We start from the raw sequence: 111,499 nt of genomic DNA, 5'->3' as shown, positions 1-111,499 counted from the left end.
CGATGGTTGTCGACCGATCGGGATATTCCTGGGTGCCGATGCCGAACTGGCTGAAAGAGGAAAGCGCCATGCCGGCTTCGATGAAGGCGAACTGCGCTTCCAGCCGTTCCGAAATGACGGGCGCTCCGGTGTGGAAGGCCAGCCATTCCGCCAGGCTTGATCTTGCTAGGCTGTTGGAGAGCCAGACAGGCGTGTCGTGATCGCAAAGGGTGAGGCCGATGGCGCCTGCGGCAACACCGAGCGGAGCGGGCGGCGCGACGTCAGCCTCAACGGTCTGCAGGGTGCCTGGACGTGCCATGGCATCCATCGTCATCTTGAAGACGCTTTGCGCGTCGAAGACCGGATCGGTGAAACCGCCGGTCAGGGCCTCGTTGCCGAAGGTCGGAGTGCTGGAAAGGCTCATCAATCTTCTCCGCGAACCATGGTGAAGAAATCGACGCGGGTTGCCGCCGTCTCTTCGGCGCGCTTGCGGTCATATTCGGCGATACGCTCGGTAACCGGCTGCAGAAGAGCCTTTTCGACGAAATCCTTCGTAGCCGACTGTTGCCAGAGTGCATCGAAGATGGCCGAAAGCCGGGCCTTTTCCCGATCCGTGCCGAGCGCGTGAGCGTGCCCGATTGTGTTGGATGCCAGCCGGACGGTAGCGCGCGTCACCGTGACTTCACCGAGGTTGAAGGGGGAGCCGCCGCCGCCGATGCGGCCGCGCACCATGACGAGCCCTGTCTCGGGGCCGCGTACCGCCTGCACCGTCGGCTTGCTCGGCAATGCCTCCCAGGCAGCCTCTAGCTCGTCGCGTTCTGCCTGCGCCAAGAGATCGGCGACGCGCTTGCGTTCCCGACGCTCTTGTGCCGCAGCTTCCTGCCTCTGTGCTGAATTCATCGTGCCTTCCTCTAAATGTCTATTGATATAGACAACTATACAAGATAGTTTTATATTTATTAGTGAGTCGTGACAAGCGTGTGACAGGGCGAGTGGGCGAGATGGCAGGGCAGAAGATACAGAGGCAGACGGGCGTGGCGCTCTGGCGGCAGATTGCCGATCGCATTCGCACGTCAATCAATCACGGCGATTTCGACGAGACGGGCATGGTGCCGCCGGAAACGGTGCTGGCGCTGCAGTTCGGCGTCAACAGGCACACGATCAGAAGTGCGCTCGCAGCACTGGCGCAGGAGGGGATCGTCCGCGCCGTGCAGGGGCGCGGCACGCTGATCGAGCGCAAGGAGCGACTGAGCTTCCCGATTTCAAGGCGCACGCGATTTTCGCAAGGGATCGGCGACCAGGTACGTGAGACCCGCAGCGTGCTGCTTGCATCGGGCGAAGAAGCTGCCAGCGCCGAATTGGCCAAACAGCTCAAGCTCAAGGCAGGTACGCCGTTGATCCGGCTGGAAACGCTGGGCCAGGCGGATCATCGTCCGGTATCGCGCGCAACAAGCTGGTTCCCGGCGGATCGTTTCGGCGATATCGCCGAGATCTATCGGACGACCGGATCGATCACCAAGGCATTCAAGGAGCTTGGTGTGCCGGATTACGTCCGTGTCGTCACCGAGATCACCGCGACACATGCCGACGAGGGCGACCTCACCGATCTGCAATTATCCCCGGGCGCCATCGTTCTCGTCGCCCAGGCGCTCAATGCGGATCTCGATAATGTCCCGGTGCAATATTCGATTTCCCGCTTCGCCGCCGATAGAGTGCGCTTCACCGTTGAGAATTGATGCCGCACTAGGGAATCGGCTGAAAATCGTTTGGCGGCCATTGCTGTGCGGCACGCAGGATGCGGATTATGCGCACCGTTTCATCAGCAAGATCATAAACCAGCAGATAGTTTCTGTGCACGACGAGCTCGCGTGTCCCGGACACGCGGCCGGGTCGGCCCGTCATTGGATGAGTAATGAGCTGTTTCGACCGTTTGGCGAAGAGTTCGTCCAGCGCGAGTGCGGCGGTGGCATTCTCGGCTTCGATGTAGGTATAGATTGCGCGTCGGTCAGCCCTTGCTTCGGGAGTCCAAGCAAGTTTCACGAAGAACGCCCGCTGAGTTTGCGGCGTGTTTCTTCTCGCAAGGCGGCAAATTCAGCGTCCACGTCGTCGTCGGGAATGAGGTTGCCGGCATTGGCGGAAGCAAGACCGGCCTGAACCTGCTGGCGAAACCAAATGTCATATTCGGCGGCATCTTGCTGGCGCCGCACATAATCGCGCATGAAAGCCCGGAGCAACTGCGCACCGGTTTGATCATGCGCTTTCGCAGCCTCGCTGAAAGCCGCCTTCAACTCTTCTTCAACTCGGAAGGTAAATGTCGCGTCGGTCATGTCGGCCCATGTGTTACGTACGTACTGCAATGTAACACATCTCGTTAAGGCTGCCACCCCTCATGTGGCCTGCTGAGGGAAGACGCACTCTCGATCCCATCAGGATCGCGGGTTTCAGAAGGGGTCGTCCCCTCTCCCCGCAGGCGGGGAGAGGACTAGGGTGGGGGCTCTCTAGCCCAAATAGATTGCGCTCAATGCGCGCCGGACATGTCGCCGAGGACTTCCTTCGAGGCGACGGTGGAATCGGCCTTGAGCTTGTAGACCATGGGTACACCGGTCGCGAGGTTCAGCTCCAGGATCTGTGCCTTGCTCAGGCGGTCGAGAACCATAACGAGCGAGCGCAGCGAGTTGCCGTGGGCGGCCACCAGCACGTTCTGGCCGGCAAGTACGCGCGGCAGGATTTCCGTGAGATAATAGGGCCAGACGCGGGCGCCGGTGTCGCGCAGGCTTTCTCCGCCGGGCGGCGGAACGTCGTAGGAGCGGCGCCAGATGTGAACCTGCTCTTCGCCCCACTTGGCGCGGGCGTCATCCTTGTTGAGGCCGGAGAGATCGCCGTAGTCGCGCTCGTTCAGCGCCTGATCCTTGATCGTTTCAAGGCCGGGCTGGCCGATTTCATCGAGGATGATCTTCAGCGTATGCTGCGCGCGCGTCAGCGCCGAGGTGAAGGCGATGTCGTACTTGATACCGTAATCGGCCAGAGCTTTGCCGCCGGTCTTGGCCTCTTCGATGCCGAGCGCCGTCAGATCGGGATCCTTCCAGCCGGTAAAGAGATTCTTCAAATTCCAGTCGCTCTGCCCGTGGCGAACGAGAACGAGAGTGCCGCTCATAATTTTCTCCCTAATAGGATCGGATCAACGTGTAGAAAGCCCGAGAACATCGAGCATGGAATAGAAGCCGGGTTTCTTGTCGCGCGCCCAGAGTGCTGCCTGCAGCGCGCCGCGGGCAAACAACGACCGGTCGCCGGCATTGTGCGACAGCGTCAGCCGTTCGCTTTCGCTGGCGAAGATCACCGAATGATCGCCGACCACGCCGCCGCCGCGCAGGGTCGCAAAGCCGATCGTGCCCGCCAAGCGCGGACCGGTATGGCCGTCGCGCACGCGCACGGAATTGTCATTAAGATCGATGCCGCGGCCCTTCGCCGCCGCCTGGCCAAGCAGGAGTGCCGTGCCTGAGGGCGCATCGACCTTGTGCCGATGATGCATCTCCAGCACCTCGATGTCCCAGTCGTTCGAAGGCAGTGCCCGCGCGGCCTGTTCGACGAGCACGCTCAAAAGATTGATGCCGAGGCCCATATTGCCCGATTTGACGACACGGGCATGGCGCGCGGCGGCCTTGAACTTGGTCTCATCCTCATCCGAGCAGCCGGTCGTGCCGATGACGTGGACGATGCGCGCCTGCGCGGCAAGCCCTGCAAAGGTGACGCTGGTGGCCGGCGTCGTAAAATCGATGACGCCTTCGGCATGCAGGAAAGCGGCAAGCGGATCGTCGGTGACGGGAACGCCGATCGGCCCCAGTCCGGCGATCTCGCCGGCATCCTTGCCGATGAAGGCGGAGCCGGGGCGGGCGACGGCTGCATGCAGGGTTACGCCGTCGGTGGCGTGAATGATGCGGATGAGAGCCTGTCCCATGCGGCCCGCCGCGCCCACCACCACCAGCTTCATCGCATCGTCGCTCATGTCGTCTCTATCGTCTATTTGCGGGAATTGCTTGAAATCGCCGGTAGCTGCAGGTTGTTGAGCCGAGCGTAGAGGCCATTGTCAGATGTCGCAAGCGTCTCGTGGTTGCCTTCTTCGACAACGCGGCCGTTCTGCATGACGACGATCTTTTCGGCGCGGACAACCGTCGACAGGCGGTGCGCGATGACGACGACCGTGCGGCCGCTCATCGCTTCTTCCAGCGCCTTCTGCACGGCCGCTTCGGATTCCGTGTCGAGCGCCGAGGTCGCTTCGTCCAGAAGCAGGATCGGCGCATTGCGCACCAGCGCGCGGGCGATCGACAGGCGCTGGCGCTGGCCGCCGGACAGCGTTACGCCGTTTTCGCCGACGGGCGTCTCGTAGCCCATCGGCTGCGCTTCGATGAAATCATGGGCATAGGCGAGGCGCGCCGCTTCCTCGATCTCGGCATCCGTCGCATTCGGGCGGCCATAGCGGATATTGTCGCGGATCGTGCCTTCGAAGAGATAGGGCTGCTGCGAAACATAGGCGAGCTGTTCCCGCAGCGACTGTTTCGTCACATGCGCGATGTCCTGCCCATCGATGAAGATGCTGCCGGCCTTCGGATCATAGAAGCGCGGGATGAGATTGATGACGGTGGATTTGCCGGCACCGGAAGGGCCGACGAGCGCGGTCGTCTGCCCGCCTTCTGCGGTGAAATTGACGCCTGAGAGGACGGATTCATCACCATAGGCGAAATGCACGTCGCGGAACTCGATCCTGGCCTCGGTCACGTTAAGCGGCTTGGCATCTGGCAGGTCGCGCTGGCGCGGCTCCATGTCCAGCAGCTCGTAGATCATCCGCGCATTGACGACCGCGCGCTCCAGCTGCACCTGCAGCTTGGCGAGGCGGCGCGCCGGGTCATAAGCGAGCAGCAGCGAAGTGGCGAAGGAGAAGAACACACCCGGCGAGACATTATCGTAGATCGACCGGTAGGCGGCATAGGCAAAGAGGCTGGCGATCGCGAAACCGGCGACGGTCTCGATCAGCGGTCCGTTGCGCTCTGAAAGGCGGGCGATGCGGTTCTGCCGGTGCTCTGCAGCGGTGATCAGCTTGTTGATCTTGCGTTCGAGCTCCTCTTCCATCGTAAAGGCCTTGACGATGGAAACGCCTTGAATGGTCTCCTGCATCGCGCCGAGCACATGGCTGTTCAGGACCACCGCATCGCGTGTGGCTGCGCGCAGGCGCTTGGAAATATAGCGCAGCGCGAAGAAGAGCGGCGGCGCGATGACGACGAATGCAATGCTGAGCACCGGATCCTGAAAGACCATGACGCAGAGCAGGGCGACGAAGGTCAGAAGGTCGCGCGCCGTCGACGTGATCGTCAGGTTCATGACATCGCGGATGCCCGAGACGTTCTGGCTGATGCGGGCAGCGAGCTGCGCGGAGCGCGCTTCGTTGAAAAAGCCGACCGACAGCGTCATCAGATGCGAATAGAGGCGACGCTGATAGCGGGCGATGATGTTGTTGCCGATCTTCGACAGGATGACTGACTGGAAATATCCCGCAAAACCGCGCACCACGAAAACGAGGAAGATGCTGAAGCAGATTTTCCAGGCATCGACGATATCGCGGGCGATGAAGGCGCTGTCGATGACAGATTTGACGATATAGCCGATGTAAGCAGTCGAAAGCGCAACGAGGATCAGGCAGGTAATCGCGATGGCATAGCCGCGAATATGATCGCGGCCGTTCTCGGCGATAATGCGCTTCAGCATGCCGGTGATGGCTTCGCTGTCGACGTTTTTGCTTTTCGGGTCAGGCAATTTCAATAATCGGCTTCCTGTCTTGAACCAAGCGAGCCGCATCTGGCACGTGCTTTCGCGGCTCTATTAAAGAGTTAGCACGGCTTTGGCTAGACATGCCTTGCCGCGCTGGTTAAGGCCGATCACGGAGCCACGCCCATTATAGAGGAAGGCGACCCCTTCAAAAAGGCATGGCGCATCGGATGTTTCGGCGCACCATGAGCTGTTTGGCAAGCAATCAACGCCGCCAGCGACGGCCGTCCGTGGCAAGGCCAAAGTTTGTCGGTTTGCGGGCATAGATCGCAAGGCCGGAAAGCGCTGCCAGCGGATTGACGACCACATGGGTCGGAATCGTCTTCATCAGTTCCGTGTGCGGTGCCTTGTCCTCGAAAGCGGCGCGAAATTCCGGCTTCTGCAGCGCCGGCAGGATCTTCTGCGGAATGCCACCCGAGAGATAGACGCCGCCGCGCGCCATGAAGATCATGGCGATATCGCCGGCGACGCGGCCAAGATAGGTGACGAACAGCGTCAGCGTCTCCTCGGCCTGCCTGTTGGTGCCGGCAAGCGCATGGTTAGTGATGTCAGCCGGCTCCTTCAGGCTCGGTTCGATGCCGTCAGCCGCGCAGATCGCATGATAAAGGTTCTGCAGGCCGCGGCCACAGATCACCTGCTCGGCCGAGATGCGGCCTTCGATCGGCTCCAGATGCGGCCAGATCTGCAGGTCACGTTCCGTGCGCGGCCCGAGATCGATATGCCCGCCTTCGCCCGGTACCGGCACCCATTGATGCTGGGTATGGACCAGAGCGCCGACGCCAAGCCCGGTGCCTGGCCCGAGCACGGCGCGTGATGCAACCATGTTACCGGATGCTTTGCCGATAGTCTGGCGATGCTCGTCAGAAATCTCGGCGATCGCGAGCGCCTGCGCCTCGAAGTCGTTGATGACGAGCACGTCCTCGATGCCGAGATTGGCGATCATCGTCTTCGGACGGATCACCCAGTCGCAATTGGTCAGCGGAATCTCGTCCCCCTGCACGGGGCCTGCCATGGCGAGAATTGCCGAGCGGGGCCGGACCTTGCTGTTTTCAAGGGCGAGTTTGATCGCATCGTCGATCGTGGCGAAATTCGCCGTCTGCACGACCGGGAAGTGCTCCTGTTCGGAGTCCGCATCGACGAGGATGGAGAAACGCGCATTGGTGCCGCCGATATCGCCGATCAGGATTGGGAAAGGCAGGGGGGCATCGCTGTGATTGAGCTCGGGCATGGCCAGGTCCGTGGTCTGCCGCCGGCAAGGCGGATTAATGGTTCAGGGTTTTGATCAGCCGCTCGGCAGTGGATTCGTTGAGCGCCATCGGAATGTCGTAGAGAACGGCAAGCCGCGTCAATGCCTTCACGTCGACGTCGTGCGGCATGGGGGTGAGGGGATCGATGAAGAAGACGAGCATATCGATCTCGCCGGTGGCGATGAGCGCGCCGATCTGCTGGTCGCCACCGAGCGGGCCGCTTTTCAGCCGGGTGACCTTGAGGTCCGGGCAGGCATCCAGCACGCGGCCGCCTGTCGTGCCCGTGGCGACGATGTTCCAATCGGCAAGGGCGGCTTCGTTACGCCGCGCAAATTCTGCCATCGCATCTTTTTTCTGATCATGCGCGATCAATGCGATGCATTTGCTGCCGGCCATGAAATCCTTGCTCCGCTCGATGTTTTCAATCGATTTACCCGCCTTCTATACCAAGGGGGCGCGTTTTGAAAGACGCCTCCGGCAAGGACGGTGCAGGACTTACTGCTGCGGAATCTGACCGGGCGGCGTATCGCCCGAAACCGGCATTGCGTCCGTCTCCGCTGAAACGTCGGCAGCTTTGGCGCCGGAGGCGGCGGGGCGTGCGGAAGCAATCGAAGGTGCCGCCAATACGGCCTGGCAGGCCTTGGGCAGATCGGCAACCATGACTTCGCGCGGCTTTTGGGGCGGCTTGTCGCTGGGCTTCGGCTTGGCCCAAGGCTCAGGCCCGAACCACCAGGCGAGCGACTTGTCGCAGCCATCGCCGGAGGCGACCGGCGCCTGTCCTGTGCAGCCGACGGAGCCTGCGGGGCAGCGGAGACGGATATGGAAATGCGAGTCGTGCCCGTATTCCGGCCGCAGCTTGCCGAGGTTGGTGCGGTCGCCCGTCCATGTCTCGCACATCTTCTTCTTGATCGCCGGGTTGACGAAGATGCGCTCGACCTCCGGATAGCTCGCCGCGCGCATCAAGAGGCGGGCATGTGCCGGTGTCCAGACCTTGTCGTTGATCGTCAGGAACTTGTCCTTGGCGAGCATCGTGGTGAAAGGCAGGGCTTCACGCTCTTCCACCGTCATCTTGCGCCGCGGCATCGGCGTCAGCCAGACGTCGGCGTCGAGACCGATCTGATGCGAGGCATGGCCGTTGATCATCGGGCCGCCGCGCGGCTGCGAGATATCGCCGACAAGCAAACCCGGCCAGCCGTCATTCTTCGCAGCATCGCGCGATAGGCGCTCGAGCAGGCCGATCATCTCCGGTCGTCCCCAGCGACGATTGCGCGATAGGCGCATCGCCTGCCATGTCGGGCCGTCCGCGGGCAGCGCGACCGCGCCGGCAAGGCAGCCCTTGGCATAGAAGCCGATCGATTGCGGCGGTCCCTGCGTCGGCAGCGTGACCGCGCCGAAAACAGCCTTGGCGCTGCCGGGGGAAGGGGTGGCCTGCTGTGCCAGCGCATCGCCGGCGACAAGGCCCATCCCGATCGAGGTGGCGAGAGAGAATTTGCCGATCGTTCGAAAGGCGCGAGCCAGAAGTGAAGCCATGCATATCCTTGAAAGGCGGTCGGCATTAGCCGAAGTGATTTGCCGTGAGACTATCCTGAAACAGGATGGAAGTGAATCCGCGCCAATCACGGATGGGCACCGGTCGGCCGCCTTTGCTTGCATAGACCTTTGCTTCGGATGGATCAGTTCGCCAGGATTTCCGCCGTCTTGCGGATACGCGACAGCCGCGGCAAGACCTTCGTGCAGGCGAAATCCTGCATGTCCTGCGAGAAGGTCGTCACCGCATCTTCGGCAACAATGACGGCGTAGTTTGCCGCGAAGGCATCGCGCACGGTTGCTTCGACACCGAAATTGGTGGCGACTCCGGTCAGGATCAGCGTCCTGACGCCGCGACGGCGAAGCTGCAGGTCCAGTTCCGTGCCGTAAAAGGCGCTCCACTGGCGCTTGACGATGGCGACATCAGGCGTCAGCGCTGCCATCTCGGCCGGAGCCTCGAGCGCGGCCGGCGGCAAACCTCCTGGGGGAAGCGCAAAGCTTTCGTCTGTCGGCTGATTGACAGCATCGGCATAGTCTGCGGAAAATCCAACCGTCACGAAAACGGTCGTTCCGCCATCGGCCTTCAGTTTGTTTGCGATGGCGACCGTATTGGTGACGATCTGCTGGGCGGAGTAGGGCGCGAGCGGCCGGCTCAGGACGAGGCCTTGCAGGTCGATAGAAATGAGAGCGGTAGTTTTGGGGTCGTAAAGTGACATCGGGCGGTAGCTCCATAAAATATGAGGATATCCTCACAATGGAAATATGAGGATGGCCTCACAAAAATCAAGTGAAGAATTGAAGACGCGCACGCCGAAGCGGCAGCGCGGCCATGATCGGGTCGTCATACTGCTGGCGGCGGCCGCAAAGGTTTTCGCGCGCAAGGGCTATGAGGCGGCAACGATGACGGAGATTGCGGCCGAGGCAAATTCCTCTATCGGCTCGCTCTATCAGTTCTTCCCGACCAAGCCCCTGCTTGCCGAAGCACTGCATATCGAACGCCTGGAGCGATTGAAGGCCGGGCTTCGAGGGATGGCAGAGCGGAGCATCGGCCTTTCCGCAGCCGATAGCGGCGAGGCGATCTTCGATGCGCTCGGTGCTTTCATGGAGGAATATCCGGAGTTTTCGGTACTGGCCAGTCGCCGTGATATTCCCAAGGAGCGCAAGGCGCGCTCACGGGCAGAGCTGAAGGAGCTGATCGCCGGCATCCTGCAGCAGGCGCAGCCGCCGATATCGGACGATATCGCGCTGATGTCGGGTATCGTGCTCGAACTGCTTCGCATCGTCGTCGCCGTCGCCGCCGAGCCCGATGCTGCCGAGGATCGCCGCGTCGCCGGCGAATTGCGGCTGATGTTGCGCAAACGTCTTGAGGATGCCACGGTAAAAGACTGAGCCCGAGACATGTCTTCAGCCTTTACAACGAGATGAATTGTTGCGTCCTGTTTTTTGCCCTCATTTGCCGTATGCTGATTCCTCAGACATCATCAGGAGATCATGAATGGCATTGTCGCGGTTGAAAGCAGGCTTGGTCGTTTCTCTTTTTTGCCTGCTGGCAATGCCTCTATCCTCGAAAGCTCAAGAGCCGCAATTTCGTATCGGCACGGCCATTCTCGGCGACTTGAAATATCAGCCCGGCTTCAAGCATTTTGATTATGTCAATCCGGATGCGCCGAAAGGCGGTGAGGTGAAGCTGTCTAGCAATGGCACCTTCGACACCCTCAATCCGGTACTTTATAAGGGCAATACGGTTGCGGGGATAAGTTCTCTGGGTGCGGGCCTTGTCTTTGACAGCCTTCTGAAGTCGGCGGATGACGAGGTTTCCTCCTCCTATGGATTGCTCGCCGAGGGCGTTTCCTATCCGGAGGATATTTCCCGTGCTACTTTCCGCCTGCGGCCCGAAGCCAAATGGGCAGACGGACAGCCGGTGACGCCAGAGGATGTCGTCTTCAGTTTCGACAAGGCGAAGGAACTCAATCCACTCTTTACCAGCTATTATAGCCATGTGGCGCGCGCCGAGAAGACCGGCGATCGCGACGTAACCTTCTACTTCGACGAGAAGAACAATCGTGAACTGCCGTCGATTCTTGGCCAGTTCCCAATCGTGCCAAAGCATTGGTGGGAAGGTACGGGGCCGGACGGTAAACCACGCGACATTTCCCGCACCACGCTCGAGCCCGTTATGGGATCCGGACCCTACAAGATCGTTTCGGTCTCGCCCGGTTCCACCATCCGTTACGAATTGCGCGACGATTATTGGGGCAAGGACCTGCCCGTCAATGTTGGCCTGAACAATTTAAAGTCGATCTCCTACACCTACTTCACTGATAATGATGTGGAATTCGAGGCCTTCCGCGGCGGTACTATAGACTATTGGCAGGATAACGTCGCAAGCCGCTGGGTCACCGGCTACGATTTTCCTGCGGCGAAGGACGGCCGCATCAAGCGCGAGGAAGTGCCCAATCCGCTTCGCGCCACCGGCGTTATGCAGGCGCTCGTGCCGAACATGCGCCGCGATCAGTTCAAGGACGAGCGTGTTCGTGAGGCGCTGAACTATGCTTTCGATTTCGAAGAGCTGAACCGTACTATCGCTTTTAATCAGTACAGCCGCATCAATAGCTTCTTTTTCGGCACGAAGCTCGCTTCGTCGGGCCTGCCAGAAGGTAAAGAGCTCAGCGTTCTCAATGAAGTGAAGGACAAGGTCCCGGCTGAAGTTTTCACGACGCCTTATGCCAACCCGGTCGGCGGCGATCAGCAGAAGGCCCGCGATAATCTGCGTAAAGCGCTCGATCTGTTCAAACAGGCAGGATATGTTCTGAAGAGCAACCAGATGGTGAATGCCCAGACGGGCAAACCTTTATCGATCGAGATTCTGCTCGGCAGTCCCTTCGTGGAGAAGTGGGTTCTGCCCTATGCCCAGAATTTGAAGAGAATCGGCATCAACGCTAGCGTCCGTACGGTCGATTCGTCGCAATACATCAATCGTGTGCAGAACTTCGACTATGACATGATCTGGACAGTTTGGGCGCAAACATTGAATCCGGGCAACGAGCAGATTGATTTCTGGGGATCTGCCTCCGCCAATCGTAAAGGTTCGCGCAATTTTGCCGGCATTTCTGATCCAGGCATCGATGCCCTCGTCAACAAGGTCATTTTCGCCAAAGACGTCGAGGAGAAGGATGCCGTCGCCAAGGCGCTCGACCGTGTGTTGCTCGCTCATCACTACGTGGTTCCACTCTTTTACACGACCAGCTTCCATATCGCTTATTGGGATAAGTTCGCGCATCCGGCCCAACTGCCCGAATACTCCATCGGCTTCCCCGATGTCTGGTGGTCGAAAAGCGCCGGAAAGTGAGCCTCTCTTGCAATGAGGGGCCTGCTGGCTCCAAATGATCCAGGCTGATTCGGATAGTTTCACGCTGATATGACGGCGCCGGCTTGCATCCGGCGGAAGGGAATGTGATTTGATCGACGGACGGATTGAGGCGAGGCGGAACCTACCCCTGCTTGCGGGAGCGGCGGACTGATGGGCGCCTATATTCTGCGACGCCTCCTGTTGATGATCCCGACCATCGTCGGCATCATGGCGATTTCCTTCACCATCGTGCAGTTTGCGCCGGGCGGTCCCGTCGAGCAGGTCATCGCGCAGCTGACCGGCCAGGGCGACAATGCCAATGGCCGCCTGTCGGGTGGCGGTACCGACCTGGCTGCACAGCAATCCTTCGATGACAGCAGCTCGAAATATCGGGGCGCGCAGGGGCTCGATCCCGAGCTGATCGCCAAGCTCGACAAGCAGTTCGGCTTCGACAAGCCGCCGCTCGAGCGCTTCGGTCAGATGATGTGGAATTATATCCGCTTCGATTTCGGCGAGAGCTTTTTCCGCAATACCACCGTCATCGATCTCATCGGCCAGAAGCTGCCGGTGTCGATCTCGCTCGGCATCTGGATCCTGATCTTCTCCTATGCCATTTCCATTCCGCTCGGCATCCGCAAGGCGGTGCAGGACGGATCGACTTTCGATGTCTGGACGTCGGGCATTATCATCGTCGGCTATGCCGTCCCGAGCTTCCTGTTCGGCATCATGCTGATCGTGCTGTTTGCCGGCGGCTCCTTCTTCGACTGGTTTCCGCTGCGCGGTCTCGTTTCGGATAATTTCGCCGATCTCAGCTGGTGGCAGAAGATCCTCGATTATCTCTGGCATCTGGTGCTGCCGCTGATTTCGCTGTCGCTCGCCGCTTTCGCCACCACGACGCTGCTGACCAAGAACTCCTTCATCGAGGAAATCAAGAAGCAATATGTCATCACCGCCCGCGCCAAGGGCCTTTCCGAACGGCGCGTGCTCTATGGCCATGTCTTCCGCAACGCCATGCTCATCGTCATTGCCGGCTTTCCCGGCGCCTTTATCTCCGCCTTCTTCACCGGCTCGCTGCTGATCGAAAATATCTTCTCGCTCGATGGCTTGGGGCGCCTCAGCTATCTCTCTGTCGTCCAGCGCGACTATCCGGTGGTCTTTGCCACTCTCTTCATCTTCTCGCTGCTCGGCCTCGTCGTCAGCCTCGTCTCAGATCTAATCTACACCTGGATTGATCCGCGCATCGATTTCGAGCGGAGGGACGTGTGATGGACGCAGCCAATCAGCAGATGCTTCCGACGACGGTGAAGCCGCCCCGCAAAGGCCTTTTCTCGCCCACCAACATTCGCCGCTGGGAGAATTTCAAGGCAAACCGCCGTGGCTACTGGTCGCTCTGGATTTTCCTGGTCCTGTTCGTCCTCAGCCTCGGGGCCGAATTCATCGTCAACGACCGGCCGATCCTCGTCTCTTACAAGGGAGAGATCCTAGCGCCGGTCTTCGTGGATTACCCCGAGGAGAAGTTCGGCGGTTTCCTGGCGCAGACGGATTATCGCGCCCCGGATATTCAGGATGAGATCAATGCCCATGGCTGGATGATCTGGCCGCCGATCCATTATTCCTATCAGACCGCCAATTCCAACCTTCCCACAGGAATGTCGGCGCCGACGCCGCCTTTCTGGGCAATGAGCAAGGAGACGCGCTGCTCGGGCTATCCCGGCGGCGTTGCCGATCCGAACTGCAACTGGAGCAATTTCAATTGGCTCGGCACCGACGATCAGGCCCGCGATGTACTCGCCCGCCTGATCTACGGTTTCCGCATCTCGGTGCTATTCGGCCTGGCGCTCACCATCTGTTCGGCAGTCGTCGGCGTCTGCGCCGGTGCGATACAGGGCTATTTCGGTGGCTGGACCGATCTCCTGATGCAGCGTTTCATCGAAATCTGGTCGTCCATGCCGGTGCTCTATATCCTGCTGATCATCGCCTCGGTGCTGCCGCCGGGCTTCTTCATCCTGCTCGGCATATTGCTGCTGTTTTCCTGGGTAGGGCTCGTCGGCGTCGTGCGCGCCGAATTCCTGCGGGCGCGTAATTTCGAATATGTGCGCGCCGCCCGCGCGCTCGGCGTCAACAATCGCACTATCATGTATCGACACCTGCTGCCGAACGCGATGGTCGCGACGCTGACCTTCGTTCCCTTCATCCTCTCGGGCTCGATCACCACCCTGACCTCGCTGGATTTCCTGGGCTTCGGCATGCCGCCCGGCTCGCCGTCGCTGGGTGAAATGATCGCCCAGGGCAAATCCAATCTGCAGGCTCCCTGGCTGGGGCTCTCGGCCTTCTTCACCATGTCAATCATGCTGTCGCTGCTGATTTTCATCGGCGAGGCCGTGCGCGACGCCTTCGATCCGAGGAAGACGTTCCGATGAGGAATGCTCGCAATTGGTCAGCGCACAAGATAAACTGCAGTCGGCGACGACAGGCAATGGATGGATGTGATGAATAAGGTGGTACTGGAACATTATCCGGCATCTAGGTTGCCGGACGATATTCGCGGCGATCTGCCCAAGGAAGCATTGGTGCGCGTTGTGGTAGAGGCGGAAGAGAAGTCTTCCACCGACAGCCGTTCGCCATTTGCTTCGCTCTCTCCGAAAAGTGCACAGTCCGCGAATCTCAAGGCTCTCTTACGGGATCGCAGGGCGCACCCCGATAGATACGCCGGAACTGCCACGACTGAAGAGATCGTTGCCCGTATTCGTGAACTGCGCGATGAGTGGGATGATAGATGACCGCACCACGGGGCATCTATTGGGACACGAATGTCGTTGTCGCGTTGATGGAGCAAAGCGGCATCGTTCACGATCTTCTCTGGGCCATCTTAGAGATGATCGAGAAGAAACCCGTCTACGTCTCCACCAGCGCGCTGACCTTTGCCGAATTGAAGGTCAAACCGTTACAGCAGCAGAATTTCGAGCTTTTGAGAACCTATGAAGAATGGTCGTCGTCGCGTTCCTGGCTGGACATCTGGTCCATCACGCCGCCGATCCTTGATGGTGCGGCCTTGCTGCGGGCAACGCGTGGCGGTTTGAAATTGCCGGATGCGATCCACCTCGCTACCGCGCTTCATAGCCGTTGCACTCACTTCCTGACTGCGGACAAGGGGATCGGCGATATCACGGACCTTGTTCATCCCGTCTCGGGGCCGTTGGATATCACCCCTTTGACGATCCTTCGCCCCGATGAGCCCACTCTGACATCCCTCCTAAAAAGCATGGCCGAATGACCGAATCGCTGCTGTCAGTCCGCAATCTCTCCGTCGCCTTTCATCAGGGCGGGCAGACCTCGATCGCCGTCGATGGCGTCTCCTTCGATATCCGCAAGGGCGAGGTCGTCGCGCTGGTCGGCGAATCCGGCTCCGGCAAATCGGTTTCGGCTAATTCGATCCTGAAGCTCTTGCCATATCCGGCCGCAAGCCACCCTTCCGGGGAGATCCTATTCAAGGGCAAGGACCTCTTGAAGGCATCGGACAACGAGCTGCGCGCCGTGCGCGGCAACGACATCACGATGATCTTTCAGGAGCCGATGACCTCGCTCAATCCGCTCCACACCATCGAGCGGCAGATCAGCGAGATCCTGGCGCTGCATCAGGGCATGGTGGGTGAGGCCGCGCGCAACCGCACGCTGGAACTCTTGAACCAGGTCGGCATCCGCGAACCGGAGAAGCGGCTCAAGGCCTATCCGCATGAGCTGTCGGGTGGCCAGCGCCAGCGCGTGATGATCGCCATGGCGCTTGCCAATCGTCCCGAACTCCTGATCGCCGACGAGCCGACGACGGCGCTCGACGTCACCGTGCAGGCACAGATCCTCGAACTCCTGCGCGAGCTCAAGGGTCAGCATGGCATGTCGATGTTGTTCATCACCCACGATCTCGGCATCGTCCGCAAGTTCGCCGACCGGGTCTGCGTGATGACCAAGGGCAAGATCGTCGAGACCGGCACGGTGGAGGATGTCTTCACGCGGCCGCAGCATGATTATACTCGCCATCTCCTCGCCGCTGAACCACGCGGTGAACCACCCGCAAGCAATACGAACAAGCCCGTGGTCATGGAAGGCAACGATATTCGCGTCTGGTTCCCGATCAAGGCGGGCTTCATGCGCAAGGTTGTCGATCATGTGAAGGCGGTCGATGGCATCGATCTGAAGCTCCGCGCCGGCCAGACGCTCGGCGTAGTCGGCGAATCCGGCTCAGGCAAGACCACGCTCGGCCTCGCGCTCGCCCGGCTTATTTCCTCCAAGGGCCGTATCGCCTTCATCGGCAAGGATATAGCCGGCTATTCGTTCCGCGAAATGCGGCCCCTCCGCAATCAGCTGCAGGTGGTCTTTCAGGATCCTTATGGATCGCTCAGCCCGCGCATGTCGGTCGGCGAGATCATTGCCGAGGGGCTCAAGGTGCATGAGCGGTCGCTTTCGGCCGATGAGCGCGACAAGCGCGTCTGCTGGGCGCTGGAGGAGGTCGGCCTCGATCCGTCCACCCGCTGGCGTTTTCCGCACGAGTTCTCCGGCGGCCAGCGTCAGCGCATCGCCATCGCCCGTGCCATGGTGTTGAAACCGCGCTTCGTCATGCTCGACGAGCCCACTTCGGCGCTCGATATGAGCGTGCAGGCGCAGGTGGTCGATTTGCTGCGCGACCTGCAGCAGAAGCACGATCTCGCCTATCTCTTCATCAGCCACGACCTGAAAGTGGTGAAGGCGCTTGCCAACGAGCTGATCGTCATGCGCTTCGGCAAGGTCATCGAGCAAGGCGCATCCGCCGATATTTTCCGAGCGCCGAAAGAGGATTACACCAGGGCGCTTCTCGCTGCCGCCTTTAACATCGAGGCGGTGCCGACCGCCGCCATCCAGCAATAGAGACCATCATCATGCCGGCCAAAAGCCCCGTTCTCGTCGACCTCAAATTCAACCCCGAGACCGTCGCCAGGGCACTCGAAACCGCTTTTGCCGATCGCGGCAGCATCAATCTCGCTGACCCCGCCAGCAAGGGGCTGGATCTGAGGCATGTCGACTATGCGCTGCTGTGGAAGCCGGATGCAGATCTTTTCGAGCGCGCGCCCAATCTCAAGGTCATCTTCTCGGGCGGCGCCGGTGTCGATTCCATGATGTCGATTGCTGGTCTGCCTGACATCCCGATGGTCCGTTTCGTGGATCGCACTCTCACCACGCGGATGAGCGAATGGGTGGTCATGCAATGCCTGATGCATCTGCGCGATGTGCAGGGGCATTTCAGGAATCAGCGACAGCATGTCTGGGCGCCGCAGCATGGTCCGGAAGCCGCTGACGTTACTGTCGGCGTCATGGGCCTCGGTGTTCTCGGCTGCGATGCAGCCGCGAAATTGAAAGTTATGGGCTTCAACGTCATCGGCTGGTCCCGCAGCAAGAAAGAGATCGACGGTATGGAAACCTTCGATGCCGCCGGGCTGGATGCGTTTCTGGCACGTACCGACATTCTCGTCGGCCTGCTGCCGCTGACGGCAGAGACGACGGGAATTTACAACGCTTCGCTCTTTTCAAAGCTGCATCGCAACGGCCCGCTCGGCAAGGCGGTCTTCATCAATGCCGGCCGCGGCAAGAGCCAGGTTGCGGCCGATATCGCTTCGGCTGTTCGCACCGGCATCCTCGGCGGCGCCTCCCTCGATGTCTTCGCCGTCGAGCCTCTGGCTGCGGACGATCCGCTTTGGGACCTGGAAAATGTCATCATTACGCCGCATGATTCCGCTGTGTCTGACGAAAAGGCACTGATGCGCTACGTCGAGGAGCAGATCGCCCGCTTCGAACGCGGCGAACCGCTGCAGCATCTGGTAGATCGGGGTCGGGGTTACTAAGTCTATGGCGGTGGTCGGGGCCTTATGTCTCGGCTGGCGCCGGCAAAATGCGACGCATTTGCCCTGGTATCAATTTTCTTTCAGCGACTGGACTTTCGCTCAACATTTTTTGATAACAGGGCGCTACAACCGCATGCCGGCACGCCGCTGGCGAAAAGCATGACGTCCGCAGGGCAGGAGACGGGGCAGGAACGACATGACCAAGACGGATATCGCCACCCGCGTCTATAACCATACCTGGAAGCTTGATCCGATCATCCGCAGCCTGATCGACACGGATTTCTACAAGCTCCTCATGCTGCAAATGATCTGGAAGCTCTATCCAGATGTCGATGCCACCTTCTCGCTTATCAATCGCACCAAGAGCGTTCGCCTCGCAGAAGTGATCGACGAAAAGGAATTGCGTGAGCAGCTCGACCATGCCCGCACGCTCCGCCTCTCCAAGAAGGAGATGATCTGGCTGGCGGGTAACAGTTTCTACGGCCGCGCCCAGATCTTCGAACCGGAATTCCTCGCCTGGCTGTCGAATTTCCAGCTGCCGGAATACGAGCTATCGAAGCGCGACGGTCAATATATTCTCGACTTCCACGGCTCGTGGAAGGAAACGACGATGTGGGAAATCCCCGCGCTCGCCATCATCAACGAGCTTCGTTCGCGCTCGGCTCTAAAGGCGCTCGGCCCCTTCACGCTCGATGTGCTCTATGCCCGCGCCAAGGCCAAGATGTGGGAGAAGGTGGAGCGGCTGCGGGAGCTGCCCGGTTTGCGCATCTCCGATTTCGGGACGCGCCGCCGTCACAGCTTCCTCTGGCAGCGCTGGTGCGTCGAGGCATTGAAGGAAGGCGTACCGCACGCATTCACCGGCACGAGCAACGTGCTATTGGCCATGGATTCCGATCTCGAAGCCGTCGGCACCAATGCCCATGAGCTGCCGATGGTCGCCGCAGCACTTGCGAAAAACGATGAAGAGCTCGGAAAGGCACCCTACAAGGTGCTGCGTGACTGGAACCGCCTCTATGGCGGCAATCTGCTCGTCGTACTGCCCGATGCTTTCGGCACGGCTTCCTTCCTGCGCAACGCGCCGGAATGGGTGGCCGACTGGACCGGCTTCCGCCCCGACAGCGCCCCGCCCATCGAAGGCGGCGAGAAGATCATCGAATGGTGGAAGAAGATGGGCCGCGATCCCCGCCAGAAGCTGCTGATCTTCTCCGACGGCCTCGATGTCGATGCCATCATCGACACCTACAAGCATTTCGACGGCCGCGTCCGCATGAGTTTTGGTTGGGGCACCAACCTTACCAACGATTTCGCCGGCTGCGCGCCCACCGAACTCAAGGGCCTCAATCCTATTTCGATCGTCTGCAAGGTCATCGAGGCAAATGGCCGACCGGCCGTTAAGCTCTCGGACAATCCCCAGAAGGCGACGGGCGAGCCTGCGGAAGTCGAGCGTTATCTGAAGTTCTTCGGTGCAGAGGATCGCGTCGATCAGGAAGTGCTGGTTTAAGGCGTTTTCCGTCCGCAATGCGTAAAAGGTCTAGTGGCGGATCGCCGCTTCCATCCGGACGACGCGGCGAAATAGCGTCCAGCGGCCATTTTCCCAGCGATATTGATCCGGCGAAATAACGTAGGGCACGTCGCTGAGATCGGCGCTGATCAGCTCCAGAAGCTGCAGGCCCTCGATATCGTTCTCATGTGTGAAGAACACCTTGTCGCGCGACAGGAAGGCGGCGATCGGCGCGGCGCCACCGGATTGCTCCTGCACCTGCGCCCAGAAATTCGGCAGAAACGCAATGCTGGACTCGAACTGGCCGTCCACCTCGACATATTGGAACCGGCTGCGTTTGGCGATTTGAACGCCGGTCTTGGCAAGGAATTTCTGCAGGTTGGCTTGTGCTGTTTCGGCGAGTTCTCGGACATCGATGCCCCAGTCGTCGAGTGCTTCGGCCATCACGTAGTTGACCGTCGTTTCGCCGTTGACGACGAAGAGCTTGATCAGGTTTTCGGCCTCGTCGAGGTAGACGAACTGCGGCGGATTGGGCTCGTCCTTGGCGGCCTGCATCATCTGCTGCCGCGCAACCTCGACGAAATCGCGCGCTTTCAGGACCGGCAGGACCTTGGCGAGCTCACCGCTGTCGACCATGGCTTCCGTCATGTTGAGATAGTTGAGGAGCGCCTGCGCGCGTGCCGGCCCGCGCTTTTCGCGCAGCGCTAGCAGCGCATTGCTCAGGAATTTCGTCATCGTATCGCCGTTGCGGCTGTGCAGCGTCAGACTGCCGGCGGCAGCATCGTAATCGACGCGGATCAGATCTCCGAAGAACGGCAGGCGTTCCTGCAGATAGGCGGCAAAGGCTGCTTCATCCTGCAAAGCTTCGTCGGGAATGTTGAGATCGAGGGTTTTGGCAACGGCCGCGCTCTCGGGCTCCTGCATCGGATAGGGATGGCCGGGGCGCATTTCCGCGCGCTTGCCTCTGCCGAAGAGCCTTTTCAGGAAATTGAACACGCGCATCCCCGAGTACCGAACGGTATTGCTGTAGAACCTAGCGCGGCAGCCGCTGCGGGGCAATGGCGGCATGATGGGGGTGGGGGCCGTAAGTGCCTGCTTGCCCGTACAAAAAACGCGTATAGTCTGCAGGAGCGGGCCGAATGGTCAGATTGCGGGAAGGGCAGCGCAGATGAGAAATGTCGGGGGCGGCAGGTGGACGATCGGAGGCCTGTTTTTTTGTCTTTTTGCATTGGCTGCACCTGTGACTGCGTTCGCGCAGAATGCCGCTGCCCCACAGCCGGCCGCCCCGCCGCCCGACAAGGTTCGCGAGCTGATCCAGCTGATGAACGAGCCGGATGTCAGGCAATGGCTTACTGCGCAGCTCAATAGTCAACCGACACCCGCCAGCGATAAACCCGCAACCATCAGCGATCCGACGCCGACCGACGGCAATCAGATGTCGGTTCTATCAGGCATGCTCGGCCATACGCGGCATCACCTTGAGCTGGTCTCCGGCGCTGCGATGACGTTGCCCTATGAGGTCATGACCGCATCGGAAAAGCTGGAAGGCGAAGGCAAGTCGGTCGGCCTCGTGCGCATCATCATTCAGATTGTCCTGCTCTTCTTCCTGGGGTTGGCGGCCGAACTCGCCGTTGCACGCTTCATCAACACCAGGCATATGCAGCGCACCGAGAGGGCTGCCGGTACCGAGACGGAACTGCAGGCAGCGCGCTTCCAGTTTCTGGGCGGCGTCGTGCCCGCCATCATCCATGGCCTGGTGACGCTCGTTCCGCTTCTTGCCTTCGATTGGCCGCCAGCCATTGAAAATTTTGCCATCGCTTGCGTCATTGCGATGGTGTCGATCAGGCTGGCGATCTCCATCGGCAAGCTTGTCATGGAATTGATAGCGATGCGTCGCGCCAACGACGTTCTGGATGAGGACGGCGGTGCCGCCCGCATCGCCGAACGGCGGCGCGTCGCATCCTATTGGTATCGACGCTGCACGCTGTTTGCCATCTATTTTGCCTGCGGCTGGGCGATCATACAGGCCGTCACGTCGCTGGACTTTTCTGTCGGGGCGCGCGACCTCATCGGCTACGCCCTCGGCATCGGTCTGTTTCTGATCGCCACGGCTGCCGTGTGGTCCAGGCCTCTTCCGCCGGAAAAGCGGGGGGCGAAGACGATTTCCTGGCTGCTGACGATTTTCTTCGCGGCGCTATGGTGTCTCTGGGTGGCCGGTTTCGATGGCCTTTTGTGGCTCGGCATCTATGCGATATTGCTGCCGCGCATCCTCTCGGTATCGACGAAGGCAATCGAAGCCCTGCATGATGCAGCCGACGGCATCTTCGGCACCGGCAAGATCGCGGCCGTGTTGCTCGACCGCGGCTTGCGGGCGTTGATCATTACCTTTGCGGCTTTATGGCTCGGCCACATGCTGGGGGTCGAGGCGCATGCGATGATGAGCGGCAGCGAATCGAATGTCGGCCGCATCGCTCGCGGCATTCTCGGCGGCATCATCATTCTCCTGGTTGCCGATCTCGTCTGGCAGCTGGCAAAAACCTATATCGACGGCAAAGTCATGCAATCCCTCCCGGCCGCCGGCGAATCGGATGAGATGAGGGCGAGCCGCGCCCGGCTGCAGACGCTGCTTCCGATCTTCCGCAACATTCTTGCCGTCGTCATCGGCATCATTGCGGTCATGATGGTGCTGTCGGGCCTTGGCGTTCAGATCGGGCCGCTGATCGCCGGCGCCGGTGTTGTCGGCGTTGCGGTCGGCTTCGGCGCACAGACCATAGTCAAGGATGTCATCAGCGGTATCTTCTACCTCTGGGACGATGCTTTCCGCATCGGCGAATATATCGAAAGCGGCCATTACAAGGGCGTGGTGGAATCCTTCAGCCTGCGTTCGGTCAAGCTGCGTCACCAGCGCGGCCCGCTGGCGACGATACCCTTCGGCTCGCTCGGTGCGGTTAACAACATGAACCGCGACTGGGCAATCGATAAGATCATCGTCAAGGTGACCTACGATACGGATCTCGTGAAACTGAAGCGTATCATCAAGGACATCGGCCAGCGCCTGCTCGACGACGAGGAGCTGAAACCGAGCATCATCCAGACGCTGAAGATGAAGGGTGTCGAGCAGTTCGGCGATTTCGCGATCGAGATCAGGTTGGCCATCACCGCCAAGCCCGACGAGCTCTCCGTCATCCGCCGCAGCGCGCTGGCTTTGATCAAGCAGTCCTTCGACGAAAACGGCATCCAGTTCGCCTTCCCCACCGTGCAGGTGGCAAGCGACAAGGACGCCGCTGCCGCCGCTGCCCGGCAGCTTATCGAGATGCGGGCTGCAAACGTGGATGGCGCACAGCAGGCGAGCTAGAGCAATTCCAGCAAAAGTGCGAAGCGGTTTTGCGTCCGGAATTGCGTTAAACCAAAGAGATCGAGCGGTTCGGAGATTCCGTGAAAAGCTGAACCGCTCTAGATTCGGTCGGGTCTCGGCGCTGCCGTGCTGCCGCGTACGATCAGCGTGACGCCGATCATCTCGCGCTCAGCCGATACGGCATCGTGAAGAACGGCCTGCACCGCGCGTTCCGCGATCTCGGCAAAGGGCTGGGCCATCGTCGTCAAGCCCGGCTCCACCATGCCGCCCTCGGGCACGCCATCGAAGCCGATGACGGAGACGTCCTGCGGCACTGAAAGGCCCCGTGCCCGCAGCCAGTTGATCGCCAGAAGCGCGATGTTATCGGACATGGCGAGGATCGCCGTCGGCGGTTCCGGCGCGGAAAACAGGTAGTCAAGCCCGGCTTCGACGCTTGGCTTGTCGTTGAGCGTCTCAAAGATCGGCACGTTTTCGCGCCCAATTCCGAAGGCTTCGAGTGCCTGCCAATAGCCGAGTGCGCGATCGCGCGAGGTGGAATACATCGCCCGCCCGATCCCGGCGATGCTGACCGGCCCGACATGATCGTCCGAAAGCTCGGTCGCGAGCACGCCGAAACGCCTGTGGCCGAGTTCCGCCAGATGCCGGGCTGCAACGGCCGCACCACCAAGATTGTCAACGCTGATCGAGGGGATCGACGCATCTTCGTCATTCAGGGCGAGAGCAACGAAAGGCAATTGCCGCTCGCGCGTCAACTGAACCAGCTTTTCGCCGCCTTCCACGCAGAGCAGAATGAAGCCGTCGACCAACGCGCTCTTGATGTTCCAGTCGAGCTTGTGCCGATCCTTGGCCGAGACCAGGGCGAGACCTGTGCCGCTGGCATCGCAGACCTGGGACACAGCGGCTAGCAGCGCCCTGGCCCAGGGATCGTTGAAGAAATAGGAAAGCGGCTCGACGACGGCGACGCCGATGGCATTGACCTTTCCGGCCCGCAGCAGCCGGCCAGTCAGGCTCGGCCCGGCATAGCCAAGCCGCTTGGCCGTCTCGAGCACATGCTCGCGCACCTCTTCGCGCACCACTTCGGGCCGGCTGAAAACATTGGAGGCGGTTCCCTGCGATACGCCTGCCGCCTTGGCGACATCCGCCAGCCTTATGGTGCCTTTGGCCAATGAAATCCTCCATATGTTTCCGGTGGATACTAGCAATGAAGTTGTATCGGTTCAATTCTTCTTGACAGTCAAGTTTTGAGGCGTACGATTGAACCGATTCAAGAAAACAATGTGCAACCGGATTGAATCGATTCAAAAAATGAAAGGTGAACCAGTGCTGACCAATTATCTCTTCAAGGATCTTTATGATGAGCGATGGGGCGATCCCTGCAATCCGAATGCCGTCGATCCGCCTTCGGAACGTAGGGGTGAGGCTGACAAGCAGGGCGTAGTGAGCCGGCTTGCGCAATTTTTCCGCGGCCGGAAGCGACCATCGGCGTGGTCCTTCACGATTCCGAGCGAGACATCAGCCGCGGAGGGCGAAGCAGAGATCCAGCATCGCACCGGGTTAGAAGACCCGAAATTCCTGGCCATCGCCAAAGCCCTGTCGCGGAATTGCTAGAGCAACGCCATGAGTTGCTCCGACGGCGGCCTCAGAAGTTTTCCTTGTAAGGACGCAGATCGAGTTCCTGTGTCCAGGCAGAAGGATGCTGCCGGTGAATATGCCAGTAGCTCTCGGCAATGGCATCGATGTTCAGCAGCCCATCGGCATCCGCATCCGGCCGGCGCGAACGTAGCCGCTCGCCGTCTATGCCGCCATCGATGATGGTGTGGGCGACATGAAGGCCGAGCGGTCCGAATTCCCGCGCCATGCTCTGGCTGATCATTCGAAGACCGGCTTTGGCAGCGGCGAACTGGGCGAAACCCGCCTTGCCGCGCAGGCTCGCGGAGGCGCCGGTGAAGATCACGGTGCCGCGGCCGAGCGGCGCCAAATGCCGCGCGGCCTCACGGCCGACGAGGAAGCCGCCAAAGCAGCAGACACGCCAGAATTCCTCGAACAGAGCGGCCGTCAGATTACGAAAACCGATCTGGCGATTGATGCCGGCGTTGAAGACGACGAAGTCAGGCGCGACAATATCGTCTCGAGCGGTAAAGGCATGATCGAACAGCCGGATGACCGCAGCTTCATCCGTGGCGTCCGTTTCGATCGCCTCGGCACTGCCGCCGGACGCCTGGATGGCAGCCGCCACCCGATCGATCTTTGCCGCCGTCCGGCCGGCAATGACGACATGATAGCCCTTGTCTGCAAGAAGCCGGCAGAGTGCCGCCCCCAGCCCCTGTTCGGCTCCTACTCCGACGATGATAGCGCTCGGCGTGCTCATTCGGCGGCCTCCCTGGCATCCAGCGTCGGATAATCGGTGTAACCCTCGGCACCGCCGCCGTAGAAGGTCGGGCGATGATAGAGATTGAGCGGGGCACCGAGACGAATGCGCTCCGGCAGGTCGGGATTCGCGATGAAGAGACGACCGAAGGCGATGGCATCGGCATGGCCGGCGGCAAGTGCTGCCTCGGCAGTATCCGGCCGGAAATTGCCTGCGGCGATCAGCGTGCCGGACCAGGCGGGTCGAAAGAGTTCCGCAGCCGAGGGTACATTCTTGTGGTCGACCTCAGCCTGACCGGCACCGCTGGCGCGCGGCTCGATCAGATGCAGATAGGCGAGATTGAGGCGGTCCAGCTCACGAATGACATGGCCGTAGAGACGCAATGGATCGTCCTCGCCGCTATCATTGGCGATGCCGAAGGGCGAAAGGCGCGCGCCGACGCGATCCGAACCCCAAACTTCGGACACCGCCTCGACCACCTCAAGCAGCAGCCGCGTACGATTCTCGATCGAGCCGCCATATTGGTCAGTGCGCTGGTTGGTGCGGGCCTGCAGGAACTGTTCGATCAGATAGCCATTGGCGCCATGAATCTCGACGCCGTCAAAGCCCGCCTGCTTGGCATTGGCGGCAGCCTGGGCATAGACGTCGATCAAAAGCGGCATCAGGTCGATGTCGATCGCCTGCGGCGTCTCGAAGGGAACGCGCTCGAAGGAAGCGGTAAACGCATCACCCTTGGCGGCAATGGCTGAAGGAGCGATCGGCGCCGCTCCGCCCGGCTGGTGTGAGGAATGGGAGATGCGGCCGACATGCCAGAGTTGCAGGAAGATCTTGCCGCCCTTGCAATGAACCGCATCCGTCACGGCCCTCCAGCCGGCGATTTGTTCGGCCGTGTGGATGCCCGGCGTTGCCGGCATGCCCTGACCTGCTCGGGAAATCTGCGACCCTTCGGAAATGATGAGCCCGCCTTCGCTGGCGCGCTGGGCGTAATATTCGGCATTCAATGCCGAAGGCACATTGCCCGGCTGGCTCGCCCGCATGCGGGTCAGCGGCGCCATGATGACGCGATGCGCAAATTCATAAGGGCCAATGGAAAGAGGCGAAAACAAAGTGGCTGTCATAAAATTCTCCTGCCTGGAGCAAAATTGCTCCCCGGGGCGGAAGGGCCTGTCAGCGGCGATTCGGTCTCGGGAGCTCGAATAAGATGATGATCATCATTTATCCGAACGATCGGACGTGCGCAACTGAATCTGCCGTCAGGCTGAAATCGTTGCAAGAAAGCCGAGCAGGGCGGCGTTGAACTGCGCCGGACGCTGCAAGGGGGCAAAATGGCTGACGCCGGGCAGAAGGATCAGCTTCGCGCCTGGAATGTGCCGCACGAGATAATCGGCATGCTCCCGCTTAATGAACTCGTCATGCTCGCTTTGCACGATGGCGACAGGCACATTGATCTCCGTGAGATCTTTGACCGTGTAGTTCGGCTCGGTCCGCTGCATCAGGCCAACCGCTTCGACGAAAGCATCGAACTCGCTGGGTGTGGCGGAGAGGGCGGCATAATCCTTCGTATGGCGGGAGAAGCAGCGCTCAATGATCGGCGTCGCCACGAATTCCTTAGTACCGCTCGGGTCCATGTTGCAGGCAAAGAAGAAGACACCGGAAACGCGTTCCGGATGGGTTTTTCCAAGCACCATGCCGATACAGGCGCCGTCGCTCCATCCGGCGATTGCCGCCTTGTCGATCTTCAGCCTGTCCATGACGGCGAGAACGTCTGTGGCCATGAGCTCGTAGGTATAAGGCCGCTCGTCGCGTGTGCTGCGGCCATGGCCGCGGCTGTCGATGACGATAGGCTGATGGCCAGCGTCGATGAGCGCGGGTACTTGGTAGCCCCAATTGCCGCTGTTTCCGAGCCCGCCATGCAGGAGGATCACCGGAGCGCCGCTGCCATAGGAGGCATACCAGATACGCGCGCCATCATGATCGACATGGCCTTCCGCCTCGGTATGCGGCAAGGGAGCGGCCCCTTCGGCTTCGAAGCGATGAAGCTCGTCGTCGTGAAATTCCATACCCATCCCCCATTTGCGCCGTCTCTCCCCGACAGCCACGTGGCGAGACTAGTCGATCCCAACGCGTCTTTTCAACAGGCTACGGTCATATCGTTGCCAGATGCTCGAAAAGATCGCGGGCCGGCGACGGAAGCTCTTCGAGGGAGCGGGCGCAGAGCGAAAGCCGACGCGTCGCCCACCGGTCGGTGAGACGGAGGGCCGCAATTTTCGCGGATCGGCTGCAGCGCCGCGCCGCCGCTTCGGGCACGATGCCGAGGCCGATACCCTGGCCCGCCATGTCGCAGATGGCTTCAAATGTCCGCATCCGCACCCGCGTTTTCAATCGGCTGCCGAGTTGGGCCGCCTGCGCGTCGATGTGATCCTGCAGCGCTCCGCCGGCAAGTCCGATGAAATGCTCATGCAGGATCTCCGTGAAAGCAATCTGCTTTGCCGCTGCCAGCGCATGACCGCTAGATATCACCACCACCAGCCGGTCGATCGCGAAGGATCGCAATGTCAGGCCAGAGGTATCGGCCGCGTCCGACAGGATACCGATCTCGGCCAGCCCGGCCGAAACGGCTCGGGCGATCTCGATGCTCTGGCGCTCCTTGAGATCGATGTCCGTTCGCGGGTTTCTCGCCATCCATTTGGCAAGGCGCGGCGGCAGGTATTCGACGATCGCCGCGGTGTTGGCGAGAAGCCGGACGGTTGCGCGCAGGCCGCTTGCGTGCTCGCCAAGCTCGCCGCGCATTTGCGTGAGCTGCCGCTGGATCAACCGGGCATGATGGGCCAATGCCTCACCGGCGAGCGTCGGACTCACGCCGCGTCGCCCGCGCTCCAGAAGCCGTACGCCGCCATTTGCCTCCATGTCACGCAGCCGCTCGCTGGCGGCCGGCAGCGAAAGCCCGACATCGGCCGCTCCATGCGTGATGCTGCCGGCATCGACGACGGCGAGGAAAAGGCGAAGGTCGGTCAGATCGAAGCGCATGACGTGCAGATTACCGCATGTCCAGTCTTCGGAATAGCCGAAGGCTGTCTTCGCATCATCCGCATTGTGCCAGTCTTTGTCTCTGCTACTGAAAGGGCATGATGGATCATTCGATATGGCTTCTCGCGGCGATCTTCGCGACCTTCTTCATCGCCGGCATGGTCAAGGGCGTCACCGGCATGGGGCTGCCGACCGTGGCAATGGGCGTGCTGGGCACACTGATCTCGCCGCTAACGGCAGCGAGCCTCCTGATCGTGCCCTCCTTCGTCACCAATGTCTGGCAGCTTCTGGCCGGTCCGAGCTTTGGTGCGCTTGCGCGTCGTTTCTCTCTCCTGGTCAGCGCCATCATCGTCGGAACCTTCGCCGGCTCATATCTGCTCGCCGCTGGCGATACGCATATGACCTCGGCAGGACTGGGAGCGGCCCTCCTTCTTTATGCTGGTTACGCCTTGCTTGCCCGCCAGCTTCGTGTTCCGCAGACACTGGAACCGCTGCTGTCGCCGGTCATCGGCACGGTCACAGGCCTCTTGACGGGCGCGACCGGCGTTTTCGTCGTGCCGGCGGTGCCCTATCTGCAGGCGCTCGGGCTGGAAAAGGAAGATCTGATCCAGGCGCTCGGCCTTTCCTTCACCATCTCCACGGTGGCGCTGGCCGGTGCGCTCGCCTGGCATGGCGCTTTCCGCATCGACAATCTCGCACTCTCTGCCCTTGCGATCGTGCCGGCGCTCGCTGGCATGTGGGCCGGCCAGGTCATCCGCAAGCGCGTCAGCCCGGCCACTTTCCGCCGCGGGTTTCTGGTCTGCCTTCTGGTGCTTGGCGCCGAGATGATCGTCAAAGCCGCTTTTTGAGGCGGTCTCATATTGCTGGGTTGCCTTGCAGGTACCCATATGCTTCCGAGTTTGTTTCAAGGTGAGGCCTGACCGATCGATGGAAAGAGAGCAGCAGGAGATTTCCGATGTCCGTCCGCCGGCCGATGCCCTGCTTGTTGTCGACGTGCAGAATGCTTTCATGGAGGGGCCGAGTGCGGTTCCCGGCCATGCCACCTTGAGAGCGATGGTCGAACTCCTGCTGGATAAGGCACGGTCGGCATGGGCGCCGGTGATTTTCCTGCAGAACGATGGTCCGCCCGGTGCACTGGATGAGCCGCTTCAATGGGGGTGGAAACTCCATTTTCCGCCGTTATCTGGGGAGGTGGTCATCAGGAAAACGGAGGATGATGGCTTCGACGGCACCGATCTTGACGCCATTCTGACCGCTTTCGGCGCGAAGCATCTGGTGATCTGCGGCTTGCTCTCGGAAATGTGCGTCGCCGCAACGGCGCGGGCGGCGCTTGAGCGCGGCTATGGCGTGCTGCTGCCGCATGATGCGCACGCCACCTATGATGTTCCGGCCGGGCCTGGCTCCCAGGGCGTGCCTGCCGCCATGGCGGCAAGGGCGGCGGAATGGTCGCTCGGCGACGAGATCAGGATTTGCGCCTCAGCACTGGACGTTCGCTTCAAACAGCGGACTTAGCCGCAGCCCTGCTTCATCACAACAGGCCACCCTTGAATGTCGGATCGAATCGTAATAACTGAAGTTACATGAAACGCGATAGCCGACTTTCTTCCGTTCTCCACGCCTTGCTCCACATGGCCGAGCAGGATGGACCATTGACCTCCGAAGCCCTGGCGCAATGCATGCACACCAATCCTGTCGTCGTGCGTCGTACCATGGGGCTATTGCGCGAGGTGGGCATTGTCCATTCCGCCAAGGGGCACACTGGCGGCTGGACGATTGCGGCCGATCTCAAAAGCGTCACGCTGCGCCAGTTGCATGAGGCACTCGGCGAACCGGCCGTCTTTGCCATCGGCAATCGCAACGAAACGCCGGAATGTCTGGTCGAGCAATCGGTCAATTCCGTCCTCGATGATGCTTTTGCCGAAGCCGAGGCCTTGCTCCTCCAGCGCTTTGAAAACGTCACACTTGCCGATCTCGCCGCCGAATTTGCGCGGCGTCACACGCAATGGCGCTCAGAAGGGGCTTTATCATGACCTATGACGTCATCGTCATTGGGGGCAGCTACGCGGGAATGGCGGCCGCCCTCCAGCTTCTTCGTGCCCGCCGCAAGGCGCTTGTCATCGATGCAGGCAAGCGCCGCAATCGTTTTGCCCGGGAATCCCACGGATTTCTTGGGCAGGATGGCGTCGACCCCGCCGAGATCGCCCGCAAGGCGCGCGAGCAGCTTTTCATCTATCCGACGCTGACCTGGATCGAAGGCACTGCCCAGAAGGCCGAGGGAGAGAAAGATGGCTTCGTCGTCACAACGGTAGACGGAGCGCGCCATGATGGCCGGCGCCTGCTTTTCGCAACCGGCGTCTCCGATGCCTTGCCCGAGATCGGGGGACTTGGCGAGCGTTGGGGCAAAAGCGTCTTCCATTGCCCCTATTGCCATGGCTACGAGCTCGATCAAGGCCGCATCGGTTGCATCGCCACCGGCCCGGTGTCGCTCCATCAGGCGCAGTTGCTGCCGGAATGGGGAGACGTGACGTTCTTCCTCAACGGCAGCTTTGTCCCCGATGAGGTGCAGCGCGCCGATCTTGCCGCACGTGGCGTGACGATCGAGGAAACGCCCGTCGCAAGGCTGGAAGGAGAGGCCGACGTGCGGCTCACCGATGGACGCCTGCTGCCGTTTGCTGGGCTCTTCACTGCATCGCGCGTGTCGCCCTCAAGCACGATTGCGGAACGGCTCGGCTGCGCGTTGGAAGAAACGCCTTTCGGCACGCAAATCCAGACCGATGCCACGAAGGAAACCACCGTGCCGGGCGCCTTTGCCTGCGGCGATGCCGCTCGCATCCCGCATTCGGTGTCGCTTGCCGTCGGCGACGGCGCCTGGGCAGGTGCGCAATTACACCGGTCGCTGGTGTTCTAAGCTTCGGTTCGAAGGACTATTCGTCTGCCGAACACGGGCGTTCTTGTCCTATTCCGCTTCCGGCACCTTCAAGATAATTGTTTCGTCCGGGCCGATGGATCTGCCGTCCTGCGCCCGTATGTCGAGCTGCACCGGCTGTCCCGTTGCCCGGTCCACCAGCAGCGAATGCTCTTCCGCCGGCGCAAAGAGATGGCGCTCGCCGAATTGGCGCAGCGCCACCATGACCGGGAAGAGATCCTTTCCCATCGCCGTCAGCCGATATTCCATGCGCGAGCCGCCTTCGGTTGTTGGCACAAGCTCGAGGATGCCGCTCGCGACAAGCGTGCGCAGGCGCTCTGTGAGAATATTCTTGGCAATCCCCAGGCTCTTTTGAAATTCGCCGAAGCGCGTCAGCCCATCGAAGGCATCGCGCACGATCAGGAGCGACCACCAGTCGCCGATCACGTCGAGCGAACGCGCGCTCGGGCAATAGTCACCCTTCAGGCTTTTCCGCGCGACCATCGGCTCAGCCTTTCCGGTCTTTTGTCCGCAAAAATGGTTGCATGATTAAACCAATAATGTTACTCGATCGTTGGTTTCATTATTAAACCGAAGAATCGGGAGTTTTGCAATGACGATCGATCAGAACGCGCCGCCGGCCGGCAGCGCGAAGGACGTTCTGCGCCCTCATTCCTCACGAGAGGGTTCGTTTAAGGGCGCCGAATACTCCGCAGAGGCCAGTTCGCCGCTGACGCGAGCGACGATTTTCCTGTTTGCCGTCGCGAGCGGCCTCGCTGTCGCCAATGCCTATTTCGCCCATCCGCTTCTCGATGTCATGGCCGATGATCTGAAGCTCTCGCGCACGGTGGCCGGCCTCATCGTCGGCGCAACACAGCTCGGCTATGGGCTCGGCCTGATCCTGCTGGTGCCGCTCGGCGACCTTGTCGACCGGCGCAAGCTCATCATCGTGCAATTGCTGCTGAGCGTGGCGGCCCTCATCAGCGTCGGCTTCTCGTCCAATGCGGCGATGCTGCTCGCCTCTATGGCCGCCGTCGGTTTTCTGGCCGTCGTGACACAGGCGCTGGTCGCCTATGCGGCGAGCCTCGCGCATCCCGCGGAGCGCGGCCATATCGTCGGCATGGTCACAAGCGGCATCGTCCTCGGCATCCTGTTGGCGCGCAGCGTTGCCGGCACGCTGACCGATTTCTCCGGCTGGCGGGCCGTCTACATCGTCTCCGCCATGCTAACATTGGTAATCACACTTCTCCTCTGGCGCGTGCTGCCGAGGCAAGAGAAGCCGAGGCGCGGACTTTCCTACGTCGGCCTCATCCGCTCGTTGGGCACTCTGCTGATTGAAGAACCGGTCCTGCGCATCCGCGCCGTGATCGCCATGCTGATCTTCGCCAATATCACCACGCTGCTCGCCCCTCTGGTGCTGCCGCTGACCGCGCCGCCTTACTCGCTGTCTCACACCGAGGTCGGCCTGTTCGGCCTGGCCGGAGCGGCGGGCGCGCTCGGCGCCGTCAGGGCAGGGCGCTGGGCCGACCGTGGCCATGGCCAGCGCACGACGGGCATAGCGCTTGCACTGATGCTCGTTGCCTGGCTACCGATCTCCATGCTGGATCGCTCGATCCTCTGGCTGATCCTTGGCGTGCTCGTTATCGATTTCGGCCTGCAGGCGGTGCATGTCACCAATCAGGGCATGATCTATCGCGTCAGGCCCGATGCGCAAAACAGGCTGACCGCCGCCTATATGGTCTTCTACTCCATCGGCAGCGCAGTGGGATCATCGACAGCGACGATCATCTATGCCCATGCCGGCTGGCCGGGCGTGTGCCTCTCCGGCATTGCGATTAGTCTCGCAACGCTGCTTTTCTGGGCGCTGACATTGCGGGCAACGCCCAAGGTGGCGACCCAGAGCGTCGGCTAGCTTTCCAGCGTTTAGGCTTGCTTGATCAGAATCCTCGGCAACTATTCTTCCAGTAAGGAGAGAACCGCCCGAATCCGCGGCGGAATCGGTCTTATCGCCGGATAGAGCGCATTGAGATCGAAGCCCGGCACGGTAAAGCCGGGCAGCAGACAGATCAGTCTGCCATCGGCGAGATCCTCGGTGCAGACCGGCTCCTGCAGCACGCCGATACCGGCGCCATCCATCAGCAGGCGGTGCAGCGGCCGCCAATGGCTGGTGCTCAAGGTGATATCGACGGCGGCAAGTTCGGTCTGTCCGTTCGGATCGATCAACGGAAGCCGGCCGTTGTTGAACAGGCCGGAGACCCGCAGGAAGGGGTGGTCGGCAAGCTCATCGGGCGTCGTCGGCGTCCCATGCTCATCGAGATAGGCAGGCGATGCCACCAGCACGCGGCCGACATGGCCGAGCTTGCGGGCAATGAAGCTGCCCTCGTCGAGATCCCCCAGGCGCAGCGAGATGTCGACGCCCTCCGTCACGGGATCGACGATCCTGTCGTTGAGGATCAGGTCGATTTTGAGCAGCGGATGATGCTTGCGCATCTGCAGCAGGATCGGCGGAAGGATGATCTCGCCGACACCATGCGGTGCTGCGATCCTGAGCGTGCCGCGCAGTGACTGATCGCCATCCACGACGGCCAGCGCATCGTTGGCACTTTCGAGCACCTGCTTGCTGCGCTCATAAAAGGTAGCACCGACATCGGTGACGGAAAGCTTGCGGGTGTTTCTAAGCAGCAGCCGCGCGCCGAGATATTGCTCCAGCCGATCAATCCGCTCGCTGACGGCAGGCTGCCCCATGCCGAGATCGCGGGCAGCGGCCGACATGCTGCCTCTTTCCACCACCCTGACATAGACGCGCATCGCCATCAATAGATCCATGTGCGCCAATATATCGGCTCAGCCGATAAATGTAAGTGGATGATGCCATCTAGCCGGTGGATGTTCGATCACCGAAAACGACGCGTGTTTCCGCACGCAATCGCAAATCACAGGTCAGGCTTATGAGCGACATCAGGCTTTATATGTTTCAATCGGGCACGCAGCGCTGCAAGGCTCACGACATCAGGATGAACCAGGGCGGCGGCGCCGATTACGAAATTCCGGTTCCCTGGTTTCTGCTGACGCATCCGAAGGGCAATGTCATTATCGATGGTGGGCTGGCGGCGGAAGGTCTGGCCGATCCGCGCGGCTATTGGGGCGATGCGGTCGACAGCTATCAGCCCTTCATGACCGAGGAGCAGGGATGCGTTGCGCAGCTGGCGAAGCTCGGTCTATGCAGCGAAGACATCCGTTTCGTCGCGCTGTCCCATCTGCATTCCGACCATAGCGGCGCGATCGGCCGCTTCCCCAACGCGACCCACATCGTCCAGCGCCGCGAATATGAATATGCCTTCGCGCCGGACTGGTTCGCCGCCAGTGCCTATGTTCGCCGGGATTTCGATCGTCCCGGCTTGAAATGGCACTTCCTGGAGGGTGCCGCCACCGATGGCTACGATCTCTATGGTGACGGCGTGCTGCGGATGATCTTCACGCCGGGCCATAGCATCGGCCACCAATCCTTCCTCGTACGGCTCCCGAAGACGGGCGCAATATTACTGACCGTCGATGCCGCCTACACGCTCGATCACTGGAACGAAAAGGCTCTTCCTGGCTTCATGGCTTCCGCCGTTGACACGGTGCGATCCGTCGGCAAGCTTCGCACGCTTGCCGAACAGACCGATGCGATGGTGGTGACGGGGCATGATCCCGAGGCATGGCCTCGGTTCAAGCAGGCCCCGGCCTATTACGATTGAAGGCGTATCCTGTCGATCAGCCCAGGCCGCCTGATGGCGCTTGTTCCGTATCGAAGAACTGTGCCCGATGTTGGCGAACCCATTCCTCAATGCCTGTCGGCTTGAAATCCTCAAGGTCGGCTTGCGGCTTGAACGGCGCGGCCAGCATCGCATCCGCCTCTTCCCGATGCGATGCGAAGAAGCGGAATTTCGAGGCGACGCGGCGCCCTGTTCCCGGCCCCATCGCAGCATCGACATCCCGCTCGAACTCGTCGAGCGGCCGTTGGCGATAGGTGATGAGGCGACCGAGTCCAGCACCGATCCGCGAGACGAGTTCGTTTCCATCAACGCTTTCCGGCCCGGCAATGCGATGATCGCCGGAGGTGATGCCACGTTCCAGAAGGGTAATGGCGGCCCGGGCGCAATCATCGACCGAGGTCCAGGCGATACGCTGGGCTTCGGCAATCGGCGGCGCGAAGATCCCTTCGCCAACAATGTCCTTGCGCGCTGATGGCTTCAGGAGATTATCGAGATACATGGTCGGGCGGACGATTGCGAAGGGCAGGCCTGACGCGCGGACCACATCTTCGAGCATTGCGTTGGCAACAAAGCTTGGCTCCTGGCAAGGTGCCGGGCGGCTGGCGCTGGCGAGTTTGAGGATAAGGGATTTCAGGCCTTGGTCGAGAGAAGCGGATATCGCATTATCCGCCTGGATGCGCATGTCGCCTTGTGATCCGATCGGAATCTGCAGCACGGCGTGGGTGATGCCGGTGCTGGCGGCGCGAAGCGAAGCCGCGTCGCGAAGATCCCCCTCGACAAGCTCGACGCCGAGGGCCGAGAGTGTGGAGGCGCGTCTTCGGTCTCGCACAAGTGCGCGGACCTTGAAGCCGCGCCGAAGTGCTGCGTGAACGACTGCGCTGCCTTGGACGCCGGCGGCGAGATAGACAAGGATGGGCTGAGACTGATCGATAGTGGACATGGTACGGCTCCTTCGAACATGGTCTGCTGAGGGAGCATCGTCTAATGGCTACCGTGCAGACCCGAAACGCGCACGAGGCGCAGGGACTGTCGGGGTATCCGCGCAAGCGCGGAACAGAGCTTCTCCATGAGGGAGAAGGGCCTGGGCCTACCGAGACCAAGCCAGCCATTTTCGACGACGGGAATTTAGGACGCCTTCCTCGCCGCCGTCAATCGAAAGATGAGCGAGTGACGGTTGGTTGCGCCAAGCATATCCTTATGGTCGGGGCAGCAGCGATCTGATCCGCTCGGCATCGTCAGGCGTTGCCGGATTGTAGACAATCATGCTGAGATCCGTCCGGCCGTCGACCGAAAAGGCCGAATACTCGAATGCCAGTGGGCCGAGGATGGGATGGCGTATATGTTTGACGGCTTCGGTATGGGTGCCAGGAACGTCGTTTTCGCGCCACATGGCCCTGAATTCCGGGCTGATGCGGCAAAGTTCCGCCACGAAAGGCTCGATTTCACTCGATGCGCCTGCGCGCGCCGCATCGACACGGAATGCGCCCAGCGCGAAACGGGCGACGCTTTCCCAATCATATTGCACGGCGCGCGCACGCGGATCGAGAAAGATATAGCGCAAAATGTTGCGTTCTTCCGGTGGCAGCGATCCGTAATCGATCAGCATCACGGGTGCTGCCCGGTTCCAGGCGATGACGTCCCAGGTGGCGGTCCGGATAATGGCGGGGCTCGGCTCCAGCGCATCGAGCACGCGCTGCAGCCGCGGCGTAACGCCATCATTTTTGCGGTAACGCGCTTCTGGCGGACGCCCAAGGCCAAGCAGGAACAGGTGCTCGCGCTCCACTTCCGTCAGCATCAGCGCGCGGGCGATCCGGTCGAGCACGTCGGCGGAAGGCGCGCCGCCGCGGCCCTGTTCCAGCCATGTGTACCAGGTCGGGCTGATATTGGCGCGCTGCGCCACTTCCTCGCGCCGAAGTCCGGGCGTGCGCCGCCGTTCGCCGGCAAATCCCAGGGCGGATGGGTCGAGTTTTGCGCGGCGGTCCCTCAGATAGGTCCCGAGCACGTTTTCGGTTTCGATGAGATCGGTCATCCTGTTAGTGTCTTTACTATGATAAGGTCACTACTTTACCAGAATAAACGATAGGCACAGATTTGTCTCCGACGAAATAAGGAGACAATGCATATGCGTATATTCGTTACCGGTGCGACCGGAAATGTCGGATCGCGTGTCGTCAGGGAATTGATCGGTGCGGGCCATCAGGTGCTCGGCCTTTCGCGTTCGAAGGAAAAGGCGGTCGCGCTCGCTGCTGCCGGCGCCGAAGTTCTTCACGGCACGATCGAGGATGCGGAAATCCTGAAAAGCGGCGCCTCGCAATCCGACGGCGTTATCCACCTTGCCTTCAACCACGACTTCACGAGATTCGTCCAGAATTGCGAGGATGATCGCCGGGTCATCGCAACGCTGGCCTCGGCACTTGCCGGTTCCGCCCGCCCGCTGGTCATTACCTCGGGCACGCCGATCGCCAACACGGTGCCGGGCGAGCCGGCCAGAGAGGATAACCCGATTGCCGGTTCCGACATGCATCCGCGGGCAGCCTCCGAAGAAGCGGGAATCCTGGCAAGCGAGATCGGGGTCAATGTCTCGGTCGTCCGGCTGCCCCAGGTGCATGATCCGGTCAGCCAGGGCCTTATTACGCCCTTGATCCAGATATTCCGGGAAAAGGGTGTCTGCGCCTATGTGGGAGACGGGCTCAGCCGCTGGCCGGCGGCGCATTTTTCCGATGTCGGCCGTCTTTACCGCCTCGTCGTCGAGCGCGCCGAACCGAATGCCAAATATCACGCGGCCGCCGAGGAAGGCGTGCCCATGCGCGATATCGTCGAGACGATCGGGCGGCGCCTGAACCTCCCGGTCAAATCCATCGCCAGGGAAGAGGCGCAGGATTATTTCGGCTGGCTCGCCATGTTCGCCGGCCGCGACATGCCGGCCTCCAGCGCCAAGACCCGGCAGAAGCTGGGTTGGGAACCCACCGGCCCGACGCTGCTTCAGGATCTTGCAGAGCTGCAGGTCTCCGCCGCGTGATACCGGCGCCATCGGCCACGATCCGCGGGATGGTCGATGGTCCGACGGACCATGTATTCGAAGACCCGGCCGACCCTTCGGCCGGGTTTCGTCTTTCAGGCTGCGATCCAGAAAACTTCAAAGTCAGACATACGGCGTCCCGGCAAGAGCGGCGTCGACACCGGCAAAGCCGCGCTCCATGACGCCAAGCAGAGCGGCTTGAGGATCTCCTTTTTCCCGAAAGACGCGCAGCGCCTCGCCATAGGCGGTCACCAGCGTCGCCATCAGCATTGCGCCTGCAAGATGTGCATCCGCATCGGAGCGCGGCCGGCCCGCCGCGTCGGAGAGCATTCCCGAGAGATCGTCAGCAAGCGTCACCTGCAGCCCGCGTGCATATGCCGTCAGCGTCGGGCTCTCCGCCACCATGCGCCAGAACTGGATGGGTCGTTCCGTGATCCTGAACAGGGGATGCTGCGTCCCCACCAAGTCCCGCATCAGCGCCTGAAAGGCGCGGACCGGCGGCGCTCGGCCGCGATGGGCGATCGCCTTGCGCACCAGTTCCCGCACCTCATCCTCGCGATCGAAGACCAGATCCTCCTTGCGGCGGAAGTAGTTGAACACCGTCTTCCTGGCGACCTCCGCTTCGTCGGCGATATCGGCGACGGAGACTTTGTCGAAGCCATGTTCGACAAACAGGCGTGTCGCGACGTTGGAGATCGCTTGACGCGTCATCTCCTTCTTGCGGTCCCGGAGTTTGATTTGGTTTGACATGACGATATTTATACCATAAGTAAATTTATACCGAGTGTAAAAATTGCATTGCAATCACGAAATCGGTGAAATTGGCACAGGTTTTATGACTGTTCCCGTGACTGGACCATCGCCGCCCGAATACGGGTGGGCGTTTTTCAGCGACTCGCGCCGGCTGAGATGGCCCGAAGCCGGAATGTCTGACGCCCTTGCGGCGCCGTTCGCCTGAGGAGTGCTGCCTTGATTTATGATGTTCTGATTGCCGGCGGCGGACCCGTCGGCTTGTTTCTCGCCTGCGAGCTGCGTCTCGCCGGTCTCTCCGTATCGGTGCTGGAGCAGGCCGAGGATCCGCGCTCGCCCTTGAAGCGCCTTCCCTTCGGCATGCGCGGCCTTTCCTCGCCAACCATCGAAGCCTTCTATCGTCGTGGTCTGCTGGATGATGTTGCCGCGCCCAAACCTGCCAAAGACGGCTCGGGCGATCGCGCTTCACTGGCCGCACACTGGATGCACCAGTCGCGCCGCCCAGGCGGCCATTTTGCCGGCATCCAGTTCTTTTACGACAATATCGACACGTCCAAGTGGCTCTATCGTTTGCCAAGCCCGGCCGGCACCAGCTTGATGGTCGAGATGGAAAGCTTCGAAGCTGTCCTTGCGGCGCGTGCGGAGGCCATGGGCGCCGACATCAGGCGCGGCTTCGGTGTCGAGAGCTTCGAGCAGTCGGATGAAGCTGTTGTCGTTCGCGCCGGAGACGAGACCTTTCGCGGGCGCTGGCTCGTTGGCTGTGACGGCGGCCGCAGCACTGTCCGCAAGGCTGGCGGCTTCGAGTTCGTCGGCACCGATCCCGAATTCACCGGCTATTCCGCCGAAATTGAGATGGTGGACCCGGACAAGCTTCGTCCCGGCCGCCATTACACCGCGACGGGCATGTACACCTATGCGCCTCCCGGGACGATCACGATGGTCGACTTCGATGGCGGCGCTTTCCACCGGACCCAGCCGATCACGCTCGACCATGTGCAGGCAGTGCTGCGGCGCATCTCCGTCACCGACGTCACTCTAACGGCGCTCAAGCTTGCCACCACATGGACGGACCGCGCCTATCAGGCGACCAGCTATCGCAGAGGGCGCATTTTGCTTGCCGGCGACGCCGCGCACATCCACTCCCCCTTGGGCGGCCAAGGGCTCAACCTTGGACTTGGCGATGCGATGAACCTGGCATGGAAGCTTGCCGCCACCATCCATGGTGACGCGCCTGACGGATTGCTTGATACCTATTCCAGCGAACGGCATCCTATTGGTGCGCAGGTGCTTGATTGGTCACGCGCGCAAGTCGCACTCATGCGGCCAAGCCCGAGCTCGCGTGCCCTCGAAGCCATTATCCGCGATCTGATCGAGACGCGCGACGGCGCCACCTATTTCGCCGAGCGCGTCTGGGGCGTTTCTCTCCGCTATGAACTTGGCGGGAGCCATCCGCTCATCGGCCGCAGCGCTCCCGATTTTGAGCTCGCCGATGGGACAAAGCTCGGCAATCTCCTCAGGACGGGCAAGGGCCTGCTTCTGGATTTCAATGCTCGTGCTTCCCTTGAAGCGCTTGCAAGCCGCTGGAGCGACCGGATTGCCTATGTCGCCAGCGACGCCAGGGATCGGTTTGGCTTGAGCGCCTTGCTCGTGCGGCCCGATGGCGTCGTTGCCTGGGTCTGCGAGGCAGAGCCTGACATGGATGCCGCTGCCGAAGCGGCGTTGCGATGGTTCGGCGAACCGGGACGCATCGGCGGCTCTCAGCGAAACCTTGCATCAGCCGTCCTTGACAGCGCTACCAAGCCATAATTATACAATGTATAAATATGGAAGTGCGAAATGATCACTGGTCACGTTTTTATTGCAACCAGCCTGGACGGGTTCATCGCTCGCGATGACGGCGGCATCGAGTGGTTGCTCGAGTATGACGCGTCCGGCGAAGACCATGGCTACAATGATTTCATCAGGGACATCGACGCCATCATCATGGGCCGCGGCACCTTCGAGGCGGTCCGCGACATGAAGCCGTGGTTCTACACACGCCCGGTGCTCGTCCTTTCGGCCGATTTGGCGGAGCAGCCGGTTCCGGCTGAGTTGGCCGGCAAAGTCCGTTTCACGCGGAAGTCGCCGCAGCAGGCTATGGCCATGCTCGCAGCGGAAGGCTGCCGCCGTGTCTATGTGGACGGCGGACGGCTCATCCAGTCTTTCCTTCGGGAAGGCTTGATCAGCGATCTGGTGATCAGCCGCGTTCCCATACTGCTCGGCAGCGGCCGCCCGCTGTTCGGCCCGGTCTCGCGCGACATCAATCTCACGCATGTAAGTACCCGCCCGTTTCCCTCCGGGCTGGTACAATCGACCTACACAATTGCACCATGACCAAGCGAAGCCGAGGCAGGCCACGTGCCGACGAGAACAGCGTGTCGCCGGCAAGGATCCTTTCGGAGGCCTTGGCTCTGCTTGAGGGCGAGGGTTTTGAAAATCTGACGATGCGCGCAGTCGCCATGCGTGCGAACGTCAACCCGATGACGATCTATCATCATTTCCAGGATCGGGACGGATTGATCAAGGCATTGGCGGAGAGCGTCTATGCCGATGTTGCCATGCCTCCGGAAGGAACGGTTCGGTCGCGGATAGAGGGCCTGCTTGGAGCGTACCGGGCAAAGGTGCTGCGCCATCCCGGTCTGACGCTTGCCATCTTCAACCGGCCTGCCGTGTTCCCCGACCATGCAACGCGGATCACGGAGAGCCTGACGGATCTGTTGGAGGAGCTTGGCCTTTCCCCATCGCGCGCGCTGCTGTGGGTGCATATTCTGGTCGATTACACCCATGGTGCAGCCCTTGCCGTCGCCATAGAAAGTGAGGGCGATGGTTTCCAGTCGACACCAGCCGACGTGGAGCAGGCGAACTATCAACGAGCGATCTCTGAGCTGTTGGATTGCCTGGAGGCGTAATGCAAGCGGGAGAGAGTGGATGAAAATGGCGGACAGGGAGGGATTCGAACCCTCGGTACGCTTTCACGTACACACGCGTTCCAGGCGTGCGCCTTAAACCACTCGGCCACCTGTCCTTTGGCGTTTCGCACCCGGTCAGGAAGCAAATCGTCGGAACGGCCGCGATATATACCGATGAATTCCTGGCAATCAACCCGAATCTGACAGATTTTTGACTTGTTGGCGCAAAACTCTGCATCTCCTCCCCATTGCGCTTATTTTGCACGCGACTTATCTAATGAAATAGATGAGGCGGCATAAGACCGGTCGGCCCGCGAAGGCTGAACATAGTGAGTATCGGGAGGAGTTTATGCGTTTCCTGTTGCGTTTTGCCAGCCTTGTCGCACTGGTGGTGGCTGTGATCGCCGGCACCATCGATTCCATACAATCCGTTGCGGCTTCCGCCGTGGTCATGACCCCGATGGGCGATGCGTGGAACGATGTCAGCCCTTCGTCGCTGGCAAGCCTCCGCTCGGCGATCGCCTATTACGTCCATCCTCGTTTCTATGACATGGCGATGCAATGGCTGCTGTTTCAGCCGGCCTTCGCCGTCTTCCTGGTGATTTCCCTGTTGCTGTGGATGGTCGCCTACAAGCGCCAGCCTGCAGCCGGCCGCTTCAGCGCGTGAGGGGTTCGGCGCGTGACTTTCGGTCTGTGCCATTCAGGGAATTGAATGGCGTCGGAAGGAATTGGCGGCGGCTCCATCGCAATGCGGCGAGCTGCAGAACTGGCGGTTGCGGAGAGCTGAGCGGCAGCTGTTCTGACCAATAAAATTGCAGTTTTGGCCCGAAATTGTTTAAAAAACGGGTCGTTTGGATGGGTTTTCACCAATTCCCACAAATCTTTACCAACTGAAAAATTTCTCGTGAATTTTTCGTGCAGCCATGCAAGGATGCGCGCCAGCTTGGCCTCGGGGGAGGCCGGCAGTTCCGCAGACTTGCCCGATCAACGGGCTTGCGGGAGGACCCAACAAGATAGAAACAATAGGGCTGCACCACATGAAAAAATCCCTTTTGACCCTCTTCGCCCTGGCTGCCATGTCGGCAACGGCGCTTGCGGCCGATATCAAGCCGGCAATCGTCTACGGAACCGGCGGCAAGTTCGATAAGTCCTTCAACGAAGCTGCCTATAACGGCGCTGAAAAGTTCAAGAAGGAAACCGGCATCGCTTACCGCGACTTCGAGCCGACGGGCGACACCCAGGGCGAACAGGCGCTGCGCAACTTCGCCAGCAAGGGTTTCAATCCGGTTATCGCTGTTTCTTTCGCCTGGACCTCCGCGCTGCAGAAGGTTGCTGCCGAATATCCGAAGACCGAATTCGTTCTGATCGACGATAGCCTCGATCTGCCGAACGTCCGCTCCGTCAAGTTCAAGGAAAACGAAGGTTCCTACCTCGCCGGCGTCATGGCTGCCATTGCATCGAAGTCCGGCAAGATCGGTTTCGTCGGCGGCATGGACATTCCGCTGATCCGCAAGTTCGAATGCGGTTACGAGCTTGGCGCACGCGCCACCAATCCGAAGATCGAAGTCTTCCAGAACATGACCGGCACGACCGGTGCTGCCTGGAACGATCCGGTTCGCGGCGGCGAGCTCACCAAGAACCAGATCGACCAGGGCGCGGACGTGGTCTACGCGGCCGCCGGTGCCACTGGCCTCGGCGTGCTGCAGACGGCCGCTGACAACAAGAAGCTGTCGATCGGCGTTGACTCGAACCAGAACTACCTGCATCCGGGTTCCGTTCTGACGTCCGTCGTCAAGCGCGTCGACCTTGCAGTCTACAATGCCTTTAGCGATGCCAAGAACGGCAAGTTCACGGCCGGCACCCAGGAACTGGGCCTGAAGGAAGATGGCGTCACCGTCGCCATGGACGACAACAACAAGCCGCTCGTCACTCCGGAAATGCAGACTGCCGTCGACAAGGCGCGGACCGATATCGTCGCTGGCACCATCAAGGTCCACGACTATCTGACCGACAACGCCTGCCCGAAGAACTGATATGAAATAAGGGCGTATGACGGAGCAAAAACGTCATACGCCCTTTTCTTATCCGGAAACCGGTTTCTGGAGCCCCTATAGTGAACCAAATCTCCGCCATCGAGCTCGTGGGCATCGACAAGAAGTTCGGTGCTGTCCACGCCAATAAAGATATCAACCTGACCGTCGCCAAGGGCTCGATCCACGGGATCATCGGCGAAAACGGTGCCGGGAAATCGACTCTGATGTCGATCATCTACGGCTTCTATCATGCTGATAGCGGCGAGATCCGCATCAACGGCAACCCGATCGCCATTCGCGACAGCCAGACGGCGATCGCAGCCGGTATCGGCATGGTGCACCAGCATTTCATGCTGGTCGACAATTTTACCGTCCTCGAAAACGTCATGCTGGGCGCCGAAGGCGGCGCACTTCTCGCCAAGGGCGTTGCGGCCGCGCGCGCCGAGCTCAACCGGCTGGAGAAGGATTACGGCCTGGAAGTCGATCCGGACGCCTTGATCGAGGAGCTTCCCGTCGGTCAGCAGCAGCGCGTCGAAATCCTGAAGGCGATGTATCGCGGCGCCGAGATCCTCATTCTCGACGAACCCACCGGCGTTCTGACTCCGGCCGAAGCCGACAATCTCTTCCGCATCCTTCGCGTGCTACGCGACCAGGGCAAGACGATCATCCTCATCACCCATAAGCTGCGCGAAATCATGGCGATCACCGATACGGTATCGGTCATGCGACGCGGCGAGATGGTCGCTACCCGCAAGACGGCAGAAACCACCGTCGAGGAATTGGCCGAGTTGATGGTCGGACGCCGCGTGCTGTTACGTGTGGAGAAGGGCGCTCCCGATCCGGGCGAAATCCTGCTCTCGGTGCGCAATCTCACAGTTAAGGACGGCCGTGGCGTCACCATGGTCGACAATGTCTCCTTCGATGTCCGCGCCGGCGAGATCGTCGGCATTGCCGGTGTTGCGGGCAACGGCCAGTCCGAATTGCTTGAGGCCATCGCCGGAATCCGCAAGCCGGCTTCGGGCGAAATCCTTCTGCACGGCAAGCCGATCGGCAACGCCGATCCCGCAGCACTCCGTGACCTTGGCCTTGCCCATATTCCGGAAGATCGCCATCACATGGGCCTCGTCCTCAAGTTCGAGGAATATGAGAATTCCATGCTCGGCTATCACCGCGACCGCAAATACGGGCGCGGCGGTATGCTCGATCTCGATGCCATGCGCAAGGATGCCATCGAGAAGATCGAGAAATACGATATCCGCCCGCCGAACGCGCGGCTGAAGACCGCCAATTTCTCCGGCGGCAACCAGCAGAAGATCGTCGTCGCCCGCGAGATCGAGCGCGACCCGAAGGCTCTGCTGATCGGCCAGCCGACGCGCGGCGTCGATATTGGTGCCATCGAATTCATTCATCGCCGCATCATCGAGATGCGCGACGCCGGCAAGGCGATCCTGCTGGTTTCGGTGGAACTGGATGAAATCCGTGCACTTTCGGACCGAATCCTCGTCATGTTCGCCGGCCACATTGTCGGTGAAAAGTCGGCTGAGGCCGGTGAACAAACACTCGGCCTGATGATGGCCGGCATTGCCGCGTGAGGCGTATATGAGCACGGCTTCCGTTCCGCTCCCGAACTGGATCACCTACGGCCTGATCCCTCTTCTCAACCTGATTGTTGCCTTCCTGATTTCCGGCCTCGTCGTCTGGTTCATCGGCGAGAGCCCGCTCGATGCGCTCGTGCTGCTGCTGCAGGGCGCTCTCGGCAGCGGCGAAGGCATCGGCTTCACGCTGTATTATGCGACGAGCTTCATCTTCACCGGCCTTTCGGTCGCTGTCGCCATCCATGCCGGTCTGTTCAATATCGGCTCGGAAGGTCAGGCCTATCTCGGCGGTCTCGGCTGTGCCCTCGTGGCGCTGACACTTGACCGCTACGTGCCCTGGTACGTGACCATGCCCTTTGCGGTTATCGGCGCGGCGATTTTCGGAGCGCTCTGGGCCTTCATCCCGGCTTGGCTTCAGGCCAAGCGCGGCAGCCACGTCGTCATCACGACGATCATGTTCAACTTCATCGCTTCGGCGATGATGAACTTCCTGCTGGTGCATGTGCTGATTGTGCCCGGCAAGATGGCTCCCGAGACCCGCACCTTTCTGGAGGGCGGCCAGCTGCCGAAGCTCGGCTGGTTGATGGATCTGTTCGGCTCGACCATCGGTGCTGCGCCGCTCAACGTCTCCTTTCTGATCGCGCTGGTCATGTGCTTCCTCGTCTGGGTGCTCATCTGGCGCACCAAGCTCGGCTATGAAATGCGCACGCTCGGCCTCAGCCCCACCGCTGCGGTCTATGCCGGCATTCCCTATGCCCGCACGGTCATCATCGCCATGCTGCTTTCCGGTGGCCTTGCCGGCATGATGGCGCTTAACCCCGTCATGGGCGCTTCCGCGCGTCTGCAGGTGGAATTCGTGCTCGGTGCAGGCTTCGTTGGCATTGCCGTGTCGCTGATGGGTCGCAATCATCCACTGGGCATCATCGTGGCGGCGATCCTGTTCGGCATTCTCTATCAGGGTGGCGATGCGCTCTCTTTCGACATGCCGAACATCACGCGCGACATGATCGTGGTGATCCAGGGTCTCGTCATCCTGTTTGCCGGTGCGCTCGAATATATGTTCCGACCTGCGCTTGTGCGCATCTACCAGACATTCGCCAGGACGTGAGGATCGGACGATGGATTATTATGATCTTCTCATCAGCATATTGGGCTCGACCATCCGCCTGTCGATTCCGTTGATTTTCACAGCGCTGGCAGGCCTGTTTTCCGAGCGTGCCGGCATCTTCGATATCGGGCTTGAAGGCAAGATGCTGGCTTCGGCCTTCGCTGCGGCCTGCGTCGCCTCGATCAGCGGCTCGCCATGGGCCGGTCTTGGCGCCGGTGTTCTCGTCTCCGTCCTCGTCGGTCTGCTGCACGGCTTCGCCTCGATTACCAATCGCGGCAACCAGATCGTTTCGGGCGTCGCGATCAACTTCCTGATGGCCGGCTTGACCATCGTTCTCGGCCAGGCCTGGTTCGGTCAGGGTGGCCGGACGCCGACTTTGCCTGCTACCGCCCGCTTTTCCGGCATCACCCTGCCGGGCGCCGATGCCCTTCGTGACGTTCCGTTCATCGGGCCGCTCTATGCGAATGTCATCTCGGGCAACAATATTCTGACTTATCTCGCCTTCCTGACGGTGCCGATCTCCTGGTGGATCCTCTATCGCACCCGCTTTGGTCTGCGGCTGCGTGCGGTCGGTGAAAATCCGGGCGCCGTCGATACCGCCGGCATCTCGGTCGAATGGCTACGCTATCGCTCGCTGATCGTTGCCGGCATTCTCTGCGGCTTCTCCGGCACCTATCTCGCCATTGCCCAGTCGGCCGCCTTCATCAACAACATGTCGGCGGGCAAGGGCTATATCGCTCTCGCCGCCCTGATCTTTGCAAAATGGAAGCCTGTGCCGGTCATGTTCACCTGTCTTCTGTTTGGCTTCCTCGATGCCTTCGCCAATTTCATGCAGGGCAAGGCAGTTCCGGGCATTGGCGAGGTGCCGGTACAGATTTTCCAGGCGCTGCCCTATATCCTCACCTGCATCCTGCTTGCAGGCTTTATCGGCGTCGCCAAGCCTCCGAAGGCCGGTGGCGTGCCCTATACCAAGGAGCGCTAAACCATGTCGCATGATCTGTTCGAGGCCGCGCGCGGCGCGATGGCTTTCGCGCATGCTCCCTATTCGAAATTCCCGGTCGGCGCGGCGATCCGCGCCGAGGACGGCAAGATCTATATCGGCGCCAATATCGAAAATCTCTCCTTCCCGCAGGGCTGGTGTGCCGAACCGACGGCGATCGGCCAGATGATCATGGGCGGTGCCAAGAAAATCGTCGAGATTGCCGTCATCGCCGAGAAACTGCCGCTCTGCCCGCCTTGCGGCGGCTGCCGGCAAAAGATTGCCGAATTTGCCAGCAAGGAGACGCGCATCTATCTTTGCGACGAAACCGGCGTGAGGAAGACCATGACCATGGATGAGATGCTGCCCTTCAGCTTCGAAACGGAGGTGCTCGGATGAGCGCGGCCGTCGATATCCTCACCGAGAAGCTCGGCGAATTGAAGCCGCGCTATGGCATCATCCTGGGCTCCGGCCTCGGCTCCCTCGTGGATGAGGTCAAGGACGCGCTGCGCATCCCCTATGCCGACCTGCCCGGCTTCCCGGTCAGCGCCGTTTCAGGCCATGCCGGTACGCTGGTTGCAGGCAAGCTCGGCGAAGTCTCGGTCATCATGCTCTCCGGCAGAGTGCATTATTACGAAAAGGGCGACGCCAATGCCATGCGCGAGCCGATCGAAACCCTGAAGGCGCTTGGCGTCGACACGCTGATCCTGACGAACTCGGCCGGATCGCTGCGGGAAGAGATGCCGCCGGGATCGGTGATGCAGATCACCGATCACATCAATTATTCCGGCATGAACCCGCTGATCGGCGAGGAGAGCGACAGGCGCTTCGTCGGGATGACGAGCGCCTATGATACCGACCTCATCATGCGCATGCGCAAGGCGGCGGAAAAGGCCGAGATCAAGCTTTCGCACGGCGTCTATATGTGGTTTTCCGGCCCGAGCTTCGAAACGCCGGCAGAGATCCGCATGGCGCGCATCCTTGGCGCCGATGCCGTCGGCATGTCGACGGTGCCGGAAGTCATCTTGGCGCGTCTTTTCGGTCTAAGGGTTGCCGCTGCCTCCGTCATCACTAACTATGGTGCTGGCATGACCGGCGGAGAACTCTCGCATGAAGAGACGAAAGACATGGCTCCGGTCGGCGGCGCACGCCTTGCCGCCATCCTGAAAGAAATGATCGCGGATGAAGGAGATCCAGAATGACGGGCCATTCCCTGAGAGAAACGGCAGCCGTTGCGCTTTCCCTTCTCGACCTGACCAATCTGAAGGATGATTGCACGCCGGCTCAGATCGAAGCGCTGTGCGCCCGCGCGCAATCGCCCTATGGCAATACGGCGGCCATCTGCATCTGGCCGCGCTTCGTCGCGCAGGCGCGCGGCATTCTCGGCACCGATCATGCCGTGAAGATCGCGACCGTGGTGAATTTCCCCGGCGGCGATATGGAGGTGGCCGATGTGGCCGCCGAAGCGCGCGAAGCGATTGCCGATGGCGCCGACGAGATCGATCTGGTCATTCCTTATCGTGCCTTCCTGGCCGGCAATGAACAGGCCGTCACCGATATGGTCGCCGCCGTGCGGGCAGAATGCAAAGGCCCGGTGCTTTTGAAGACCATCCTCGAAACCGGCGAAATCAAGGATACCGCGCTGATCCGGCGCGCGTCGGAACTTGCGATCGACGCCGGCTCCGATTTCATCAAGACGTCCACCGGCAAGGTTGCTGTCAACGCGACGCTCGAGGCTGCCGACATCATGCTGCGGGCCATCCGCGCCAGCGGTCGCAAGGTCGGCTTCAAGCCTGCCGGCGGCATCGGCTCCGTTTCCGATGCGGCGCTTTATCTGAGCCTTGCCGAGACCATCATGGCACCAGATTGGGCCATGCCGTCGACCTTCCGCTTCGGTGCATCGAGCCTGCTCGACGATATTCTGAACGTGCTGGCCGGCGGCGAGTCCAAGACGGCATCGTCAGGCTACTGATCCATGATCCCGCAGGAGATCATCCGCCGGAAGCGTAACGGCGCCACCCTCTCGGCCGCCGATATCGATGCGTTTATCGGCGCATTGGGGCGTGGCGAACTGGCGGAAAGCCAGATCGGCGCCTTTGCCATGGCCGTCTGGTTTCGCGGCATGACGCGCGAGGAGACGGTGGCGCTGACGCTGGCCATGGCCCGCTCCGGCGATATGCTCTCCTGGAAACATATCGGCAGGCCGATCGCAGATAAGCATTCAACCGGTGGCGTTGGCGACAATGTCTCGCTGATGCTGGCGCCCATTGCGGCCGCCTGCGGCCTCGCCGTGCCGATGATTTCCGGCCGCGGTCTCGGCCATACTGGCGGCACGCTCGACAAGCTGGAATCCATCCCCGGCTACGGGATCACGCCGGATGCGGCCCGTTTCCGCAAGGTAGTCGAAGAAGTCGGCTGTGCCATCATCGGCCAGACCGGCGCGCTGGCCCCCGCGGACGGCAAACTCTATGCGGTGCGCGATGTCACTGCGACCGTCGATTCCGTACCATTGATTACCGCGTCCATCCTGTCGAAGAAACTGGCGGCCGGGTTGGAAACGCTGGTGCTCGACGTCAAGATCGGCAGCGGCGCCTTCATGACTTCGCTTGAGGAAGCGGAGACGCTGGCGCGTTCGCTGGTGGAGGTGGCGAATGGCGGTGGGGTCAAGACTTCGGCTCTGATCACTGACATGAACCAGCCTTTGGCCGATGCGGCCGGCAACGTGGTCGAGCTTCGTAACTGTCTGGATTTCCTGAAGGGCAACAAGGCAGGCATGCGGCTCGAAACGGTCGTGCTAGCCTTCGCATCCGAAATGCTCGTTCAGGCCGGCATTGCCGCGAACGTTGCCGAAGCGGAGGGCAGGGCGCGCGAGGCTTTGGCATCCGGCAAGGCGGCAGAGATATTCGGCCGCATGGTGCATGGCCTTGGCGGTCCGGTCGATCTGCTTGAGCGTCCGGAGCGCTATCTGGTGAGCGCACCGGTGCAGAAGCCGGTTCTGGCTGCCGCCGATGGCTGGCTTGGCGCCTGCGATGCGCGCGGGATCGGCATGAGCGTCATCGATCTCGGCGGCGGTCGCCGTCGTCCGCAGGACAGGATCGATCATCGCGTCGGCTTTAGCGACATCCTGCCGCTCGGTACGAAGGTGAGCAAAGGTGACCGCATCGCCACCGTACACGCGGCGGACGAGGCAAGCGCGGAGAAGGCAGTGGCCGATCTTTCGGCCAACTATCGCCTCGTGGAGACGTCGCCGGCTTTGTCGCCCGTCATCCTCGGCATGATCTGACGGACGCAGCCAGATTGGCGTAAGCGGCGCCCATGAAGTCGATTGTCTTACTGCTTCAGCAGCAAATTGCCGTTCTGAACCCCGAAAGAGTTCAGCTTCTTCATGAAGCTCATGCCGATCAGCGTCGTACCGAGCGCACTGTCCTTCGCCACCACGGCATCGACATCGCGAACGCGGATCGTGCCGATTTCCAGACGGTCGAGTTTGATGTAGGCGACTTTGGAAGCGCCATTCGCAGTCTGGACCGTGTAGCGATAGTCGAGATCGACGCCGCTGAAGCCGAGGCTGCGCGCCGTGCTCTCGTTCATTGCCACATAGGTCGCGCCGGTATCGATCATCCCGTGCACGGCGCGGCCGTTGATGGTGAAATCGCCTTCATAGTGACCGCCCGCATTGGCGCGCAACTGAACGCTGCCATAGGAAACGGGAGCTTCCGCCTTCGGTGGAGCAAGCGAAACCGCTTCGACCGGTGCGGGTTTCGCGGCATGTTCGCTATAGCTACTTACCAGCATCGGCACCTGGGTTGCCGCAACGGCGATGACACCGGCAAAGGCAAGAATACGAACGAGCATCGGCAAGGCCCCTCCTGCGGGCCATGCCATCTATAGGCCAAGTGTGCTGAAAGGACGCTAATGCAATCAATAAAAAGCCCAGCAGTTGTATAACTGCTGGGCTTCCTAAAAAGTATTAGAGCGGTTTTACTTCGTTCCGTACATGCGGTCGCCGGCATCGCCGAGACCGGGCACGATATAGCCCTTCTCGTTCAGATGGCTGTCGATGGCGGCCGTGAAGACCGGCACATCCGGATGCGCCTTGCGGAAATTGGCGATGCCTTCGGGAGCCGCCAGCAGGCACAGGAAGCGGATATTGTGGGCACCGCGCTCCTTCAGCTTCTCGATCGCGGCAATAGAGGAATTGCCTGTTGCCAGCATCGGATCGACGACGATGATCAGACGCTCGGAGATGTCCTCCGGCGCCTTGAAGTAATATTCGACCGGCTGCAGCGTTTCGTGATCGCGGTAGACGCCGATATGCGAGACGCGGGCTGAAGGCACGAGATCGAGCATGCCTTCGAGCAGACCGTTGCCGGCGCGCAGGATCGAGGCGAAGACCAGCTTCTTGCCCTCGAGGATCGGCGCATCCATTGGCTGCAGTGGCGTCTCGATGGTCTCGATCGTCAGTTCGAGGTCGCGCGTCACTTCGTAACAGAGCAGCGTCGAAATCTCGCGCAGCAGCCGGCGGAAGCTTCCCGTCGACGTGTCCTTCTTGCGCATGATTGTGAGCTTGTGCTGCACAAGCGGGTGATCGATGACAGTGACGCCGTCCATGGTTTCAGCCTTCCAGTAATTCCGTGATATGAGATGGTTCTTCCACGGAAATCGCCTCTGGTGCAAGAAAATAGGCCACTTTTGGAGATTTCATCCCCAATATGGGGCCTTAACGGTGCATTTAGAGCTTCGCCAGCAGCGTCGCCCGTGTCACCTCGTCCACGAACGCCGCTTCGATCGCCGTGCGGGTCATGGCATCGATCTCGTCGTCGCTAAAACCGAAGGCTGACGACGCCAGCTCGTATTCGCGCTTCAGCGATGTGTGGAAGAAGGGCGGATCATCGGAGCTTATCGTCACCTTCACGCCGGCGTCACGCAGCCTGCGCAGTGGGTGCGATTGGAAGTCCGGGAAGACGTTGAGTGCAACGTTGGAGCCGGGGCAGACTTCCAGCACGGTGCCGAGATCGGCAAGGCGCTTGACGAGATCCATATCCTCGATGGCGCGCACGCCATGGCCGATACGCTGGGGGCGCACCAGATCCACCGCGTCGGCGACGCTAAAAGCGCCGCAGACTTCGCCGGCATGGATGGTTATGCCAAGTCCCGCCTCGCGGGCTATATCGAAGGCGCGGGCGTAATCGGCGACGCGGCCCATGCGCTCCTCGCCGGCCATGTTGAAGCCTGTTATCAGCGGATTGTCGCTCTTGGCGGCATATTCCGCCGCCTTCACCACGCGATCCGGGCCGAAATGGCGTTCGCCGGTTACGATCAGCCGAGCCTCGATGCCGGTCTTTGCCTTGGCGGCACGGATGCCGGCGGAAACGCCTGCCATATAGGCGTCGGCGCCGAGGCCGATACGATCGCCATGATCGGGCGAAACGATGAGCTCGCTATAGATCGTGCCAATGCCGGCCAGCTCTTCCAGATAGGTTTCCGTCAGCAGCGCATAGTCTTCCTCGGTGCGATAGACTTCTGAAACCTTGTCGTAGCAGAGGAGGAATTCGGCAAAATCCTTCCAGAGGTAAACACCGTCCTTGAGGAAGGCGCTGGTGTCGACCCCGTATTTCTCTGCTTGTGCGAGCGTCAATGCCGGTGGAGCTGCGCCTTCCAGATGGCAATGCAGTTCCACTTTCTTCAAATGCGATGTCAAAGGAAGCTCCTCCCGTGCGGCCCTGCCGCTATTCCCAGATGTTTCGCAACCGTCTCGCCGATATCGGCATAGGTCTGGCGGACGCCGATGGCGCGTGAGCGAATGCCTGGCCCGTAAGCCATGACGGGCACGCGCTCGCGTGTGTGATCGGTCCCGCGCCACGTCGGATCGCAGCCGTGATCGGCGGTCAGGATGACGAGATCGCCCGCCTTCAGCTTCTTGTGCACTTCAGGCAGCCGCGCGTCGAACGCCTCGAGTGCTGCGGCATAACCCGGCACGTCGCGGCGGTGACCATAGACCATGTCGAAATCGACGAAATTGGTGAAGACCAGATCGCCATCCTCAGCTTCATCCATGGCCTTCAATGTCGCATCCATCAGCGCCATGTTGCCATTGGCCTTGATGACCCTGGAAATGCCCTGATGGGCGAAGATATCGCCGATCTTGCCGACGGCATGCACCGTGCGCTCTGCCTTGACGAGACGATCGAGCAGCGTCGGCTCAGGCGGCAGCACAGAGAAATCGCGGCGGTTTCCGGTCCGCTCGAAGGTCGCTGCGGTCTCGCCGACGAAGGGGCGGGCAATGACGCGGCCGATATTGTGAGAATCGAGCAGGGTGCGCACGATCTTGCAGAGGCCGATCAGCCGATCGAGCCCGAAATGCTGTTCGTGTGCTGCAATCTGGAAGACGGAGTCCGACGAGGTGTAGCAGATCGGCTTGCCGCTACGTATGTGCTCTTCGCCAAGCTTGGCGATGATATCCGTGCCGGATGCATGGCAATTGCCGAGAATCCCTGGCAGATCGGCGGCTTCGCAGATGGCCTTCACCAGCTCCGGCGGAAAGGCATCGCCCTCTGCCGGAAAGTAACCCCAGTCGAACATGACCGGCGTACCGGCGATCTCCCAATGACCGGATGGTGTATCCTTGCCGCGAGAAACTTCATTGGCGCAGCCATAAAGGCCGTAGAGTTTTTCCGGCAGAGGCATGCCGGCGGGATAATTGCCCGTCGCCGCCTTGGCGATCTCCAGCAGGCCGAGGCCGGACATGATCGGCAATGTCAATGGACCCTGACGCAGGCCTTCGCGATCAGCCGCGCCAGCGGCGCAGAACTCGGCGATATGGCCAAGCGTATCGGCGCCCTCGTCACCATAGCTTGCCGCATCCGGGCCGCCGCCTACACCGAAAGAATCCAGAACGAAGAGAAAGGCGCGCGCCATAGATCACCCGATAGAATGCCGTCACCCGGCAGGTCTTCCGGGTTATTGGACGTCACCCATATAACGGAGGCATCGACTTGGCAATTTTCCGTTTGGAAGCGGCACTTCGGGCGCGGTTTTGGCCGTCGGGCCTTCAACAGTCGCTGCAGCTGATCGAAGTGCCGACGCGCTGCCGGTAGTAATATTGCCGGCTGATGGTGATTTGGTTTGTGCCGCTTGGCAGGAAATTGGCACCGAAGCTGAGGAGCTGATAGGGCAGGGCAAGCTCGCTACGGACGAGGAATGTGCTCGCCTGGTTCATGTTGGCCGGCACCGTGACCGTCGAGCCTGGTGTATATGGCCTGGTTCCGTCCTGCGCCCAGGACCAGGCGACCGTCGCATTGCCGGCCGTGTCGATCGCAATGCCGGTGATCTTCAGCGTCAGGCCCGTCGTGCTATAGGGCGCGAAGATCGCGCCGGCAACGGAAGGCATACCCGCAAGCACGGACTTGGTGACCGACGGCTGCTGCGAGACGATATCGGCGATCGATCCCGCCGAGCGGCTGGCGCGCTTGGAGGCATTGAGGCCAACGGTAAGCTCGAAGGCACCGAGATAGAGCATCAGCAATACGGGAAAAAGAATGGCGAATTCGATCGCGCCGACGCCATCTTTGTCGCGAGCGAAGCGTCTCAGTACGCCAAAGCGCGTACTTTCTTTCCCGATCATGCTCTTGAGGCCGCTCACGGATAATTCTCGTTCTGGAAGGCTGCGGTTGCGACGATGAGGTAGACCGACGCCGAGCCGTCGGTTGGATGCACGTTGGTAAGATAGGGGCGCAGCAGATCCATTATGATCTGCCAGCGATAATAGGCGCGCACCATGTTCAGCGACTTGGCGCCGCCGGGTGTAAAAGTGAATCCGGTGGTGCTGAGATCGGAATAAGGATCGGTCGACGACTTGCGGGGGATCGTCGTCGGCATGGACGCAAAACTCGAATAGCTCTCCACATCGAGATAGAGGTTTGCCGGCGTCTGTACTTCGGTGGAGGAGCAGGTAATGAGCACGGAAATCTGATTGCAGAATGCCTGTCGGAACTGCTGCGAAGTTGTATTGGCTGCCGTAATCTGTCCCGTCCGGATCTGGCGCGACAGAGTATCGACGGCGTTTGAGACGACTTGCTCCGCGGTAAAGGCGACGAAGGTCTCGATAATGGCAAAGACGATCAGAAAATAGGGGATCGCAAGCAAGGCAAATTCGATCGCTGCTGTCCCGTCCCGAGAACGCACGAATTCACGCAAGCTGCTTCGGGCACTGCGACGTGCGCGGCCTGTATTGGCGTGAGGGGTATTATCTGGCGTCATGGGAAGTCCGCGGCGATTTACACGCGGACGACACTAGAATTGCTTTCTTGATAATCCGTTTCTCTTCTCTCTTCATATTTAGAGGAAACAAGGATTATCGTTTGCTGCTCAATTCTTTGAAAGTACTTTAGAATATTTGCGTTATCGAATGTTTCTATTGTCCGGCTGCAGCCGTTGGCGTCGTCGTCGTATTGTTTTGTTGGGCATGCTGCTCGCAATTGGGCGTGCACGACAGCACGGCGCGATCCGTCTGGCGGAAGACACGGACCGTATTGCCTTCGTCGATCGATACCAGGATCTGCTCGTCCACGATGGCATTGCCGTCGGTATCGAGCAGGATGATATTCGTCGTCCCGAAGCTGCGGCCGGTCAGTACGATGGTTTTCGGATCGGCCACCGTTGCATCGGCGACTTGCGAATTGCCGACGATGACCTTGCTGACAGGGCGATCCAGCTTCAGTACGCGCGCGTGATCCATATAGACGCGCAGCATGCTTTCCCCGGCAGCGTGGGAAAGCTGCGGCATCATGCCGGCCATGGCGACAATGCCGGCAAGGAATGCTGTTCTGCCGCCGATTGGCATGGCTTGGCCTCTTGGAAAGCGATAGTGAAAAGAATTTCCCGATAGAATGAGAAAGAATGGTGAATGAACGATTAAGCTCGCCTTCTGTCATGTAATTATGGCGCAGATGTCCCATGCGGACCCTCCTCGTCGCCTTCTTCCGCAGATCGTGTATTAATTCGAGACGAATCGTATATCGTACTAATATTCATACATCTAATAATTTCTATTTGGCTGAAGATTTTCTTTAAAAACGCACAGAAGAACATGCAAGTCACATTAACTATTCTATTTTCGCTTTTGTATTTACTGCACATTAACCTAATTCTTTAAAGCGATGGAAACGGCGGGAAGCTACCGTGCAACTCATCCGATCAACGGCAACAGTTGGCGGACGTGCTGTCAACAAAGTGGAGTTAAACTTATGTCCAAGCTTTTTTCGCGTTTCCTGAAGGATGAATCCGGCGCGACCGCAATTGAATATGGCCTGATCGCCGCCCTGATCTCCGTCGCCATCATCACCGGTGCAACGACGCTGGGCGGCACGCTCAGCACGACTTTCAAGAACATTTCTGACCAGATGAACCACTCTGGCGCCGGCATTGGTACCAAGTAAAATATTCGCCTCAGAGGCTTAATATTTTTCGGAAATCGCTCAATGAAATGAGCGGTTTCCGATATTGCGCATGTAGAGAGGATTTGGCATGCTAGAGGCTGCGGTATTATTGATCTTTCCGCTCTGCATGTCGATCGCAGCGATCTCTGATCTGCTGACCATGACGATCCCAAATCGCGTATCTTTAGCGCTCGCAATCTCGTTCTTGGTATTGGCGCCCGTTTTGGGATTGTCGTTTGCGGAAATCGCCATGCATCTTGCCGGAGCGGGCGTTGTGTTCTTTGCCTGCTTTACGCTGTTCGCATTGAACATCATGGGCGGCGGCGATGCGAAGCTGCTCGCGGCGGCTGCGCTGTGGTTCGGGTTCGATTCTTCTCTCGTCCAATTCTTGGTGTACGTCGCGTTCATTGGCGGCGCAGTCACTGTTTTGGTCATCATGCTGAGATCGCAGGCCATTACCATCATGGCTATGGGCTTACCCTTGCCGCATTCATTGACGGGTGCCAAAAAAATCCCTTACGGAATCGCCATCGCGATTGGCGGGATGCTTGCTTTCCCCTCCTCGGCGGTTCTTCTGGCGGCAGCGACTTAAAAGTGCTTTGAACCTTAATGGGGGGAGTATAGGCGATCTTTTTGCAAGCGAGGCCTAATATACACCAAGTAATCATGGTTAAATAACAATAAATGTAACCAGCCATTAACCATAATTACACCAATTATCGGTCATTCTGCAGGGCGAAGAATCCTGTTCCTCAAGGAATGACCATGAAACCCGCTCGCATAATGATACTCGCAGTGGCAGCCGTCGCGGCCGGGATGGCCGGTCTGCTCGCGATGCGCCTGGCTGGTTCGCGCGATATCGTTCCCCAGCAGATTGCGGCGGTGGTGGAGAAGGAGGCGACGATCAATGTCCTCGTTGCCGGTGCCAATCTGCCCGTCGGTTCGCGTCTGAACGAGCAATCGATCCATTGGATGCCTTGGCCGGAAAGCGGCATCGTCAAAGGTCTCATCACCGAACGCGAGCGCCCTAATGCGCTGAAAGATCTGACCGGTGCCGTTGTTCGCCTGCCGATATTCGAGGGCGAGCCGATCCGCGAGGAAAAGGTCGCCGATTCCAGCAGCCGTATCCTTTCCTCATTGCTGCCGGCGGGCAAGCGCGCCGTCGCCACCGAGATTTCCGTCGCCACCGGCGCAGGCGGTTTCATCCTTCCGAATGACCGCGTCGATGTCATCATGGTGCGCAAGGGTTCGCAGCAGCAGCTCGTCACCGAAACCGTGCTCAGCAACGTTCGCGTTTTGGCGGTCGATCAGCAGATCGAGGAAAAGCAGGACGGAAGCAAAGCCGTCGTTGGGGCAACCGCGACGCTGGAGCTGACGCCGGACCAGACGAAGGTCCTGGCGGTCGCGCATCAGATGGCCGATCGCCTGACGCTGGCACTGCGCTCCGTTGCCGACGCGCAGCAACCCGATACGACGGCCGCCGATTATCTGCTGGCCGGGGACAATGGCGGCAGCATGATCCAGGTCATCAAATCGGGAGCGATCGTGACCGACGGCCCCAGCGGGCCGAAACCGCAATGAGAAGGGGCGAGACCATGTTAAAGACAAGCAAGAAAGCCAGCCTCCCCCTTGCCGTAAGCCTCTCCTTCTCGGTTGCCTTTGCCGGCCTGCCCTTGGCAGATGTTCCGGCCTTTCTGCGCACGCCCACAGCTTTTGCAGGCGGCTCGGACAGTATCGTCACAATAGCCGGCCTCGGCACCAAGCGCACTTTGAAGCTTGGTCTCAACAAGGCGCTTGTCGTCGATCTGCCCGCCGACGCCCATGACATCCTTGTCTCCGATCCCAAGATGGCCGATGCGGTGACGCGGACCTCGCGCCGCATCTACCTTTTCGGCAAGACGGTCGGTCAGACCAACATCTTCATCTTCGGCGCCGACGGCAAGGAGATCGTCAGCCTCGATCTCCAGATCGAGCGCGATATTGCTGGCCTGCAGGATAATATCAAGCGCTTCATCCCGGACTCCGATATCAACGTCGAGATCATCTCCGACAACATCGTCCTCACCGGCATCGTGCGCACGCCGCAGGATTCGATCCGCGCACAGCAGCTCGCCCAAGCCTTCCTCAAGGGAGGCGAAGCGACGACACGAAACCAGACTGCCTCCGGCAGCGGCGACAACAATGCAGTCGCCATTTTCGCCGAAGGGCGGCAGACCTCGCAGATCGTCAACATGCTGCAGATCGAAGGCGAGGATCAGGTGACGCTCAAGGTGACCGTCGCCGAAATCAAGCGCAGCGTCCTGAAGCAGATTGGTTTCGACAACCTGGTCAGCAATTCCTCCGGCCTGGGCGTCGCTCAACTCGGCAATATCGGAAACAGCGGAACCACGAATTTCCTGGGAGTAAACGGCGATCCCACAAACGCTACCGGCGCGGGTGGTATCTCGACACTCTTCAAATATGCGCTCGGCAAATACAATATCAGCACCTATCTGAATGCTCTCGAACAGGCAGGTGCCGTGCGCACCTTGGCGGAGCCGACATTGACCGCCATTTCCGGACAGGCTGCTACCTTCAATTCCGGTGGTCAGACGCTCTATTCCACGACCGACAAGGACGGCAACACGACGATTACGCCCTATACCTATGGTATCACGCTGGCCTTCACGCCTGTGGTCCTGGCCGGTGGCCGCATCAGCCTGCATGTGCAGACCCAGGTCTCGGAACCGGTCGCATCGTCATCCACCCCGACCTACAACCAACGGGCCGCCAATACTTCGGTCGAGCTGCCATCCGGGGGATCGATCGCTCTTGCCGGCTTGCTGAGCGATAACGTGCAGCAGACGACCTCGGGAACGCCGGGTGCCTCGAAGATTCCGATCCTGGGTGCCCTGTTCCGTCAGAAGAGCTTCCAGCGGGATGAGAGCGAGCTTGTGATTATCGCGACACCCTATCTCGTGCGCCCCGTAGCGCGCGACAAGCTTGCTCGCCCCGACGACAATTTTTCTCCGACGAACGATGCCGGTGTCTTCTTCATGAACCGTGTCAACAAGATCTACGGCCGCAAGGATGGTCCGCCGGTCGCCGATGCCGATTTCCACGGCACAGTCGGTTTCATCTACAAGTGAGGAGCGGGACCATGACGCCAGCCTTTTCAACGAGGTCAACGAAAGAGCAAGAGATGGCCAGCCTCGAACGCAATACACTCGGCGGTGCCCGGCCTCGTTTTTCAAGATCGATGCTGATCCTCCCGACATTGGCGCTGATATCGGCCGTCAGCAGTTGCGCGGGCTCCCCAGATGGCATGACGACGAGCGCCATCAGGGATGACTATCGCCAACGGCATCCCATCGTGCTCACCGAAAAGGAGCATAGCGTTGATATACCGGTCGCGGCCAGTGACCGGCACCTGACAACAGGCATGCGCGATACGGTTCGCGGTTTCGTTCAGGATTATCGCGCCCATGCAAGCGGCACGGTGGAAATCCTGTCGCCGCGGCAATCGCCAAATGCCTTCGCCGCATCGGCGCTCAACTCACAAATCCGTCGGGAGCTGGTCACGAACGGTATTCCGTCGGCGCGAATCGTCAACAGCTATTACCCGACGGGCGGCCCGGGCGATGCTGCGCCGATCCGCCTGCGCTTTACCGCAACGACGGCGGCCACCAATGCGTGCGGCCAGTGGCCGGACGATCTTTCCGACAACGCATTCGACAATCAGAACTATTATAATTTCGGCTGTGCGACCCAGCACAATCTGGCAGCGCAGATCGCCAATCCGACCGATTTGATTTCGCCGCGCGCGATGACACCGATCGATGCCGATCAGCGCAGCAAGGTCATCAGCGATTATCGCAGCGGCTCAACCCCGACCAGCACGGCGACGGTCGGCGGCTTCGGTAGCGGAAATTGAACGCAAGAGGCTGGCGCAACGGGATGAAATCATGAACGCCATCGAATATGATATCGGCTCGACTGCCCCGGAAGCGGAGGAAGCTTCGCGCTCGGGCAATCTCGACAATCTGCGGCCGCTGCCGCGTATTTCCATACATGCTTTTTGCGAAAGCGAGCAGCTGCAGCAGGTGATGGATCAGTGCGCCAACGATCGGCGCATGTCCAAGGTTAGCCTGCGCATCACCAGCGGCGGTGTGGCGGCTGCGGCGAACATGTTCGCCTCGGCGCCGACCCCGAACCTGATCATTCTGGAGACGCGCGCCAACCCACGCGGCCTCCTGGCGGAACTCGAGCCGCTCGCCGCCGTCTGCGATCCGAGCACCAAGGTCATCATCGTCGGCTATCACAACGACATCGGTCTTTACCGCGAACTCATCCGCAACGGTATCTCAGAATATATCGTACAGCCGACCGATATGATCGATCTGATGACGGCGGTGGCATCGATCTTCATCGACCCCGATGCCGAACCGCTCGGCCGCAGCATTGCCTTCATCGGTGCCAAGGGTGGGGTGGGCGCATCCACCATCGCCCATAATTGCGCCTTCGGCATCTCCAGCCTCTTCTCGACCGAAACCATTCTCGCCGATCTCGATCTGCCCTACGGCACCGCCAATATCGATTTTGACCAGGACCCGGCTCAGGGGATAGCCGAGGCCGTCTATGCGCCGGAACGCCTCGACGAGGTCTTTCTCGACCGGCTCCTGACCAAATGCTCGCAGCATCTGTCGCTGCTCGCCGCGCCCTCGATGCTGGACCGCGCCTATGATTTCGAAGGGCAGGCATTCCTGCCGGTGCTCGACGTTCTCCAGCGCAGCGCGCCGGTGGCGGTTCTCGACGTGCCGCATGTCTGGACGGAATGGACGCGTTCGGTGCTTGGTGCGGTAGACGAGGTCGTCATCTGTGCCGCACCCGATCTTGCCAATCTGCGCAACGCCAAGAACCTGATCGACGCTCTGCGCAAGCTGCGGCCGAACGATAAGGCGCCGCACCTCATTCTCAATCAGGTCGGCATGCCGAAGCGCCCGGAGATCAATCCTTCGGAATTCTGCGCGCCGCTAGAGACCGACCCGATCGCCATCATACCCTTTGACATCAACCTGTTCGGCAATGCCGCCAACAGCGGGCAGATGATCTCCGAGACTGATCCCAAGTCGCCGATTGCGGAAACTTTCTCGCAGATATCGCACATCGTCACCGGGCGTGTTGCGTTGAAGAAGGCAAGAAAGGGCGGTTTGCTTGGCCTTTTAAAGCGGAAGTAACCCTATGATTTCGCATGGATTCCGAAAATCAATCTTTCGTGAAAGCCATGCAGCAGCAGTAGAATTGGATCGAAGACATGTTTGGCAAGCGCGGAAGTGAAGGTCCTGCAAAGAGCGGCGGCGCAATGCCTCCGCCGGCACCGGCGCGTGCACCCGCTCCCGCTGGCGGGCCAACGGCGCCGGCTGTGCTCATAGAGCCGTCTCGTGATGCCGCGCAGCCACGTCAGCAGGTCGCTCCGCCGCCGATGCAGACGCCTAGCCGGCGTCGCGTGGCGCATACCGAAGAATATTACGATACGAAATCGCAGGTCTTCTCCGCGCTGATCGATACGATCGATCTCTCGCAGCTCTCCAAGCTCGGTAACGAGGCGGCGCGTGAGGAAATCCGCGATATCGTCAACGATATCATCACCATCAAGAATTTCGCGATGTCGATCTCCGAGCAGGAGGAATTGCTCGAGGACATCTGCAACGATGTACTCGGCTATGGCCCGCTGGAGCCGCTGCTCGCCCGCGACGACATCGCCGACATCATGGTCAACGGCGCCGGCCAGACCTTCATCGAAGTTGGCGGCAAGACCGTCGAATCCGAAATCCGCTTCCGCGACAATTCCCAGCTTCTATCCATTTGCCAGCGCATCGTCAGCCAGGTCGGCCGCCGCGTCGATGAATCGAGCCCCATCTGCGATGCGCGCCTGCCCGATGGTTCGCGCGTCAACGTCATCGCCCCACCGCTGGCGATCGACGGTCCTGCACTCACCATTCGTAAGTTCAAGAAGGACAAGCTGACGCTCGAGCAGCTCGTCCGCTTCGGCGCCATCACGCCGGAGGGCGCGACGCTTTTGCAGATCATCGGCCGCGTGCGCTGCAACGTCGTCATTTCAGGCGGTACGGGCTCGGGCAAGACGACGCTTCTGAACTGCCTGACCAACTATATCGATCGAGACGAACGCGTCATCACCTGCGAAGACACCGCCGAACTGCAATTGCAGCAGCCGCACGTGGTGCGCCTCGAAACCCGTCCGCCCAACATCGAGGGCGAGGGTGAGATCACCATGCGCGATCTCGTCAAGAACTGCCTGCGTATGCGCCCCGAACGCATCATCGTCGGCGAAGTGCGCGGACCCGAGGTCTTCGACCTGCTGCAGGCGATGAACACGGGTCACGACGGCTCCATGGGCACGATCCACGCCAATACGCCGCGCGAATGCCTGAGCCGCATGGAATCGATGATCGCCATGGGTGGCTTCAGCCTGCCGGCCAAGACCGTCCGTGAGATCATATCCAGCTCCGTCGACGTCGTCATCCAGGCTGCCCGCCTGCGTGACGGTTCGCGCCGCATCACCCAGATCACCGAGGTGATCGGCATGGAAGGGGATGTGATCATTACCCAGGATTTGATGCGCTACGAAATCGAGGGCGAGGATGCGAACGGCCGGATCATCGGGCGGCACGTCTCCACCGGTATCGGCAAGCCGCATTTCTGGGATCGTGCTCGCTATTATAACGAGGAGCGGCGTCTGGCAGCCGCCCTCGATGAGATGGAACAGAAGGCGCAATAGGGCTCGCGATGTTTGGTATCGATCCGATAGTGCTGCTGATTGTCCTGCTGACGGCGGTCTCCGCCGCCGCGGTCTGCTACGGCATTCTCTATTCACGGATCGAGACACAGAAAAAGGCCGATAGCCGGGTCAACCGGGTCAAGCAGGCTGAGACCGATCGCGTCAAGGTCAAGGCTGCGCGCGATCGCGTCCAGGAAATGTCCAAGCGGCGCAAGTCGGTGCAGGACACACTCAAGGACCTGGAGCGGCGACAGAGCGAAAATACGAAGAAGAAGCAGTCGCTCAAGGCGCGTCTGGCGCAGGCCGGCCTGTCGTTGACGCCGTCGCGCTTCTACATCTTCAGCGTGCTCTTCGGTCTTTTCGTCATGCTGGTCTTTTTCATCGTCGGCGCGCCGCCTCTTGTCATTTTGGGAATGTTCTTTGCGTCTGCCTTCGGCCTGCCGCGCTGGGTCATCGGCTTTCTCATCAAGCGCCGGCAAAGCAAGTTCCTCGAAGAGTTTCCGAACTCGCTTGACCTCATCACGCGCTCGCTTCGCTCGGGCCTGCCGCTCAACGATGCAGTGCGGCTGGTGGCTGGCGAGGCGCGAGAGCCTGTCAAGACGGAGTTTCGGCGGGTGGTCGAGGCGCAGCAGGTCGGTCTTAGCATGTCGGACGCCTGCGCCCGCATCGCGAACCATATGCCGCTGCAGGAAGTAAATTTCTTCTCGATCGTCATCGCCATTCAGGCGCAGGCGGGCGGCAACCTGTCGGAAGCCCTGGGCAACCTCTCGAAGGTGCTGCGCGAACGCAAGAAAATGAAGGCGAAGGTCAAGGCATTGTCGATGGAGGCCAAGGCATCCGCCGTCATCATCGGCGCTCTGCCCTTCATCGTGATGCTGCTCGTCTATCTGACATCGCCGCAATACATGATGATCCTGTTCATCGATCCGCGCGGCCATCTGATCTTGCTTGGAGCCGGCATCTGGATGTCGCTCGGCATCTTCATCATGCGCAACATGGTCAATTTCGAGATCTGAGCGGAAGGAGCCGCGTCGCCCATGTCCGATCTGGCAGCCAATTTGACCGATCCTGGCACCCTTCTTGCCGTTGTGGTTGCCATCGCCGTCTTCGCGACCTTCTACACGATCGCCATACCGCTGCTGGAGCGTGGCGATCTCAGCAAGCGCATGAAGGCCGTGTCGACAGAGCGCGAACAGATTCGCGCCCGTGAACGCGCACGGCTGAGCGCAGAGGGCGGCAAGGCATCGCTGCGCAGCCACAACAATCGAAACGTCAGACAGATCGTCGAGCGGTTCAACCTGCGCAATGCGCTTGTCGATGCCAATACCGTTAATCGCTTGCGGTCTGCCGGCCTGCGTTCTGAAAATGCGCTCAACATGTTCCTGGTGGCGCGATTCCTGCTGCCCTTCCTTTTTCTGGCAATTGCGATCGTCATCGTCTTCGTTCTCGGCTGGTTTGCCGCGAAGCCCCTGCCGATCCGGCTGCTTGGCGTCATCGGCTTCGCCTATCTGGGCTTCTACGCGCCGAACATCTATATCTCCAATCTGGTGACCAAGCGCCAGAAATCGATCAAGCGCGCTTGGCCGGATGCGCTCGACCTGATGCTGATCTGCGTGGAGTCTGGCATTTCAATCGAAGCCGGCATGCATCGCGTGTCCGAGGAAATGGCCGAGCAGTCCCCGGCACTCGCCGAGGAAATGGTTCTGACCACGGCCGAGCTTTCCTTCCTCCAGGATCGCCGCACCGCTTTCGACAATCTCGCCGCCCGCACCCAGATCGAGCTCGTCAAATCGGTCACGCAGGCGCTCATCCAGGCGGAACGCTATGGTACGCCGCTCTCGCAGGCCTTGCGTGTCATGGCGCAGGAAGGCCGCGACGAGCGCATGAACGAGGCGGAAAAGAAAGCGGCCGCACTGCCGCCGAAGCTCACTGTACCGATGATCGTCTTCTTCCTGCCGGTCTTGATGGCGGTCATTCTCGGCCCGGCGATCATTCAGGCAATGGACAAATTCTGAGCCGCTGACTTGCTCGCGGCATGCGGGCATGGTTATCTTCCATGCAATGTCGCCCATATTGGGAGGTCTCGCATGTCATCCTTGGCAATATTTTTCAGCGTCGTCGCGGCAGTCTTCATCGGAGCGGTGAGCCCCGGCCCAAGCTTCGTGCTCGTTTCGCGCATCGCTGTTTCCCGCTCACGCAAGGCAGGTCTTGCCGCGGCCTTCGGCATGGGAACGGGCAGCGTCATTTTCGCGACCTTGGCCCTCTTCGGCTTGAGCGCATTGCTGATGAAAGTCGAATGGCTATATCTGGCGCTAAAAGTCGCCGGTGGCCTCTATCTGATCTATGTTGGCATCCGCATCTGGCGCAGCGCCGCGGACGATCTTCCCATCGATGCACCAACGACGCCGGCGGCAGGCGGTGTGATGCGCAATTTCCTCTTTGCGCTCGGCACGCAGCTCAGCAATCCGAAGACAGCCATTTTCTACGGCAGTATCTTTGCCGCACTTCTGCCGGCGGCTCCGGCTCCCTGGCTGCTGTTTACGGTTCCGCCCGCAGTCTTCCTTGTCGAGGTGGGCTGGTACACGGTGGTAACGCTGGCCTTTTCGTCGAACCGGCCGCGCGCCATCTATCTCGGTGCGAAACTATGGATAGATCGGGTGGCCGGCGTTGTGATGGGCGCCCTCGGCGCGCGGCTTGTCGCCGAGGGGTTGCCGCGCCACATCTGGCGTTAAGGCCTACGGCTACCGGGCGTGCGCCTCAACCGCTCCGCTAACGAGTGCCGTTTTCGAAAGTTGGGTAGGGAAGCTGTTTCGGCTCTCCCGCTCTATTGCTGGGCTACTTTCCTGTTATCGCCACTGGCGGCAAGCTTCTGCCAGGAGTTCTGCTGTGCCAGCATGCCGCGCAGATAGGCGACATTGGCGTTTGCCTGCTGCGGCGTCAGTTCCTGGCGAGCGATTTGTTCGGCTTCAGCAAAGCGGCCCTGCAGGCCGACGACGAGCGCCAGATTCTGCCGCACGCGGCTGTCGGCGCCCGGCTGGGCGACGGCCGTGCGGAGATAGTTTTCCGCATTCTTGAGATCGCCGGTCAGCACGTAGGACATACCAAGATTGGAAAGGACCGTCGGCTCGTTGGGGGCGAGCACCAGCGCATCCCGATATTTGGCCCGTGCATCGCTGGAACGTCCGAGCTGATCGAGAATGGCGCCCTGCGCGGAAACCAGCCGCCAGTCCGGCCGGTCCGGCAGCTGTGCGCGGTCAATGGTCGAGAGCGCTTCGTCGAGCTGCCCTGCTGCCGCCTGTGCCTTGCCGTAGGCGGCCAGCACGCCGCGGTCGGTCGGATTGGCGATTGCCACCTGCTGCATGACCGCAAGCGCCTGGTCGTTGCGGCCGCTCATGCGCAAGGCGTTGGCGTAGTTGACGCCTGCATCGCGATCTTTGGGATTGGCGTCGTAGGCCTTGCCGAACGTCGCGGTCGCCTGCGCGAGATCGGTGCTGTTCATCGTATCGAGGGGCTGCGACGTCTTCGGAATCGAGCCCGTCGTCATCCGGTCTTTTCCGGTCGTCGAGCAGCTTGCGAGCGCGAGCGCCAGAAGCGCTGCCGAAGCTCCGCGGAAAAGAAAGGTTCTGAATGAAGACGTAGCTGAGACGGCGGGCATGTCGCGTATCCCTGAATTCCTTATACTTGCGCCCGGCCTAGAATCGGAACAGGGAAAGGTTCGGCGCAATGTTCGCTCCAGCAATAATCTGTTAACCCTAACAGACAGTTAACTCTTGATTCTTCTCAGTCACCGCCAAAGGATAGTCATGGCCCCCTTTCAATTCATCGAGCGCGCGACGCCCTTCAATTCGAAGGGTGGCGCGACCCTGCCGATCTTTGCCGTTACCCCGGCGCATATCGAGACCGGCACCATCGATCCCATCGCGCTCGATTGGGCACGCAAGGCGGGTTACAAGGCAGAGAGCGGTTCGTTGCTGCTGATCCCGACCGCGGAAGGGCATCTGGGCGGCGCTCTCTTCGGCCTCGGCTCCAACCCGTCCGAACAACCCTTCCTCACGGGCAAGCTGGCGCGCAGCCTGCCGGCCGGCGACTGGCATATCGAGACGGCGCCGCTGACGGCGAACCGGCTCTCGCTTGGCTTCGGCCTCGGCAGCTATCGCTTCGACCGCTATAAGTCGGAAAAAGCCGCGATGCCGACGCTGATGATCCCGCGCGATGCCGATGCCGCCGATATCAAGCGCCAGCTCGCCGGTGTCTTCCTTGCCCGCGATCTCATCAACACGCCGACCAACGACATGGGTCCGGAACAGCTCGAAGCCGCCTTCCGCGCGCTTGCCGAGCACTACAAGGCAGACATGTCCGTCATCATCGGCGATGATCTCCTGAAGGAGAATTTCCCTCTCGTGCACACGGTCGGTCGCGCTAGCGCCGATGCACCACGCCTTCTGGAACTGCGCTGGGGCAAGAAGGGTCATCGCCGCATCACCCTGGTCGGCAAGGGCGTGTGCTTCGACACCGGTGGCCTCGATATCAAGCCGGCATCCTCCATGCTGCTGATGAAGAAGGACATGGGTGGTGCCGCCAACGTCATGGGGCTGGCGCTGATGATCATGGACGCCAAGCTCAAGGTCGATCTTCGCGTCATCATTCCGGTCGTCGAGAACTCGATTTCATCCAACGCCTTCCGTCCTGGCGATATTTACAGGAGCCGCAAGGGCCTGACCGTGCAGATCGACAATACGGATGCCGAGGGCCGGCTGATCCTCGCCGATGCGCTGGCTTATGCCGACGAAGACGCGCCCGACCTGATGATCGATATGGCGACGCTGACAGGTGCAGCCCGCGTTGCGCTCGGCCCCGACCTGCCGCCCTTCTTCACCGACGATAGCGAACTTGCCAGCGATCTGACCGAGGCGAGCCTGGAGACGGATGACCCGCTGTGGCGGATGCCGCTCTATATGGGCTACGACAAGGATATCCGGACCAAATTCGCCGATATCACCAATGCTCCATCAGGCGGCATGGCCGGCTCCATTACGGCTGCCCTGTTCCTCAAGCGCTTCGTGACAAAGACGCCGAGCTGGGTGCATTTCGATATTTTCGGCTGGGCGCCGAGCGAACGCCCGCATTCCCCCGGCGGCGGCGAGGCACAGGCGATCCGGGCTCTGTATCATCATATCAGGCAGAGTGTGCGGTAGGCCGTCGCTGCAGGTAGGCGAGCTTCTCTGTCCATCGCCCACGTGGCACCCCCTCTGTCGCTGCCGCGACATCTCCCCCCTTGTGGGCAGGGGTATCGCATATGAGCGGAGATCGCCGCTGTCCCCCTTCTCCCCAGCGGGGAGAAGGTGCCGCCAGGCGGATGAGGGGGTGCCCGCCAAGACCACCAAAATCCATGAATTCAAATCGATAACCCCCTCATCCGACCCTTCGGGCCACCTTCTCCCCAAGGGGAGAAGGAGCTTATGGTGCTCGTCCGCCTCCATATGCGATACCCCTGCCCCTCAAGGGGAGGGTGGCTATCGCTCGAATCGGCAAGGCCTGATAGACATCGCGCATGATCCAGCGGCCGATTTTTCTTTATGCGCTTTGCGGCAGCCTGCGACAGGCTTCGGCCAGCCGCCGGCTGCTGGAGGCGCTGCGGTTTGCGTGCCCCGAAGGCATCACCATTGCGATTTGTGATCTGATCGGTGAATTGCCGATCTTCAATCCGGATAATGAGGGTGAGCGAACACCTGTTATCGTCGAGAGATTTGCGTCGGAGATCGGTAAGGCAGATGGTTTGATCGTGTCGTGCCCGGAATATGCCCATGGCATACCCGGCGGATTCAAGAATGCGCTGGACTGGCTGGTGTCGCGCGACGAGGTGCCGTTCAAGCCGCTGATGTTTGCCCATGCCTCACATCGCGGCGATCTCGTATTGGCACAGCTCACCGATGTCTTGCAGACCATGTCGCTGCATATTGTTGAAGACGCTTTCTTGCGCCTACCGGTTGCAGGCAAGAGCGATGAGATGCAGGCCGCGATGCTGCTGGAGGCCCGAGAAAGCGGCCTTTTCTCTGCAAGTCTCGGCCGTTTCGCGCGAGCGATTGCCACTAAGGCATGAATTCTTCCGGTTTCGGCAGATATACAACTCTTTCCTGTAGGAATCTCCAATTCGCCTTAACCGTTTATTGAAGACCTGACGGCAGACTTCTCCGCCAAGGAGAAAAGGTGTTGGGAGCAATTTCCAAATCCCTGCAGAAAAATGCACAGATCGGTCGTCATTCCATTGTGACGGCCGTTTTGATTTGCTTCGCCCTGATCGTTGCCGTCGTGACCTTGATGGTTCTTACCGCAATCGGACGCGTTGCCGATTATTCCAACAAGCTGGACGACGAGCGCTCCTGGGAAACGACCGTCGGGGCATTGAAAACCTTTCAGGGACAGCTGGAAGCGACACTGCATGACCATTCCGCCCGCAACGATGCGGCGCGAAGTGTCTATGGGACCGATAATCAAAATTGGATCGCCGGCAATTATGGCGACATTTCCTCCAACGGCGCGTTGTTCGATACTGCCATCATCGTCGACGACAACAACAAGCCGATTGTTGCTTACCACGATGGCCAGCCATTGACCGAGAATATCGAGGATGTCCTCGGTGCGGCCGTCTGGGCGCTCGTCGATCAGGCGCGAACAACGCGTGTGACGGGGGTGCCCGAAGCTGCGGGCTACATCATGACCAGAGATGGTATCGCCGCCGCCGGGGCCGCGACGATCCGCGAAAGATCCGGTCGCATTCCGGTGCCAGAAGGTCATCGGCGCTATCTGATCCTCGTCCGCTACCTTGACGCCGACCGGATCAAGATGCTGGCCAACACCTACGTCATCAGCGGCTTGACGCTGGTGCCGCCGGATACCGTTGCCCGATATGCCGTCTCCATCGTCGACCCCCTTGGCAAGTCGCTGGGACGGTTGGTGTGGAGCTCGCGCCAGCCGGGGGATATGAGCTATCAGCAGGTCCGCCCATTGGTGCTCGGCGCGCTTGGTCTGGTGGGTCTGTTCTTCGTCGTGCTGCTAATCCTGGGATCGATGGCGGGGCGCCGGCTGCGGGCGGAGGAAGTTCAGGCACGGCAGGTCTCGCTTCGCGACCGGTTGAGCGGGCTCCTCAATCGTGAGGGATTGCGGCTCGATGTGGATCGTCTGGTCGATCGGGCGCGCTCCGACGGCACCAACGTCCTGCTTCTCTACCTCGATCTCGATGGTTTCAAGGAAATCAACGACGCATACGGGCATGGCACCGGCGATCAGCTCATCCGCGCGGTAGCCGCTGGGCTCAAGGTTCTCGTGCCACCGCAGGCGGCCTTGGCGCGCCTTGGAGGCGATGAATTCGCCATCGCCTTCCCGACGAAGGAGCTTAATGACGCCCCAGCTTTGCGGTTGGCTGAGCAAATCCTGGATTTCCTTGCCGAGCCTCTGGAGATCGGCCGCCGGGTGGTCGTGGTCGGCGCCAGCATCGGCATCGCAAGCTCGCCCGAAGGCCGCATCGACCGTGAGGAACTGGTGCGACGCGCCGATCTTGCCATGTACAAGGCCAAGGAAGCCGGCCGCGCCCGCATGACCTGCTACGAGACGGCCATGGATGCGCATCGCGAGGAACGCAATGCGCTGGAGCTCGATCTGCGTCACGCGATCGAGATGGAGGAACTGACGCTCGCCTATCAGCCGCTGGTCGATGCATCGAGCTGCGAGATGATCGGCGTCGAGGCACTCGTGCGGTGGAATCGTCCTGGCCATGGACCTATTTCGCCGGAGGCTTTCATTCCGATTGCCGAAACCAGCGGCCTGATCGAAGCGTTGGGTCTGCTGGTCCTGCGTAAGGCCTGCGAGGCGGCAAGGCACTGGCCGGATCTGCGTGTTGCCGTCAACGTTTCGCCGGGCCAGTTCCGTAATCCTGCCTTCGCCGATTATGTCCGCAGCGTGCTCAACAGTACCGAAATCGAAGCCGAGCGCGTGACGCTGGAGATCACCGAAGGCTATATCATTCAAAATCCGGAGCGTACGCGTCAATCGATCGAGCGGTTGAAGAGGCTCGGCGTCAAGGTGGCACTCGATGACTTCGGGTCGGGCTTCTCCTCCATCGGCTATCTGCGTCAGTTCGGTTTCGACCGCATCAAGATCGATCGCTCGCTGACGATGAATGTGCTGGAGGACAACCGCGCCCGCGAGATGGTGAAGGCGACCGTGGCACTGGCCCGGTCACTCGACATTCCCGTCACGGCCGAAGGTATAGAAACCGAAGAGCAGGGAAGGGCGCTGGAGGGCTTCGGCTGCGACGAGCTGCAGGGCTACTTCTATGGCAAGCCGATGCCGGAAGCCGAGATCAGCAAGCGGCTTGCGGTACAGATGGCAACCGCACTGGATGAAGAACACGCCGCCGCCTGATATGCCTGGAGCATTCGCGCATTCCTGAAGGAGGCCGCAGTGCGGTTCTTCCGAAAATGCCGTTAGCCGATATGCTCGTGACCACGCTTGCGGGCGAGTGCGATCTGCCGCTGCCTTTCGCGATAGCGCTCGCGGTCTTCTTCAGTGCGTTCGTGATAGCAGTGGCTGCAGGAAACGCCAGCCTCGTAAAAGGGTGAGGTCACTTCCTCTGATGTAATGGGATTGCGGCAGGCGTGGCAGAGCTTGTGATTGCCTTCCTTCAGGCCGTGTTCGACCGAGACACGTTCGTCGAAGACGAAGCAGGCGCCTTCCCACAGGCTCTCTTCCGGCGGCACTTCCTCGAGATATTTCAGAATGCCGCCCTTGAGATGATAGACCTCGTCGAAGCCTTGCTGCTTCATGAAGGCGGTCGCCTTCTCGCAGCGGATGCCGCCGGTGCAGTACATGGCGATCTTCGGCTTGTTGTGCAGGCCGGTATTGTCGCGCACCCAATCGGGAAATTCGCGGAAAGTCTTCGTCTTCGGATCGACCGCGCCCTTGAAGACGCCGATGGCGGTCTCATAGTCGTTGCGGGTGTCGATGACGATGGTGTCGGGGTCGGAGATCAGTGCATTCCAATCCTTCGGCGCGACATAGGTGCCGACGACCTTGGTCGGGTCGATGTCCTCGACGCCCATGGTGACGATCTCTTTCTTGAGCTTCACCTTCATGCGCACGAACGGCATTTTTGACGCGCGGCTTTCCTTGTGTTCGAGCCCGGCAAATTCCGGCTGGGCGCGCAGGAAGGCGAGCACGGCGCCGATAGCCGCATCCGAGCCGGCGATCGTGCCATTGATCCCTTCACGGGCCAAAAGCAGCGTGCCCTTGACGCCCTTTTCCTCGCAGAGCGCAAGCAGTGGCTCACGCAGGCTTTCGAAGCGCGGAAAGGAAACAAAATGATAGAGCGCGGCAACGAGGAATGCGCCGATCGCGTCGCGCCGTGGATCTGAAAGCATGTCGGTCATGCCGGTGAAATACAATTTTGCGGGCTTTCAGGCAATCGGGATTTGCGTCGCAGCCCGCGCCCTTGCGATCCCGCCTCTGTTGGTGCGGCGAAAGATGTGGGTTGTGCTAGCCGACGAGCTGAGATGTCCAGCGCCATACGACTTGAAAGGAAGGCATTTCGAAATGCGGCTTATCGTGCACCTGGCGCATCATCCTTGATGTCGTCGGCAAACCTGCGCATGAGCCGCACAAGGTCCTCGATATCCTGGTCATCCCATTTGGCGAAAATGGATCGGGCGATCCTCTCGCGCGCCTCATCGATGCGATCGGTCATCGCCTTGCCCTGTTCGGTGATGACGGCCTCGCGCAGGCGTCGGTCGATCGCGTTCTCCCGTCGGCTGATCAGTCCGAGCCCCTCCATCTTCGCAACCTGACGGCTGACGGTGGTGTAGTCGCGCCCGACGCGATCGGCCAGTTCGACGACGCCGATGGGGCCGAGCCGCTCCACCAAAACCAACAGGGAAAACAGTGCGCGGTCGAGGGAGATGCCCGCCTCCTTAATCATCGCCTCATCACGCTGGGGCCGGTTCATGACGCCGACAATTTCGACCAGCGCGCTATGGAGTTCGCGTAGCTGAGCGCTGATATGTGTATTTTGCAAGCTTTTCGTTGACACCCGACCACCCTTCTTTTAATATGTGCATATTACACATATGGAGATGGAAATGACAGAGCAATTTACAGCCGATGTGCTGATTTGTGGTGCGGGCGCGGCCGGCCTCGCGCTGGCCATCGATTTGGCAAGGAGAGGAATTTCCTTCCGACTGATCGAAAAGATGGACGGGCCTTTCCGTGGTTCGCGCGGCAAGGGCATCCAGCCGCGAACCCAGGAAATCTTCGAGGATCTCGGCATTCTCGACCGGGTCGTTGCGGTCGGCGGCATGTATCCGCCCGTACGGCGATATCGCGACGACGGCAGTTTTACCGAGTCCGACATCGCCGAACATCAGGACCCGACACCGGCAGAACCGTACCATCTGCCGCTGATGATACCGCAATTCCTGACCGAAAAGGTGATGCGCGAGAGGTTGCTTGAGCTTGGCCATACGCCGCAATTCGGCTGCGAACTGGTTGGTTTCGAGCAAGACCCGAGTGGCGTGACAGCGCGCCTAGCGGGCAAGGCTGAAGAGGAAATTCTTCGGGTGCGCTGGCTCGTAGGCGCCGATGGCGGCCGCAGTTTCGTTCGCCACGCCCTTGGTATCGACTTTCCCGGCAAGACCCTCGGCGTTCGCGCCATCGTGGCCGATGTCATTTTGACCGGTCTCACGCGCGATGCCTGGCATCGCTTCAACGACGGCGACATGTCGCGGCAGATCATGTTCTGCCCGCTTGCCGGGACCGAGATGTTCCAGATACAGGGGCCGATCCCTCTCGACGGTGATATCGACCTCTCTGCCAAAGGGCTGGAAGCCATGGTGGCGGAGCGGACCAGGCGCGACGATATCCATATCCAATCCGTGTCGTGGTCGTCGGCCTACACCATGAATGCGCGACTTGCTGATCGATACCGTGTTGGCCGCGTGTTTCTCATCGGTGATGCCGCCCACATTCATCCGCCGACTGGCGGTCAGGGCCTCAATACCAGCGTGCAGGATGCCTATAATCTCGGATGGAAGCTGGCAGCGGCCGCCAATGGAGCCGACGACAAGCTGCTCGACAGCTATGAAGAGGAGCGTCAGCCCATCGCGGCTGCGATGCTCGGTCTGGCAACAAGGCTTCTCGATGCTCAGAAACAGGGCGACATGCGGCGCGGTCGCGAGGTGCGCCAACTCGATATAGGTTATCCTTCGTCTTCGCTTGCGCTCGAAACGCTTGGACGCAGCGCCCGCCTGTCTGCTGGCGATAGAGCCCCGGATGCGCCGATCCTTGGCGCAGCCGGCCAGCCGAAACGGCTGTTCGATCTGTTCCGAGGTGCACACTGGACATTGCTCGGCTACGAGGTGCAGCCGGGATCGGTGCCGCCGCGCGCAGGGCTGCATATTCATACTTTCGGCCAGTCAGGCGACATGGTCGACGCCGGAGGGCATCTGCGCGACATCTATGCCCTATCCCCTGGAGAATGGGTGCTCGTGCGGCCGGACGGATATATTGGCGCGATCGCTGCCGCCGACGACATTGCGATGCTGGAAGGCTATTTCGCGCAAGTGGGGCTTGGTTCGGCGGATGCGTAGAGCGCCTAAAGCAACGGCCAGGTTATGCCGATTGAACTGCCTGAGGCGGGCGCGTGACCCCGTCAGTCGGCCGCCTCCAGCCAAAGGTGCTTGATAGTCCGTGCTTCGCTCTCCGGTTTGTCGGCGAAGACCCAGCGGCCTCGCTCCAGCGCTTCCTCGCGCGCGGTCTGCTGCCGGGCAATGATCGCTTCCAGCAGGCGGGCGTGATCGTCGCTCCTGTCGAAGAGATGCGGCTCGCGGTCTGCGACATCGGCCAATATCGACATGTCGAGATAGCGGCCGAGTACGTCGACCAATGCCTTGGCCTCCAGCTGCTTGGCATGCATGGCGGCCGGCCAGACATCGCGCAGCAGCATGTGATGCATCCAGTAATCCTGGCTGCGTTTGCGCAGATCATGAAAGCTCTCGACGTGGGCCGCTTCCGCATGGCATTCGGACAGCGCCTGCATCGCCTTGCGGACATTCTTGCGCCAGCTTTTCTGAAAGAGACGGGCCGTGTCGCGTCGGCCGCAGTCGAAGGATATCTCCTTCAACGCCTCGCGCGCCTCGGCACATATCGCGACTGCTGCCTGTGCCTTGTCTTCGAGATCGGTTTGCGCCGCCGCCAGGCGGTCGCGCCGGGTGGTCAGCAGATCGCTGACGCGGGTCAGCGCGTGCAGTTCTTCTGCGGGTCTGGCGGTTGCCTGCAGGTAATGACCGATCTCGATCAGTGCGGTCGCATCGCGCACGCCGGAAAGCGTGCGTGCCATATTCCGAAGGCGGTCATTTTCCCGCTGCTGAAATTCGCGCGCGACCGGAGCGATCAGCCGGTAGAGCGCGCGCACGCGCTTGATGTTCTTGCGGGCGTCGTGAACCGCTTCGTGCAGGCCCTGCGGTCTGTCCGTCAGTACGGCCATTGCCTTGCCGAGTTGATGCGCGGCTGCTTTGTGCACCTCGTCATCAAGAGCTCGGTCAGGCCGTATGCGATAGCTCATCGTACTCCTGCTCGAACTGCGTCGCGAGGGCCTGATTGGAATAGCGGTATTCGCCGGTTACCTCGCGTCCGATCCAGTCCGGCAGTTCCGGATTGTCGCTTTCGTCGTCCATTTCCACTTCAGCGATCACGAGGCCGCGATGGGCGCCGCGGAAGACATCCACTTCCCAGGTAAAGCCCTTGAACTGCACCTTGTGGCGGGTCTTCTCGATAACGAGGCCGATCGCCGTTTCGAGCAATTCCTCCGCCTCGTCGACGGGGATCTCATATTCGAATTCGTCCCTCGTCATCGACTTGCCGATCTTGATCGTCAAGGTTGCCTTGGTGTCGTTCGTCAGCCGTATGCGCACGGAACGGTCTGCCATGGAGGCAATATATCCTTGTCGCAGGATCAGCCGCTCCGAAACGGAATCACGCCAGTGATCGCCGCGCACCAGAAACTTTCGCTCGATCTCTTTTGCCATGCGTTTGACATGCTCCACCGGCACAGATTGGAACAGACTATAGCAAGTTGCCGCAATTTCCTACCCGTCGTATTTAAAGCGAGCTTTTGTCTCGACAAGCACCTTCGGGAAGGCTATTCGAAAGCCGGATTTCAATCGTTTTAAAGGGAGTGCACCGACCATGGGCGAGAAAACCGAGAAGCTTCTTTCCATCCTGAAATTGCAGCCCGTCGTTCCCGTGCTGATCGTTGACGATGCGAAATCGGCGGTGCCGCTCGCCCGCGCGCTCGTTGCGGGCGGTCTCAAGGCCATCGAGATCACGCTGCGCACCGCCGGTGCGCTGGATGCGATCCGTGCTGTCGCCGAAGAAGTCGAGGGTGCCGAAGTCGGCGCCGGCACGATCCTCAATGTCAAACAATGGGACGCGGCCGTCGAAGCCGGTTCGAAGTTCATCGTCAGCCCCGGCACGACGCAGGAACTGCTTGATGCTGCGCGCGGCTCGCATGTGCCGCTGCTGCCGGGTGCCGCAACGGCCAGCGAAGTGATGGCGCTGCGGGAAGAGGGCTATACGGTACTGAAGTTCTTCCCGGCCGAGCAGGCCGGCGGTGCTTCCTATCTGAAGGCCCTGTCATCGCCGCTCGCCGGCACGGTCTTTTGCCCGACTGGCGGCATCTCGCTGAAGAACGCCCATGACTATCTGTCGCTGCCGAACGTCATCTGTGTCGGCGGCTCCTGGGTTGCGCCGAAGGAGCTCGTTGCATCGGGCGATTGGGCCGGGATCACCAAGCTTGCCGCCGAGGCCGCCGCGCTCAAGGGCTGAGCGGCTGCCTCCCGTCGGTTTCGAAGGCGCGCAGGCTTCTGCGCGCCTTTTTGCATTCTGCGGATTGGTATTTGCGGTTGCGCTTCCTATCTCCCTCTCACCATCAAAGGACTGAGGACCATCCATATGATCGACGCCCGCAAGCTTCTTGACCAGTTCCTGGGATCGCAGGTTCCGGGAGTGCAGGGGACCGTGAGAGACAGGGCAACCCAGGCCATCAATCTTGCCAGGGACAATCCGATGGCGACGAGCGCCATCGCTGGCGTGCTGCTGGGGACGAAGACCGGACGCCAGGTCGCCGGAAATGCGCTGGCGCTCGGCGGTCTCGCAGCCATCGCAGGTCTCGGCTATCAGGCCTACAAGAACTACCGCGACGGCAATCAGCCGCAGCCAGCCCCGCAGGCCGAACCGCAGTTCCTGCCGCCGCCGTCGGATTCCGGCTTCAGCACTGCGCCGGCCGTCGCCAGCAATGATTTTACGCTTTCCCTGGTGCGGGCCATGATTGCGGCCGCCCGCGCCGATGGCCATATCGACGATGCGGAGCGGCAGCGCATTCTCGGCAAGGTACAGGAGGCTGGTGTCGGATCGGAGGCGGAAGCCTTTTTCCAGCGAGAGCTTGCCAATCCCGTCGATCTCGATGCCATCGTCGCTTCTGCAAAGACCGAGGAACAGCGGGTGCAGGTCTATACCGCTTCGCGGCTGGCGATCGAGCCGGATTCGCGGGCTGAGCGCGGCTATCTCGATCTGCTTGCCGGCCGCCTCGGTCTGGCCGATGCGCTGGTCGATCATATCGAAGCGACCGTTGCTGGCGCTAAAGTCTGACGCGTGTGACGATAGGGCCGGTTGCCTTTCCTCGGCAGCTGGCCTAAGCCTTCGCCGGAATTCATGTCAGGGCGTCAGGGATGGCTACATTGACGGATAAGAAAAGCGAAACACGCTCGGCGGCAATCGCGGCCGGCGTTATCCTGCTGGTTGCGACAGCCGTGCTTTACCTGATGCCGAACGTCATCGTCTGGCTCGGAGACATTTCGCCATGGCTCGGCACCGGTTTCGGCGTGCTCGTCATCCTGGCCTTCTTCTTCGTGTTCTGGATGCGGGCGCGCTACCAACGGCGCAACGGGCCGTAAGCTCCAACGTAAAGCTCTCCCAAACCCTCGGAAATCGCTCAGTTCTGCAGCGAGGCGCCGAGCAGGATGATGCCCGTGCAGATGACGAGCAGCGCGCCGAGGATCTCGATGCCGTTGCCCACCCAAACCGAAAGTCTCGAGCCCTTGCCGGTGAAACGCACGGCGGTGCCTTTCGCGAAGACCGCGATGATGGCAAGCAGCGAGACGGTCAGCGCCGTGCCGATCGACATGGCGAGGACCGATAGCAGGCCGCCAAGATAGAGCCCGTTCAGCATCGAGAAGGTCATGACAAGGAGCGCGCCCGAGCATGGGCGCAGCCCGACGGCGGCAATGGCAGACCAGGCCTCGCGGGCACTGAACTTTTCGTTCGACAGCATCTTCGGATCGGGAAGATGGGCGTGGCCGCACGTTTCGCAGTAGGCGCCGTCGCCGCTCGTATGAGCGGGATCATAGCATTGATAGCCGCCGGCGGCGGGCATAGCGGCGCTGCTGCGCGCAAAACCTCTTGCCGAATCCGTGCCCGTCGCTGCTCCCTCGAACAGAGAAAGGCTGATTGGCCCGGCCGACGTCGCAAGCTGCATGTCTTGACGTTGCGCCCGGCTCTGCATCATCGCCCGCAGCTTACGGAACAAGAGCCAGCTGCCGAACAGGATGACCATGACGAAGCTTGTGATCTCCATGGCATTAGTCGCCATCGTCATGGTGATGCCAGACCCGCGCAGGACGAAATAGGCGGCGCCGACAACAAGGACGGCGACGAGGCCCTGGATGAGCGCAGAGACGAAGGAGATGCCGATGCCGCGTTTCAGCTCGATCTCATTGGCGACCATGTAGGAGGAAATCACCGCCTTGCCGTGGCCGGGGCCGGCGGCATGGAAAATGCCATAGGCGAAGGAAAGGCCGATTAGCGTCCAGAGCTGCCAGGGATCCTGGCGCATGGCCTCGATCGACTTGGTGAGCGCACGATAGAAGGCCTGCTGCTCGTAATTCACATAGAGAAAGATTGGCGCCAGCGGGCCGCCCATCGGCTGGAAGCTCGGCTCGGCGGTGCCGATGCCGAGCGGTGAGCCAGCGGCATGGGCAAAACCGGCTGCCGCCAAAAGGGCGATAGCTACGGCTGGCACAAGCGTCCTTAGCCTCGAAATCAGCATTGCACATCTATCCGCGTTGCAAAGAGTTTCGACATGGTCGTTCCCGTCGGATCGTTGAAGAAGGCATCCGTCAATGTCGACCTGTTTTCGGCGATGACTTCATCCGGATTGGGCCGGACGACCTTATGCGTGCAGCTTTTGAAGGCATCGCCCTCCGTCACCAATTCATTGTCGCTCGGGAAATCGATCGAGGTGTAGAGTGTCGGGTCGTAGATGCCGAAGCTCAGCTTGTTGCCCTTGGCGAGCGGCATCGGCTCGGCCGGTTTGACGGCGAAGAACATCAGGAGCTGGCCATCGCGGAAGTCGACATTGATGATATCGGGCTTGTCCACCTTGATCGTTTTGCCATTGAGCGTCAGGTTCGCATAATAGTCGTAATCGGCCAATGACTCTCGCACCGTCTTGCCGACTTCTTTCAGCTCGTCAGGGTCGAGCTTCAGATTGGTGTTCTTGTCGAAATCCATGAGGACGGAGGAAGAGAACACCTCGTCGAAGCGCCAGACGTTGCGCAGCTCCTGCACATTGCCATCCGCGCCGGCGAGCACTTCCAGACGGGCTTCCACGAAAATATGCGGATGCGCTGATGCTATGGCCGGCGCAAGCAACAGGCCGCCGGTCAGGGCAACAGCGTGGATAATCGTGGATTTTCTCATGCGTCCGATGTGTTTCGTGGGCATTGATTCACTTCGTTTTCTGGTCAGGAAATGAGACGGAATTGGGACCGGGCGGTCAACCTTGCCCGTTCAGCCGTTCTTGCGGAACCAGTTGTGCAGGTAGTCCACAAAGATGCGCACCTTGGCCGGGAGGTAGCGGCGGTGCGGGTAGACGGCATAGATGCCGCGGTCCGTCGGCAGGTAGTCATTGAACAGCGTCAGCAACTGTCCGCTTTCGATCGCCTTACGGCCGATGAAATCCGGGACGATGGCAACGCCGAGATCGGCGAGCGCCGCACGCAGCGTTGCATGCGGGCTATTGACCTCGAGCGTGCCGTTGATGGCGACGTTGAAGGTCGTGCTGTCGGCATCGACGAAGCGAATAGTGCCTTGCGAGCGGGTGTTGGTGTCGATGATGAAGGGAATGCGCGCAAGGTCAGTCGGATGTTCCAGCGTCGGATAACGATCGAGGAACGCTTGCGTCGCGCAGAGATGGACGCGGAAATCGGAAATCTTGCGGGCAATCATGCCGGAGTCTTCGAGTTTGGTGATGCGCACGGCGACATCGAAGCCTTCCTCGATCAGGTCCACGAAGCGGTCGTCGGCAGCGATTTCCAGCGCAAGATCGGGATTCTCCTTGGCGAAGTCGATCAGCGACTGCCCGACATCGGCGTCGACAAAGGTGCGCGGCACGGAAACACGCAGCCGACCTTTAAGTTGCTGGTTGTTCTCACGCACGAGGTCGGCGAGATTGTCGATCTCCTTCAGGATGTCGGAGGCGGTACGATAATAGGTATGGCCGGCCTCCGTCATGGAGAATTGACGCGTGGTGCGGTTCAACAGCAGCGCGCCGAGCTCGTCTTCCAATTCGCGGACATATTTCGACAAGAGCGCCTTGGAGCGGCCGGTCTTGCGCGCGGCTGCCGAAAATCCCTCGGCCTCGACCACGTCGATGAAGGCGCGAATCCGGGTCAAAGTGTCCATGGTGAAGCCTCCCGCTAACTGTTTCCGGATGTTGAACAAAATGCTTCGATTTGTTCAATTATTTTTTTCGGGCATGGGAGAAAAATTTTCTTGATTATGTCGGCGAATATTCCTATTTCGAGGTCAGCCCAAAGTCGCACGTGCCCGTGGGTGTCCGCCGATCCTCGATGTGGTGAGAAAATCGGTAAGGTACCTGGAATTAACCCCTCCAGTCGCTATTCCGGCCAACCGGAAAATGCGAGGACATCTGAAGCAACGACGGTGCGGGCCTTTTTGTTCTCTCCCGGCTTTCCATCAGCCGGGGTTACTGAAGAGGCACACCTTCATTGCCGGAAGTGCGGTTGGGATATTCCCTCCAATCCATGGCAGACAAAGCGAATTAGCGCCGCTTGCGGCACTGGTTCATCATCCGCGCTTCGCGCATTTGCACGGTACCGGGGTCTCCACCGGCTGGTTCCTGAGCGAGTGAGCGTCGCCCTTTGTCCTCTGGGTTTTCCCCGGAGCCTTTGGAATTTGAAAGGGAATTGACATGACCACGCAACGTATTCGCGATTTCCTCGCTGCCCGACGTCCGGACGGTCCTTGCCTGGTGGTCGATCTCGATGTCGTCCGCGACAATTTTCACGCCTTCCGTCATGCCATGCCGGACAGCGCCATCTATTATGCCGTCAAGGCTAATCCTGCTCCGGAAGTGCTGCGTCTCCTCGCAAGCCTCGGCTCCAACTTCGATTGCGCGTCCGTCGCCGAAATCGAAATGGCGCTGGATGCCGGCGCGACCGCTCAGCGTATCTCCTACGGCAACACCATCAAGAAGGAGCGCGATATCGCCCGTGCGCATGCACTCGGTATCAACCTCTTCGCCGTCGACAGCCATGAGGAAGTCGAGAAGATCTCGCGTGCCGCACCCGGCGCCCGCGTGTTCTGCCGCGTCCTGACGGATGGCGAAGGTGCCGAATGGCCGCTGTCGCGCAAGTTCGGCTGCGTTCCGCAGATGGCTGTCGACGTTCTCGTCTATGCTCATCAGCTGGGCCTGGAATCCTACGGCGTGTCTTTCCACGTCGGCTCGCAGATGACCAAGGTCGATGCCTGGGACGATGCTCTTGCCGATGCCAAGCGGGTTTTCGTTTCGCTCGCCAAGCAGGGCATCCACCTGCAGATGGTCAACATGGGCGGCGGGTTCCCGACCAAGTATCTGCGCGACGTTCCCTCGGCCGAAGCCTATGGCAAGGCGATCTTTGCGTCTCTGCGCGCCCATTTCGGCAACCAGATCCCGCACACGATCATCGAGCCGGGCCGCGGCATGGTTGGCAATGCCGGCGTGATCAAGGCTGAAGTCGTCCTGATTTCGAAGAAGTCGGACAATGACGCCGCTCGCTGGGTCTTCCTCGACATCGGCAAGTTCGGCGGTCTCGCCGAAACCATGGATGAGGCGATCCGCTATCCGATTCGCACGACGCGCGACGGCGACGAGATGGAACCCTGCGTCATTGCCGGCCCGACCTGCGATTCGGCCGACGTGCTCTACGAGAAGAACCTCTATCCGTTGCCGGTGTCGCTCACCATTGGCGACGAGGTCCTGATCGAAGGCACCGGCGCCTACACCACGACCTACTCCGCTGTGGCGTTCAACGGCTTCGATCCGTTGAAGGCCTACATTATCTGAGGTCCGGCAGGGATCTGAAGTTCGACAAAGCTGCCCCCGTAGCCAGCCGGGGCGGCACCTTCACAATAGTTCGTCACCACCGCTGATAACGGTATTGGGCACGGGAGGCCGAGATGGCCGCTGTTCTTGATTCTGTCCGCGCATTCTTTGCGCCGTCCACATTCACTCTCGACCTGGAAAACGCAGGCGATGTCGTTGCGCGTGAAAACCTGCTGGATCGCGCCATGGCTCCCGACCGCCGCAAGAAGTCGTCGGAAAAGCTGCGCCAGGGCCGCGTGCCGGCTGAAGGCCTGGCGCTCGTCGCGCGCGATCGCGCCGGCCATGTTATCGGCACCGTTCGCCTCTGGAATGTCGAAGCCGGCGTCGATCGCGAGACGCGCCCGGTCGAGGCGTTGCTGCTCGGCCCGCTGGCAATCGATCCCGCCTATGAAGGCAAGGGCATCGGCTCGGCGCTGATGCGCGCCGCCATCCTGGAAGCCAAGAAACGCGGCCATGGCGCGATCCTGCTCGTCGGCGATGCGCCTTACTACGAGCGTTTCGGCTTCTTTGCTGCAAAGACGCGCCATCTCGTCATGCCGGGGCCGTTCCAGCGCGAGCGCTTCCTGGCTCTCGAGCTCAAGGAAGGGTGGCTCGACAGCGCTGCCGGCATGATCGTCGCCAGCGGCCGCAAACTGGCCCAGCCGCCGATAGCAAAGGCTGCATAAAGAGAACGAGCAGTTCTGAAGCATAAAAGGCCTTCGCCTCTTCGGGCGGTAGGGGAATCGCGTAGAGCTGAAAACGCAGCTGCCCCTTCTCCCCAGCGGGGAGAAGGTGCCGCCAGGCGGATGAGGGGGTGTCCGCCAAGGCTACGAAAATCCAAGAATTCAAATCGATAGCCCCCTCATCCGACCCTTCGGGCCACCTTCTCCCCGCCGGGGAGAAGGAGTTTTCCGGTGCTCATCCGCCCATATGCGATACCCCTTGCTTCGGTCGGAGCCTTATTTTCGCAGCCTTCACGCTGTCCTTTGTCGGGTCATAGCCATCCGTCAGCGTTTTCAGGAAGGCGACGACATCGGCTATCTCGGCGTCGTTGAGGGCCGGAGCATCGCCGGGCTTGCGGTTCATCGGGGCGTCGATGACATCGATATTCGCCCGATACTGCGCTGGCAAATCATCATATTTCAGCACCTTGCCGCTCGCATCCTTCGGATAGATCTCATCCGGGTTGGTATCGCGCTTGACATAGAAACGGGTCACATCCTCAAGGCTCCGATAGACGCCATTGTGGAAGAAGACATGGCGGGCCGCGACATTGCGCAGCGTCGGCGTCTTGAACAGCCCACAATTCTCCGGCTGGGCGGAATAGGTGTCGTTGCGCAGCGGGCCACAAATGCCGGTGTCGTAGTAATGCGCATCGGCATTGGCCGGAATGGCCGGATTGCGCGGTGCGCCGAGCGCCTCGAACTCGAAATCGGTGAAGTTCGGCATCTGCCCATCGCCTGTCATCTTGTCGAGATGACAGGAGGCACAATTGCCCTTGTTCGCATCGTCGAAGAGCTTCAGACCCCGCGCTTCCGCATCCGTCAGCACTGCCTTGCCGCGCAGATAGTAGTCGTACTTGCTGGTATAGGAATGAAAGGAGTTTTCCTCGATCTGGTAGCGGGCGAGCGCGAAGCCGATCTCGGAGATCGTCATGTCCCGATCGCTGAGGACATTGTCGCCGAACAGCGCTGAAATCTCCTTGCCGTAACCCTTCTTGAGCTTGGCATAGACGATGGCCGCATCGGCATTCGCCATTTCGAAAGGCGAGATCATTGGCTGCAGGGCCTGTTCCTCCAGCGAATCGACACGCCCATCCCAGAACATGCCGCCCTGCGGCACGAGGTTTGCTGCGGCTGCCGCATCGGCCTTGACGACGGCCTGTGCCGTCAGCGGGCCGGCGACGGCGGCCGGAGCATTGGCCAGAGCCACGCCCGACGCTTCGGTCATCGGCGATGCTTCCGCCGCTTCGTCGGCAGCGCTCTCTTCTCCGATCGAGAAGGATGGCGTCGACATTTTGTAGGCGAGGCTCGGCACTGCGCGGATACCCGGCTGATCGAGATGCGGGCCACCGAGCTGGACGGCACGGTCGTTGGCCGGCGCGTAGTGGTTGGCCGGATCGTGACAGGTCGCGCAGGACATCTGGCCGCCGCCCGAGAGTGACGGATCGAAGAACAGCTTCTTGCCGAGTTGCGCCACCGCGCTCAGCGGTGCCTGGTCGTCATAGCCGTCAGTCGCCGTGGCGTTTATGGCCGGCTCGTTGGCCATGCCGACAGCCGCACCCGCGAACGACAGGCCCGCGAGTGCGAAGAGCGCCAGGAGACGGCGATTGATCGAGGGCATTTCCGTCTCCCTTATGGATTTACGATGCCTGGTTGCCGGTCTTTGGATCGAGGATCAGCTTCGGCGCGTCACCTTTGGACCAGTCGAACATGGTGTTCAGCGAGCCCGAGATCACATCGAAGGAACCGCCACCAAGGCGGGCGCCGCCCATCCAGTTATCCTCGATGAAGCGCATGACGGAGGTCTGATCCGTCAGCGTATGGTCGACGAAGTTGACCTTGGCGTAAGGCGAGATGACGAGCAACGGCTGACGGGTGCCATAGCCGCAGCGTCCCTGCGCCGGCTGGCCGTTGACGCCGGGCAGCGGCGTGCCGGTGGAACAGCTGTCGCCGCTCAGCACGTCATAGCCTTTGACGGGGATTTTCGACGGATTGACGACCGCATGGGCATGATCATACCAGCCGTCGGAATCGTCGTAGAGGATAATGATGGCGGTGTCCTTCCAATCCGGCGAATTCTGCACGGTGTTGACCACTTGCGTCACGAATTCCTGCTCGTCGAGCGGATCGGAATAGCCGGCATGGCCATCTTGATAGGCTGGTGCCTTCAGGAAACTGACGGCGGGCATATTGCCGTTCTTCAGGGCCGCGTAGAAATCAGTCATGTCGTACTGATGGTTCGCCGCGTCGGTCGTGCCGATCGTTGCCACCGAAGACGGACGCGCATGTGTCGGGTTGGCCGTTGAGGCGTAATACTGGAACGGCTGGTGATGCGGGATGTAGTCGGCGTAGTTGACCTTGGTGATGGTCGATGTCGTCGCGCGCTTGCAGCCGGTCGTGCCGTCCGGGTTGGTCTGCGAGAGGTCGAAGCCGCCCTCGAAGAAGCCCCAGGTGATCTTGTGCTCGTTCAGCATGTCGCCGATGTTCTTGCCGTACATCAGCGCCGTCTGGCCGACCGAACAGACGTCGCCCGTCGGATCGAAATCGCTGATCGCGGTCCAGCCGCCATTGCCGTCGGGCACGATGCGGCCCTTGGAATAGGTGCCGTCGCTTTCCAGTGTGTAGCCGGGCGGCAGGATGGCGCCATTGGTCTGGCCGGAGATCAGGTTCAGCGCGCCGGGGGTCGAGGGGCCGAAATTGGTGGAGAAGGAATTGTCGTTCAGCGCATAATGCTGAGCATAATTCCAAAGGGCCGTGACGGTGTTACCGTCGTAATAGCCCATGACCTGACCCTTGGTGCCGAAGGCGCCGGCAGCACCCTTGGTGCCCTTGCCGGTATTGGCGGGGAAGAGGTCCATGGCGAAGTTGTTGTAGGCGGCCTGTTCGGCGGTATAGCCATGGTTCTGCGATTGGGTTGCCGCCTGCGTGCGGTCGAGCCGGAAGGGGGCTGCCGCATCGGCGCCGTTTGCCGTGTTGGTCTTGTTCGGATTGTTGTCGAGAAGACCGGCATTGGCGAGCGTGTTGATATCGGTCGGCGTGTTGTCGGCGGCCTTGAATGCCGGTTCGCCATCGACGTTCGCTGCCTTGGGGTAGGTCGCGAAATAATGGTCGAAGGAGACGTTTTCCTGGAAGATCACGACGAGATGCTTGATGGGGGTCGCGGTATTCGGTGTCGGCGCCATATCAGCGGCACCGGCGGTGGAACAGAGCAAAACAAGGGTAAGCGCGCTGCCGGCTGCAAGGGCGGCGCGACGTGAAAAACTGGTCATCGTCATATCCTCTTCGAGTGGGGCATTGCTCCGGCGCATTTGCGCCACGCCGGGCATAGAGAACCCTTTCGAGCTATCAATGGAGCATGACAGTTCCATGAAGGGTAAGGGGAGCGTTTCCGGTGCTACCTTATGTCACGGACTGGTGGCGGGGTGTTTCCTTACCCGGCTTCGAGACGGCCCTTCGGGCCTCCTTAGCATGAGGGCTGATCTGCGTGCCTCGCCACGGAACTTGCTCCACCTCATGGTGAGGTGCAGCGGCGTTAAACGCAGCGAAAACGACGATGCCTCGAACCACGAGGTGGCCACAGTCCCAGGCGAAATCAGATATTCTGATCCATCGTCTCGGCCGGGATCTCGTCGGCGCGATGGATACGGACAACTACAGCCGGTACGCCTGCGACCGTGCAATGCGGCGGTACGGGTTTGACCACGACGCTGCCAGCGGCAACCTTGCTGAAGGCGCCCACCTCGATATTGCCGAGGATCTTGGCGCCGGCGCCGATCATCACGCCGTGGCGGATCTTCGGATGACGGTCGCCGCTTTCCTTGCCGGTGCCGCCGAGGGTGACGTTCTGCAGGATGGAAACCTCATCCTCTATCACGGCGGTTTCGCCGATGACGATGCCGGAGCCGTGGTCGAGCATGATCGACGTGCCGATCTTCGCAGCCGGATGGATATCCGGGCCGAAGACGAGAGAAACGAGATTGGAGAGCCAGCTGGCGATTTCCTTGCGGCCTTCCGCCCAGAGCGCATGAGCGATGCGGTGCGTCTGCAGGGCATGGAAGCCCTTCAGATTGAGAAGCGCATGCAGATAGGTGGTGCAGGCGGGGTCGCGGGTTCGCACCGCGATCAGATCGGCCTCCGTTGCCAACAGGATTGCAGGATGCCGCCTCAGCACGTCGGACAGCAGTGAAAGCATGTTGCCGTGCTCGATCCTGACGACGCAGAGCCGCGCGGCCAGCACATTGGCAAGGCTTTCGGCATTGGAGCCGCTGGCAAGCAATTGCGCCTGCAGCAGCGGCGCAAGCGTCGGTTCGCGCGCCGCCAGTTCGACGGCTTCGAAACGGATTACGTCCCAGACGTTTTCGGCTGGGGCAGACGCATTTCCGGCGATTGCCGTTCCTGGCTGAGGCATGATCCTGTCTCTCTGGTTAACCCGAGATATCCACAACGCCGCAGTCGCCGGCTTCGGAGGCGAAGGCGAGCAGCTTGCCGGACTTGCTCCAGCTCATCGATGTGATCGCCCCCTTGCCCGGCCGGCGCAAGAGCGCTTCCTTGGCGTCGCCGATGCGGACCGCAAGGATCATACCGTCGATGAAGCCGATGGCGAGAATATCCTCGGCGGGATGGAATTTCACGGAAGTCGCCATGATGTTCGCGCGCGTGCCGAGCTCGAGCGGCGCCTTGCCCATCGGGCCGTCCTTGCCCTGGAAGGGCCAGACGATCGCCGCGGGCGCGCCCGAAGAGGCCAGCCACTTGCCCTTGTTGGACCAGGAGAGCGACTTCACCTTGGCGGGATAGCCTGTCATGCGCATATGACGGGCCTCGGCGCCGGGCTTCGTGTCCATCTTCCAGCCGTGCAGGGCGTTTTCCTGCATTGTGGTGACGATGAACTGGCCATCCGGCGAGAAGGTGACGCTTGTATGAGCGCCCTTCCATTCCAGGTTGATCGGCTGTGCGCTCATGCCGACCCAGTGCAGGGATACGCCATTATAGCGGGCAACCGCGATGCGCAGGCCCTTGGGTGCAAAGGCTATGCCTTCGACGGTGCGTTCTTCCGGAAACTCTTTCGTCGTCCCATCGGAGAGCCGTACGAAAGTGCTCTTGCCATAGGAATAGGCGACGGAGCCCTGCGGGCCGGCTGCAAGCTGGCTGATCCATTTGCGCGGCGCTTCTGCGAGCAACGTCGTGCTGCCGTCGGCTGCGATCCTCTGAACCTTGCCGTCCTCGCCGCCGGAAATCAGGCTTTCGCTATAGGGATCGCGGATGCAGGTCAGCATCCCCTGATGGGCTTCGGTAACCTTCTCGCCGCCTTCGAGGCGGTGGACTGCGCCGGCGGCGCTGGCGAAGAAGGGGGTGTCACCTAAAAATTCGACGGCCAGAACGTGGCCGTCGATATCAAGCGGAGCAACAGTCGGCATTAGGCAGATGCCTCACACGCCTTGAAGCTGGCTTCCAGCTTTTCGCGGTCGAGCTCGCGGCCGATGAAGACGAGGCGGCTTTCATGCTTCTCGCCGTCCTTCCAAGGGCGCTGATGATCGCCTTCGATGATCATGTGCACACCCTGAACGACGTAGCGCTCCGGATCGTCTTTGAAGGCGATGATGCCCTTGAGGCGCAGGATATTCGGGCCTTGCGTCTGCGTGACCTTCTGGATCCAGGGGAAGAAACGTTCCGGGTTCATCTCGCCGCCACGCAGCGAAACCGACTGCACGGTTACATCGTGGATCGGCGATAGGCCATGGTGATGGTCGTGATCGTGGTGATGATGATCATGATCGTGGTCATGATGGTGGTGATCGTGATCATGGTCGTGATGGTGATGATCGCAATCCGGGCCGCAGACGTGATCCTCGTGGCCATGCTCGAGGAAGTGCGGGTCGTTTTCCAGCGCGCGCTCCAGATTAAAGGCGCCCTGGTTCAGCACGCGGGCGAGCTCCACCCCGGAACGGGTCGTCTTGTAAACGCGGGCAGCCGGATTGATGGCGCGGACGATGTCCTCGATCTGAGCAAGCTCTTCCGGAGAGACGAGGTCGGACTTGTTGATGACGACGACGTCAGCAAAAGCGATCTGATCTTCCGCTTCGCGGCTGTCCTTCAGGCGCAGCGGCAGATGCTTGGCATCGACGAGTGCGACGACGGCGTCGAGTTCGGTCTTGGCGCGGACATCGTCATCCATGAAGAAGGTCTGGGCGACCGGAACCGGATCGGCAAGGCCTGTCGTTTCGACGATGATGCCGTCAAAGCGGCCGGGGCGGCGCATCAGGCCCTCGACGACGCGGATGAGGTCGCCGCGCACTGTGCAGCAGACGCAGCCATTGTTCATTTCGTAGATTTCTTCGTCCGACTCGACGATGAGATCATTGTCGATGCCGATCTCGCCGAATTCGTTGACGATGACGGCGTATTTCTTGCCGTGGTTTTCCGAAAGGATGCGGTTGAGCAGCGTCGTCTTGCCGGCACCGAGATAGCCGGTGAGAACGGTGACGGGAACGGGCTTTTGCGTGGCTGTTTCGGTCATGGGAGCCTCGAAATATGGAAGGTTGCCCCGGGGAGCAGACATTGGTCGGGTTCCATATAAGGAGTTGGCGACGCCAGTTCAAAGGCTTTTATATGTTATAAGATCACATTGGGTTGCGGGCAGGCGAATTGACCATGCGTTTAAGTCAGGGTCGTCGCATCGAATTTATTGATATCCTCAAGCAGTTCGACGAGACCTTTGACGGCATGCGCAATCAATCGCTCCCCTTTTTCCGCCGTGGCCACGGCCGCGTTGCCGACCACACCCTGGCTGCTCAGATCGGCCATTTTCCAGCCGAAGGCGTGAGGTCCATAGGCGCGCAGATGCTTGAAGCCCTTGATGAACTCTGATTGCCGTGACGGGAAGTTTGCCGCCTTCGACATGTCAACCTTTTCCGGATGGAGGGCAAGCATAACCGATGTCTCGATATCGCCGCCGTGAATGTCGATGGCTTTGTCATCCGGCGCAATCAGCCCATCCGGCATGCCGAAACGCGTCCAGCTGGTGGCGACCGCCAGCATGTCGAAGCGCACGCGCGCTTCCGTTGTGACGATGGTCATCAGCGGCGAGTTGCCGCCATGAGCGTTCAGCATGACGAATTTGCGGATGCCGAGATTGTTCATCTGCTCAGCAATGCCGAGCCAGCGCCGAACAGCTTCGTCGAAGGTCAATGTCTTCGTGCCGACGGCATCCATATGTTCGATGGAATAGCCAACCGGCTCGACGGGCAGGAAGGTGACGGGCAGATTTGCCGGCAAGGCAACCTTGAGGCGTGAGACGATTCCGTCGGCGATGAGTGCGTCGGTTTCGAATGGCAAATGCGGGCCGTGTTGCTCATAGGCGCCAAGTGGCAGCACCGCGATCCATTTTGTTCGCTCTTCGGGTGTCAATGTTTCATCATTGTCATCGAAACATGGCAAAGGATGCACCATCTGAGGGTGTGCCTCTTGTTTATGTCAGTAACCTGCGCAATGTCATAGCGTGATGACTTCGCGGCGAAAAGGTCAACGGAATCACGATGGGCAAAAAGAACAAGGTCGGGAAGAAAAGTAAGTCAGGTAAGAAGAAGGATCACCGGGACTACACGCTTGCCGATCTGTCGCCGGCATTGACGCAGGCGGCTCGGTCCATGCGCACGGTGATGACGCGCAGCCTGACGGCGAGCGGCCTCTACGCCGGGCAGGACGGTGTCATTCTTGCTCTGGCGGCAAGCGATGGTCTTCCGGCCGGTACCTTGGCGCAGAAGCTCGGGGTCAAGGCGCCGACGATGACGCGCACGATCGGCCGCATGGAGGCGCAAGGCTTCGTCGAACGGCGGCCAGATGCGGACGATGCCCGTCTGACCAAGGTCTATCTGACCGAAGCAGGGCGAAACAGCGTCAGCGAAATCGAAAGTTCGGCTGCCAGCTGCGATGAGCTTGCTACCCGTGGCTTCTCGGAAAAAGATATTCGTTCACTCGTGCGCCTGCTCAAAACGATCGAGCATAATCTCCAGGCGGCCGATGGCGACGAGGATGATGACGAATTCTGAGAATCCTCAAGAATTCGTGTTGCGCGGCGTGATTAAAGCTTTTAATTAAAGATTTTAAATTCCGGAATCGTAAAACGACCGGGATATGTTACGGCTGCGTTTCACGGGGAGGGCGCGCGTGGCGCAAAAGATAAAGCTTTCTACGATTGCGGAAACACTGGGCATTTCAACGGCAACGGTATCTCTGGCCTTACGCGACAGCCCGTTGGTTGCGGTCAACACACGCGAGAAGATCAAGGACCAGGCCCGCGCGCTGGGCTATATCTACAATCGCCGCGCGGCAAGCTTAAGGACATCGCGATCTGGCATCATCGGTGTCGTTGTTCATGACATCATGAACCCTTTCTATGGAGAAATCCTGAAGGCAATCGAAAGCGAGCTCGATCGCAGCCGTCACACCTTCATCCTTTCCAATCACTATGATTCGGTCGAAAAGCAGCGGACCTTCATCGAGACGCTGCTGCAGCTCGGCGGTGACGGTGTCATCATGTCGCCGGCGATAGGAACGCCGCCGGAGGATTTCGAGCTGGCGGAAGAAAACGGCATGCCGGCCATTCTGGTGGCACGACAGATCGAAGCGCTGGATCTGCCGACCTTTCGTGGCGACGACAGTTACGGCATCTCGCTTGCAACCAACCATCTGATCAGCCTTGGCCACCGCTCCATTGCCATGATCGGGGGCACCGATCAGACCTCGACGGGGCGCGACCGTTACCAGGGCTATGTGAATGCGCTGCGCAAGGCGGGCATCGAGGTTGATCCCAATCTGCGCATTCCCGGCGCACGCTCCAAGCAGGGCGGCTTTGAGGCGGCGGTGCACTTCCTGTCGTTGCCACAGAAGCCGACGGCGGCCGTCTGCTGGAACGATCTGGTCGCCATCGGTCTCATGAACGGCATTTCACGCGCCGGCCTCGTCCCGGGGCGGGACATTTCCGTCACCGGCTATGACGATCTGGAGGAGGCGGCGATCGCAACGCCGGCGCTGACCACCGTCTGGAACGGTCAGGCCGAGGTCGGAAGGCTTGCAGCGCGCGCGCTTTTGGATAGGCTGGCGGGAAGCCATGAACCGGACGGTATCCATCTTATCAAGCCGGAAATGCGCATCCGCCAATCGACGGCGCCTTATAAAGCTCGCTAGCAGCGGTTCGGCGCCGAACTGTCTCTCAAGAGGAAAGATCCATGTCCGATAATCGCATCGCCGTCCTCGTTCCGGGGAAGATACACCCGCGTGTCCTCGAAAGGCTCGGGAAGCAGTTCGATATCGTTTCGGTCGAACGCGATGGTGGTCCGAAGATCGATGCGAAAACCGCGGCCCGCATCCGCGGCGTTGCAGTTGCGGGTGGTTTCAATGCCGACTGGATCGATGCTTTTCCGAATATCGAAGTCATCGCCAATTTCGGCGTCGGTTATGATGGCGTCGACGTCAAGCACGCAGCCTCCAAGGGCATCGTCGTCACCAACACGCCTGATGTCCTGAATGATGAGGTCGCCGATACTGCGATCGCCCTGCTGTTGAACACGCTGCGGCAATTTCCGAAGGCGGAGACTTGGCTGCGCGAGGGGCGCTGGGTCAAGGAAGGGGCTTTTCCGCTCTCGCCCTTTTCGATGAAGGGACGCCGCATCGGCATCAACGGACTCGGTCGCATCGGCCTAGAGATCGCAAGAAGGCTGGAGCCGTTCAAGGTAAAGATCGGCTATCACACCCGCACGCCGCGTGATTCGCTGCCCTATGACTACTATCCGACGCTGAAGGAGATGGCGCAGTCGGTGGATACGCTGATTTCCATCGTGCCGAAGACGCCAGAGACGCACAAGGTCATCAATGCCGAGATCCTGTCGGCGCTCGGGCCGCAGGGCGTGTTCATCAATGTCGGCCGCGGCTGGTCCGTCGATGATGATGCGCTGATAACAGCCCTCGGCAACGGTACGCTGGGCGCTGCCGGCCTGGATGTCTTCTACGACGAACCGAATGTCCCGGCCGGATATCTCTCGCTGCCGAATGTTTCCCTGCTACCGCATGTGGCCTCGGCTTCGGCGCCGACGCGCGATGCCATGGCCGATCTCGTCGTCGACAATATCATCGAATGGTTCGCCAAGGGTGAGCCTATGACGCCGGTGCCGGAAACCCCGGTTAAGCCGCGCGGCTGATCATATGGCTTTTTGCGGATACGGAGCGACCGCTGGCCGCTCCTTGCCAGCCGCATAATCGCGCACGGCATCGCCGAAGGCGGTGAAGAGCTTCAGCGACGGCGAATCCGTTTCGGCCCAATATTCCGGATGCCATTGTACGCCGACGGCAAAGGCCTTGGCGCCGATGACGGAAACGGCCTCGATCGTACCATCCTCGGCCAGCGCTTCCACCTGCAGTCTCGGCGCGGTATCGGCGATCGCCTGGCGATGCAGCGAATTGACACGCACTTCACCCGGCCCGACGACGCGGGCGATGCAGGAGCCTTCCTTGACGAAGACGCTCTGGCGGATGGAATACATCGTATCGCGATCGACATTCGGCGGCTTGCGATGGTCCCAGATGCCCGGCTGGTCCTGGATTTCGCTGGCCAGCGTGCCGCCAAGGGCGACGTTCAGTTCCTGAATGCCGCGGCAGATGGCGAGCATCGGAATGGCCCGGTCGATGGCGCGGCGGATGAGCGGCAGCGAAGTCGCGTCGCGCGCCGGATCGAAAGGACCGTCGCTTTCAAGCGCTTCCTTTCCATAGAGCGATGGATGCACATTGGTTGCGGAGCCGGAAACGAGCAGCCCGTCCACCCGGTCGAGAATGGCGTCCGCATCGTTGCCATCCTCAAGCGCGGGAACGATCAGCGCCATCAACCCAGCCGCTTTGACCGCTGCGCGGACATATTGCAGCTGCACCGCATGCCAGCTGGTGCCGTCGAACTCGCGGATATCGGCGGGAATGGCAATGATCGGTCTGGGCATGCAAGGCTCCGAAGGCTGCAGACATTTTTTCATTGGACCTCTGGACGATCATGATGTCGATCCGAGGGCGGATTTACGCCTTACGAACTTACGCGAATACGGCCCGGCCGGCAACGCGCAGAGGTTTTCGCAAGGCTTTGTTCAGGCTCGTTACGCCGATGTACAGGAATCGCCATAATGCGGTGCAAGAGCAAACTTGAAAGACCGGGTGCGGCATGGTTAGTTCCATCGCTTGCGCCGTGACGGGGGACGCGCCGTTCCCCAGCAATGCCGTCCGTATGGGAGAATTCGATGGATCGCCGTTCCTTCATCAGGCGGGCAGGAGCTGTTGGCGCAGGTGCTGCCGCTTCCGCGCTTGCGAGCCCGGCTCTTGCGCAGGAATATCCGAAGATCACCTGGAGGATGACCTCCTCCTTCCCCAGGAGCCTGGACACGATTTATGGCGGCGCGGAGGATATTGCCGCGCATGTCTCCGACGCGACCAACGGCAATTTCGTCATCCAGACCTATGAGGCCGGTGAGATCGTTCCTGGTGCGCAGGCGGCCGATGCGGTCAGCGCCGGCGCCGTCGATGCCGCGCACACCTGCTCCTATTATTTCTGGCAAAAGGATCCGACCTATGCCATCGGCACGGCGCTGCCGTTCGGCCTCAACGCCCGGCTGACCAATGCCTGGTTCTACCAGGGCGACGGCAACAAGCTGATGAACGAGTTCTACGCGACGCAGGGTATCTTGGGGCTTCCCGCAGGCAATACCGGCGCGCAGATGGGCGGCTGGTTTCGCAAGGAAATCAATACGCTCGACGATCTCAAGGGGCTGAAGATGCGCATCGCCGGCCTGGCTGGCAAGGTGATCGAGAAGATCGGCGTCGTCCCGCAACAGGATATTGCGGTCAACGGTGTCTATGATGCGCTGAGCAAGGGTACGGTCGATGCGGCCGAATGGGTCGGCCCCTATGACGACCTGAAACTCGGCCTGCAGAAGATCGCCAAATATTATTATTATCCTGGCTGGTGGGAAGGTGGCGCGGTGGTGCATGCCTTCTTCAATCTGGAAAAATGGAATGCCCTGCCGAAAAGCTATCAGACAATTCTCGGCGACGCCTGCGCCTTCGCCAACACCAACATGCTGGCGAAATACGACGTCAAAAATCCCCAGGCGCTGAAGGATATCGTGCAGCAGGGGGTGACGCTCAGACCTTTCAGCCAGGAGATCATGGAGGCCTGCTTCCAGGCAGCCGGCGCGCTTTATGCTGATCTTTCCAAATCGAATGATTATTTCAAGCGCATCTATGAGGATCAAGTCGCCTACAAGAAGGATTCCTATCTTTGGATGCAGCTTTCCGAGTATACTTTCGATACCTTCATGATGATCCAGCAGCGGGCGGGCAAGCTGTAATCGTATTTCATAAGTCTTTTGAGATATATTGTTTTCTTTATTAGTGATTTAAATATTATATCCGTCTCGGGAGGAGCCGGGAATCATTGTGCCAGTGCAGTGCTGATCATGATCCAGCTTCAACTTAAGCTGCCGCTTTGACTGGAAAATCTGTCCGAATGGGCTCTGTTCGGGCAAGTAAATTTTAAAGGGTTTCCACTAGGGTGTCCGCCGCATCAGGGGAAGTCTGAATGAAGCCTCCAAGCCCGGACACCGTGCCGACGGATGTTTATCTGTCGTTCGTCAGTTCGCTTTTCGGAAATCGCAAAACGCTCTTTACGGGCGTGTTCGTTCATATCCTGACATATGTCCTTGTTTTCCTGAGCACGCATGCCGGCATCTATCTGGCCTTTTGCGTGGCGATTGCGGTTGTCTTTGGCTTACGCATCCATTTGTTCCGGCTGTTCGACGCCGCGGATAAGAATGATCTTACGCGCGTCGATATTGCCGGCTGGGAAACGCGCTATGTGATCGGCGCGGCGGCGACGGCGGCCATCCTCGGCATCGGCAGCGGCTATGCCATCCTCATCCTGCAGAATCCGCTGGCGGAATTCATCTGCGTCGCCGTCACGATGGCGTCGATGGTGTCGATCGTCGGCCGCAACTATGGTTCGCCTCGCGCGGTCGATCTTCAGATTCTGTGCTGCTGCGTGCCGATCATCATTGCCTGCCTGCTGCTGCAGCAACCTTACAAGGCAATCGCCTCCCTCATGCTCATTCCGTTTGGGCTGACGACACGCGCAATGGCGAATGGCATGCGCGAATTTCTCTACCGGAACATCATCGCTTCGCGCGAGATATCGCTGATGGCCGACAGGTTCGACACCGCGCTGAACAGCATGACGCATGGGCTGTTCATGCTTGATGCCCAGAACCGCATTCTGGTCGTCAATCGCAAGGCATGCGAGCTCCTTAATTTTGCCGATCCGCAGCGGCTCAAGGACTGCGAATTCGATGTCGTTCTGCGCTACGGCGCGCGCCATGCCTTCATCGACGGATCGCTGCCCGGACTTATCCAGCGGCAGCTGGCACAGCTCGTCAGCGGCACGCTGTCGCGAACGCTCATTCAATTCAACGAGGATCAGTTCCTGGAATTTTCGGCCAGCCGTCGCGCCGACGGAATCGTGATCCTGATTTTCGAAGATGTGACGGTGCGCGTTCGGGCAGAGCGCAAGATCCTGCATATGGTGCGCTACGACCCTTTGACGGGGCTGCCGAATCGCGAATATTTCATGGATCTGGTCAAGGAGAGGCTGGCTGCGCGCAAGCGGGAAAGCCGCATCGGCATTCTGGTTCTCGATATCGATGACTTCAAGCACGTCAACGATACCAAGGGGCACGTTGCCGGGGACCGCCTACTGGTCGCCATAGCCGAGCGCCTGAAGCAGCTTGTCGGCGCCGCAGCGATTGCCGCTCGTCTTGTCGGCGATCAATTCGTGCTGTTCTTTCCGAATGAAGACGATGCTCCTGATATCGATGCCCGCATCCGCACCCTGCATGCGGCAATGGCCGGCACCTACAGCGTGGTAGACAGCAGTTTCCGGATTTCCGTCAGCGGCGGATACATGACCGTGTCCAGCCGGGAGTTTCGCCCGGAGGAGTGGCAGATCAAGGTCGATCTCGCGCTTTTCGATGCCAAATCGCGGCTGAAGGGCGGCTGCAGCGCCTTCGAGGAGGAGATGGACGCACGCTATGTCGAGCGGCAGAAGCTGAAGGATGATTTGCGCGAGGCGGTGGAAACCGGCAGGCTTCAGGCCGTCTATCAGCCGATGTTCACGCCCGATGGCTCCCGCATCGAATGCTGCGAGGCGCTTGCACGCTGGATTCATCCGGAAAAGGGCTCAGTCCCGCCCGATCTTTTCGTACAGGTTGCCGAGGAAATGGGCATCGTCGCCGGCATCACTCGCTTCATGGTCAACCAAGCCTGCAACGATTGTGCTTCATGGCCTGCGCCGCTCGCGGTTTCCGTCAATCTCTCGGCGCAGGATCTGCGCAATGGCGAGATTGTCAAAATCGTCATGGCGGCGCTTGATGCGTCAGGATTGGAGCCATCCCGCCTGCATCTCGAGGTTACTGAAAGCTGCCTGATGGATGAGGTGGCGACCGTTCGCTCCATCCTCGCCGATCTGCGCGCCAAAGGCATCACGATTGCGATCGACGATTTCGGAACGGGATTTTCGAGCCTCAGCTATCTCGATACCCTGCCTGTGGATGTCGTGAAGATCGACAGGTCTTTCGTTCGTGGCATCACGACGGATAGCCGCCGTTTCAAGCTGCTATGCGGTATCGTCGATCTTTCCCGCGCGCTCAGCCTTCATATCGTGATCGAAGGCGTCGAGACGCTGGAGCAGCTGGCATTGGTGGTCGAGCGGAACCTGGCGGATATCATCCAAGGCTATGTATTTTCGCCGCCGGTGCCGCAGGAGCAGGTCATCGAGAGAGTGGCCAGTCTCAACCGGCGGCAGCCGGGCGCCGGCAGAATCCTGCCGTCCGATGTCACGACCTAGCCGGCGTCATCGTTTCGATGCGGGCGTCTTCGAAATCCCTGGCGATTCCGTCAGCCAACGCCCGCCTGCGACCTTCTCGTGCATTGCATTTTTCCTCGCTTTGTGTAACCCCTCGGTGGAGGAAATTGGTTGCGGCATCCCGTTGCGGGGTGTCACAACTTTTGAGGACGAGCTCCAGCTGGCAGTTATATCGTCTGTCGGCGGAGAGGATTGAGGGGAGAATTCTGAATGGCCGAACATCATACTGGACCCGCCGAAGTGGGCGCTCCCATGGACTACAAGGAGCATGAGAAGACCTACAATCTTTTCATCTCGGGCGCCAAGGTCGGATCTGCGATCGTCGCCGCATTGTTGATTGCCATGGCGGCCGGTTTCTTTGGCCATGCCGGTTTCCTCGGCGGCGTCCTGATATTCATTGTTCTGACCATCGCCAGCGTCGTCCTGTTGCGCTGATATTGCAGCGCTGACCGATGCCGGGCCAATCGCCCGCGCTTTCCCATGATTCTGCAGACTACAGCGCCGCCGCATTCGGGAGCGGCGCCGTCTGATGCGAGGTGTCGTCGTTGAGCAATCTGGTTTTCGTGGCCAAGGAAAGCGTGGCGGAGGAGACGCGTGTTGCGGCTTCCGTCGAGACGGTGAAGAAGATGAAGAACCTGGGTTTCGACGTGGTGATCGAAGCCGGTGCGGGGGCTTTATCGCGCATTCCGGATACCGAATATGAAGCCGTCGGCGCACGGATCGGTTCCATCAAGGATGCGAAGGCGGCGGATGTCATTCTCAAGGTGAGACGTCCGACTAGCAAGGAGATCTCCGGCTACAAGAGCGGCGCGATCGTCATCGCCATCATGGACCCTTATGGCAACGAGGCCGCTCTTGCGGAGATGGCGCGCGCAGGGCTGACAAGCTTCGCCATGGAGCTGATGCCGCGCATCACCCGCGCGCAGTCGATGGACGTCTTGTCGTCGCAGGCCAATCTCGCAGGGTATCAGGCCGTGATCGAGGCTGCTGCCGTCTATGACCGGGCGCTGCCGATGATGATGACGGCAGCGGGCACGGTGCCGGCGGCAAAGGTCTTCGTCATGGGTGCCGGCGTTGCCGGGTTGCAGGCGATCGCCACCGCACGGCGTTTGGGCGCGCTCGTTTCGGCGACGGACGTACGGCCGGCTGCGAAGGAGCAGGTCGCTTCGCTCGGCGCAAAATTCGTCGCGGTCGAGGACGAGGAGTTCAAGGCAGCTGAGACTGCCGGCGGCTATGCCAAGGAAATGTCGAAGGAGTATCAGGCGAAACAGGCGGCGCTCGTCGCCGATCATATCGCCAAGCAGGATATCGTCATCACCACGGCGCTCATTCCGGGCCGGCCGGCGCCGCGCCTTGTCGGGCGCGACATGCTGAAGGCGATGCGTCCCGGCGCCGTGGCCGTCGATCTCGCGGTCGAACGCGGCGGCAATATCGAGGGGGCCGAATACGGCAAGATCGCCGATGTCGAGGGCGTCAAGGTGGTCGGATATCCCAACATGGCCGGGCGGATCGCGGCCAGCGCCTCGGCCCTCTACGCCAAGAACCTCGTTACCTTCCTGGAGACGATGGTCGACAACGATACGAAGAGCCTTGCCCTCAACCGCACCGATGAGCTGATCAAGGCGACGATGCTGACCGATGGCGGCGAGGTCGTGAACCCGAATTTCGTCGATCCCGACCAGCCGACGATCAAGAAGGGAGATCTCTGAGATGGCCAGCCAAGCAATGGACCAGGCACTCCAGCAACTGAATGATGCCGTTGCCGCCGTTACGGCCGCCGCAGCACAGGCGCCCGAGGTTGCCAGTGCCGCAGCCGGTGGAGCGATCGATCCTTTCGTCTTTCAACTGGCCATCTTCGTGCTGGCGATCTTCGTCGGCTATTATGTCGTATGGTCGGTGACGCCGGCCCTGCATACGCCGCTGATGGCGGTCACGAACGCCATTTCCTCGGTCATCGTGGTCGGCGCACTGCTGGCCGTGGGCATTTCGGCGAGCGGCCTTGCCACGGGCTTCGGCTTCGTGGCGCTGGTTCTCGTCTCGGTCAATATCGTCGGCGGCTTCCTTGTCACCCAGCGCATGCTGGCGATGTACAAGAAGAAGGACAAGTGAGGGCGGCATGCTGAGCAATATCGCAGCTTTCCTCTATCTCGTCTCCGGCGTTCTGTTCATCCTGGCGCTGCGCGGCCTGTCGCATCCGGCCACCAGCCGGCGCGGCAATCTCTACGGCATGGTCGGCATGGGCATCGCCATCGCCACGACGCTGGTGCTGGCGACGCCATCCTTCGGCGGTTTCGTGCTGATCGTTCTCGGCCTTGCCATCGGCGGCGGGGCAGGTGCTTACATTGCGCGCGTCATTCCGATGACCTCGATGCCTCAGCTCGTGGCAGGTTTCCATTCGCTGGTCGGTCTTGCGGCCGTCCTCGTCGCCGCTTCTGCGCTCTATACGCCGTCTTCGTTCGGCATCGGTGAAATCGGCCACATTCACACCGAAGCCCGCATCGAGATGGCGATCGGCGCCGCGATCGGCGCGCTGACCTTCACCGGTTCGATCATCGCCTTCCTGAAGCTCGACGGGCGTATGTCCGGCAAGCCGATCCTGCTGCCGAACCGCCATATCATCAATGCCGCTTTGCTCGTGCTGATCGTGGTCTCCATCATCAGCCTGGCGGCGAACGAGAGTCATCTCGCCTTCTGGGCCATCGTTGCGCTGTCGTTGCTTCTCGGCGTGCTGCTGATCGTGCCGATCGGCGGCGCCGACATGCCCGTCGTTGTGTCGATGCTGAATTCCTATTCCGGCTGGGCTGCCGCCGGCATCGGCTTTACGCTCGGCAATCTCGCGCTCATCATCACCGGCGCGCTCGTCGGGTCCTCGGGTGCGATCCTGTCCTACATCATGTGCAAGGGCATGAACCGCTCCTTCATTTCGGTCATTCTCGGCGGTTTCGGCGGCGAGACGGCCTCGGGCGGGACCGACAATTCCGACAAGACGGTGAAGCTCGGTTCGGCCGAGGATGCCGCCTATCTGATGGCGAACGCATCCAAGGTCATCATCGTGCCCGGCTATGGCATGGCGGTGGCACAGGCCCAGCATGCGCTACGCGAAATGGCCGACAGGCTGAAGGCGCATGGTGTCGAGGTGAAATATGCCATTCATCCTGTCGCCGGCCGTATGCCGGGTCACATGAACGTGCTGCTCGCCGAGGCCAATGTGCCCTATGACGAGGTGTTCGAACTCGAGGACATCAATTCGGAATTCGCCCAGGCCGATGTCGCCTATGTCATCGGCGCCAACGACGTCACCAATCCGGCGGCGCGCGACGACAAGACTTCGCCGATCTATGGTATGCCGATCCTCGACGTCGACAAGGCGAAAACCTGCCTCTTCGTCAAGCGCTCGCTCGGCTCCGGCTATGCCGGTATCGACAACACGCTGTTCTACAAGGATGGCACGATGATGCTGCTTGGCGATGCGAAGAAAGTAACCGAGGAAATCGTCAAGGCGATGAACGAGTAGGCTGCCGCTGCGCCCGCAAGAGCGATGTTTCCGCTCTCAGTTCCTTTGACGTTCCATCATGCTGCGCGGTGCGGTCAGTATCCAGACGAGGCCAGCCGGGCGGAAATCGACCTCGACATGGCCGCTGAAGGATGCCGCGGCGTGGGTTTTCGTGACGGTGGTGCCGAAGCCGGTGTCGCTCGGCGGCTTGACCGGCGGACCGCCGCTTTCGGTCCAGACGAAGCGAATCTTGGTGCCGGTTTCAGCGGCTTCGTTCGTCCATTCGATGGTGATCTTGCCTTCCGGCGCGGAAAGCGCGCCATATTTGACCGAATTGGTGGCAAGCTCGTGCAGGACCAGGCCGAGATTCTGCACCGCTTCCGGCTTCAGCAGGAAGTCATTGCCGAGAACGTCTAGTTGCTGGGGTCCCTGCAGGAAAGTCGCAAGGTGGATGTCGATCACGCGGCGAAGCGACACGCCGGACCATTGTTCGCTGGTCAGCACCTCAATCGAGCGCGCCAAGCCTTCGAGCCGATCGGCGACAGCTCGCTGGAAAGTATCGACGCTATCAGTCTGCCGCGCGAGCTGACGCGTCATTGCCTGCGCGAGCGCCAGCAGATTCTTGGTGCGGTGGACGAGCTCGTGCATGACGAAATGCAGCCGGTCCTCGGTGACGCTGCGGTCGAAGGAGGCGTTGGAAAGCGCGACAGCCACCTGGTTTGCCTCGATGACGCTGGTGTCGATCGGTGCCACGATCTCGCCGCGGCCCATGCGGTCCGCCATGTCGGCAATATCCTGTATGGTGGTGCGCACCTGACGTGCCAGGGCATAGACGGCAATCAGCGCAACCAGTAGCAGCGTCACACCGCCATAGATCAGAAAGCGCCAGGTGCTCATCAGCGAAGCCTGCGCGGAGGCGATCGGACCCCAGACGACGGCCTTCCAGGACCAGCCTGAGATTTGCGCGTAACCGAGCACCGCGTTCGGCAGAACCTTGTCATCCTGATAGACGCCGCTGGATGCGATCAGTTTCGGCAGGATGTTCTTATTGAATGCGTCGCCCGGGGCGAGGGTCGTCGGGCCACCGGCGGCAACGACATGTCCGGATTTGTCCAGAACGGCGGCAGACCAGCCGGGTGGCAAGGCTTCCGTCGTCACGAGCTTGGCGAGCTCGTCGGCATCCTGTGTTACCGCCAAAGCGGCGCCGGCCGGCGAATGTTCGAGGGGCAGGGTGACGTTATAGACCCAGCGGCGGGCGGTCGAGCCTATGAAGACATCGGATGCCTCGATGCGGCCGGAGTTCAGTGCCGATTGAAGCGCGGCGATGTTGCCGGTCTTGCCGAGTGGCTTGCCAAGCGGCCAACGGGTATTCAGCCGAAGCTGGCCGTCCTTTTCCATAAGCAGCACGAAAAGCGAATCCGTGCGTAATACCGTTTCCGTGCGGGCGAAGAAGGTGGCGATGTCGTTGCGCTCAAGTTCCGGCGAGGAAGACAGAAGGCGCAGCGTCGTCGCCATGTCCTGCAACTGGCGATCGATGACGCGCGAAAGCGCCTGCGCATCCTGAACTGTGTCGCCCTTCAAAGCATCGCGTTCATTATCCTCGAGTTGGACCAGAAGCAGCGCGACGAAGGCGAGAATAGGCAAGGCGATCGCCAGGGCTATGGCGATCAGATAGGCACCAATCGACGCTTTCGGAAAATGCGGCTTCCTCATGGAGCGATCAACCGATCGTGCCTCCATGAGGGTCCGACGCGCTGGCAAACGCGAAGAGAATGATATTGGTCATCATGCCAAGCGCCCCCGTGCCCAGATCATCGAGCTACATGCTCCTGAAGCGCCATGTTAGGGCTCGGTAATTTTCCTTGCAACATCTGAAAAGTCATTATTGCGAAATCGTAAGCGATCTCGGGTATTTACGACTGTGGCAATGCATCCCTGAAGTTGCGCTGGCAGGTCTTGTGTCCGAGCTAGGTAAAGCGTGAGAGACGGAAGGATGCAAGCTCGGGAGCTTCGCCACCATCGACGATTTCCTGCGCGGCGAGCAGGCCGACGAGCGGCGCCAGCGTGACGCCGGAGTGGAGAACTGCGAGGTAGAGGCCAGGTGCCGCGTCGACACCACCCAGAACCGGAAGGCCGTCTTTCGGTGTCGGGCGATAGCCGATGGTGTAGAAATCAAGCTCCAGCGCCTCGCCGCGTTTCAATGTCGTTTTGACCCTGGCGAAAAGATCGTCGGCTGCCGCTTGTGGATCGCTGCCGGGATCGGTGCCGCCGAAGTCGCCGCCGGCGATGATTCGCCCCTCTGCCGTCTGGCGCAAATGCAGTTCCGGCGCCATCACCAGACCATTCAGCATTTTCTGCACGGGGCGGGAATGGACGATAAGCCCTGGAGGCGTTTCCAGCGGCACGAGAACATCCGCCGAGGCCGCAAGTGCTGGCGTGCCCGCACCGGCGGCCAGAACGACATGATCGGCCTGCATCGGCCCTTCACTCGTTTCGATGCCGACAACCTGCTCTCCCTCTCTGAGCAGGCCCGCGACCTCGACGCCGGATAATAGGCTCGCGCCCTGACGGCGAGCATCCTCCAGCAGCAGCTTGGCGGCGGCAACAGGTTCGACGGCGCCTTCCTCGGCAACATGCAGGGCATAGTCTGGCGGATTGGCGAGGTTCGGTTCGATCATTGCGCTCGTCGCTCGGTTGACCGGCTGTATGCCATAACCCCAGCCATGATGTTGTGCCGCATAGGCATCGAGCTCTGCTTCCGGCAGATCCCAGGAGAGGCCGCCGCACCAGGACAAGGGAAGATCCGGCAGGTTGTCTTGTAGCCGCGACCATTCGGCCATCGATCGGCGACGGACCTGGAAATAGAATTCCGGATTGCCCCAGCTCGCATTGATCCAGGCAAAGGAGTTCGGAGTTGCGACGCCGCCGGTCTTCTGAGCGACCACCGTCACGGATGCGCCCTTGCGACTCAGATGCCAGGCGATGGAGGCACCGATGATTCCGGCGCCGACGACGATGACTTTTTGTGGGGAGGGCATGTCTTTGTCTCGCTTGAACGGGTGAGCCGAGACTAAGCGTTCGACAAGGCAAAGAAAAGCCGCCGGGCGAAGGATCGCCGGCGGCTGGATGTCTTGCCGCGATGTGGCTTTGTGTCAGGCGCCGGCGCCGACACGCGCCAGGCCGTCCCTGGCCGGCTGATAGTTGGGATCGAGATTGACCGCGTGCTGATAGGAGCGGCGGGCTTTCGCCTTGTCGCCCTTGCGCTCATAGACGAAGGCCTGGTTTGCCCAGGATTCGGCGAGCTTGTTGTTCAGCTCGATCGCATGGTTGAAATCGGCAAAAGCGTTGTCGTCGTCGTTCTGCGCGAGATAGGAGATGCCGCGGCTGTTGTAAGGCTCCGGCGAGTTCGGCGATAGCGAGATCGCCTTGGAGAAATCGTCGATCGCCTTATCCTGCTGATTGCGCTTCTGGTAGATCACGCCGCGGCCGTTATAGGCGCGGCCGTCCGTGGTGCCGAGGCTGATGGCCTTCGAATAGTCATTGAAGGCATCGTTGTCGCGGCCGGCCTGGCGGTAGAGATTGCCGCGGCCGATATAGGCGACATCGTAATTGCCGTTGATCTGCAGCGCCGCGTTATAGTCCGCAACCGCTTCCGGCAGCTTGCCCATGTTGCGATAGATGAGCGCGCGGTTGGCATAGGCCTGATAGAACTTCGGATTGAGCTGGATCGCCTGATTGAAGTCGGCAAGGGCGCGGTTGAAATCACCGCCGCGGCCATAGGCCGTGCCACGCACATTGTAGCCTTCCGGATCCTGCGGATTGGCATTGATGACCGACGTCAGCGAGGCGATATTTTCCGACGAGCCTTGCGCCTTGTCGATCTGGATCACGTTATCTGTGGTGGCAGTCTGGCAGCCGGAAAGGCTGATTGCGGCAAGTATCGCCAAGGCAGGCAGAGCCGCGGCGCGCTTCGAAACAAATAAGGAGAGGTTCGAAGTGCGGAACTTTACGGAAGTCGTCATTGCCATTATCGGGTTCGCTTTCCCCATGCGTCATATCAGGCTGTTCTGATTTAATCCGATTTGCGTAGAGAATAAATCAAAAAGGCGGCGGCGAACGACTCGCCCCCGCCACACATGCATCTGAAAACGTCGAAAAAACGGCGATTACTTGGCAACAAGGCCTTCGCGCTGAGCGCGCTTGCGAGCAAGCTTGCGAACGCGACGAACAGCTTCAGCCTTCTCGCGAGCACGCTTCTGCGACGGCTTTTCATAGTAGTCGCGCATCTTCATTTCGCGGAAAATACCTTCGCGCTGCATCTTCTTCTTGAGAGCGCGGAGAGCCTGGTCGACATTGTTATCGCGGACAAGTACCTGCACGAGAATCACGTTCCTTTGGTTTGGTTGATGCCAGCGGCGACGGCAGCGCCAGGAGGCAAAAATATAACGTTCGCGCAGCCGCAGCCTTGCGATTGGTTAGGCGAGATAGCAGATCGGTTTGTCAAAGTCTAGCCAGATCGTGAGTTTGCAGAGGAAAAAGCTAGTTGTCGAGTACCGAATTCAGCCGGCCGCGTTTGTGACGCTTCATCGAAGCTGTTGATTAAGCCATCGGCCGACCCCGATCTTTGCGACATTGACATGCTTATGTGAGTATGTCGGATCACAGTCATTCGTGTACTGCGGCGATTGCATCATCGGAAGCAACCGTTCGGAGCAAGGGGGAATCACCTTATGAAATCGCTCGGCTTTGCTGTCGTCGGAAGGCTGTTTGTGCCAACCATACTGGCGCTCATTGTTCTTGCTGGGGCGCTCGCGCCTGTCGCTGCCGGCGAAGTCCGCTTTGGCAAGAATGTGCGGGTCGGCGGCCACGATTTTTCCAATCAGACCTTTGACAACAAGCACCGGGCGAGAATTTACCTTTACAAGGGAAAGCCGCGGAATGACGGATGTGTCTGGCGCAAGGATGGCCATGGCGGGCGGGTGAAGGTCTGCCATCTGCAGCGCAAATAGATCTGCCAAGCAGTCACGGGCAGGCCACTCGGCTGATTGGCAATTTTAACCGTGTCGAAAGACGGTCCTGAATGCGTCGCAAAAGAGCCGTTGTGTCGGTTTTCGATTTGCGATTTGTATGACCCACAAAAAAGGGCGTCTTGCCTGAAGGAGTTGAGGGCGAATGCGTAAATACTCGGTTTTTGCCGTGGCACGGGAAGCGATGCGGGCTCACAAGGGCTGGGAGGCGCAATGGACCTCGCCAGAGCCGCGCAAGGAGTATGACGTCATCATCGTCGGCGCTGGCGGTCATGGCCTGGGTGCGGCCTACTATCTCGCCAAGGAGCACGGCATCACCAATGTCGCCGTCATCGAGAAGGGCTGGCTCGGCGGCGGCAATACCGGCCGCAACACGACCATCATCCGCTCGAACTATCTCTATGAAGAGAGCATGCACATCTACGAGCATTCGATGAAGCTCTGGGAGGGGCTGTCTCAGGATCTCAATTATAATGTCATGTATTCGCCGCGCGGCGTGATGATGCTGTCGCATAATGTGCACGACCAGCAGTCCTTCAAGCGGCATATCCACGCCAACCGTCTCTATGGCATCGACAATGAGTGGCTGACGCCGGAACAGGCCAAGGCTTATTGTCCGCCGCTCGATATTTCCAAGACGGCGCGCTATCCGATCAACGGCGCCGCCCTGCAGCGCCGCGGCGGCACGGCCCGCCACGATGCGGTGGCGTGGGGATATGCCCGCGCTGCTTCCGATCGCGGCGTGCACATCATCCAGAATTGCGAAGTGACCGCCATTCGCCGCGGGCCGGATGGCCGCGTGACGGGTGTCGATACCACCAAGGGCTTCATCGGCGCCAAGAAGATCGGCGTTTCCGCAGCCGGCCACACCACCGTCGTCATGCAGATGGCCGGCGTACGCGTGCCGCTGCAATCGAGCCCGCTGCAGGCGCTTGTTTCCGAGCCGCTGAAGCCGATCTTCCCCTGCGTCGTCATGTCAAACACGGTGCACGCCTATATCTCGCAGTCCGACAAGGGTGAGCTCGTCATCGGCGCGGGCACGGACCAGTACAATTCCTATAGCCAGACCGGCGGGTTGCAGATCATCACCCATACGCTGGATGCGATCTGCGAGCTCTTCCCGATGTTCCGTCGTGTGAAGATGATGCGTTCCTGGGGCGGCATCGTCGACAATACGCCGGACCGTTCGGCGATCCAGTCGAAGACGCCGGTTCCCGGGCTCTATGTCAATTGCGGCTGGGGTACGGGTGGCTTCAAGGCGACGCCGGGTTCGGCCAATCTGTTTGCGCATCTCATTGCACGCGACGAGCCACATAAGTTCAATGCTGGCCTGACGCTGGATCGCTTCCGCACCGGCCGCCTGATCGATGAGGCGGCAGCCGCCGCCGTGGCGCACTGATGCCGGCGGCGGTCGGGATCGTTCTTGCGGCGGGGCTTTCCTTGCCGGTCGGAGCGATCGCGACCGAAGTCAGTGACCTTATTCCGGGAGCCAAGGATTTTCGCGTGCAGGTGATCCACAAGGCAAAGGACGAGGCTGACTGGCCCTTCGTGGCCGAAAGCGGAATGTTGCTCTGCGCCAAGGTGCTGAGCGAACCAACGGTCTATTTCGTGCCGGACCCGACGCCAGAGGCGGCCAGGGCGTTTGTAATCGATACCGACCTGCTGGGCATGAGCCTGGTCAATCTTGGGATGACCAATGTGCTGAGACCCTATGGATCGCTGGAGGCGCTGCTGAAGCGCATAACACCTTTCGTCATCATGGGACGGCAGCTTTGCGCGCAGCCTCCCGGCACAAGCCTTACAGGCTCCGAGCTTTAACACAGGTAGAAAACGATGCTGCTGATTTACTGCCCCTATTGCGAGGAAGAGCGTTCGGAACTTGAATTCCGCAACGCCGGCGACGCGCATATCGTGCGGCCGGCCAATATTGCCGGAATCTCGGACGAAGAATTCGAGGAATATTTCTTCCTGCGCGACAATCCGAAGGGGCTGATCTTCGAGCGCTGGCGGCACATCCATGGTTGCGGCCGCTTCTTCAATGCGGCGCGCGATACCGTGAGCGATCACTTCTACCGAACCTACAAGGCCGGCGAGCCGAAGCCCGACCCCGCGACGCTTAAGCCTGGCGTTTCCGAGCCGGCAGCGCAGCAACAGAACGAACAAGAACAGACGGCACAAACAGAGGGATTCGTTGAATGAGCGGCGCCAATCGTATCGCGGGCAAGGGGCGTCTGACGCCGGCCAGAACCGCTCGCTTCACTTTTGACGGCAAGACCTATACTGCGCTCGAAGGCGATACCGTCGCCTCTGCGCTGCTTGCCAATGGCGTCCATCTTGTCGGCCGGTCCTTCAAGTACCACCGTCCGCGCGGCATCCTGTCGGCCGGAGCCGAAGAGCCGAACGCGCTGCTCGATATCTCCCGCGATGCGGCGCGGCGTCAGCCGAACGTACGCGCCAGCGTTCAGGAAGTCTTCGACGGCATGAAGGCGCAGTCGCAGAACCGCTGGCCGTCGCTCGCCTTCGATATCGGCGGCGTCAACAATCTGATGTCGCCCTTCTTTGCCGCCGGCTTCTACTACAAGACCTTCATGTGGCCGAAGACGGCCTGGAAGCATATTTACGAGCCCTTCATCCGTCGTGCCGCTGGTCTCGGTGTTGCGCCGACGGAAGAAGATCCGGATCACTATGCCAGCCGTTATGCGCATTGCGACGTTCTCGTCGTCGGTGCCGGCGTTGCCGGCCTTTCCGCGGCACTCGCCGCGGCTGAAACCGGCGCCAAGGTCATCCTCTGCGATGAGCAGCCTGAGGTCGGCGGCGCGCTCCGTTTCGATACCGGCATCAAGATCGATGGCGCCGAAGGATATGAGTGGGCGCAGGCTACCGTCGCCAAGCTCAAGGCGATGCCGAATGTCCAGGTGCTGACCCGCACGACCGCCTTCGGCTATTACAACCACAATTTCTTCGGCCTTGCCGAACGGGTGACCGACCATCTGGCGAAGCCGGGCCGTGACCTGCCGCGCGAGCGCCTGTGGCAGGTCCGCGCCAAGCGCGCCATCCTGGCAACGGGCGCCATCGAACGCCACATGGTATTCCCGAACAACGACCGTCCGGGCATCATGCTGGCGTCTGCGGCACGGGCCTATCTCAACCATTATGGCGTCGCCGTTGGTGCGAAGATCGGCGTCTATACGGCGCATGACTCGGCCTATGAAGCTGCCTTCGATCTCAAGCGCGCCGGCGTGTCCGTCGTTGCTATCGTCGATAGCCGCGCGCGGCCGGGTGAGGCTGTGTTGGCCGAGGCAAAACGGCTGGGCATCGAGGTGATGACCGACTATGCCGTCGTCGATACCTCAGGCAAGCTGCGCGTCTCTTCCATGACCATCTCGCGCAACGGCAGCTCGGCGACCCGCAAGATCCCGGTGGATGCCCTGCTGGTTTCGGCCGGGTGGACGCCTTCAGTTCATCTCTTTTCTCAATCGCGCGGCAAGTTGAAATTCGATGCCGAGAAGCAGCGTTTCCTGCCGGGCACCTATGTTCAGGATTGCCTTTCGGTCGGTGCCTGCAACGGCACGGATGGGCTGCAGGCGGCGATCGAGGAATCGCTGGCCGCCGGTGAGCTGATGGCACGCGCCACGGGCAGCACCAATGGAGGCGAGAAGATCCAGCTTCACGCCGAGCAGGCTTTCGAGTGGACCGGCGGCATGATCGGTGCGGCCGAAGGCGCCGGGCCGGACACGAATGCGAAGGCTTTCGTCGATTTCCAGCACGATGTCTGCGCCAAGGATATTCGTCTCGCCGTGCGCGAAGGCATGCATTCCATCGAGCACATCAAGCGCTTCACCACCAACGGCATGGCCTCCGATCAGGGCAAGCTTTCCAACATGCACGGGCTGGCGATCGCCGCCGAAATGCTCGGCAAGGATATTCCACAGGTCGGCCTTACCACCTTCCGCGCGCCCTATACGCCGGTGACTTACGGCACGCTCATCAGCCATTCGCGCGGGGCTCTCTTCGATCCCGCCCGCAAGACCCCGATGCATGCCTGGGAAGAGGCGCATGGCGCGATCTTCGAAGACGTCGGCAACTGGAAGCGTGCCTGGTTCTATCCGCGCGCCGGCGAGACCATGCACCAGGCCGTCAATCGCGAATGCCGCACGGCGCGCGAAGTGGCTGGCGTGTTCGATGCCTCGACGCTCGGCAAGATCGAAGTGGTCGGGCCGGACGCGGCCGAGTTCCTGAACCTCATCTACACCAATGCCTGGGATACGTTGAAGCCCGGCCGCTGCCGCTACGGCATCATGACCCGCGAGGACGGCTTCGTCTATGACGACGGCGTCGTCGGGCGTCTGGCCGAGGATCGCTTCCACGTGACCACCACAACCGGCGGTGCGCCGCGCGTGCTGCATCATATGGAAGACTATCTGCAGACCGAGTTCCCGCATCTGAAGGTGTGGCTGACCTCCACCACCGAGCAATGGGCCGTCATCGCCGTGCA

At 60.5% G+C, this 111,499-nt stretch carries 112 protein-coding genes and 1 tRNA gene (2 of these 113 running past the window's edge); 63 read left to right on the top strand and 50 right to left on the bottom strand.

Features of this window, described 5'->3' with window-relative positions:
- Together phnH and phnG are read right to left on the bottom strand one after the other, a co-directional pair.
- Positions 1-403, bottom strand: the 5' portion of a protein-coding gene (phnH, locus tag AC13RC_RS18755) for a phosphonate C-P lyase system protein PhnH (RefSeq protein ID WP_488558079.1). 224 nt of this gene lie to the left of the window's left edge; the window shows 403 of its 627 coding nt (coding positions 1-403); its start codon is at positions 401-403; its stop codon lies beyond the left edge, outside the window.
- On the bottom strand, positions 403-879 hold the full coding sequence (gene phnG, locus AC13RC_RS18750; RefSeq protein ID WP_113351499.1) for a phosphonate C-P lyase system protein PhnG: 477 nt from the start codon (positions 877-879) through the stop codon (positions 403-405). Before phnG ends, phnH begins: the two co-directional genes overlap by 1 nt.
- A 101-nt stretch (positions 880-980) precedes the next feature.
- On the opposite strand from phnG, the gene phnF reads away from it, so the two are divergent.
- Complete coding sequence (gene phnF, locus AC13RC_RS18745; RefSeq protein WP_183812545.1) at positions 981-1,715, top strand: phosphonate metabolism transcriptional regulator PhnF; 735 nt, start codon at positions 981-983, stop codon at positions 1,713-1,715.
- 7 nt (positions 1,716-1,722) lie between these two features.
- Here the strand turns inward: phnF and AC13RC_RS18740 are convergent, their stop codons facing one another.
- From AC13RC_RS18740 to AC13RC_RS18700, 9 genes are all read right to left on the bottom strand, one after another.
- Positions 1,723-2,019, bottom strand: a complete 297-nt coding sequence (locus AC13RC_RS18740) for a type II toxin-antitoxin system RelE/ParE family toxin (protein ID WP_113351497.1) — start codon at positions 2,017-2,019, stop codon at positions 1,723-1,725.
- The gene (locus AC13RC_RS18735) at positions 2,016-2,306 is read right to left on the bottom strand and encodes a CopG family ribbon-helix-helix protein (RefSeq protein WP_113351496.1); all 291 of its coding nucleotides are present in this window, start codon (positions 2,304-2,306) and stop codon (positions 2,016-2,018) included. The genes AC13RC_RS18740 and AC13RC_RS18735 overlap by 4 nt, the downstream gene beginning before the upstream one ends.
- A gap of 191 nt (positions 2,307-2,497) precedes the next feature.
- Complete coding sequence (locus AC13RC_RS18730; protein WP_112341831.1) at positions 2,498-3,133, bottom strand: 2,3-bisphosphoglycerate-dependent phosphoglycerate mutase; 636 nt, start codon at positions 3,131-3,133, stop codon at positions 2,498-2,500.
- Positions 3,134-3,157: 24 nt separating this feature from the next.
- Positions 3,158-3,982: a 4-hydroxy-tetrahydrodipicolinate reductase gene (dapB, locus tag AC13RC_RS18725; RefSeq protein WP_113351495.1), complete on the bottom strand. Its 825-nt coding sequence runs from the start codon at positions 3,980-3,982 to the stop codon at positions 3,158-3,160.
- A 14-nt stretch (positions 3,983-3,996) separates the two neighbouring features.
- Positions 3,997-5,736 (bottom strand): ABC transporter ATP-binding protein, encoded by a 1,740-nt coding sequence (locus tag AC13RC_RS18720; protein WP_488558091.1) that lies wholly within the window; start codon positions 5,734-5,736, stop codon positions 3,997-3,999.
- Between the two features lie 265 nt (positions 5,737-6,001).
- Entirely contained in the window at positions 6,002-7,024 is a 1,023-nt protein-coding gene (locus tag AC13RC_RS18715) for a glucokinase (protein ID WP_113330589.1), read from the bottom strand.
- 34 nt (positions 7,025-7,058) lie between these two features.
- On the bottom strand, positions 7,059-7,439 hold the full coding sequence (locus AC13RC_RS18710; RefSeq protein ID WP_113330590.1) for a methylglyoxal synthase: 381 nt from the start codon (positions 7,437-7,439) through the stop codon (positions 7,059-7,061).
- A 99-nt stretch (positions 7,440-7,538) separates the two neighbouring features.
- Positions 7,539-8,573, bottom strand: coding sequence for a penicillin-insensitive murein endopeptidase (gene mepA, locus AC13RC_RS18705; RefSeq protein WP_113351493.1), 1,035 nt, complete (start codon positions 8,571-8,573; stop codon positions 7,539-7,541).
- 143 nt (positions 8,574-8,716) lie between these two features.
- Positions 8,717-9,286 carry an isochorismatase family protein gene (locus AC13RC_RS18700; RefSeq protein WP_113351492.1) on the bottom strand — a complete coding sequence of 190 codons (570 nt, stop codon included), beginning with the start codon at positions 9,284-9,286 and terminating at the stop codon, positions 8,717-8,719.
- Positions 9,287-9,338: 52 nt separating this feature from the next.
- Here AC13RC_RS18700 and AC13RC_RS18695 point away from each other — a divergent pair, with 52 nt between their 5' ends.
- The 9 genes from AC13RC_RS18695 (at position 9,339) to pncB (ending at position 19,290) form a co-directional block, all read left to right on the top strand.
- Positions 9,339-9,959, top strand: coding sequence for a TetR/AcrR family transcriptional regulator (locus AC13RC_RS18695; RefSeq protein WP_488558078.1), 621 nt, complete (start codon positions 9,339-9,341; stop codon positions 9,957-9,959).
- A 106-nt stretch (positions 9,960-10,065) separates the two neighbouring features.
- A complete protein-coding gene (locus tag AC13RC_RS18690) occupies positions 10,066-11,919 on the top strand; it encodes an extracellular solute-binding protein (protein WP_113351490.1) in 1,854 nt (617 codons plus the stop codon).
- Positions 11,920-12,090: 171 nt separating this feature from the next.
- Positions 12,091-13,185, top strand: coding sequence for a microcin C ABC transporter permease YejB (locus tag AC13RC_RS18685; protein ID WP_113351489.1), 1,095 nt, complete (start codon positions 12,091-12,093; stop codon positions 13,183-13,185).
- Entirely contained in the window at positions 13,185-14,339 is a 1,155-nt protein-coding gene (locus tag AC13RC_RS18680; RefSeq protein ID WP_113351488.1) for an ABC transporter permease, read from the top strand. The genes AC13RC_RS18685 and AC13RC_RS18680 overlap by 1 nt, the downstream gene beginning before the upstream one ends.
- Before the next feature lie 69 nt (positions 14,340-14,408).
- On the top strand, positions 14,409-14,699 hold the full coding sequence (locus AC13RC_RS18675; protein ID WP_145633886.1) for a hypothetical protein: 291 nt from the start codon (positions 14,409-14,411) through the stop codon (positions 14,697-14,699).
- Complete coding sequence (locus AC13RC_RS18670) at positions 14,696-15,193, top strand: PIN domain-containing protein (protein WP_113351486.1); 498 nt, start codon at positions 14,696-14,698, stop codon at positions 15,191-15,193. Before AC13RC_RS18675 ends, AC13RC_RS18670 begins: the two co-directional genes overlap by 4 nt.
- Entirely contained in the window at positions 15,190-16,818 is a 1,629-nt protein-coding gene (locus AC13RC_RS18665; RefSeq protein WP_488558077.1) for an ABC transporter ATP-binding protein, read from the top strand. The genes AC13RC_RS18670 and AC13RC_RS18665 overlap by 4 nt, the downstream gene beginning before the upstream one ends.
- Positions 16,819-16,829: 11 nt before the next feature.
- Positions 16,830-17,789 carry a 2-hydroxyacid dehydrogenase gene (locus AC13RC_RS18660; protein WP_113351484.1) on the top strand — a complete coding sequence of 320 codons (960 nt, stop codon included), beginning with the start codon at positions 16,830-16,832 and terminating at the stop codon, positions 17,787-17,789.
- A 196-nt stretch (positions 17,790-17,985) separates the two neighbouring features.
- Positions 17,986-19,290, top strand: coding sequence for a nicotinate phosphoribosyltransferase (pncB, locus tag AC13RC_RS18655; RefSeq protein ID WP_113351483.1), 1,305 nt, complete (start codon positions 17,986-17,988; stop codon positions 19,288-19,290).
- Positions 19,291-19,320: 30 nt separating this feature from the next.
- Here the strand turns inward: pncB and AC13RC_RS18650 are convergent, their stop codons facing one another.
- Entirely contained in the window at positions 19,321-20,292 is a 972-nt protein-coding gene (locus AC13RC_RS18650) for a DUF1444 domain-containing protein (protein ID WP_488558076.1), read from the bottom strand.
- A gap of 166 nt (positions 20,293-20,458) precedes the next feature.
- On the opposite strand from AC13RC_RS18650, the gene AC13RC_RS18645 reads away from it, so the two are divergent.
- The gene (locus tag AC13RC_RS18645) at positions 20,459-22,645 is read left to right on the top strand and encodes a mechanosensitive ion channel family protein (RefSeq protein ID WP_113390803.1); all 2,187 of its coding nucleotides are present in this window, start codon (positions 20,459-20,461) and stop codon (positions 22,643-22,645) included.
- Between the two features lie 98 nt (positions 22,646-22,743).
- On the opposite strand, the gene AC13RC_RS18640 is transcribed toward AC13RC_RS18645, so the two are convergent.
- On the bottom strand, positions 22,744-23,811 hold the full coding sequence (locus AC13RC_RS18640) for a LacI family DNA-binding transcriptional regulator (RefSeq protein WP_488558075.1): 1,068 nt from the start codon (positions 23,809-23,811) through the stop codon (positions 22,744-22,746).
- A gap of 88 nt (positions 23,812-23,899) precedes the next feature.
- On the opposite strand from AC13RC_RS18640, the gene AC13RC_RS18635 reads away from it, so the two are divergent.
- On the top strand, positions 23,900-24,253 hold the full coding sequence (locus AC13RC_RS18635; RefSeq protein ID WP_488558074.1) for a hypothetical protein: 354 nt from the start codon (positions 23,900-23,902) through the stop codon (positions 24,251-24,253).
- 31 nt (positions 24,254-24,284) lie between these two features.
- Here the strand turns inward: AC13RC_RS18635 and AC13RC_RS18630 are convergent, their stop codons facing one another.
- The 4 genes from AC13RC_RS18630 to AC13RC_RS18615 all read right to left on the bottom strand — a co-directional run bounded on the left by AC13RC_RS18630 (position 24,285) and on the right by AC13RC_RS18615 (position 28,040).
- A complete protein-coding gene (locus tag AC13RC_RS18630; protein ID WP_488558073.1) occupies positions 24,285-25,013 on the bottom strand; it encodes an SDR family NAD(P)-dependent oxidoreductase in 729 nt (242 codons plus the stop codon).
- Positions 25,010-26,131: an alkene reductase gene (locus AC13RC_RS18625; protein WP_488558072.1), complete on the bottom strand. Its 1,122-nt coding sequence runs from the start codon at positions 26,129-26,131 to the stop codon at positions 25,010-25,012. The genes AC13RC_RS18630 and AC13RC_RS18625 overlap by 4 nt, the downstream gene beginning before the upstream one ends.
- A gap of 135 nt (positions 26,132-26,266) precedes the next feature.
- Positions 26,267-27,073, bottom strand: a complete 807-nt coding sequence (locus tag AC13RC_RS18620) for an alpha/beta fold hydrolase (protein WP_488558071.1) — start codon at positions 27,071-27,073, stop codon at positions 26,267-26,269.
- 85 nt (positions 27,074-27,158) lie between these two features.
- Positions 27,159-28,040 (bottom strand): LysR family transcriptional regulator, encoded by an 882-nt coding sequence (locus AC13RC_RS18615; protein ID WP_488558070.1) that lies wholly within the window; start codon positions 28,038-28,040, stop codon positions 27,159-27,161.
- A gap of 98 nt (positions 28,041-28,138) precedes the next feature.
- On the opposite strand from AC13RC_RS18615, the gene AC13RC_RS18610 reads away from it, so the two are divergent.
- From AC13RC_RS18610 to AC13RC_RS18595, 4 genes are all read left to right on the top strand, one after another.
- The gene (locus AC13RC_RS18610; RefSeq protein ID WP_488558069.1) at positions 28,139-28,888 is read left to right on the top strand and encodes a sulfite exporter TauE/SafE family protein; all 750 of its coding nucleotides are present in this window, start codon (positions 28,139-28,141) and stop codon (positions 28,886-28,888) included.
- 79 nt (positions 28,889-28,967) lie between these two features.
- Positions 28,968-29,552, top strand: coding sequence for an isochorismatase family protein (locus AC13RC_RS18605; protein WP_488558068.1), 585 nt, complete (start codon positions 28,968-28,970; stop codon positions 29,550-29,552).
- Between the two features lie 68 nt (positions 29,553-29,620).
- Positions 29,621-30,070 (top strand): RrF2 family transcriptional regulator, encoded by a 450-nt coding sequence (locus AC13RC_RS18600; RefSeq protein WP_488558067.1) that lies wholly within the window; start codon positions 29,621-29,623, stop codon positions 30,068-30,070.
- Complete coding sequence (locus AC13RC_RS18595; protein WP_488558066.1) at positions 30,067-30,948, top strand: NAD(P)/FAD-dependent oxidoreductase; 882 nt, start codon at positions 30,067-30,069, stop codon at positions 30,946-30,948. Before AC13RC_RS18600 ends, AC13RC_RS18595 begins: the two co-directional genes overlap by 4 nt.
- A gap of 48 nt (positions 30,949-30,996) precedes the next feature.
- Here the strand turns inward: AC13RC_RS18595 and AC13RC_RS18590 are convergent, their stop codons facing one another.
- Complete coding sequence (locus AC13RC_RS18590; RefSeq protein ID WP_113351472.1) at positions 30,997-31,449, bottom strand: winged helix-turn-helix transcriptional regulator; 453 nt, start codon at positions 31,447-31,449, stop codon at positions 30,997-30,999.
- 109 nt (positions 31,450-31,558) lie between these two features.
- Between AC13RC_RS18590 and AC13RC_RS18585 the strand changes: the two genes are divergently transcribed.
- Positions 31,559-32,857, top strand: coding sequence for an MFS transporter (locus tag AC13RC_RS18585; protein ID WP_488558065.1), 1,299 nt, complete (start codon positions 31,559-31,561; stop codon positions 32,855-32,857).
- Between the two features lie 41 nt (positions 32,858-32,898).
- Here AC13RC_RS18585 and AC13RC_RS18580 read toward each other — a convergent pair whose 3' ends face one another.
- Positions 32,899-33,759: a LysR family transcriptional regulator gene (locus tag AC13RC_RS18580; protein ID WP_488558064.1), complete on the bottom strand. Its 861-nt coding sequence runs from the start codon at positions 33,757-33,759 to the stop codon at positions 32,899-32,901.
- Positions 33,760-33,893: 134 nt separating this feature from the next.
- Here AC13RC_RS18580 and attM point away from each other — a divergent pair, with 134 nt between their 5' ends.
- Positions 33,894-34,685 (top strand): AttM family quorum-quenching N-acyl homoserine lactonase, encoded by a 792-nt coding sequence (gene attM / locus AC13RC_RS18575; protein ID WP_488558063.1) that lies wholly within the window; start codon positions 33,894-33,896, stop codon positions 34,683-34,685.
- A gap of 16 nt (positions 34,686-34,701) precedes the next feature.
- On the opposite strand, the gene AC13RC_RS18570 is transcribed toward attM, so the two are convergent.
- Both AC13RC_RS18570 and AC13RC_RS18565 read right to left on the bottom strand, forming a co-directional pair.
- Positions 34,702-35,643 (bottom strand): SDR family oxidoreductase, encoded by a 942-nt coding sequence (locus AC13RC_RS18570; RefSeq protein ID WP_488558062.1) that lies wholly within the window; start codon positions 35,641-35,643, stop codon positions 34,702-34,704.
- A gap of 255 nt (positions 35,644-35,898) precedes the next feature.
- Entirely contained in the window at positions 35,899-36,732 is an 834-nt protein-coding gene (locus AC13RC_RS18565; RefSeq protein ID WP_113391007.1) for a helix-turn-helix transcriptional regulator, read from the bottom strand.
- 93 nt (positions 36,733-36,825) lie between these two features.
- On the opposite strand from AC13RC_RS18565, the gene AC13RC_RS18560 reads away from it, so the two are divergent.
- A complete protein-coding gene (locus AC13RC_RS18560; protein ID WP_488558061.1) occupies positions 36,826-37,722 on the top strand; it encodes an SDR family oxidoreductase in 897 nt (298 codons plus the stop codon).
- Between the two features lie 123 nt (positions 37,723-37,845).
- Here the strand turns inward: AC13RC_RS18560 and AC13RC_RS18555 are convergent, their stop codons facing one another.
- Positions 37,846-38,433, bottom strand: a complete 588-nt coding sequence (locus AC13RC_RS18555) for a TetR/AcrR family transcriptional regulator (RefSeq protein ID WP_488558060.1) — start codon at positions 38,431-38,433, stop codon at positions 37,846-37,848.
- A 258-nt stretch (positions 38,434-38,691) separates the two neighbouring features.
- On the opposite strand from AC13RC_RS18555, the gene AC13RC_RS18550 reads away from it, so the two are divergent.
- From AC13RC_RS18550 to AC13RC_RS18540, 3 genes are read left to right on the top strand one after another with little or no spacing between them, the layout of a single operon-like run.
- Positions 38,692-40,278, top strand: a complete 1,587-nt coding sequence (locus AC13RC_RS18550; protein WP_152094618.1) for an FAD-dependent monooxygenase — start codon at positions 38,692-38,694, stop codon at positions 40,276-40,278.
- Between the two features lie 30 nt (positions 40,279-40,308).
- Entirely contained in the window at positions 40,309-40,845 is a 537-nt protein-coding gene (locus AC13RC_RS18545; RefSeq protein WP_152094617.1) for a dihydrofolate reductase family protein, read from the top strand.
- A gap of 41 nt (positions 40,846-40,886) precedes the next feature.
- Complete coding sequence (locus tag AC13RC_RS18540; protein WP_488558059.1) at positions 40,887-41,420, top strand: TetR/AcrR family transcriptional regulator; 534 nt, start codon at positions 40,887-40,889, stop codon at positions 41,418-41,420.
- A gap of 26 nt (positions 41,421-41,446) precedes the next feature.
- Here AC13RC_RS18540 and AC13RC_RS18535 read toward each other — a convergent pair.
- Positions 41,447-41,536, bottom strand: a tRNA-Ser gene (locus AC13RC_RS18535).
- 233 nt (positions 41,537-41,769) lie between these two features.
- Between AC13RC_RS18535 and AC13RC_RS18530 the strand changes: the two genes are divergently transcribed.
- The 9 genes from AC13RC_RS18530 (at position 41,770) to deoA (ending at position 50,418) form a co-directional block, all read left to right on the top strand.
- Complete coding sequence (locus AC13RC_RS18530; RefSeq protein ID WP_075856392.1) at positions 41,770-42,087, top strand: hypothetical protein; 318 nt, start codon at positions 41,770-41,772, stop codon at positions 42,085-42,087.
- Positions 42,088-42,457: 370 nt separating this feature from the next.
- Positions 42,458-43,453 carry a BMP family lipoprotein gene (locus AC13RC_RS18525; RefSeq protein ID WP_113391013.1) on the top strand — a complete coding sequence of 332 codons (996 nt, stop codon included), beginning with the start codon at positions 42,458-42,460 and terminating at the stop codon, positions 43,451-43,453.
- Positions 43,454-43,533: 80 nt separating this feature from the next.
- Positions 43,534-45,045 carry an ABC transporter ATP-binding protein gene (locus AC13RC_RS18520; protein ID WP_488558058.1) on the top strand — a complete coding sequence of 504 codons (1,512 nt, stop codon included), beginning with the start codon at positions 43,534-43,536 and terminating at the stop codon, positions 45,043-45,045.
- Positions 45,046-45,052: 7 nt separating this feature from the next.
- A complete protein-coding gene (locus AC13RC_RS18515; RefSeq protein ID WP_113330623.1) occupies positions 45,053-46,156 on the top strand; it encodes an ABC transporter permease in 1,104 nt (367 codons plus the stop codon).
- 10 nt (positions 46,157-46,166) lie between these two features.
- Entirely contained in the window at positions 46,167-47,138 is a 972-nt protein-coding gene (locus tag AC13RC_RS18510; RefSeq protein ID WP_113330647.1) for an ABC transporter permease, read from the top strand.
- 3 nt (positions 47,139-47,141) lie between these two features.
- On the top strand, positions 47,142-47,534 hold the full coding sequence (locus tag AC13RC_RS18505; RefSeq protein ID WP_183812515.1) for a cytidine deaminase: 393 nt from the start codon (positions 47,142-47,144) through the stop codon (positions 47,532-47,534).
- Entirely contained in the window at positions 47,531-48,337 is an 807-nt protein-coding gene (locus AC13RC_RS18500; RefSeq protein WP_488558057.1) for a purine-nucleoside phosphorylase, read from the top strand. Before AC13RC_RS18505 ends, AC13RC_RS18500 begins: the two co-directional genes overlap by 4 nt.
- Positions 48,334-49,107 (top strand): deoxyribose-phosphate aldolase, encoded by a 774-nt coding sequence (deoC, locus tag AC13RC_RS18495; protein ID WP_113330625.1) that lies wholly within the window; start codon positions 48,334-48,336, stop codon positions 49,105-49,107. The genes AC13RC_RS18500 and deoC overlap by 4 nt, the downstream gene beginning before the upstream one ends.
- Before the next feature lie 3 nt (positions 49,108-49,110).
- Positions 49,111-50,418, top strand: a complete 1,308-nt coding sequence (gene deoA / locus AC13RC_RS18490; RefSeq protein WP_488558056.1) for a thymidine phosphorylase — start codon at positions 49,111-49,113, stop codon at positions 50,416-50,418.
- A 47-nt stretch (positions 50,419-50,465) separates the two neighbouring features.
- On the opposite strand, the gene AC13RC_RS18485 is transcribed toward deoA, so the two are convergent.
- The 7 genes from AC13RC_RS18485 to AC13RC_RS18455 all read right to left on the bottom strand — a co-directional run bounded on the left by AC13RC_RS18485 (position 50,466) and on the right by AC13RC_RS18455 (position 55,977).
- Positions 50,466-50,990, bottom strand: a complete 525-nt coding sequence (locus AC13RC_RS18485) for a TIGR02281 family clan AA aspartic protease (RefSeq protein WP_488558055.1) — start codon at positions 50,988-50,990, stop codon at positions 50,466-50,468.
- Between the two features lie 126 nt (positions 50,991-51,116).
- Positions 51,117-51,746, bottom strand: a complete 630-nt coding sequence (upp, locus tag AC13RC_RS18480; RefSeq protein WP_015338410.1) for a uracil phosphoribosyltransferase — start codon at positions 51,744-51,746, stop codon at positions 51,117-51,119.
- 121 nt (positions 51,747-51,867) lie between these two features.
- Positions 51,868-52,836, bottom strand: a complete 969-nt coding sequence (locus tag AC13RC_RS18475) for an adenosine deaminase (RefSeq protein WP_488558054.1) — start codon at positions 52,834-52,836, stop codon at positions 51,868-51,870.
- Positions 52,833-54,053 (bottom strand): phosphopentomutase, encoded by a 1,221-nt coding sequence (locus AC13RC_RS18470; RefSeq protein ID WP_488558053.1) that lies wholly within the window; start codon positions 54,051-54,053, stop codon positions 52,833-52,835. The genes AC13RC_RS18475 and AC13RC_RS18470 overlap by 4 nt, the downstream gene beginning before the upstream one ends.
- A 133-nt stretch (positions 54,054-54,186) precedes the next feature.
- Positions 54,187-54,759, bottom strand: a complete 573-nt coding sequence (locus AC13RC_RS18465; protein ID WP_488558090.1) for a TadE/TadG family type IV pilus assembly protein — start codon at positions 54,757-54,759, stop codon at positions 54,187-54,189.
- 14 nt (positions 54,760-54,773) lie between these two features.
- Positions 54,774-55,394, bottom strand: coding sequence for a TadE/TadG family type IV pilus assembly protein (locus tag AC13RC_RS18460; RefSeq protein ID WP_488558052.1), 621 nt, complete (start codon positions 55,392-55,394; stop codon positions 54,774-54,776).
- 154 nt (positions 55,395-55,548) lie between these two features.
- A complete protein-coding gene (locus tag AC13RC_RS18455; protein ID WP_145323346.1) occupies positions 55,549-55,977 on the bottom strand; it encodes a pilus assembly protein N-terminal domain-containing protein in 429 nt (142 codons plus the stop codon).
- 403 nt (positions 55,978-56,380) lie between these two features.
- On the opposite strand from AC13RC_RS18455, the gene AC13RC_RS18450 reads away from it, so the two are divergent.
- The 10 genes from AC13RC_RS18450 to AC13RC_RS18405 all read left to right on the top strand — a co-directional run bounded on the left by AC13RC_RS18450 (position 56,381) and on the right by AC13RC_RS18405 (position 66,082).
- A complete protein-coding gene (locus AC13RC_RS18450) occupies positions 56,381-56,572 on the top strand; it encodes a Flp family type IVb pilin (RefSeq protein ID WP_112722889.1) in 192 nt (63 codons plus the stop codon).
- A gap of 88 nt (positions 56,573-56,660) precedes the next feature.
- Positions 56,661-57,164: an A24 family peptidase gene (locus tag AC13RC_RS18445; protein ID WP_488558051.1), complete on the top strand. Its 504-nt coding sequence runs from the start codon at positions 56,661-56,663 to the stop codon at positions 57,162-57,164.
- 173 nt (positions 57,165-57,337) lie between these two features.
- Entirely contained in the window at positions 57,338-58,153 is an 816-nt protein-coding gene (gene cpaB, locus AC13RC_RS18440; protein ID WP_113420608.1) for a Flp pilus assembly protein CpaB, read from the top strand.
- A gap of 14 nt (positions 58,154-58,167) precedes the next feature.
- Positions 58,168-59,700: a type II and III secretion system protein family protein gene (locus AC13RC_RS18435; protein ID WP_113420607.1), complete on the top strand. Its 1,533-nt coding sequence runs from the start codon at positions 58,168-58,170 to the stop codon at positions 59,698-59,700.
- A gap of 53 nt (positions 59,701-59,753) precedes the next feature.
- Positions 59,754-60,485, top strand: a complete 732-nt coding sequence (locus AC13RC_RS18430; protein ID WP_488558050.1) for a CpaD family pilus assembly protein — start codon at positions 59,754-59,756, stop codon at positions 60,483-60,485.
- A gap of 31 nt (positions 60,486-60,516) precedes the next feature.
- Positions 60,517-61,788 (top strand): CpaE/TadZ family protein, encoded by a 1,272-nt coding sequence (locus AC13RC_RS18425; RefSeq protein ID WP_145323358.1) that lies wholly within the window; start codon positions 60,517-60,519, stop codon positions 61,786-61,788.
- A gap of 77 nt (positions 61,789-61,865) precedes the next feature.
- Positions 61,866-63,350 carry a TadA family conjugal transfer-associated ATPase gene (locus AC13RC_RS18420; RefSeq protein ID WP_488558049.1) on the top strand — a complete coding sequence of 495 codons (1,485 nt, stop codon included), beginning with the start codon at positions 61,866-61,868 and terminating at the stop codon, positions 63,348-63,350.
- Positions 63,351-63,358: 8 nt separating this feature from the next.
- Positions 63,359-64,366: a type II secretion system F family protein gene (locus AC13RC_RS18415; RefSeq protein ID WP_488558048.1), complete on the top strand. Its 1,008-nt coding sequence runs from the start codon at positions 63,359-63,361 to the stop codon at positions 64,364-64,366.
- Positions 64,367-64,387: 21 nt separating this feature from the next.
- Entirely contained in the window at positions 64,388-65,365 is a 978-nt protein-coding gene (locus AC13RC_RS18410) for a type II secretion system F family protein (protein ID WP_113395862.1), read from the top strand.
- A gap of 72 nt (positions 65,366-65,437) precedes the next feature.
- Positions 65,438-66,082 carry a LysE family translocator gene (locus AC13RC_RS18405; RefSeq protein WP_145323362.1) on the top strand — a complete coding sequence of 215 codons (645 nt, stop codon included), beginning with the start codon at positions 65,438-65,440 and terminating at the stop codon, positions 66,080-66,082.
- A gap of 92 nt (positions 66,083-66,174) precedes the next feature.
- On the opposite strand, the gene AC13RC_RS18400 is transcribed toward AC13RC_RS18405, so the two are convergent.
- The gene (locus AC13RC_RS18400) at positions 66,175-67,005 is read right to left on the bottom strand and encodes a tetratricopeptide repeat protein (protein WP_113330643.1); all 831 of its coding nucleotides are present in this window, start codon (positions 67,003-67,005) and stop codon (positions 66,175-66,177) included.
- A 148-nt stretch (positions 67,006-67,153) separates the two neighbouring features.
- Here AC13RC_RS18400 and AC13RC_RS18395 point away from each other — a divergent pair, with 148 nt between their 5' ends.
- The 3 genes from AC13RC_RS18395 to AC13RC_RS18385 all read left to right on the top strand — a co-directional run bounded on the left by AC13RC_RS18395 (position 67,154) and on the right by AC13RC_RS18385 (position 71,771).
- Positions 67,154-68,545 carry a leucyl aminopeptidase family protein gene (locus AC13RC_RS18395; RefSeq protein ID WP_145323364.1) on the top strand — a complete coding sequence of 464 codons (1,392 nt, stop codon included), beginning with the start codon at positions 67,154-67,156 and terminating at the stop codon, positions 68,543-68,545.
- A gap of 356 nt (positions 68,546-68,901) precedes the next feature.
- Entirely contained in the window at positions 68,902-69,450 is a 549-nt protein-coding gene (locus AC13RC_RS18390) for an NADPH-dependent FMN reductase (RefSeq protein ID WP_488558047.1), read from the top strand.
- 110 nt (positions 69,451-69,560) lie between these two features.
- Complete coding sequence (locus AC13RC_RS18385; protein WP_488558046.1) at positions 69,561-71,771, top strand: putative bifunctional diguanylate cyclase/phosphodiesterase; 2,211 nt, start codon at positions 69,561-69,563, stop codon at positions 71,769-71,771.
- A 62-nt stretch (positions 71,772-71,833) separates the two neighbouring features.
- Here the strand turns inward: AC13RC_RS18385 and trhO are convergent, their stop codons facing one another.
- Positions 71,834-72,775 (bottom strand): oxygen-dependent tRNA uridine(34) hydroxylase TrhO, encoded by a 942-nt coding sequence (trhO, locus tag AC13RC_RS18380; protein ID WP_488558045.1) that lies wholly within the window; start codon positions 72,773-72,775, stop codon positions 71,834-71,836.
- Positions 72,776-72,945: 170 nt separating this feature from the next.
- Positions 72,946-73,431, bottom strand: coding sequence for a MarR family winged helix-turn-helix transcriptional regulator (locus tag AC13RC_RS18375; RefSeq protein ID WP_488558044.1), 486 nt, complete (start codon positions 73,429-73,431; stop codon positions 72,946-72,948).
- Between the two features lie 49 nt (positions 73,432-73,480).
- Here AC13RC_RS18375 and AC13RC_RS18370 point away from each other — a divergent pair, with 49 nt between their 5' ends.
- Positions 73,481-74,986, top strand: coding sequence for an FAD-dependent oxidoreductase (locus AC13RC_RS18370; RefSeq protein ID WP_488558043.1), 1,506 nt, complete (start codon positions 73,481-73,483; stop codon positions 74,984-74,986).
- 62 nt (positions 74,987-75,048) lie between these two features.
- On the opposite strand, the gene AC13RC_RS18365 is transcribed toward AC13RC_RS18370, so the two are convergent.
- Both AC13RC_RS18365 and AC13RC_RS18360 read right to left on the bottom strand, forming a co-directional pair.
- Positions 75,049-75,960 carry a CHAD domain-containing protein gene (locus AC13RC_RS18365; RefSeq protein ID WP_488558042.1) on the bottom strand — a complete coding sequence of 304 codons (912 nt, stop codon included), beginning with the start codon at positions 75,958-75,960 and terminating at the stop codon, positions 75,049-75,051.
- On the bottom strand, positions 75,938-76,423 hold the full coding sequence (locus tag AC13RC_RS18360) for a CYTH domain-containing protein (protein ID WP_069613322.1): 486 nt from the start codon (positions 76,421-76,423) through the stop codon (positions 75,938-75,940). The genes AC13RC_RS18365 and AC13RC_RS18360 overlap by 23 nt, the downstream gene beginning before the upstream one ends.
- A gap of 160 nt (positions 76,424-76,583) precedes the next feature.
- Between AC13RC_RS18360 and AC13RC_RS18355 the strand changes: the two genes are divergently transcribed.
- The 3 genes from AC13RC_RS18355 (at position 76,584) to AC13RC_RS18345 (ending at position 78,349) form a co-directional block, all read left to right on the top strand.
- Positions 76,584-77,222, top strand: a complete 639-nt coding sequence (locus AC13RC_RS18355) for a 2-dehydro-3-deoxy-phosphogluconate aldolase (protein WP_069613321.1) — start codon at positions 76,584-76,586, stop codon at positions 77,220-77,222.
- A 126-nt stretch (positions 77,223-77,348) separates the two neighbouring features.
- Positions 77,349-78,044 (top strand): tellurite resistance TerB family protein, encoded by a 696-nt coding sequence (locus AC13RC_RS18350; protein WP_113330545.1) that lies wholly within the window; start codon positions 77,349-77,351, stop codon positions 78,042-78,044.
- 89 nt (positions 78,045-78,133) lie between these two features.
- Entirely contained in the window at positions 78,134-78,349 is a 216-nt protein-coding gene (locus tag AC13RC_RS18345; protein ID WP_173002425.1) for a cytochrome c oxidase subunit II, read from the top strand.
- A 38-nt stretch (positions 78,350-78,387) separates the two neighbouring features.
- Here the strand turns inward: AC13RC_RS18345 and AC13RC_RS18340 are convergent, their stop codons facing one another.
- The 3 genes from AC13RC_RS18340 to AC13RC_RS18330 form a co-directional block, all read right to left on the bottom strand.
- Positions 78,388-79,500 (bottom strand): nickel/cobalt transporter, encoded by a 1,113-nt coding sequence (locus tag AC13RC_RS18340; protein WP_183812711.1) that lies wholly within the window; start codon positions 79,498-79,500, stop codon positions 78,388-78,390.
- Positions 79,494-80,153: a DUF1007 family protein gene (locus tag AC13RC_RS18335; protein WP_488558089.1), complete on the bottom strand. Its 660-nt coding sequence runs from the start codon at positions 80,151-80,153 to the stop codon at positions 79,494-79,496. Before AC13RC_RS18335 ends, AC13RC_RS18340 begins: the two co-directional genes overlap by 7 nt.
- A gap of 90 nt (positions 80,154-80,243) precedes the next feature.
- Positions 80,244-81,137 (bottom strand): LysR family transcriptional regulator, encoded by an 894-nt coding sequence (locus tag AC13RC_RS18330; protein ID WP_113330541.1) that lies wholly within the window; start codon positions 81,135-81,137, stop codon positions 80,244-80,246.
- Positions 81,138-81,666: 529 nt separating this feature from the next.
- On the opposite strand from AC13RC_RS18330, the gene odc2 reads away from it, so the two are divergent.
- Together odc2 and AC13RC_RS18320 are read left to right on the top strand one after the other, a co-directional pair.
- Positions 81,667-82,800: an ornithine/lysine decarboxylase gene (gene odc2, locus AC13RC_RS18325; RefSeq protein WP_112421581.1), complete on the top strand. Its 1,134-nt coding sequence runs from the start codon at positions 81,667-81,669 to the stop codon at positions 82,798-82,800.
- A 113-nt stretch (positions 82,801-82,913) separates the two neighbouring features.
- On the top strand, positions 82,914-83,504 hold the full coding sequence (locus AC13RC_RS18320; protein WP_488558041.1) for a GNAT family N-acetyltransferase: 591 nt from the start codon (positions 82,914-82,916) through the stop codon (positions 83,502-83,504).
- A gap of 232 nt (positions 83,505-83,736) precedes the next feature.
- On the opposite strand, the gene AC13RC_RS18315 is transcribed toward AC13RC_RS18320, so the two are convergent.
- From AC13RC_RS18315 to AC13RC_RS18290, 6 genes are all read right to left on the bottom strand, one after another.
- On the bottom strand, positions 83,737-85,161 hold the full coding sequence (locus AC13RC_RS18315) for a cytochrome-c peroxidase (RefSeq protein ID WP_488558040.1): 1,425 nt from the start codon (positions 85,159-85,161) through the stop codon (positions 83,737-83,739).
- Between the two features lie 19 nt (positions 85,162-85,180).
- The gene (locus AC13RC_RS18310; protein WP_488558039.1) at positions 85,181-86,809 is read right to left on the bottom strand and encodes a phospholipase C; all 1,629 of its coding nucleotides are present in this window, start codon (positions 86,807-86,809) and stop codon (positions 85,181-85,183) included.
- Positions 86,810-87,132: 323 nt separating this feature from the next.
- On the bottom strand, positions 87,133-87,948 hold the full coding sequence (cysE, locus tag AC13RC_RS18305) for a serine O-acetyltransferase (RefSeq protein ID WP_488558038.1): 816 nt from the start codon (positions 87,946-87,948) through the stop codon (positions 87,133-87,135).
- Positions 87,949-87,964: 16 nt separating this feature from the next.
- Positions 87,965-88,954, bottom strand: coding sequence for a WD40 repeat domain-containing protein (locus tag AC13RC_RS18300; RefSeq protein WP_488558037.1), 990 nt, complete (start codon positions 88,952-88,954; stop codon positions 87,965-87,967).
- Complete coding sequence (locus AC13RC_RS18295; RefSeq protein ID WP_113354938.1) at positions 88,954-90,054, bottom strand: CobW family GTP-binding protein; 1,101 nt, start codon at positions 90,052-90,054, stop codon at positions 88,954-88,956. Before AC13RC_RS18295 ends, AC13RC_RS18300 begins: the two co-directional genes overlap by 1 nt.
- Positions 90,055-90,194: 140 nt before the next feature.
- Entirely contained in the window at positions 90,195-90,986 is a 792-nt protein-coding gene (locus tag AC13RC_RS18290) for a creatininase family protein (RefSeq protein WP_488558036.1), read from the bottom strand.
- 86 nt (positions 90,987-91,072) lie between these two features.
- Between AC13RC_RS18290 and AC13RC_RS18285 the strand changes: the two genes are divergently transcribed.
- From AC13RC_RS18285 to AC13RC_RS18275, 3 genes are all read left to right on the top strand, one after another.
- On the top strand, positions 91,073-91,585 hold the full coding sequence (locus AC13RC_RS18285; protein WP_113354942.1) for a MarR family winged helix-turn-helix transcriptional regulator: 513 nt from the start codon (positions 91,073-91,075) through the stop codon (positions 91,583-91,585).
- A 118-nt stretch (positions 91,586-91,703) separates the two neighbouring features.
- The gene (locus AC13RC_RS18280; RefSeq protein WP_069613309.1) at positions 91,704-92,723 is read left to right on the top strand and encodes a LacI family DNA-binding transcriptional regulator; all 1,020 of its coding nucleotides are present in this window, start codon (positions 91,704-91,706) and stop codon (positions 92,721-92,723) included.
- 41 nt (positions 92,724-92,764) lie between these two features.
- Positions 92,765-93,733 carry a 2-hydroxyacid dehydrogenase gene (locus AC13RC_RS18275; protein ID WP_488558035.1) on the top strand — a complete coding sequence of 323 codons (969 nt, stop codon included), beginning with the start codon at positions 92,765-92,767 and terminating at the stop codon, positions 93,731-93,733.
- Here the strand turns inward: AC13RC_RS18275 and AC13RC_RS18270 are convergent, their stop codons facing one another.
- Entirely contained in the window at positions 93,734-94,522 is a 789-nt protein-coding gene (locus AC13RC_RS18270) for a gamma-glutamyl-gamma-aminobutyrate hydrolase family protein (protein WP_113395297.1), read from the bottom strand.
- 291 nt (positions 94,523-94,813) lie between these two features.
- On the opposite strand from AC13RC_RS18270, the gene AC13RC_RS18265 reads away from it, so the two are divergent.
- From AC13RC_RS18265 to AC13RC_RS18240, 6 genes are all read left to right on the top strand, one after another.
- Positions 94,814-95,920, top strand: a complete 1,107-nt coding sequence (locus tag AC13RC_RS18265; RefSeq protein ID WP_183812729.1) for a TRAP transporter substrate-binding protein — start codon at positions 94,814-94,816, stop codon at positions 95,918-95,920.
- A gap of 230 nt (positions 95,921-96,150) precedes the next feature.
- The gene (locus AC13RC_RS18260; RefSeq protein ID WP_488558034.1) at positions 96,151-98,466 is read left to right on the top strand and encodes a putative bifunctional diguanylate cyclase/phosphodiesterase; all 2,316 of its coding nucleotides are present in this window, start codon (positions 96,151-96,153) and stop codon (positions 98,464-98,466) included.
- Between the two features lie 228 nt (positions 98,467-98,694).
- Positions 98,695-98,919 carry an aa3-type cytochrome c oxidase subunit IV gene (locus AC13RC_RS18255; RefSeq protein ID WP_041677669.1) on the top strand — a complete coding sequence of 75 codons (225 nt, stop codon included), beginning with the start codon at positions 98,695-98,697 and terminating at the stop codon, positions 98,917-98,919.
- 110 nt (positions 98,920-99,029) lie between these two features.
- Positions 99,030-100,193 (top strand): Re/Si-specific NAD(P)(+) transhydrogenase subunit alpha, encoded by a 1,164-nt coding sequence (locus AC13RC_RS18250; protein WP_488558033.1) that lies wholly within the window; start codon positions 99,030-99,032, stop codon positions 100,191-100,193.
- A gap of 1 nt (position 100,194) precedes the next feature.
- Positions 100,195-100,593: an NAD(P) transhydrogenase subunit alpha part 2 gene (locus AC13RC_RS18245; protein WP_113330529.1), complete on the top strand. Its 399-nt coding sequence runs from the start codon at positions 100,195-100,197 to the stop codon at positions 100,591-100,593.
- Positions 100,594-100,603: 10 nt separating this feature from the next.
- Entirely contained in the window at positions 100,604-101,998 is a 1,395-nt protein-coding gene (locus tag AC13RC_RS18240) for an NAD(P)(+) transhydrogenase (Re/Si-specific) subunit beta (RefSeq protein ID WP_113355086.1), read from the top strand.
- Between the two features lie 36 nt (positions 101,999-102,034).
- Here AC13RC_RS18240 and AC13RC_RS18235 read toward each other — a convergent pair whose 3' ends face one another.
- The 5 genes from AC13RC_RS18235 to AC13RC_RS18215 form a co-directional block, all read right to left on the bottom strand.
- On the bottom strand, positions 102,035-103,690 hold the full coding sequence (locus tag AC13RC_RS18235; RefSeq protein ID WP_113354958.1) for a sensor histidine kinase: 1,656 nt from the start codon (positions 103,688-103,690) through the stop codon (positions 102,035-102,037).
- Between the two features lie 254 nt (positions 103,691-103,944).
- On the bottom strand, positions 103,945-105,015 hold the full coding sequence (locus tag AC13RC_RS18230; RefSeq protein ID WP_488558032.1) for an NAD(P)/FAD-dependent oxidoreductase: 1,071 nt from the start codon (positions 105,013-105,015) through the stop codon (positions 103,945-103,947).
- A 114-nt stretch (positions 105,016-105,129) separates the two neighbouring features.
- Positions 105,130-106,005, bottom strand: a complete 876-nt coding sequence (locus AC13RC_RS18225) for a tetratricopeptide repeat protein (RefSeq protein WP_113389210.1) — start codon at positions 106,003-106,005, stop codon at positions 105,130-105,132.
- 138 nt (positions 106,006-106,143) lie between these two features.
- Entirely contained in the window at positions 106,144-106,356 is a 213-nt protein-coding gene (gene rpsU, locus AC13RC_RS18220; protein ID WP_004117638.1) for a 30S ribosomal protein S21, read from the bottom strand.
- A gap of 204 nt (positions 106,357-106,560) precedes the next feature.
- Positions 106,561-106,995, bottom strand: coding sequence for a hypothetical protein (locus AC13RC_RS18215; RefSeq protein WP_488558031.1), 435 nt, complete (start codon positions 106,993-106,995; stop codon positions 106,561-106,563).
- A gap of 154 nt (positions 106,996-107,149) precedes the next feature.
- Here AC13RC_RS18215 and AC13RC_RS18210 point away from each other — a divergent pair, with 154 nt between their 5' ends.
- The 4 genes in view from AC13RC_RS18210 to AC13RC_RS18195 are tightly spaced (at most 15 nt apart) and all read left to right on the top strand, a layout consistent with a single transcriptional unit that may run on beyond the window.
- Positions 107,150-108,403, top strand: coding sequence for a sarcosine oxidase subunit beta family protein (locus AC13RC_RS18210; RefSeq protein WP_488558030.1), 1,254 nt, complete (start codon positions 107,150-107,152; stop codon positions 108,401-108,403).
- The gene (locus tag AC13RC_RS18205; protein WP_145631876.1) at positions 108,403-108,822 is read left to right on the top strand and encodes a hypothetical protein; all 420 of its coding nucleotides are present in this window, start codon (positions 108,403-108,405) and stop codon (positions 108,820-108,822) included. Before AC13RC_RS18210 ends, AC13RC_RS18205 begins: the two co-directional genes overlap by 1 nt.
- A 15-nt stretch (positions 108,823-108,837) precedes the next feature.
- Positions 108,838-109,203 carry a sarcosine oxidase subunit delta gene (locus AC13RC_RS18200; RefSeq protein ID WP_113330520.1) on the top strand — a complete coding sequence of 122 codons (366 nt, stop codon included), beginning with the start codon at positions 108,838-108,840 and terminating at the stop codon, positions 109,201-109,203.
- Positions 109,200-111,499, top strand: partial view of a sarcosine oxidase subunit alpha gene (locus tag AC13RC_RS18195; protein WP_488558029.1) — the 5' portion only. It continues 697 nt past the right edge of the window; 2,300 of the gene's 2,997 nt are visible here — the first part of the coding sequence; it begins with the start codon at positions 109,200-109,202; its stop codon lies beyond the right edge, outside the window. Before AC13RC_RS18200 ends, AC13RC_RS18195 begins: the two co-directional genes overlap by 4 nt.

The sequence above is a fragment of the Martinezella sp. CNPSo 3890 genome (assembly GCF_057784455.1).
This window is presented reverse-complemented; position numbering and strand designations above follow the sequence as displayed.

Bases quoted from the DNA above. Each gene is read 5' to 3' on its own strand.
- phnG (WP_113351499.1), bottom strand. From the start codon at position 879: ATGAATTCAGCACAGAGGCAGGAAGCTGCGGCACAAGAGCGTCGGGAA.
- phnF (WP_183812545.1), top strand. From the start codon at position 981: ATGGCAGGGCAGAAGATACAGAGGCAGACGGGCGTGGCGCTCTGGCGG.
- AC13RC_RS18735 (WP_113351496.1), bottom strand. From the start codon at position 2,306: ATGACCGACGCGACATTTACCTTCCGAGTTGAAGAAGAGTTGAAGGCG.
- AC13RC_RS18730 (WP_112341831.1), bottom strand. From the start codon at position 3,133: ATGAGCGGCACTCTCGTTCTCGTTCGCCACGGGCAGAGCGACTGGAAT.
- dapB (WP_113351495.1), bottom strand. From the start codon at position 3,982: ATGAGCGACGATGCGATGAAGCTGGTGGTGGTGGGCGCGGCGGGCCGC.
- AC13RC_RS18720 (WP_488558091.1), bottom strand. From the start codon at position 5,736: ATGCTGAAGCGCATTATCGCCGAGAACGGCCGCGATCATATTCGCGGC.
- AC13RC_RS18715 (WP_113330589.1), bottom strand. From the start codon at position 7,024: ATGCCCGAGCTCAATCACAGCGATGCCCCCCTGCCTTTCCCAATCCTG.
- AC13RC_RS18710 (WP_113330590.1), bottom strand. From the start codon at position 7,439: ATGGCCGGCAGCAAATGCATCGCATTGATCGCGCATGATCAGAAAAAA.
- mepA (WP_113351493.1), bottom strand. From the start codon at position 8,573: ATGGCTTCACTTCTGGCTCGCGCCTTTCGAACGATCGGCAAATTCTCT.
- AC13RC_RS18700 (WP_113351492.1), bottom strand. From the start codon at position 9,286: ATGTCACTTTACGACCCCAAAACTACCGCTCTCATTTCTATCGACCTG.
- AC13RC_RS18695 (WP_488558078.1), top strand. From the start codon at position 9,339: ATGGCCTCACAAAAATCAAGTGAAGAATTGAAGACGCGCACGCCGAAG.
- AC13RC_RS18690 (WP_113351490.1), top strand. From the start codon at position 10,066: ATGGCATTGTCGCGGTTGAAAGCAGGCTTGGTCGTTTCTCTTTTTTGC.
- AC13RC_RS18685 (WP_113351489.1), top strand. From the start codon at position 12,091: ATGGGCGCCTATATTCTGCGACGCCTCCTGTTGATGATCCCGACCATC.
- AC13RC_RS18680 (WP_113351488.1), top strand. From the start codon at position 13,185: ATGGACGCAGCCAATCAGCAGATGCTTCCGACGACGGTGAAGCCGCCC.
- AC13RC_RS18675 (WP_145633886.1), top strand. From the start codon at position 14,409: ATGAATAAGGTGGTACTGGAACATTATCCGGCATCTAGGTTGCCGGAC.
- AC13RC_RS18670 (WP_113351486.1), top strand. From the start codon at position 14,696: ATGACCGCACCACGGGGCATCTATTGGGACACGAATGTCGTTGTCGCG.
- AC13RC_RS18665 (WP_488558077.1), top strand. From the start codon at position 15,190: ATGACCGAATCGCTGCTGTCAGTCCGCAATCTCTCCGTCGCCTTTCAT.
- AC13RC_RS18660 (WP_113351484.1), top strand. From the start codon at position 16,830: ATGCCGGCCAAAAGCCCCGTTCTCGTCGACCTCAAATTCAACCCCGAG.
- pncB (WP_113351483.1), top strand. From the start codon at position 17,986: ATGACCAAGACGGATATCGCCACCCGCGTCTATAACCATACCTGGAAG.
- AC13RC_RS18650 (WP_488558076.1), bottom strand. From the start codon at position 20,292: ATGCGCGTGTTCAATTTCCTGAAAAGGCTCTTCGGCAGAGGCAAGCGC.
- AC13RC_RS18645 (WP_113390803.1), top strand. From the start codon at position 20,459: ATGAGAAATGTCGGGGGCGGCAGGTGGACGATCGGAGGCCTGTTTTTT.
- AC13RC_RS18630 (WP_488558073.1), bottom strand. From the start codon at position 25,013: ATGAGCACGCCGAGCGCTATCATCGTCGGAGTAGGAGCCGAACAGGGG.
- AC13RC_RS18625 (WP_488558072.1), bottom strand. From the start codon at position 26,131: ATGACAGCCACTTTGTTTTCGCCTCTTTCCATTGGCCCTTATGAATTT.
- AC13RC_RS18620 (WP_488558071.1), bottom strand. From the start codon at position 27,073: ATGGAATTTCACGACGACGAGCTTCATCGCTTCGAAGCCGAAGGGGCC.
- AC13RC_RS18615 (WP_488558070.1), bottom strand. From the start codon at position 28,040: ATGCGCTTCGATCTGACCGACCTTCGCCTTTTCCTCGCCGTCGTCGAT.
- AC13RC_RS18610 (WP_488558069.1), top strand. From the start codon at position 28,139: ATGATGGATCATTCGATATGGCTTCTCGCGGCGATCTTCGCGACCTTC.
- AC13RC_RS18605 (WP_488558068.1), top strand. From the start codon at position 28,968: ATGGAAAGAGAGCAGCAGGAGATTTCCGATGTCCGTCCGCCGGCCGAT.
- AC13RC_RS18600 (WP_488558067.1), top strand. From the start codon at position 29,621: ATGAAACGCGATAGCCGACTTTCTTCCGTTCTCCACGCCTTGCTCCAC.
- AC13RC_RS18595 (WP_488558066.1), top strand. From the start codon at position 30,067: ATGACCTATGACGTCATCGTCATTGGGGGCAGCTACGCGGGAATGGCG.
- AC13RC_RS18590 (WP_113351472.1), bottom strand. From the start codon at position 31,449: ATGGTCGCGCGGAAAAGCCTGAAGGGTGACTATTGCCCGAGCGCGCGT.
- AC13RC_RS18585 (WP_488558065.1), top strand. From the start codon at position 31,559: ATGACGATCGATCAGAACGCGCCGCCGGCCGGCAGCGCGAAGGACGTT.
- AC13RC_RS18580 (WP_488558064.1), bottom strand. From the start codon at position 33,759: ATGGCGATGCGCGTCTATGTCAGGGTGGTGGAAAGAGGCAGCATGTCG.
- attM (WP_488558063.1), top strand. From the start codon at position 33,894: ATGAGCGACATCAGGCTTTATATGTTTCAATCGGGCACGCAGCGCTGC.
- AC13RC_RS18570 (WP_488558062.1), bottom strand. From the start codon at position 35,643: ATGTCCACTATCGATCAGTCTCAGCCCATCCTTGTCTATCTCGCCGCC.
- AC13RC_RS18565 (WP_113391007.1), bottom strand. From the start codon at position 36,732: ATGACCGATCTCATCGAAACCGAAAACGTGCTCGGGACCTATCTGAGG.
- AC13RC_RS18560 (WP_488558061.1), top strand. From the start codon at position 36,826: ATGCGTATATTCGTTACCGGTGCGACCGGAAATGTCGGATCGCGTGTC.
- AC13RC_RS18555 (WP_488558060.1), bottom strand. From the start codon at position 38,433: ATGACGCGTCAAGCGATCTCCAACGTCGCGACACGCCTGTTTGTCGAA.
- AC13RC_RS18545 (WP_152094617.1), top strand. From the start codon at position 40,309: ATGATCACTGGTCACGTTTTTATTGCAACCAGCCTGGACGGGTTCATC.
- AC13RC_RS18530 (WP_075856392.1), top strand. From the start codon at position 41,770: ATGCGTTTCCTGTTGCGTTTTGCCAGCCTTGTCGCACTGGTGGTGGCT.
- AC13RC_RS18525 (WP_113391013.1), top strand. From the start codon at position 42,458: ATGAAAAAATCCCTTTTGACCCTCTTCGCCCTGGCTGCCATGTCGGCA.
- AC13RC_RS18515 (WP_113330623.1), top strand. From the start codon at position 45,053: ATGAGCACGGCTTCCGTTCCGCTCCCGAACTGGATCACCTACGGCCTG.
- AC13RC_RS18510 (WP_113330647.1), top strand. From the start codon at position 46,167: ATGGATTATTATGATCTTCTCATCAGCATATTGGGCTCGACCATCCGC.
- AC13RC_RS18505 (WP_183812515.1), top strand. From the start codon at position 47,142: ATGTCGCATGATCTGTTCGAGGCCGCGCGCGGCGCGATGGCTTTCGCG.
- AC13RC_RS18500 (WP_488558057.1), top strand. From the start codon at position 47,531: ATGAGCGCGGCCGTCGATATCCTCACCGAGAAGCTCGGCGAATTGAAG.
- deoC (WP_113330625.1), top strand. From the start codon at position 48,334: ATGACGGGCCATTCCCTGAGAGAAACGGCAGCCGTTGCGCTTTCCCTT.
- deoA (WP_488558056.1), top strand. From the start codon at position 49,111: ATGATCCCGCAGGAGATCATCCGCCGGAAGCGTAACGGCGCCACCCTC.
- AC13RC_RS18485 (WP_488558055.1), bottom strand. From the start codon at position 50,990: ATGCTCGTTCGTATTCTTGCCTTTGCCGGTGTCATCGCCGTTGCGGCA.
- upp (WP_015338410.1), bottom strand. From the start codon at position 51,746: ATGGACGGCGTCACTGTCATCGATCACCCGCTTGTGCAGCACAAGCTC.
- AC13RC_RS18470 (WP_488558053.1), bottom strand. From the start codon at position 54,053: ATGGCGCGCGCCTTTCTCTTCGTTCTGGATTCTTTCGGTGTAGGCGGC.
- AC13RC_RS18465 (WP_488558090.1), bottom strand. From the start codon at position 54,759: ATGATCGGGAAAGAAAGTACGCGCTTTGGCGTACTGAGACGCTTCGCT.
- AC13RC_RS18460 (WP_488558052.1), bottom strand. From the start codon at position 55,394: ATGACGCCAGATAATACCCCTCACGCCAATACAGGCCGCGCACGTCGC.
- AC13RC_RS18455 (WP_145323346.1), bottom strand. From the start codon at position 55,977: ATGCCAATCGGCGGCAGAACAGCATTCCTTGCCGGCATTGTCGCCATG.
- AC13RC_RS18450 (WP_112722889.1), top strand. From the start codon at position 56,381: ATGTCCAAGCTTTTTTCGCGTTTCCTGAAGGATGAATCCGGCGCGACC.
- AC13RC_RS18445 (WP_488558051.1), top strand. From the start codon at position 56,661: ATGCTAGAGGCTGCGGTATTATTGATCTTTCCGCTCTGCATGTCGATC.
- cpaB (WP_113420608.1), top strand. From the start codon at position 57,338: ATGAAACCCGCTCGCATAATGATACTCGCAGTGGCAGCCGTCGCGGCC.
- AC13RC_RS18435 (WP_113420607.1), top strand. From the start codon at position 58,168: ATGTTAAAGACAAGCAAGAAAGCCAGCCTCCCCCTTGCCGTAAGCCTC.
- AC13RC_RS18430 (WP_488558050.1), top strand. From the start codon at position 59,754: ATGGCCAGCCTCGAACGCAATACACTCGGCGGTGCCCGGCCTCGTTTT.
- AC13RC_RS18425 (WP_145323358.1), top strand. From the start codon at position 60,517: ATGAACGCCATCGAATATGATATCGGCTCGACTGCCCCGGAAGCGGAG.
- AC13RC_RS18420 (WP_488558049.1), top strand. From the start codon at position 61,866: ATGTTTGGCAAGCGCGGAAGTGAAGGTCCTGCAAAGAGCGGCGGCGCA.
- AC13RC_RS18415 (WP_488558048.1), top strand. From the start codon at position 63,359: ATGTTTGGTATCGATCCGATAGTGCTGCTGATTGTCCTGCTGACGGCG.
- AC13RC_RS18410 (WP_113395862.1), top strand. From the start codon at position 64,388: ATGTCCGATCTGGCAGCCAATTTGACCGATCCTGGCACCCTTCTTGCC.
- AC13RC_RS18405 (WP_145323362.1), top strand. From the start codon at position 65,438: ATGTCATCCTTGGCAATATTTTTCAGCGTCGTCGCGGCAGTCTTCATC.
- AC13RC_RS18400 (WP_113330643.1), bottom strand. From the start codon at position 67,005: ATGCCCGCCGTCTCAGCTACGTCTTCATTCAGAACCTTTCTTTTCCGC.
- AC13RC_RS18395 (WP_145323364.1), top strand. From the start codon at position 67,154: ATGGCCCCCTTTCAATTCATCGAGCGCGCGACGCCCTTCAATTCGAAG.
- AC13RC_RS18390 (WP_488558047.1), top strand. From the start codon at position 68,902: ATGATCCAGCGGCCGATTTTTCTTTATGCGCTTTGCGGCAGCCTGCGA.
- trhO (WP_488558045.1), bottom strand. From the start codon at position 72,775: ATGACCGACATGCTTTCAGATCCACGGCGCGACGCGATCGGCGCATTC.
- AC13RC_RS18370 (WP_488558043.1), top strand. From the start codon at position 73,481: ATGACAGAGCAATTTACAGCCGATGTGCTGATTTGTGGTGCGGGCGCG.
- AC13RC_RS18365 (WP_488558042.1), bottom strand. From the start codon at position 75,960: ATGAGCTATCGCATACGGCCTGACCGAGCTCTTGATGACGAGGTGCAC.
- AC13RC_RS18360 (WP_069613322.1), bottom strand. From the start codon at position 76,423: ATGGCAAAAGAGATCGAGCGAAAGTTTCTGGTGCGCGGCGATCACTGG.
- AC13RC_RS18355 (WP_069613321.1), top strand. From the start codon at position 76,584: ATGGGCGAGAAAACCGAGAAGCTTCTTTCCATCCTGAAATTGCAGCCC.
- AC13RC_RS18350 (WP_113330545.1), top strand. From the start codon at position 77,349: ATGATCGACGCCCGCAAGCTTCTTGACCAGTTCCTGGGATCGCAGGTT.
- AC13RC_RS18340 (WP_183812711.1), bottom strand. From the start codon at position 79,500: ATGCTGATTTCGAGGCTAAGGACGCTTGTGCCAGCCGTAGCTATCGCC.
- AC13RC_RS18335 (WP_488558089.1), bottom strand. From the start codon at position 80,153: ATGAGAAAATCCACGATTATCCACGCTGTTGCCCTGACCGGCGGCCTG.
- AC13RC_RS18330 (WP_113330541.1), bottom strand. From the start codon at position 81,137: ATGGACACTTTGACCCGGATTCGCGCCTTCATCGACGTGGTCGAGGCC.
- odc2 (WP_112421581.1), top strand. From the start codon at position 81,667: ATGACCACGCAACGTATTCGCGATTTCCTCGCTGCCCGACGTCCGGAC.
- AC13RC_RS18320 (WP_488558041.1), top strand. From the start codon at position 82,914: ATGGCCGCTGTTCTTGATTCTGTCCGCGCATTCTTTGCGCCGTCCACA.
- AC13RC_RS18315 (WP_488558040.1), bottom strand. From the start codon at position 85,161: ATGCCCTCGATCAATCGCCGTCTCCTGGCGCTCTTCGCACTCGCGGGC.
- AC13RC_RS18310 (WP_488558039.1), bottom strand. From the start codon at position 86,809: ATGACCAGTTTTTCACGTCGCGCCGCCCTTGCAGCCGGCAGCGCGCTT.
- cysE (WP_488558038.1), bottom strand. From the start codon at position 87,948: ATGCCTCAGCCAGGAACGGCAATCGCCGGAAATGCGTCTGCCCCAGCC.
- AC13RC_RS18300 (WP_488558037.1), bottom strand. From the start codon at position 88,954: ATGCCGACTGTTGCTCCGCTTGATATCGACGGCCACGTTCTGGCCGTC.
- AC13RC_RS18295 (WP_113354938.1), bottom strand. From the start codon at position 90,054: ATGACCGAAACAGCCACGCAAAAGCCCGTTCCCGTCACCGTTCTCACC.
- AC13RC_RS18290 (WP_488558036.1), bottom strand. From the start codon at position 90,986: ATGGTGCATCCTTTGCCATGTTTCGATGACAATGATGAAACATTGACA.
- AC13RC_RS18285 (WP_113354942.1), top strand. From the start codon at position 91,073: ATGGGCAAAAAGAACAAGGTCGGGAAGAAAAGTAAGTCAGGTAAGAAG.
- AC13RC_RS18275 (WP_488558035.1), top strand. From the start codon at position 92,765: ATGTCCGATAATCGCATCGCCGTCCTCGTTCCGGGGAAGATACACCCG.
- AC13RC_RS18270 (WP_113395297.1), bottom strand. From the start codon at position 94,522: ATGCCCAGACCGATCATTGCCATTCCCGCCGATATCCGCGAGTTCGAC.
- AC13RC_RS18265 (WP_183812729.1), top strand. From the start codon at position 94,814: ATGGATCGCCGTTCCTTCATCAGGCGGGCAGGAGCTGTTGGCGCAGGT.
- AC13RC_RS18260 (WP_488558034.1), top strand. From the start codon at position 96,151: ATGAAGCCTCCAAGCCCGGACACCGTGCCGACGGATGTTTATCTGTCG.
- AC13RC_RS18255 (WP_041677669.1), top strand. From the start codon at position 98,695: ATGGCCGAACATCATACTGGACCCGCCGAAGTGGGCGCTCCCATGGAC.
- AC13RC_RS18245 (WP_113330529.1), top strand. From the start codon at position 100,195: ATGGCCAGCCAAGCAATGGACCAGGCACTCCAGCAACTGAATGATGCC.
- AC13RC_RS18235 (WP_113354958.1), bottom strand. From the start codon at position 103,690: ATGAGGAAGCCGCATTTTCCGAAAGCGTCGATTGGTGCCTATCTGATC.
- AC13RC_RS18230 (WP_488558032.1), bottom strand. From the start codon at position 105,015: ATGCCCTCCCCACAAAAAGTCATCGTCGTCGGCGCCGGAATCATCGGT.
- AC13RC_RS18225 (WP_113389210.1), bottom strand. From the start codon at position 106,005: ATGGCAATGACGACTTCCGTAAAGTTCCGCACTTCGAACCTCTCCTTA.
- AC13RC_RS18210 (WP_488558030.1), top strand. From the start codon at position 107,150: ATGCGTAAATACTCGGTTTTTGCCGTGGCACGGGAAGCGATGCGGGCT.
- AC13RC_RS18205 (WP_145631876.1), top strand. From the start codon at position 108,403: ATGCCGGCGGCGGTCGGGATCGTTCTTGCGGCGGGGCTTTCCTTGCCG.
- AC13RC_RS18200 (WP_113330520.1), top strand. From the start codon at position 108,838: ATGCTGCTGATTTACTGCCCCTATTGCGAGGAAGAGCGTTCGGAACTT.